Raw genomic sequence first — 114,084 nt, forward strand, 5'->3', positions numbered from 1 at the left:
CAGTCGGAAGTATTCAAATTCCTGGAAATATTTTATAACAGGCAACGAATCCATCAGTCCTTGAACTATATTACGCCAGAGATGGCTGAGACCACGGCTGTCCTTTAATTAACCCGTCCGTTAAATCGGGGGTATCTCACATGACTTAATTATCCGAATTATGTCATTGTGTCCATAAATTTTTTACACACCTGTCCCCTTGGGGGCGACTGTCAGTTTTTATCTAAAACAACCTCAACGGCTCGGAGGAGTTGCGCCACGGCCAAATATCTCGTTTTCCAAAAAGTGCTTATTTTGAATAACGTGATGGGGTTCATTTCATCAATCATTGTTTGCCCAAAATAATCACGTGCCCATTCAAAAGATACGGCGCAATTTGACTTGGGATTCACGAACAACAACTTTCCCAACACCGCACTGGCTTCTTCAATAACATTATCCGCTTCAGCCTGAAACATATTCCAGCGCTTGAGAGCTTCATTAAGAACACGCTGGCGGAATCCATAAATAACATCTGCAATACCTTCCTTTATTTCAAATTCTTCTGTTAAAGCAACTGCTATCAAAGAGCAAAGATAAAAGAACACGTGCTTCTTAAAAATTAAATTTTGGCTATAAGTATTTATTATGTACGGCCCCAAATCTTTCGTTTGAACATTTACCTCATCTTCCAAAACGAACTGCTCAAAAAGTAACTCGCTGAGCTGATCTGCTGTTAATTTTTTCATATAGAAGAATCCGGGGACACATTGAGAAACATCCTAAGGACCGGGTACCTCCTAAGGACCGGGTACCTCCTAAGGACCGGGTACCTCCTAAGGACCGGGTACCAACATCCACTTACATCCCAACACCTTCCAACACACCTGTCCCCAATTCTGGGCGGCCGCCCAAAATCCTGCCTTCCAACTCCTCAATTGTCGGTGCGCACCGACAATTCAAATTTTCGCCGCGCGGCGAAAATTGCCCTGACCTTCCCCAATCCAGTGGACGTTTTGAAAAGACCTTATAATTTAACCAATCGAATAATCGATAAAATTAACAATAATAGACCCAAGCCAAGAAAAATCCATTTGTGTTTTACGAAAATACTGTCGGGATAGACTTTGGTGGCTTCTTTAGCAAAGAAATCTTCAAATTCTTTCATGGCTTCTTGCGCGTCCTCTCCCTCAACTATAAGCAGCAAAGGAGTCTGATGTCGGGCACCAAGTATCCATAAAGCCATTATCGATCTGCCATTAACCCGGTCTTCACCTTTAACGACTGTGACGACAGATTTGAACTTCTTAGTTACGTCAACAAAAGCAGCCGAAGCTCGGATACAGAGGCCATTTTTATTTAATACAATGACTTGTTTTTCAATTCGGGGCATTTCTAACCTCTCTTATCTTTTTCTCCTAAGGACCGGGTACCAACATCCACTGACATTCCAACACCTTCCAGCAGCCCTGTCCCCATCACTTAACCCTTCTGGCCCCTTCTCTGTGACTGCCGCTTGCTTTGTGATCCCAACTTTTAATCACAGTCACCTTCCATCCTTAGCGCGGCTGAAGGCCCGCCTTTATTATTAACAGCCCCGCGTTCTCCGAGGAAACTATGCATGCTTGAGGACCCCGTATAATCCAGGACAGTCCGGCCGCAACGATCTTTCGCGTTAATATCTGCCCCCTCTGCGAGCAATTTTTCCACAGCCTCCAGGTTTCCCCGGGATGCGGCATAATGCAGAGGGGTCGCCCCTCTCTTATCGGTCATTTTCAGCAAAGATGGGTCCCGTTTCAAGAACAGGTTCAAAGCCTCCATGTTCCCTTCCATCGCTGCATCATGAACAACCGTGAGGCCATGGCCATCCGGTTCCTTGATGTCGGCGCCCTTGTCAATTAACAGGCCGATGATGCCGATGTTCCCCCCTAATGCCGCTTCATGAAGGGGTTTTTGTCCTTGAACATCAGCGATATCCATATCAGCCCCCTTATCCAGAAGAAATCGGGCCAATGCAAGTTGACCGTAATAACAAGCCGAGTGGAGCAACGTTTCACCGCCAGGTTCCTGTTGGTTGATGTCCAGCCCCCGGTCCAGGTGATCCTGAATCAGGCCGATATCCCCCTGGGCGGCCGCTTTCAACAAATCCTGGGTCAGTCCCTCTGCCGCAAAAGAAGGACATGACAACAGCAGCATTAATAGCAGAGAAAGAATTATTTTTGACACAACATTCACTCCCAGAGACCGGGCACCAACATCCTCCCCCGCCCCAACAACTTCCAATGCACCGGCCCGACAGCTACGGGCACATCTTAAATCTATTGAATAACAAACCCTAAGTTTGCGCTGGCGATTTTACAGTCCCCCATCTGGTCTGCCCATCGCGAGTATCTCCGATCACCGGAAACTTTCGCCATGTGCCTTAAGGCGTAAATCGTAAAACATCTCGCATGAGTAAACGTTCGGTAATACTGAAACCCACCCTGAGTCGGCCAATATTTTTTGTTATGCCATGGCTTCGGTAAACCTCTAATTTCCACATCAAATAGATCCAACCCTTCGATCGACTCTAAAGAGACCTGATACAGATGCAGCACTTCACGATTATTCTGCATTAACCAAGAAACGCACCACAATTTTTGTCCTTGAGTCATTGCCCCATCCTTGTTGTTTAATTGGCACACTTCTGGGGACACACACCTGCCCCCTGACCACACTGGAAGACACCCCTTCAGCTAACAGCTCTGTCCTTTTTAGGGACGGTCCCCTTCTCCGGGGCGCATTCTCTTCCTCTTAGGCGATGCCTTTTTGTCGTTAAATTCTGGAAGCCTTCCAAATCTTTTAGCATATTCAGCAAAACAGGCATACTCAAAACTTGCAACATCTCCCATTTTACGGAGATCCTCCGGATCGGCTGAACTCACATCGCATTTCATAAAATTAACCGAAACAAACAATATCTTTTCAAGAGCGTCATGATTTTTATACTTAAATAGAAATCGTTCCGCCCCGCCATGGCCTATTTTTCCCACTATTGTATTATGGAACTGGTTTAATCTCCCTCTTAATCCATTTCTCGAGTTTGTCATTCCAAAATACACAATCTCTTCTGTCAGGGAGAATGGTTCATTGAGCAGGCATTTTGACGAGATTACCAGCGCGTAAACACCCGGGTATTCAAGACCTTTCAGGTCTTCCCGTCTTCCCCACGACTTTCATTCGGAAAAATCTGCAATATTCATCTCTTCACTTCCGGGGACACACACCTGTCCCACTGACTACTTACTCTTGATAAACACAGCGCCCATCGCTGCGAAATTCACGACCTTCCAGGCCAACAGCCATTTCGGCTCCCACCACGCTCCGGCGCGCATTTCAACAAAATCCGATATGCCAAATAGGATCAACAATACGGCGAACAGATGATCCGCCTTTTTGTCCGGCTGCTTTTTGAAGACCTTGACTTTGTAAAACAGCCCGGCAAGGCCAAGCCAAAGCAGACCTTCACACAGGTTAAAACTCGCCGAGAGATCCATTCACGCTCCCCGGGACGCCTTCGCCTTACAATTCATCGGACAAACCGCCTGAAATTGAACAGCAAGACCAACGGCCCGCTCAAGGCGAAAGCCATAGTGTAATTTTGGATGAATTGCCGTGCCGCTTCGATCTCCCCCGGGCGGACAGGGACGCGCTGGAGGTCCCGTCGGGCGGTCACAGCCTGCTCCACATACGGCCCCCACTGGCCCATGCTCATATATGCGCCCATCGCCATCATAAGCCCGAAGAATATCGCCAGCCAGAAGGCCCATTTCCTCAATTTATAGAGCCCCACCCCCAGAATGACGGACGTCAACCCGGCGGCGATGGAGAAGCAGATGCCTTCTGTCCTCCCGAACTCAACGCCGAACATCGGAAAAACCGGCATCCCCTGGGTCCAACGCACACAGCCCTTCAAGCCGCTGTTGATCATTAAGAACGCGATGATCAGCGTGAACCAGTTCTCATTTTGCTTGATGACGGGATCAACAACGAGAACGCGCCCCGACCCGTCCTCCGGCACAACACGGGAAATGCTCAAAATATAATACCCGACCCCGCCGAAGGTCCGGATCAAATAAACCTCGACCGCCAGGGCCGTGGCCGCGGAAGCCCAAAATCCCACGCCCGTATCCTTCAGAAAAGCATGCAGCAGGGCCAGGACGCTTCCCACGATGATCAGGTCCAGGAACCAGCCGAAGAATTTCCGCTTTTTCGACGCAATGAAACGCTCTTCCATACCGACCTCGTTTGTCATTTAACTTCCGGGGACACACACCTGTCCCCAACATTAACCAACATCCTCCCCAACAACTTCCAACAGGACTGCCCCCACGCAGTTGGCGGCAACCGGCGGTTTGCGGTTTGTCTTGTGAAGCAATGTTCTTATGGGGAACAGGAAAGTCCCCGGCCAACAGACTTCCCTAAAGTTTGTAAGCACCGCGGGAAAGGGTCTTGGCAGGGGTCGGATCCTGGGGAAAAACACTGTGGGCGCTCTTGAGGAATCGCAGATAATCGTCAAGGGAACCGCCGGAAGGCGTGCTCTCCCGCGCCTGGCGGAAGGCGTCCCTTCTCCGGCGATCCCAGGCGTCTTGCAGAAGTTCCATTCTTGCGAGGCGGCTAAGCATGTTTGGTCTTTTTGATCAGCTGTTTCAGCTCTTTGGCGCGGCCGAAAAGCGAAAAATATTCCCGTAAAAGATTCAGGTCCAGTTTGTCCCTGTTCCGCCGCAGGAGCTCCTCGACATCCGCCATGTCCCGGCGTTCCCGACTGGGGTCGTTGGCGCTGGCCTGGACCTTCAGGCCGATGATGTCCTCGGGCGTGAGGGCATTGACCGTAAATTTACCTTTCAGTATCTCACATTCGCGCGCCCGTTTCAACATGTTCATGGTGTAGCTCCGGTGGGCGAGCAGAAAGTCGATCTGGCCCAGTTCCTGAAGCCCGCCTTTGAAATTGACCACGTCCCCGCTTTCGTGAACGATCGTATACCCAATGCCCACAAGGAGTTTCTTGGCCTTGGGCGCGTCCTCCTTGAGGATGAGGATGTCGATGTCCTGGGTGGCGCGGGTGTAGCCGGCCGTATGAAGAGCAAACCCGCCCATCAGGGCATAGCGGATGCCGTATTTATTGAAATTTTCCAGCAGGAACGTCAGGACTTTCTCAAAATCCACGCCAGCACCTTTTACCCTTCGGGGACACACACCTGTCCCCAACCACACAGCGTCCCCTCCCCTAACGCAGGCTTCTGGAACTCAAAACCGTAATTGGCCGAGTTGACGTTAAAAATATACGGCGTTTCCAGATCCGCATTGGGAGGGTTGAACACAAACCCGTAGGGGGACCCGTTCATCGCTATTTTTTCTCGATATTTGTAACGTCTTTCCGGTCAAAGGTCAGCGCTACCCCCTGATACACGACCTTGACCTTCTCCGCCCCGTCCTCCACAACTTCGGCCTGGATCTCATTGCCGTTCGTAAGCCGGATCGTGGCGATCGTCTTCGCCTCTTCCGGGAGCCCCGCGGCCGGGACCTCGTCCTGAACGGCCCGCGGCGGCGCCGCTTCGGGAGAAGTTTGGGGGACTGCCTTCTCCGGGAAAACTCTTTGGACGATCTGGCCGGCTTCATACTGGGCGAAGACCTCCCGCACTTTCTCGTTGGGATGGTTCTTGACCCTGGTTAAAATGTCCTTTCCCCGGAGATCCTTGGCGGTCACGTCCGCGCCGCACTCCAGCATGGAACGGATCACGAACGCGTAGTCATGCTGATTGGCGCCGGTGTATGGCTGTTCGAGATTCATCAGATATTGATCCAGCAGCGTCTGGCCGTGCCCGTCCCGGTGATTGATGTCCGCGCCGGCCCTGACAAGCAGTTCAATGAACTCGGGTTCACCCTTGAAGACAGCCGCTGACAAGGGCTGGGCCACATGGTTGACGTCGGCCCCGCTTTCTATCAGGTAATTGATGAGCGCGGGGCTCTGCCCGATCGAGATCGCCCGCATGATCGGAGTGTACAGGTCTTTATCCATGTAGTTAATGTCAGCCCCCCGGCCCAGGAGATTCCACACATCAACGCGGACATATTCCGGATCAAGAAATTTGGGGTTGTCCGGGTCCTGCCCCGCGCCGCTGCGCAGAACATTGATAAGTTCCTGGCTCGCCTCTTCCTCGTCCGGGGTCAATGTCCTGATGCCGATCCCCGCCGGTGTCCTTCGCCCTTCAAAGTCCCTGATGATGACCTGCCCGGCCAGGACGGTGATGTCATTTCCCTTGACCGAAATCGCATCGCCAGGCCCAAGGTCCAAGGTCTTCCGGTCGCGGGTTTCGAATACAGCGTGAGATCTTTCGGTGACCGTGATACCGATCTCTCCGGAATACAGCGTGATGGTTGAGCTGTCCGGAATGACCTGGGGAGGTTTCTTCTGATATTTGTGGCCATCGGGTGTGAAGACGCTGCAGTCGCCGCTGAAATGGGTGACCTGCACCGCGGCGCGGCTCACGTCCGGCAAAAAACAATACAGACCGGAAGCGATCAGAAGAATTCCCAACTTAAGATGAACGTGACCAAAAATCCTCAGGCAGGGCATGCCTTCCTCCTTTTTTACTTCCCGCGCACCATCCAGAACGTTTCTGGCCATCCTCCCCAGCCACAATACCTTCCAACAGCCCTGCCAACCGCTCTACAGTTTTGGCCGGCGGGCCAGAATCTCGCCCCTGTTTCCGGGCAAGTCCACTCCTGACCTTTCCAAGTCCAGTGGACGTTTTGTTAAGCTTTTCCTGTTGATCACTTATCTTTTTGAACACTCATCAATATACTGACTCAAGCCATTCATTTCAGAATTTAAGCTCAAAGCTTTTTTAAAATACGGCAAAGCTAAATCACATTGACCCAGGTCGTAATAATAAAAAGCGATATTAACAAGGTATTCTGAAGAATCGGGCTTGATTTCCAATGCTTTTTGAAAATATTGCAACGACTGAACATTATCGCCGGTCTTTTGATAAGCCATCCCCAGGGCATTGTAAATATTTGCCTCGCCTGGCCGCAACTTGTCAGCCGCTAAAAATGCATCCAACGCTTTAGCAAACTCCCCATTTTTAAAAAAATTCATTCCTTTTGAATAGAGTTCATCTGCGGCACTAAACTTTTCTTCCGCACCTTTCTGATCAACAGCTAAATGAATTGCCGGGCCAAGAGGAACATAGTTCGCATTTGCCTCATCTTTAGTTATTGTGGTGGTTTTAGCTTTCCCGTTCTCAAATGTAATAACATCCACTGTGCCATTCTCGGCCTTAACCAAAGATGAGGCCGCCAATCCAAATATTATTGATACGATAAAGATAAATAATCTGTAATTCATTTTTTATCCTTTTTACTGATGTTTTTAAAATAAACTCGTCTGGGGGCTTCCGGGGACACGCTGAACACGTCTTCTTCGTTTTCTCCTTAACCTGTCCCCCGCAGTGACCTAGTCCTTTCTCTCAACAGGGCGCTGTCTCCACTTTTATGGACGGGGAACCTCTTCAAGATTGATCTTCCGCGCTTCACAGAACTTTCGAAAATCCTCTGCCGCTTCCGGATTTCCAAGGGGATCTCCAGGGATCGGGATGTCACTTCCGGAATCCCATCTGAGCGTATTCCCTTCTGGAATCTGGGCTACCCAATCTTTCAGTCCTTGCACGGTTTGGAAAGCCGAATACCCAATAACATAGGCGCACGGCGATCCGGCCGCATCTCTGATCTGGACCAACTTCATTTCATAGACCGTCCAGGGGGCCTCAGCCGACGTGTCCGCCGGTCCTTTCATGGCCCAACACAAACTTGCTGCCAACATAAAAACAAGCCAAGCAAATTTCTTCATTTTAACCTCCCCTCCCGGTAAAATGGGGACAACGCCGACCTTCCCAGAACGTTTCCGGCTTCCGGGCAAGTCCATCCCTCAACCTTCCTCCTGTTTGAGGTTTCAGATTGAAACCTCTAACCCTAAGGCACCAGGTCCCAACATCCTCCCCCGCCAACCTCCAACAGCCCTGTCCAACTCTTCAATTGTGGGCGCGCGTCCACAATTCACATTTTCGCCGCGCGGCGAAAATTGCACTGATTTTCACCTTCTATCGGTTTCGCCTTGCGGCGTAGGTGAAATGAAAAAAATACTTCCGCCAGAGCTCATCGCTGGAGCCGAACTCGTTATTCCCCTGAAAATAATCCACGAGGGCTTCCCTCGCGCGGGACAGTTCCTTAAGACGGGGTAGTCCCTTTGCATTCCCCAAAGACAGATCCATGAGCTCCAGAGCGCGCTCAAACGCCTTTTGGCTATACTCGGCGTTGTGCTTCGCCCGCCAGTTAAGCGCGCGTTCGACTTCACTGCCGATATTGGCCATCTGCTCCATCAACGACAATTCATTCCAGCGCCCGGCTGCCAGGTCCTTGTGCTGTTGTATCATCTCGTTATCCTTTTCATCACGATTTGCGCGATTTTCCCGCGTGCGGCCGGGTCATCCACCCCGCGGCTGCGGTTGCCCTGGGACAGACGCATGTTGATCATGGTATTATTTTAATCATGACAATCCTTTATTTTAAGAGCACCACGGACCGGAACTGTCCCCTCCCGCCAGAGCCATTTCCATCCCCGCCATTCTATCCGCTCCGCCCAGCCCTGTCCAGCTTGCCCCATTGGGGGCGGCCGCCCTTATTTTCGTACGCCCTGCACAATGATGTATATGCCGAACAATGCAATGAGCAGCGCCCCCACAGAGAAAGCCGCTCGCTGGAATTCGTTAAGGTCATAATGAAGGTAATCCAAAAGAAAAAAGCCCAGACCGAATAGGGTCAGGATCAGCTTCACCCAGACGCTGTCCAAGACAGCGGCAAGAAAAGCGAAGAACAGGAGCCATGCAAACTTCTGCACGTCCATCAGCCCCTGCGACCAGAGACGCAACCCCACGGTGACAGCGGTTATGATGATAAAAAATCCGGAAATCCGTTTACCCATAAATACCCCTGCTGCCAGCCGACAAAAAAACCGAAAATTATCTCATCTCCGTGGCGTCCGGGCCCGCTTTTTCATGGGCGGCCCGATAAGCCGCGGCCCGGCTGTCATAGGATCCCCATGTTTGGCCGTCAGAATCCCTGACAACGTAATATTGCGACCCCATAATGATCGAACCGACTTCCTTGATAAGGTAATCGCTGTGTTTCCCATGCACCCGGCCTATCACTTTAGAATCAGCCATGTTTTCCCTCCTGGTCTGTTATGAGCATCCGCGCCGGGGATCTCCCCCCACAGGGCTGTTTAACGCTTTTTATTCCGGCACCGCAAAAACATCCTCGGACAAACTTTCAAAATATTTCATTTCTGTTACATTCTGCTCATCAACAACCTGTCCCTCAACTTTGCTGACAATACTCTTGGAGTAAACGATGCCATCCGATACGTCGTAGTCGTTGAAGATGGCCTTGGTCCATTGCTCACGGCCTTGAGGTGTCGGCGCCTTGAACTTCACCATCGCCATTTTGCCGGTCTTCTGGTCAAAAAATATGGTGATGCTTTCCTTTTCCCCTTGTTCCTTAAAACGAACCCCGTCCGCCAGACGCCCCTGCGCGTTTTCCGGAGGCCAGTAAGCCAGCGTGTATCTGGACAAATCCCTCAGCCGGGCGGCATTCTCGATACGAAGCGAAATTCTCAATTGTCCGAATTCGGTCGGGCTGGCCGGCCGGACTTTCCCATTGTGCAAAGCCACAGCATCACTGCCTTTTAATATAAAGGTATTTGTTTGCTCCTGCCCATCGGCTCCCCGGTAGCTGATACTCTGTTTAAACCGGTCCGGATACTGGTAATCATTTTCCATGCTGTAGTCGATTTTATTTGAGCCGGACAAATACATAGTCCCTGTAATCTTGCTATGGAATGCCTTAAAACGGCTGAAATTCTCCGTTCCTCCATGGGCCTCAATGGCGCGCTCGATGATTTTTAAAGCTTTGGGATGGTGAACGGCACCCGCTTCAGGCGGAATCTTCTCTGCTCTCCTTGACGGTGCTTGTGAACGACCGGGAGGCGAGGAGGTCATCGTTCCCGGTGAGCCACTCGGTCTGGCCAAGAACCCGAGCAACCTTCCCAACATGCTAAGGAGGCCGAGCGTCGCGATCACCATGATGATAAGGAGTCCTTGCCGCCCAAGCCTGTGCCATGTGTCGCGCTGTGACAAAAGAAAACCATAATGGCCGATGAGCCCCACGCAGAATACGAGGTCTCCCGTGACCGACGACCATCGGAATGCTGTCCCAAAATCGGTCAGCGAGTTCCCGAGCGCCATGAGGAGATTCAATACGATGCCCAGCCCGATCCAAACTGCGATTTTGACAAGGCACCATCCAAGAGGAACCCAAAAAATGAGCGTCCCGAGACCTGCGTCGGCGAATGGCCAAACTGGATCAAATGATCCTGATGAGAGAGGTGAACCAAAAGTTCTGGAGGAAAAGTGTCCTCTCAATGCTGAAATGAATCCCCCTGGCTTGTCCGGTGCGGCGGGTTTGGACGGTCGGGATCGAGAAGCAAGCAGTTCCAGATCGCCCTTGATCCGGAGCTTGAACTTAGCATCGGTGGTCAAGCTCTCAGCCAACTTGAGATGGCGGGCAGCTTCGGCGACTTCACCACGTTCGGATAGCTTCAGCCCCAAATCATAAATCAGATCCGCGTAGAGGTTCTGGTAGTCTGGATCGTCCGGGTACGTTTCATAAAGCGAACGCGCGATCGCCACAGCATCATGGAGATTACCGGAGTCCACAGCAGCCTGAATACGCTCCAGAATCCGAGAGCGCTCTGATTGAATCATCTCCTTTTCACGTAGCTCGTCGTATTGCTTACGCCGTGTGGTATTGCTAAGTACGTCCTTGGCCTCATTGATGAGTTTGAAGTGCTCTTCAGCAAGCTTGCGCACCTCCTCTGTGGCCCCCGGGTTACGATCTGGATGAAACTCCAGGGCGCGCGACTTGAAAGCACTGGCGATCTCCTTGTACGACGCATCTTTATGGATGCGAAGCAAGGCGTAGTAGTCTGGGAGAGTGGTGCTAGTCATCGGTTCCAAGGTTGCCTAAGAGTAACTGACAGGATGGCGTCAACTGGCTCATTGCCCGAAGCTGCTGCTTGTAAACTTCCAGCAAACCAACCTCCTTCATGCAGATAGCCACCAGTAGCTGCGCAAGATCGTCTATCGCCTCCAGATTCAGGTATTTTCCTTGCGTCGCATCCGCCATTTTCCGAAACGCACCAGTCGTTGCCAAATTGTCACCGCAATGCACGGCGTAGATACGAATCGTCTTCTGGGCAAGTGACGAAGCCTCATCAAGGTAGAAGTGACCATAGGCGCATTCACTTCGAGAATCCAATACCCCGTGCGGTGGTGCGTCGCCTACCAGGACGACTGCCCGTCTGGCACCAACGCGCCAGCTAAGCTGGTTTGCGGCATAGAGACCTTCCTCAACCGCTTCAGGGTCAGTTCGTCCGCGCTCTGCCGATGTCACACCCATGATAAACCGCCTGACCGCCGCAATGTCGTTGGTCAGATCGCACGACTGCGTCACGTACGTGACATCGGCGTAATCATAGTCCCTGAAGTAGATGACACCGACTCGGGTATTCGGCACGACGGAGAATACGGTTTTAACAATATCGTCGAGCTTCGTCCTCACGAGCTCAAGATATGGGCGCATGCTATAGGTCGTATCACAGATCAACGCCACGTCCAGCGCCATCTGCGTCACAGATAGTGCGGCTTCCGACGTCCTGGTTGCTACTTCGCGCCCCAAGAGCCGTGCAAGCGTTCTAGAACCTCCATTTACTGACATTTTCCCCTCCTGCCTCTGGAACTATTTGATAAAGTTCCGGTGACACACCGCAACCATAATTAATTCAGGTCACTAGTGTCTCGGAATTCACCGACATCTTAGCGTTCCTCAAACACTTCAGAGATCGCTTTGACGATTTCTCTCGCGCAATCGCCATACGCGTCGCCAATCTTATCTGTCCTGGTGTGTGCCAAGTACCACGCAACTTGGCCGAGAAATATAAATAAATAGGCGGAGGACTTCAGGCCGGCGCCGACCATTCGACCGAACAGACGGAACGGATCTAACATGGTTTTCTCCTTCTAAGGACGGGGACCAACATCCTCCCCCGCCCCGACAACTTCCAACCGCCCCGTCCCCTAAAATCCGGGCGCTTTTTTTCAAATCTTATTAAAAATCAGCATAAACGAGCGCGTGTCTTCTTTCCAGCCGTAGCCGATCTGGCTGACTCCTTCTTCCTCCCAAAAAGCGGCAAGGTCTTTCAGCGTGGTCGGCTCTCCATACCATTCGGCCATCCAGCGCGTAAATTCCCCAAATTCTTTTTTGACCGCCTCGTCATCGTCCCGCGACGGCAAGATCTCTGAAACCATGGCGCGCAGGACCCCGCCCTCCTGGAACCCGAAAACAACATTGGCCGGGGCCAGGTTCAGCGTGATGTCCGCGGCATACATGTCATCGGACAGTTTTCTGACCTTTGTCAGCGTAAAGACTTTCAGAAATTCTTCTTTGGACATACCCAAGTATAAGCCCTGGAAGACGGAGATCTTGTCCGGGCCGTATTTTTGAGAGACCGCCGCCTTTTTGATCTTACGGAACATTAACAGAACAGCGGAATGACCGGAAGGGTCTTTCTCCCATAATATCCCCACATCATTATCGCTGTCCCTCCACTGCATGGCCTGGGGGCCGGACGACTGCGCGACCGGCTGGCCGTAAACCCCGGTTAAAACATCCAATTCATTTTCCAACTGGGCAGGAGAAAAACTTCCGCTCATGACAAAACCCATCAAACCGTCCTCTCCTGTCACGAATGTGAATTCAACCGGGACCTGATTGTATAAAGTTTTGGCTAAAAATTTATGGGTGTCAATTCCGTCCAACTGCGCCTTAAGGGCGTCCTGAATCTGTTCCTGAGACATTCCCCAGGAGAACATTTTGCCTAAGACAGGATGTTTCTGTATGGTATAAAGAGACCCTTCCGGCTCCGCGGCAACCGCCCATCCCGCCGCGAGCGCCAGCATGCCCGCCAGAACCAGCCATTGGAAACACTTAGAGATCCTCATATCCCTCCAACGCATCCCAAAAAGGGGACAGTCCCCTTCACTTCTTTCCAGGGACTTTCCCCTTGCGGTCGGCCAGGGCCCATTCTTCCAGATGATCATCGTAAAAGTCCGAGTAAACCTTCCACGGATACCGGCTTCCCTTTTTGAAATGCCGGATCCACTCCTCAAATTTCCCCGGAACGCCCACATACCAGTCGGCCGGATAATGCAAAAAGCCCCTCTGTCCGGCCCATGGCATCCAGATATCCTGATAAAACTTCTCTGTTTTTAAAACGGCCTTGAATTCGACCCTGGCCATCTCCAGGATAAAGGCGTTCTTGTTCAACCGGCCCGAATATGCCTTCCTGATGACCTTCCGCGTTTCTTCATACGAGGCGATATTGTGCAGTTCAAAAATCGCCCGCGCCCATGCCTGCTCAAACGAAAACCGGCCGGAAATTTTCTTGATCCGGATATATCCTCTCTCGGAGCCGCACGGGTAAACATGGTCGGCGGTGGCTTTGTGATACGGGGACCCCGCGTCCCAATCCATGGGGCCTGACAAATCCTCTCCGGCAAACTTCCTGACGGCCCATGTCCAGATCCGGTCATGAGGACGGATGTATCGGCCCATGGCGGGCCTGTCCTTCAGCATCCGCCTGACCTGCCGTTCCCCATGCCGAAGGGCGGATTGAGACAATCTTTTCATATCGGTGAAACCCTAACGACCGGTTACCAGCATCCTCCCCCGCCCCAACAACTTCCAGCAGGCCTCCCCCGCCCCTCCATTCAGCGTCACGCTTGGGCGATCCGGTGGAGGACTTCCGAGATAAAAGTCTGATATTTGACGCCGAGCTTTTGGGCTTTTTGCTTTAAGCTCTTCAGGTCTCCGCTGTTGATGCGGATATTGAGAACAGCGTCTTTCTTTCGGGCCTCTATCGCGAGGGAAATCTCCTGCAGTTGTTTCTTGCCTGCGCTGGCATACTCGCCGCCGAGCAAAGCGTCTTCAATGGCTTTTTCCTGTTTGGTCAGCTTGATTTCGCGCATATCATCTCTCCGAGGGGTATTTTTCAAATCTTTTCAATGCTACTGCGCCTGCGATAACTGCGAACCGAAAAACACGACCACCGGGGTGTCGGTGCCGCTGTATTTTTCGACAAGCCCCAGGAAAGATTTAAAATCCTGCCCGACCCTGACGTATGCCTTCTCCCCTCCCAGGCCCTCCTGCAGCTTGATGGCGTCGGTGTTGTGCGCGATAAAGGCCGGGATGAAACGCGCGCCGGCGTCCCCGGTCACGTAGGGCTCGTTCGTTTTCGCGTCCGCCAGATACTCCGGGAAGGCCGCCACGCGAAACGGATTGTCAACAATCAAAAAATCCGGGACGGGATTTGCCGGGTCCGTCGAGGGCGGAAGGCCGATCATTTCATACTGTTTATGCAGGATGACCTCCATCGGGGCCGTGCGGACGACATAACGGATGCCTTCCTTTTTTCCCACAAGGGCCGCCATTTCCTCCGCCATTCCCTTGTCATAATACAATGTGATGACAAATCCTTCGGGCGGCTTGGGAAGGAGACCGGGGAGCTCTTCGGGCGCTTCCTGGGAATACTGGTCCATCATGCCGTTGCCGTCCTCGGTGACCAGATAATACAAAGGCACCTGGGCAAAGGCGTTGAAGATCTTGTCCGCCTTGTCCGCGGGAACGCCGGCCAGGTCTTGTTTGACGACCGTCGCGGCCCCTGCGGACGCGGCCAGGACAAAGATCAAACACACCGCCAAAACCAGAATCATTTTATTTCTCATCAATGCCGGTCCTTTTTTTGTTTTTTCATGTCATCAAGAGTTTTGAACAGCCAGGCGAGCTGGCTTCGAAAAGCATGGACAGATCCTACTTTCCGCTTATCCCGACTTTTCGGTCGAAAGTGACTGCCGGCGGTTCACTTGCCCAGAATTTTCCGTGATGTCTGAAGATACGCCTGGAAATCCGCGTCCGACCATTGCCCGGCGATTTCTCCCAAAGTCTCCGTCTGCAGGACCGTCGCCCCGTTTCCGAGACCGACATAATAATACAAAACAAGGTCGTCCAGAGCGCCGCCCCACACTCCGCGGACCTTTTCCAGGAAATCTTCCTTACCCGCCGAGGCCGTGAACATGTCCATCACCGTTTTTTCATCCGGAGGGACTTCTCCCAGCGGTTTCAATGCCGCGGCGTCAAGGCCGTGCGCTTGGACCAGGGCGCTGAGTTTCCGCAGGGCGACCCCTTCGATGGCGGCCTGAAAGGTCCGGACAACGCGGGCGTCCGGCGCGACGACCCTGGCGCTGGCAATTTTTTCCGGCGTCACCGCGGACAATCGTTTCATTTCCAGAAGGATGGGCACGGCGGCATTGACCCGCTGTTCAGCCGTCGGCTTATCCAGCGGCTGATCCTGAAACGCCTGAGTCCACCAGGGGTCGAATCCGGCCTTGATCATGTCCTGCCAATTGAGAAGCCAGTCCGCATCAAGATACTCAACGGTGATGAGCCGTCCGCCGCTCATCAGGTCATACCCGATGTCTATCTTGAAATCATCCATCCCGAACGAACGCTGGCCTGTGACGATCTTTTGCGTTGGACCGCGCAGTTTGACCAGGACCTTCGGGACAGCCTTGACATCGGTGTCGGGAAGTTTAATTTTGTTGCTCTCGGTGCCGAACCAGGAATAATTCCAGAAGAAGTAACCGCAGGGGGTATCGCTAAGAAGGGGTGCCAGGGCTTTACCGGTTTCGGCGTCTAATTGCTGTCCGTCCCGCATCTCGACACCCATCGCGATGACCGGCCAGCCCACGCCCACTCCGCCGCCCGGGACCCGGCACAGATAACCCTCCCATGTTTCTTCCCGCACAGGGGCGCTGGCTTGCGTCACGCCGACATTCTTTTTGATCCATTCTTGAGGAGAAACGGACGTTCTCTGTTCCGTCCCCACGCATGAATTCTTGACGCAGGCGGGCACGGGCTGGTTATCTTCGGGATAAACGCAATTCCGGCAGGCTGTGGAGACGCCCGCCTCTTTTGCATAACGCTTGCTCACCGTCTCCCAGCGATAACAGCATACCAGCACGCCGGCACAGTCGTCATCAGTTTCGCAGGCCTTCCATTCCGCAGGCATCCCCGGCTGGCCCAGATCAGGCGAGAATTTTTCCCGGGGCGTCAAAATGCCGCCTGTTTCGATCGCATAAACCGCCGAACCGGTGGCGCCGGGAGAAACGGGCGATGCCGTGATGGTGTAACCCTGCGGGGTGAACCGGCAATCAAACTTGTATCCAGACTCTGTTCGTCCGCAGGGTGTAACGTGAAGGTACGGCAACTGCCCGTCCGGGCTGGTCAGCGCGTCGGCATTAGCAGGATATGCGCCGCCGTTCACGGTCGCATACGTCTCGGCAGCGGTGGAAAGCGCGTAAAGCATGTCCTTCGCTCTATCATCATTTAGACGCTTCATGTCCACAAGGCTTTGTCCGAAGGCGCGGCCGGCAACGAGGGTCGCGAGAACAACGGCAAACGAGATCACGGGCACACAATGTTTCATACAGCCTCCGAATTCCTGGGACACGTCTTAAACGCCCCAATTTCTATTGCCGATGGCCTGATGCCAAACAGCTTGGCAGCAACCCGGCGGTAAAGCCTTCCCTCCAGCGGCACGCCGCATTTCTTACATTTCTTTCCCATCAATCTCTCTCCTGCCCCTCCTCAGCCTGCGGGGCAAGTCCAGGGTGACCGGTGATGAAGAAGCGGCCCGTAAGATAATGGATCAGATTTTAAAATATTTATAATTTTATTCGGCCAATGATTTCTTATTATTACTTTTGAACATATCCTCGGCCATTTTCCACCATCTCAAGTTGCCGTGTTCTTTTTTCTGGTAAAACCAGTATTCCGCGCCCCATAACAGGACGGTGCGCACGCCTTCAGTCTTAAGCTCTTCAAAATAATAGACCACCGTCTCCGGCGAGATCGAGGGGGGGGCGTGCTTTTTCGTGTGGACGAGTTCGCCCGGCTCCCATGGTTCCGCCTGCAGTTCCGTTACCCAGAGCTCGGCTCCTTTATTCTTTGCCGCTTTTAAAACACGACGCAGACTCTTTTTACGCTGTTCGGGGCTGGTTCTGACGTAATGGCGGAATCCGAAGGTTTTCTGCCCAATGGTGGGATAGGCATTAATGCCCAGGATATCACACAATGCGAGGTTATTCTTGATCCAGTCGCCTTTTGTAAAAATTCTCGCGATGGTACGCAGGAACGTATTAGGATAGGTGGCGGCCGTCAGAACAATGGGGCGCTTAAGATTATCCAAGGACCTTATCAATTCAATTTCTTCCGATAGAAATTTTTTGGAAAGCTGCCAGTTCTTTTTGCCGAACTTGTTAAGGGCTTCGTTTTCCACCTGGATGTAAGCAATGGCTTCTTCAGCGCTGTAATGGTTAATGACCTCCCTGATAAAACGCAGGGTGTATTTTTTAAGGACGGGGTTTTCGGCGATATCATCTGAATAGTGGAGCTGTGTCTTCTTGAAGACCCACGCCGGGATAAAATATTCGGGCCAGCGCGGGGCCTTCATGCCGATCGTCAGCACGATCGGGATGCCTCGTTTTTTGGCCTCTTTGATCTCCCAGTCCAGCGTTGTCAGGTCGAACGTACTTTCTTTGGCCTCGATCTCATTCCAGTATGCCCCCAGCCGGATAATATCCGGTTTTAATTTCAGCACGGCCAGGTAGGTTTCCTGCCAGTCCAGCCCGAGGTAAATACACTGCTGGCGGCTGAACGTTGTCCCGATGCGCAGCCCCTCGTCCGCTGGGAGCGGACAGCAAAAGAAGAAAAAAAAGAAAAAGAGCGCTGAGAAGGTTTTCATGTTGAAGGTTTCCTTGATTTATCCGCAGGAAAAGCAGCGCCCATTTATCAACTGGCACCTTTCTTTCCCACCTATCAGTCCGGTATTTCCGGCTCAACGAGCTTGGCCAGGAGGATGAGCGATTCCTGCCATCCCAGATAACACATTTCAACCGGAATGACCTCCGGCAATCCTTCCTGGACGATCGTCAGATCTGTGCCGCAGGAGACCTTTTTGAATTCGACCGTTACCATGATTTCTCCGGGCATGTTCGGATCCTCGAACTTGTCCGTATAGCGCATACGCCGGCCGGGGACAAGTTCGATGTATTTGCCTCCGAAGGAATGGCTTTGACCGTTCGTAAAATTGGTGAAGGACATTTTGTAGGTGCCACCGACACGGACATCCATATGATCCACTTTGCAGGTATATCCGTTCGAAGGGCTCCATTTGGCAATGGCCTCCGGCTCCAGGAAAGCCCTGTAAAGCTTCTCTGGTGTCACGCGTAAAATACGGTGAAGTCGAACAGTATTCGTCGATATTTGGCCTCCTCTCTTTTTCCAAACTTCCGGAACGTTTCTAACGGTCCTTCCCCGCCCCAACACCTTCCCACAGACTTCATCCCAGCCACTCTATCCGCTCAGCCCAGTTCTGTCCTTGTGACTCGGGGTTTCATCTCCAGGATCGAGCGGCTTTGCCCTCGCCTTCACAGCATAAAAAACCGCGGCCCAGATCAGGGCATCGAAACCTATCGTCAAAATACCGGGCCACCCTCCGGGGAAGACGGCCTGGGGGAACCAGGTCGTGACCAGCGCCATCAGCAGAAAAAAAGGCGCGTGAAAAATAAAGAACGCGACCAAGGCAAGCACATAAACAAGATACAGCGGGGATTCATGCTTGACCAGATAACCGTCATAACCGCCCTGGGACGGCATCGGCGGAGGGAAGGCGCGATAGTGCGCGTTCGAAAGCGACAAAAAAGCGAAAACCACGCCGATAATCCCAAAAAGGAACAATAATTCCAAAAAACACCTGGTTTTTTCACGCTGGTCCTTCGTCATAAAAAAACACCTCGCTCCTAAGGACTGCGGACCAACATCCTCCCCCGCCCCATCAACTCCGGACAAACCTGTCCCCTGCCCCGCCATTCTATCCGCTCCGCCCGGCCCTGTCCAGCTTGCCCGACGAAAAAACTGCCTTACTTCCCCGCGCACGGGTCCCAATTGCTGTGGCGGTGCGTCCCATACTCGCCGTCCTTGCTTTCGATGATCAAGGCGTCATCACTGGCCCCCCCACCGGGGCGGGGTTTCATTTTCACTTCAAAAACGCCGTCATTGTCAAAATCGGCGATCTCCGATTCACCCATGCACGCCTCGATCTCCCCGGTTTTCCGGAAATTGAACCCGATGTCGAAAATGAGCCAATGAAACCCGCAGCCGTAGGAATACAGCGGCCATTCCATGAGCACCAGGTTGGGCTGGCCGTTGCTGTCAAGATCGGTCCCGATCGGAATTCGAATTTGGTTCCCTCCCACTTGCGGCTTGAACACCGAAAGCTGGTAACCTCCCCCTTTGCGGGAATAGACCAATTGACCGTTTCTGTAGATCTCAACCCCGCTGACGGACGAGTAAGTATGGGCTCCGTCATTGAATTGCGCCCGGCAATCGGCCGCTTGCGAATAAAAACGGACAGTATAGACACCGTGAACCTCTTCCCAGCTGTATATCTTCTTCCCCCAGCTGTCCGGCCGGCAAGAGACCTGGCACCATTCAGGCCAGGTCTCTTCAACGGCCTGGGCGGTCCGCGCGAAGGCCGCGGGCAAGAGAACAAACAGAAAGAACACCAATCCGGGCCTCAAAACACGCATCATCTGATCCTTTCATAAAGCGGCGGCAGGCCGATGATCAGGACCTCCGTGTCGTCCTGACACAGCATAATGCCGGTAGGCCCCGTGTAGTTCTGCCCTGGCAGCTCCCGGAGACAGATCCCGAGATATCATAAATATTGTCGCGGGTGTTGCGCTGGGCGACAAGGACATACCTGTCCACGGACGCAAAAATCATATATGTAAAATGGCTGTTGGGCGACAGGGCCGGGTTATCAATTCCGATCTTCTGAAAATTGAACGGCGAAACACCACCGTACTGCCCGTTGTTCTGAAGATAGTACCGTTCCATAGCCTGCCGGATCGCGCTCAGATTGATGATCGCCTCGGTGCCCCGGGACCGTTCGACCGTGCGGAAGAATCTCGGAAACGCAATGGCCGACAATACTCCGACAATGAGGATTACGACAATAAGTTCCAGGAGAGTAAAACCGGATTGTCGTTTCATTGGTTTGCCCATAAGCCCAGGCTCTTTCTTCGGTGTTCCGGTTATCCGTTATCCTTGGCGGGCTGGAATGCAAAAAGGGACAGCTCCTACTTTCCGCTTATCTCTGCTATTTTGTACCATCGGCCCCCAAAAATAGGGCGCTGTCCCTACTTTTCTGTATTTTCTCGCGGTTCATTTTGTATTCTGGGGAACAGGACTGTGTCACCGGCCAACAAACTTTCCTAAAGTATAAAAGCGCTTCGGGAAAGGGGGCTGGCAGGAGGCGGATCCTGGGGAAAAACGCTGTGGGCGCTCTTGAGGAAACGCAGGTAGTCATCGAGGGAGCCGCCGGAGGGAGTATTCTCCCGGGCTTTACGGAAGGCGGCCTGCCTGCGGCGGTTCCAGGCGTCTTGCAGAAGTTCTTTTCTTTCGAGGCGGCTAAGCATGCTTGGTCTTTTCGATCAGTTGTTCCAGCTCGTTTTCACGGCCGAAAAGCGAGAAATAGTCCCGCAAAAGCTTCAAATCCAGCTTGTCCCTGTTCCTCCTGAGGAGCTCCTCGACATCCGCCATGTCCCGGCTTTCGCGGCTGGGGTCGTTGGCGCTGGCCTGGACTTTCAGGCCGATGATGTCCTCGGGAATGAGGGCATTGACCTTAAATTTCCCCTTCAGTATCTCACATTCGCGCGCCCGTTTCAACATGTTCATGGCGTAGCTGCGATGGGCAAGCAGAAAGTCGATCTGGCCCAGTTCCTGGAGCCCGCCCCTGAAATTGATCACGTCCTTGCTTTCATGAACGATCGTATACCCAATGCCCACAAGGAGTTTCTTGGCCTTGGGCGCGTCCTCCTTGAGGATGAGGATGTCGATGTCCTGGGTGGCGCGGGTGTAGCCGGCCGTGTGCAGAGCAAACCCGCCCATCAGGGCATAGCGGATGCCGTATTTGTTGAAGTTTTCCAGCAGGAACGTCAAAACTTTTTCAAAATCCACAAAATCATCCTTTCATAGACTTTTAAACGTCCGCGCCCATCACTCACCGCACAAAGCGCCTAAAATTAAAAAGCAGGATAAAAGGCCCGGTCAGCGCGAAGGCCATTGTATAAGTTTGCAAGAATTGCCGGGCCGTCTCGACTTCACCCGGACGGACTGGGATGCCCTGGAGCTGTCTGCGGGCCATCACCGCCTGCTCAACATACGGCGGCCACTGGTCCATGCTCATATACGCGCCCATGGCCATCAGAAGCCCGGAGAATATCGCCAGCCAAAAGGCCCATTTCCTCAATTTATAGAGCCCCACCCCCAGAATGATGGATGTCAACCCGGCGGCGATGGAAAAACAGATGCCTTCGGTCCTCCCGAACTCAACGCCGAACATCGGGAAAACAGGCATCCCCTGGGTCCAACGCACACAGCCCTTCAGCCCGCTGTTGATCATTAAAAACGCGATGATCAGGGTGAACCAATTCTCGTTTTGCTTGATCACGGGATCAACGGCAAGGACGCGCCTCAAACCGCCCTCCGGCACAACAGGAACGATGCTCAAGATATAATACCCGACCCCGCCGAAGGTCCTGATCAAATAAACCTCGACCGCCAGAACAGTGGCCGCGGAAGCCCAGAACCCCACGCCCGTATCCTTCAGAAAAGCATGCAGCAGGGCCAGGACGCTCCCCACAATGATCAGGTCCAGGAACCAGGCGAAGACCTTCCTCTTTTTTGAGGCAATGAAATACTCCGGCATTTCCGTCTCGTTTGTCATTTGTCTAAGATCAATCGAACGCTTCGCGCGCCGGCCCTCAGCAGGACATGACTGCACAAGGGCGGGAAATTGGCTGGATAGCCGGCTTTGACCCGCTCATCGATCGTCACAGAAACGCGGGGACGCACCATTCCTAAAATAAACCCCCAAGAGACCCGTGCAAACGGCATTATTCTTCATACCATGCCCGCCAATACCCTGCATCAAATCCCGGCTCTGCCATAGGAAGATTATAAACCAATTTGCGAGATAAATGATAACTGGCTTGTGCCTTTGTGCAGAGGATAAAAACGGCTTTCCGCTTTGATTTCCGCAGGACTTCCCGTAGTTGGCCCGGATTTTCCATAAGATGCTCGATATAGAAAAAAAGCGCGCATTGGTCCTTCCTGCCGTATAGCGCTTTCAAATAATACATCCCCCAATCCATCGTGACAAACGCGTACCGGTCATCGAACTTCTCGTTTAAAAACTGGTTAAATTTCCAGAGGGAAGCGTGGTCAAAGGTTTGAGCCGGCAATTGAGGCAATTGAGAATACAACTTCCCGTTCACAAAAAGGAAGACCGCCAGGATCGCTATCACAATCGCTTTCCTGGGGATATTCACCGCCATTTCAAAAAGGGCCAGGAGCAAAAAGGGAAAACTCAAGACCACATGGTGCATCGCCCATGTCTGGGAAGAAAGGCTCAGGGCAAATACGGTCAACAAAAACAGAAGGATATTGAGCAGAGCGAACGTCATCCGCTTGTTGGATTTTATCAAGCAGACACATCCGCAAATAAGCAGGGCCAGGATGGACGCGATCAGGATCATGCCTTCAGGAGACCAACTCCTTTCAGGCGTCTCAAAAAGATAATGCGCGGCCTTGATCGGATCGGAAAAATAGGGCAGGATTCTTGCCCTGAAATGAGTGCTCACACCGTCGAGATCAAAAGGACTTCTGGCGGCGTAGCGCTGCATCTCAGCATAATAAGGATCGCCCCGATAGTCTTTCGCGTTTAAAAGCATCCAGGAAGGCAGGGCGGCGAGCAATCCTGAAACCGCTGATTGAAGAAAGAACTTCTTTCGACAATGCGGCGAGAAAAGCGCTTTGCGCCTGTCGAAAATAAAGTAAATGATCAATAACAAAATGCCCGGCAGCACAAAAAAATACGCGAGCTTGATCCAAATGCCCAGAAAAAGCACAAGCCCGATGCTCAAAGGATACCGCCACAACATATCCTCTCTCCCGGCGGCGGATGTCCATTTTTTGATCAAATAACAGATCAAAAAGACCGATGTGATCTGAAAGGAAACCGGCCCCGTCTCTGCCATGTGCTGAAAAGCGTAAGGAAAGAACACCAGCAACAGGCATAAATTCAGTAAAAATCTGGTTCTAAAAAGCCGGGTCAGCAAAAAGGCCTGGGCTGTTAAGAAAAGAAGGCCCAAAAGTCGCGCCGAATAGGGAGACGGCCAAAGCTTGAACAAAGGGAAATAGAGCAGGCCAGGGAAACTTCCCACATAAAAGTATGACCTCAAGGGCCAATATTGCCCCGGGACAATGGCCAGCTCATACTCCCGGCAAGATTCGCGAAAGACGTTCAATTGGTTATGCGGATAGTAGTGACAGGCCAGGGCATGATACTGCAAAAACTCATCCATATTGAAATGGACATAATGGCAGAAAATAAACAGAAAACAAAAGACAATGAAAACAGCGGCAAGGACAGTGACAGCCATTTTTTGAAAGGGCCTCCGCAAGACTTGTCTCCTATTTTTTAAGGCGCCGCGCGCCTTCCAAATAATCGTCTTCAACATTGATGTCCCACAATCGGTGGACGACATCGGACACCTTTAAATAATTGCGCGCAGCCAGCATCCCGCTCAAGGTGGCGTGGTCCTGATTGTTGTATTTGTACATGCCTCCCCTGCCGATCGGGGAAAGGTTGGAGAACTGGTCAATGCGGGTCTTAAGCACATTGAAAGGCGGCTGGTAGTCACGGTAATAAACCGGATACGCTCCGGTCTCCCGGACGACCCAGGCCTGCATGATCCGTTCTTTCCTGACCAGCCCTAAGCACGCGAGCTCCTCCGCCGCCAATCGCTTGAGATCCCCATCGGACATTTGCCATAACGCCTCATTTTGAAATGTGAAATATTCCATGCTGAGAGCGGTTTGATTCTCCCCCCCGGCCATCACTTCGGAAAAATTGTTATAATTGGTGACCCGGGCGGTCTTAACGTCTGCCGAATGAATGTAAAGCCACTGGTCCTTGAACAGATTTTTGCCGTCGATCAGCAAATTCACCGTGATGTGCTCGCGGTAATACAGGGACTTTTCTGCGTCCTGAACGGCCGGCGGCTCCGGGGGGTCGAGCATCTTGAAAAAATGGGTCAGGGGGATGCTGCTGAAATAATGCCGGGCCGTTATTTGATATCTTTCTTTTTTTTCATCGAGAACAGCGACGGATTTGATCCTGTCCGATCCCTGCTCAAGGGAGACCACCCGGCTGTTCAGGCAGATCTTAACGCCGGCCTGATGCAAACGCTCGGCCATGGCTTCATACATCTGCCCGGCCCCTTTCACGGGGTAGTCAAATTCCTGTATCAACGTTTTGACCGGATCTCTTCCCTGGATGCGCAGGGCATTCTTGAGCACGGTCAAGGCGTCCAGTCCCTTGATGCGCTGGGACGCCCATTCGGCGCCGATCTCATGGCACGGCAGCCCCCATATTTTCTCAGTATACGTTTTGAAAAAACTCTGGTACAGCTTGCGCCCGAATTTCTGCGTGACCCAGTCTTCAAAAGTTTGCGGCTCCTTTTTCGTTGTGAAATGAGCTTTAATATAGGAGGCCGCGGCTTCCGCGGATTCCCGGGGCCCCAATTGATACAGGACATCGAAGACCTGGACGGGATAGCGGAAAAACTTTTGATTGTAGCAAATGCGGGTCAGGCGGGAAACGGGGCGCAGATCATCTTTGAGAAGATCGTGCCAAAGGGCATGGATCTCTTTGTTTTTCGTATAAAAGCGGTGCGGCCCGATATCGAACCGCGCCCCGCCGAAAATTTCGGTGCGCGCCAATCCCCCGACGATGGCGTTGCGGTCGAGCACCACAACATCTTTAACGCCGTGTTTGACAAGCTCCAGGGCCGCTCCTAAACCCGCGGGACCGGCCCCCAGGATACAACATTCACAATTTTTCTGAATCATAACTTACACACATAAACCTTGTCTTTAATTCGGATCTCCGGCGCGCGGCGGAAATTGCCGGAATTTTGCGAAAGGGGCCGGCCCTTCCCATGCCCCCACGTCAAATCACGCCTGCGTCCCGCAATCTCCTCCAAACCATTTCGGAAATAACTTTATTGACGACGGGGCCGTAATGCCCGCCGTCATAACCGGTGTCGAACTGCGACGGAGAGACCCTTGAGAGATCCGGCATCAAATCAATGCAGAAGATCCCCTGCCTTTTTAACGAAGCGGCCAGCGCATCGTATTGCCGGCGGACCAGCCGGTCGCTCCTGTAAGCGTCAACGTCCTGTTTCGACGGCAGGAGGACCAAAACAAATTTCTTGCCCCTCTGTTCCGCGTCCCTGCCCATCGCCCCGAATATCTCCCGGGATATCCGCATGGCTTCGGAACGCTCATCCATCAAATGGGAGTTCAGGGATTTTTCCTGCCAGAGATAAACTGCCCGCGCCAACAGTTTATAGGAGATGAGCCCGCCGATCAGGGGCGGAGATTCATATTTCGCCGGGAAATACAACCGGTCATACTTCCTCAGATGTTCCCTCAGAACGCTTCGCGGGCCGGAGACATCCTCATTTTTTAGCGCTTCATATGACGCGTAAGGACTGCGGATGAGCTTTAAACCGCCGTCGCCAAGGACAAATCTGGGGACAACCGGACAATTTCTCCAGCCGCCCAGCTGTCTGAGAACGTTGACCTCTCTCCACAGGTCGGGCTGCGGGACAAAGGCCAGAATGACAACGTCATGGTCCAGCCGGCTTTTTAATCCTTCATACCGCAGCAAACACTGGGCCATGCTGTAGCCGTCCACGCCGAAATTCAAAAACTCCACGTGTTTGCTCTTGCCATTTAAAACCGACGGCCAGGCCTCTTCCTGACGGATCCTGCTGCCGTTTGTGAAGGACTCGCCGAGGATAATGACTCTCTTCAAGCCGGGCGGGATTTCTTTGGGCGTGTCCAGCCTGGACCTGGCGCCGAAATTATTGCTCTGCCACCAACCGGCGCGCGACACGGCATTTTTCTGCGGGACATACCCCAGGGCCGGGTCTTCCTCCATCAGCCCCCCTAAGTCCCCCCGGGTGACGGCCCCACCGTTCGCGCTCAAGCCCTGCCATGCGTTGAAATCCGGCAACGTCAGGTCGCCGATGTCGATCTTAAACGGTGGGAGCTCATTGCCGAGCAGGACTCCATAGCACTTGTCCGACGGCTTGATCAATAATCTTGCCCCGGCCTCGAACATGGCCAGACAGATCAGCGCAGCGGCAACGGACACCGCCATATTCTGAAAAAATTTTCTCGTCATCTGGAATTCCGGGCGCCGGACGGCATGGCCCGGACGGTGTCGTGTGTCCCCCGTACGCCGCGTCCTTTCTCCTATTTTATCCCGGCGTAAAACCCGCTGCCGGACCTGAACACCCTGTGGCCGTCGTGCACAAGGCAATGGCGCTGTGCCCGAAGGTCTGCCACCCTGAGGCGCCGCAAAAAATGTCCCCGCCCGGGTCGGCCCCGCCTGCGACTTCATACGTGTTGCGTACCGCAAGGATGGGGGAAGCCCCCGGGTCATCAATATAATTGCGCCATTTTGTCAAGGTGCAGTTCCCGAGATCTCCGGCGGTCATGATATAGCATCTCTCAATGGCTTGCCGGATCGCGTTGATTCCCGAGAACACTTCGACGGACCTTGATATCTCAACCGTCCTGAAAAAACGCGGCAGTGCCAGCGCCGAAAGGACGCCGACGATAATGATGACGACAATGAGTTCCAGCAGCGTGAATCCCTTTTTCAAGGCGTTTTTCCTCCGAAGATGCAGGTCTGTGTGCGCTATCTCACCCAAAAAACAGATCCAGCTTGCGCTCAAGATTCTGGGCGGCCGCCCAGAATCTTGTGAATCTTCCCGGAACGGTCCTCATCATCCGCCCCGGCTCAATCCCTTCCGGCAGAAGCGTCCCATCATTTCATGGCGGCCTGGAACGACCGCAGGACCAGCGGATTGAGCATGGCCTCCGGCAGGCCGAGGTCCTTGAGCACCTGCCGGCCGAAAGCGGGCCCGTTGTCGGACCCGGCGCCGGCAAGACGATTGACGGACGCTTTGATCCTGTGCAGATATTCCAGGCTGTGTTTAAAATACTCCGCCAATTTTTCTTCCGGAACAGGCTCGTCCCAGCAGGACAGCAGGGTCTTGACGCCTTTCAGTTTCCGGAGACGCTCGACCGAACGGACGCTGGCTTCAAAATCGTCAAAGACAGGCATCTGGCCCTGGACAGGGACGGCGTCGCCGCAGAACAGCGCACCGCTGCGGCGCTCCAGAAACGAGACCGACCCCGGCGAGTGTCCGGGCGTGTGGATCACCTCAATCTCACCCGCACCCGGCAGGTCAATGAGATCACCGTCTTGCAGCAGGATGTCCACCTTCAACGAGCCGCTGACAAGCGAGTGGAACGCCGGGATGGGCCTCTGCCGGAATTGCATTTCGACATCTTCGATCCAGCCGCGGTCGCCGGCGTGCGCCAGGACACGGCAATTTGTTAATTCCCGGATGGTCCTGGCCGAGCCGATATGGTCGGCATGGGCATGGGTCAACAGGATCTCGGCGATCTCCCTGGGCTCTCTGCCGATGGATCGCAAACAATCAAAAATGGCGGTCTGGGACCCGGCGACCCCGGTGTCGATCAAGGCCACATTTTCCCCCGCGAGCACGTACGCGTAGACAAACCTGTCCACCGTTTGCCCTGGCCCGACCGGAATTTGAAACGGGATTCGAAGCGCGTGGATGTGTTGCGTGATCTGCATAGAATTCTTTATCCTCTCTAAAGGCCTGGCCCCTGCTTTTCCGTGCCCTAACGCCCCTCTCCTGCCCAAAAAAACCTCACTGGCCATCCGGGAATCGCTCCGTCACCGGATCCGGACAGCTTTGGGACTGTTTTCCGTCCGGGCCCCAGGACGTGTAACACTCGCCCGGAATTTCGGTCCGGTCCACCCGCCTGGTCCGTTTGTTGACCCAGAAAATCTGCTGGCGGCCGCAGACCCAGCCCATGACCTTGATGTATTCGCCTTCGTCGCGGACATAACCCCAGGTATCACTGTCTTCCTCAGGACCGCGAAAGATGACTTTGCAGTTGTTATAAATGACGGGATTCGTTTTTTTCAACCAGCAATGCACGACCATTACAGCGTTCTCCCGTGTCACGGTCCGGATAAACGACGCCCTCAGGCAGTCGAACCGGGGCATGAAATAAAAATAATTGATGACGCACAATGCGGCCAGCGTCACCAGCTGTGTCACCCAGACTTTGCGCATACAACCCGCCTTTCAATGGATCAAATACCCCGCTCCGGTCAGGACCAGTCCTGCGGCCAGGACGACCATCAACCGCATGACCAGAAGCATCCGGTTGCGGATATACGGCTCGACGGCCTTCGGGAGCGTGGAGGGAAACACGATCAGCCACACGCCCTTGACCACGCCGAGCCAGCCCATCACCGTGATCAGGACCGGCCAGTCCAGGACCCAGATGTTATGGAACAAAACCAGCACCAGGCCGAAGCTCAGGGCCAGGACCCCGGACAAGTAAACAACAGCGCTATTTTTCAAGAAATCCTCGAAGACCTTCTGGTAGGCCTTTAAATTCAAAAGGACCCCCGCCGCGACGATCAGGCAATAGGGTCCCAAAACCTTGGCCAAAACGATAGAAGTGCCCATATCCCCTCCTGGATTGAAAAATTTCAGGTCTGTTGCGAACTTTTCCGTTATTCTATCGGGTTTGGCCGAAACTGTCCAGCCGCGTCATGCCGGCGGACAACCAGCCGAATTCAACGGTTCAGCGCCTTGACCGCCTCGGCCTCCGTGGCGAAGACCTTGAACGGCGCGTTGTCCTTGAACACCTCCAGGAGGCCCTTCATCTCCGCGTTCGGGTGGATCAGGGCGACTTCAAACCCCTTCGCGCGGTATTCATTCAGGTGGATCACATGGAAAGCGACCGTGGAACTGTCCACGTCCACGACCCTGGAAAAATCCACGATCACGTTTTTGTCGATCGCGCTCCCGGCCCGGCGGTTTTCCCGGATCCGCTCTTCGATCATCGGGACCAGGTCCCGGGTGATCTTGCCCTTGAGACGGACAATGCTCACCTTTTCCAGTTCGTCGATTCGCTCAAGATAAGACGGCGTTTCTTCTTTACGTTTTTTTACGAATGGGATCATGGGGCGGGTCCTCACTCAAGGTCGTGAATGCCTTGCAGGTTGATGTGCATTTTATTGTTTTTCCATTGGAGGATGTCCTTAAACCGCTTGTTGAAAACGATCTCATCATACCGGTAGACGCTGCGCGCCGTGATGGTCTGGGAGAAAGTGTCATCCAGCCCGGACAGAGATGCGAAGATCGCGACCTGCTCCTCTCTCATCTTCTCCTCATCCATGCCGTACAAAGGGCTGTCCTCATCGATAAAGTGGCGGATCGTCCAGCTCAGGGCGAACAGCGGTGAGTAATCGTTCTCGACCTTCATGGGGTAAAACTTGCGCGAGGCCTCCCCCTCCTGGCTGGTCTCGTTCTTGGTCAGGGTGAGGTTCATGTGCGCTTCGACGATCTGGTTCAGCCGCTCGTTGGCGACACGGAAGACCAGGCAGGGCTTATGGTTATACCGGCTGATAACGGCGCTATTGCTGAAAATCACCCGGGCCCGGGGACGGGCGAACCGCGCGTACAGGATCCCGGTCATGATGACAATCGCCAGCATCCCCAGATAACTCTGCAGGACCACCAGGATGTTCGGCCAAAGGCCGGACGGCTTGAACGGGCCGTTGAACAACTGCACGCTGAAAAAGAAACAATCGGCGAAGCGCGCCGGCCCCAAATCCGGGTGGGCGCCGGTCAGGGCCTGCGCCCCCGCGAAGAAATACAAAGCCGAAAAAAACATGTTGGACGCGAAAAAAAACAGAACGAGAATTGAAAAAAACCCGGGCCAGGAAATGGCAAGCAGGTAATGGTAAAGGTCAAAGAAAAACCTGCCCTTCTCCCGCGGCCGGTGAATGTTCAGGGTACCGTCGCGGTTGATGACCACGTGCTGGCCGGCGGACTGTTGTTGCTTTTTCTTGTCGGTCATTAGGCCTTCCTCACAGATCATGGCTCCCGGGTCATAGGAGACGAATCGGGCCGCGGGAGTTTACATAAAAAGGGACAGACACGGATTTCAAGTGAAGGATTTTCACGAAAAAAGTGTCTGTCCCGTTATCCGCTCCGCGGATAAAAAACAGGAATATGATCGCGGCCTTACGTCCCCATCTCCCAGCTGGACAGATATTTCCTCTGCTCCGCGGTCAGGGTGTCGATCTTGACGCCCAGGGCGCGCAGCTTCAGCTTGGCGATCATGCGGTCGATATTTTCAGGGACGCTGTAAACTTTCTTGGACAATTTCTTATAATTCTTCGCCACGTACTCGGCGGACAGCGCCTGGTTGGCGAAACTCATGTCCATGACGGACGCGGGATGCCCTTCGGCGGCGGCCAGGTTGATAAGCCGGCCTTCCCCGAGGACATAGATGTTCCTGCCGTTCTTGAGCGTGTGCTCCTCGACGAAATCACGGATCATGCGGCGGGACCTGGTGATCTTGTCCAGCCCCTTGAGGTCCAGCTCCGCGTTGAAGTGACCGGTATTGGCCAGGATGGCCCCGTCCTTCATCCGGAGCATGTGCTCGGCGCGGATGACATTGACGTCGCCGGTCGCGGTCACGAAAATGTCGCCGATCCGGGAGGCCTCGCGGATCGTCATGACCTGGTAACCGTCCATGTTGGCTTCCAGGGCGCGCAGGGGATCGACCTCGGTCACGACGACCTTGGCGCCCATGCCCGACGCGCGCAGGGCCAGGCCGCGCCCGCACCAGCCGAACCCGCAGACCACGAACACGGAACCCGCGACCAGCCGGTTGGTGGCCCGGATCACGCCGTCCATGGTGGACTGTCCCGTGCCGTAGCGGTTATCGAAGAAATGCTTGGTCATCGCGTCGTTGACCGCGATGATGGGGAATTGCAGGAGCTTCTGCGCCTCGAGACTTTTCAGCCGGACGACGCCGGTCGTGGTCTCCTCGGTGCCGGCCAGGATGCCGGGGATCAGGTTCCTGCGTTTCTGGTGGATCTCGGAAACCAGGTCCGCTCCGTCGTCCATGGTCAGGCTCGGACGGAAATCCAGGACCGCGTTCAGGTGCGCGTAATACGTCTTGGTGTCCTCCCCCTTGATGGCGAAGGTCGGGATGCCGTAGTCCTTCACCAGCGTGGCCGCGACGTCGTCCTGTGTGGAGAGCGGGTTGGAGGCGCACACGGCCACCTCGGCGCCGCCGGCCTTGAGGACCTTGGCCAGGTTGCCGGTTTCCGTGGTGACGTGCAGGCAGCAGCCCAGGGTCAGGCCCTTCAGCGGCTTCTCCTTCGCGAAACGCGTTTCAATCAAACGCAGGACAGGCATGTCCTTCGCCGCCCACTCCATGCGCAACTTTCCCTTCTTTGACAAAGACAGGTCCTTAACGTCGCTTTTCATCTCGCTCGTTCCTTTGCTCTTGGCTGCAGCGGGTTGGAAATTATTTGCTCTTCCTGGAGGCCTTGGCCTTCTTGGTCGCGGCTTTGGCTTCACGGGCCAGGCTGTCGGCCTTCTCGGTCTTTTCCCAGGAGAATTCATTGCGCCCGAAATGGCCGTAAGCCGCCGTGTTCTGATAGATCGGCTTCAGCAGGTCGAGATACGTGATGATCCCCCGGGGCGTGAGGTCGAAATGCTCGCGGACCAGGTCCACCAGTTTCTGCTCCGGGACTTTTCCCGTGCCGAAGGTGTCGATGGTCACGCTCACGGGTTCGGCCTTGCCGATGGCGTAGCCGACCTGGACCCAGCACTTGGACGCCAGCTTGGCCGCGACGATGTTCTTGGCGATGCAGCGGGCCATGTACGTTGCGGAACGGTCGACCTTGGTCGGGTCCTTGCCGGAGAACGCGCCGCCGCCGTGGGACACAACGCCGCCGTAGGTGTCCACAATGATCTTGCGGCCGGTCACGCCGGTGTCGGACTGCGGGCCGCCGACCACGAACTTGCCGGTCTCGTTCACGAAATACTTGGTGTTCTTGTCCGCCAGGGAGCCGACGATCGGCTTGGCGATGGTTTCAATGATCTCTTTCTTGGACTCGGGAGTGATGCGCTTGCCGGTCTTGTCGAGGATCTCCTCGGTGTGCTGGCAGGCGAGGACAACCGTGTCCACGCGCTTGGGCTGGCCGTCGAAATACTCCACCGTGACCTGGCTCTTGCAGTCCGGCCCCAGATACTTCAGGGGCCCCTTGTTGCGGACGTCTTCAATGCGGCGCACCAGCCGGTGGGCCAGCATGATGGGCAAAGGCATGAGTTCCGGCGTTTCATCGCAGGCGTAACCGATCATAATGCCCTGGTCCCCTGCCCCTCCGGTGTCGACCCCCTGGGAGATGTCGGGGGACTGGCCGTTGATGGCGTTGAGGATCGCGCAGGTGTCCGCGGAAAAACCGTATTTTTGATGGGTGTATCCGATGCCGCGGACAACTCCCCTGACCAGGCGGTGGACATCAATATAAGTTGTGGTCGTGATCTCGCCGCCGACGATGACCAGGCCGGCGCTGATGAACGTCTCGCAGGCGACACGGCCCTTGGGGTCCTCTTTCAAAACCGCGTCCAGAACCGCGTCGGAGATCTGGTCGCAGACTTTATCCGGGTGCCCTTTTCCTACTGATTCCGATGTAATGAAATATTGTCCCTTCACTGCCATGCCCCTTTCTATGTGCTGCCTGGATTCTTCTTGTTATGTCCCGTGAATGTATTATTTCTCTTTCGAAAAGGCCTTTTGCGCCTCCTGATAGGCCTCAATGCTCCCAATATCATACCACCGGCCGCGGAATTTAAAACCGTAAACCGCGTTTTCTTTGACCAGCCACTGGATGTAATGTCCGGCGTTGTCCGCCTTGCCGGACTTGCTCATGTATTTCCCGATCAACCCCAGCGATTCGCGGGGAAAATGGTAAAAACACATGGCGATCAGGCTCGATTTCGGCTGGGGCGGTTTTTCCTCGAACAAGTCGACCTTGCCGTCGCCGGCCAGATTGACCACGCCGAACTTGTTGGCTTTGGAAATGTCGCCGATGTCATAGACCCCGATGGAGACCGCCGGGCTGTTCTTGCGCGCGAAGTCCAGGTACTCGGCGAGGTTGAAATCAAAAAGATTGTCCCCCCCGACCACCAGCAGGTCGTCCTGGAACGGATGTTTCTCCAGGGCGAAATGGATGTCGCCGACCGAGCCCAGCCGGTCCTCCGGGGTCATGGTCCCGTCGTTGATGACCGACACCTTGACTGGGAAGCCCTGCTCCCTCTTCCCCTTGGCCCAGGCCTGGAAATCGAGATAAAATTTATTGTTCGTGACGACCAGGACCTCGTTGAGCCCCGGAAGTTCCTGGACATGGTCCAGGATATAATCGATGAGCGGCTTGCCCGAAACTTTCAACAGCGGCTTGGGCGTGTCCGTCACAAGCGGATACAAACGCGTTCCGTAACCGGCGGCGAGAACAAGAATTTTCATGTCGGGACTCCGTTGCGTTGGCCGCGCCATCAGCGCGAAGGGGTCATGTCCGGATTGGCGTTAAAAAAATTCGGGACGAGCTCGCGGAGCTTGGATTTGCTGAACTCCTCGACCTCCTGCCCTGTGGACAGGGTCAGGGCTTTTTGGGCGACGCCCTTGGCCTGCTGGAACGTGACGCTCCTGACCATCTTCTTGATCTGAAGGATGCTCAGGGGCGACATGCTGAAATCGTCCAGCTCCATTCCCAGCAAAAGCAGGGCGAGGTTCGGTTCGCCGGACATCTCGCCGCATAGCCCGACGCGGATTTTTGCTTTATGGCCGGCGTCGATGGTCATCTTGATCAGCCTCAGGACCGCCGGATGCTCCGGCTCATAGTATTCGGCCATCTTTTCGTTCACGCGGTCTACGGCCAGGGTGTACTGGATCAGGTCGTTAGTGCCGATGCTGAAAAAGTCCACTTCCTTGGCCAGGAGGTCCGCGGTTATAACGGCGGACGGGACTTCGATCATGACCCCGACCTCGATTTTTTGGTCAAAGGGGATATTTTCATCGCGGAGGTTCAGCTTGACTTCGTTCAGGATGGCGTTGGCCTGGCGCAGTTCGCCTACGCCGGAGATCATCGGATACATAAGGCGGATCTTGCCGTAAACCGAGGCCCGGAGGATCGCCCGCAGCTGCGTCTTGAAGATGTCGGGGCGGGACAGGCAGAACTTGATGGCGCGCCACCCCAGGAACGGGTACATGTCCCGGGGGATCTGCAGGCTGGAGATGAATTTGTCCCCGCCCAGATCCAGGGTCCGGATCGTGACATGGTGGGGCTTGATTTTCTGCGCCACGTCCTTGTACGCCTCAAACTGCTCCTCTTCCGACGGCAGGTCCACGCGGTTCATGTAAAAATATTCCGTGCGGTACAGGCCGATGCCCGTGGCCCCCCGCTTCTGGATGATCGGCAGCTCCTCCGGGAGCTCCAGGTTGGCCGCGATCACGACCTTGCGGCCGTCCTTGGTTTCCGCCGGGAGGTCTTTGATGTCGTCGAACTGGTTGCGCATCGCCAGGATGCGGCTTTTCTCGGCGCGGTAAATCTCGAGGGTCTGGTCGGTGGGATGCACGATCACGAGGCCCATGCGCCCGTCGACAATGAGCCGGTCCTGGTTGCTGATCCGCAGGGTCGCGTCCTTGAGCCCCACGACGGCCGGGACCCCCAGGGACTTCGCCATGATCGCGGTGTGGGACGTGCGCCCGCCGATGTCGGTCACGAAGGCCAGGATGTTCTTGTTGAACATGCTGGCCGTGTCCGAGGGAGAAAGGTCGTGCGACACAATGACCATCTCTTCGCTCAAATTTTCCAGGTCATGCATCTTTTTCTCGTCCATGAGGTTCTTGAGCACCCTCCGGCCGATGTCGTTGACGTCCGCGGTCCGCTCGCGAAGATATTCATCTTCAATATGGGAGAACACCTTGATGTACTTCTTGAGGACGATGGAAAAAACGTACTCCGCCGACTGGCGCTCGGACTTGATGCGCTTGATGACATCCTCGATCAGGGTCCGGTCTTCGAGGACCAGCAGATGGGCGTCGAAAATCTGCGCGTGCTGGGTGCCGATCTCTTCGCCGATCTTCTTCTGCAGGTTGGAGATCTCCTGGCGGGCGGCGATGAGCGCCTCCTCGAAGCGGGCGACCTCGATCGGGATTTCCTTGTCCATGATGGCCCGCGGCGGGACGATAAAATCCTGTTTATCGAGGATGAACCCGGACCCGATCGCGATACCCGGAGCCGCCGGAACGCCTTTGAGAACAAACTCACTCATTTTTCGTCAAAAATCCCTCTAATTCGGTGACGGCCAGCTCGGCATCGCCGCCGTCGGCGATAATAATGACCTTGGTGTTCTGCTGGGCCCCCAGCATCAGGATCCCCATGATGGATTTCCCGTTCACGCTTTCCTTGTCCTTGCAGATCGTGATGTGCGAATCGTACTTGGAAGCGATCTGCACAAACAGGGCCGCCGGCCTGGCGTGCAGGCCCTGCGCGTTCTGAATAACGATCTCTTTTTCGATCCGTGGCATTTGACAAATAGAGGTGCTTTGAAACCGACGTTGTTAAGTCGCACACACCGCTGGCCCTGCTCCGTCACCGCTCGCTCGCAAACTCGCTCACACTCCGCAGCTCATGGCCCCCGGCTGCCCCATCGCTGCGCGGGGTTAATGGTTTGGCCCAGAAGGGCCAAACCACCCTGAGCGAAGTCGAACGGGTTCGCCCGCAAACTTGCGTTCGCCTGCGGCTCCGCAGGGGCCTCATCACCCCGCATGATTTGCTTGCGCAAATCAAACCTGCGGGATTAATTCGCGCATATCATTTACGTCGTCCCTGTGGGACTCCGTAAATGATGCGCTCATTAACGTTTAATAACCCGGTGCCGCTCGATCAACTGGATCAGGGCCTTCGTCAGTTTTTCAGAATCATGCCGGACGAAATCCGTGATCCCCAGGAGGTCCGTGGCCACGGCCGTGCATCCCATCTCGCGGATGGCGTCCACGTCCGCCGCGACGGGATAGGAGCCCTCCCCCTTGTATTTGACCAGGGCATCGGCCGGGACTGACGCGTCGTTGGCCAGACAGGCGTTGAGAAGGCCCCGGCGGGAATGATCCAGCAGGGCCCGCACGTGGTCGCTGGCGGAATAACCGTCCGTTTCCCCCGGCTGGGTCATCACGTTACAGACATAAATCTTATAAGCGGACGCGGCGGCGATCGCTTCCGACATTCCGGGAATGATCAAATTCGGGATGACGCTGGTGTACAGGCTGCCGGGCCCCAGGACAATGACGTCGGCGGCCTTGATCGCTTCCAGGGCGTTGGCGGTCGGGGCGCAGTCAGCGGGTTTCAGGAACACCCGCTTGATCTTGACCCCGGCGCCGGGGATCTTGGCCTCCCCTTCCGTGATGGTCCCGTCAATGTATTCGGCCACCAGATGGACGTTGCTCACGGTCGACGGAACGACCTTCCCCCGGATCGACAAAACGCGGCTCGATTCCTCAACGGCCTTTTCGAAATCGCCGGTGATCTGGATCATGGCCGTCAAAAACAAATTCCCGAAATTGTGCCCCTGGAGCTGGGACTCTTTTGAAAAACGGAACTGGAACAGGTTCCCCATCAGCTTCGGGGCGTCGGCCAGGGCCACCAGGCAGTTGCGGATGTCCCCGGGGGCGGCGATGTTGAACTCCTCCCGGAGGCGGCCCGACGAGCCGCCGCTGTCGGCCACGGTGACGATCGCCGTGATGTTGGCCGAGTACTCCTTGAGCCCGAGAAGAAGGTGGGAAAGTCCGTGCCCTCCCCCAACGGCGACGATCTTGGGCCCGCGTTCCAGGTAGCGCTTCTGATAAAGAATGGTCACGAGGTCTTTTTCTCCCTGGGGGAGAAAAAGGGTCAGAAAGGAAACGATCATTTTCCCCAGGCCCATGACGAACAGGATCATCCCGCAGCCAATGATGACAAACCCGAAAATGCGCACAAGGGGAAACGAAGACGACAGGGCGATGGCCCCGCCGGCGATGATGACGACCCCGAGCAGCGAGGTAAAAAACCACCGCTTGATCTTGATGCCGGGGTAAAGCCACTTGATGAGATCGCTGGGCACGGGATCCCTTTAAAATTTTACGGTTTAGACGTGTCCCGCCGCGCCCGGCCCGGAGAGGGCAAACGGAGCGCGCAGACTATGCCGAATGCCTTAAACGGCCTGCAGATCCTCTTGCGAGATCAACTTGAGGATCATTTTTTCGTCTTTGGCGGTCCTGAGATTGTCTCGGAAATATTTGTCTTTCAAAAGCCGGGAGATGCGTGCCAGGGCTTTCAGGTGAGGGCCGGCGGAATCGATCGGGGCGATCAAAAGAAAAAAAATGTAGGCCGGTTCACCGTCAAGAGAATCAAAATTGACGCCTTTCTTGGTGACGCCCAGGGCGGCCGTCAGCTTGGAGACGTGCTCGCATTTTCCGTGGGGGATGGCGATCCCCTGGCCGATGGCTGTCGAGCCCAAGGCCTCGCGGGCCATCAGGATATCGATCAGCTTGGCCTTGATCTTCTTCTCAACGGCGCCGGAATCGATCAGGAGGCCGACCATCTCCTCGATGACCTCCTTCTTGGTAGTGGACTGCAGGTCCGACGAAATCGCCTTGGAGTTCAAAAACTCGCTGATTTTCATTTCCTCCTCCTTGAAATGCAACGGTCCGGCAGAATGCCGGGACCGGCCGGTCACGTCGAGCAACGACGAAATCCGTATGTCAACACCCTCCGGGTGTCGGGATATTCAAAAGAGCGGCGGATGGGATTCGAACCCACGACATCCACCTTGGCAAGGTGGCATTCTAGCCAACTGAATTACCGCCGCAAAATCTCTGATCTGATTCCCCTCAAAGAACAAAAAATGCCTTCAACCCTTGCGCCGCAGCCTCCCCCTCAAACGCGTGAAAACCTTCCACCTTCAGGCATACCAACAACCGCTCTATGGGCGAGAGAGGGGTTGAACCTCTACCTCTTACGAGACAGGATCCTAAGTCCTGCGCGTCTGCCAATTCCGCCACTCGCCCGCAGCGGGACGCTTTTCACCGATGCCGGCATCCGCCCCGACGGTGCGGGACGGCCATAGGCTTCTCAGAAATAGTGACCCACCCGCGACTCGAACGCGGCACACCTGCCTTAAAAGGGCAGTGCTCTACCAGATGAGCTAGTGGGTCGAAACCTCAAACCTTGACAAACTGACCAAACCTTGAAAAAGAACAGGCGATCCACTACCTCTTTCAGGCGTTCATGTCGGACAACTCGTGGTTCTTGTCCTCCAGAATCTTGTCGACATCCTTGATGTACCGGTCCGTGAGCTTCTGGATCTCTTCCTGGGAGCGGAAACTGTTGTCCTCGGTCAGGACCCCGTCGCTCTGGAGCTTCTTGACCTTTTCATTCGCGTCCCGGCGGATCGTCCGCAGGGAGATCCGGCCGTGCTCGGCCATGTCCTTGACGACCTTCATGAGTTCCTGGCGGCGTTCCTTGGACAGCGGCGGGATATGCAGGCGGATCAGTTTGCCGTCCGTGACCGGCGAGACGCCGAGCTTGGAATTGAGCACGGCCTTCTCGATCTCCGGGATGGCGGACATGTCCCACGGCTGGATGACCACCGTCTTGGGGTCCGGGACGGAGATCGCCGCGATCTGCTTGATCATCGTCGGCGTCCCGTAGTAATCGATGTGCATCCCCTCGATCAGCCCCGGATGGGCGCGGCCGGTCCGGACTTCCATGAATTCCCGGCGCACCGACTCCAGAGACTTCTTCATCCTTGTCTCCGTTTCCACAATGACATCTTTGACCTGCATGGGAAAATCCTCCGTTTAATGGACGATGGTTCCGATTTTCTCGCCCAGCACCGCTTTTTTGATGTTGCCCGGTTTCAGGAGATCAAACACGACGATCGGCAGGTTATTGTCCATGCACATGCTGATGGCTGTGGCGTCCATGACCTTCAGGTTCTTCTTGAGGACGTCGATAAAACGCAATTCCTGGAATTTCTTGGCGGTCTTGTCCTTCATCGGATCGGCGGTGTACACGCCGTCGACCTTGGTGGCCTTCATGATCACGTCGGCGTCGATCTCCGCCGCGCGCAGGGCCGCCGCGGTGTCGGTGGTGAAATACGGATTTCCGGTCCCCGCCACAAAAATGACCACGCGATTTTTCTCCAGGTGCCGCATGGCCCGGCGGCGGATGTAGGGTTCGGCCACCGCGTGCATCTGGATCGCGGACATGACGCGGGTCGCAACGCCGACCTTTTCCAGGGCGTTCTGCAGGGCCAGGCCGTTGAGGACCGTGGCGAGCATGCCCATGTAATCGGCGACCGAACGGTCGAGGCCGAAGCGCTTGGAGGCCACCTGGCCGCGGAAGATGTTCCCGCCGCCGACCACCAGCGCCACCTTGGCCCCCATCTGGCAGACTTCCTTGATCTGGCTGGCCAGCGACGCGCACATCTCGGCGTCGATCCCGTGCTCCTGGGTGCCCATCATGGCCTCGCCGCTGAGCTTGAGAAGGACCCGCTTGTAGACAGGGCTTTTATTCACTCGTCCCCACCTTATATCTGAGGAAACGGCCGATACGGATGTTTTCGCCGATCTTCACCACCAGGGAATTCAGATAATCCTGGATGGTGATGCTTTCGTCGCGGACAAAGGTCTGGTCCAAAAGGCAGGTCTCCTTGAGGAACGTCTTCTGATCCGGCTGGGCCGCCAGGACGTCCTGGGGGACATCCTCCCGGCGGATATACCTGGGGGCCTTGGCGGCGATGTGCATCGCCAGGTCCTTGGTGAATTTGCAGAATTCCTCGCTGCGCGCCACAAAATCCGTCTCGCAGTTGACTTCCACCAGCGCGGCCAGCTTGTTGCCCATATGCACGTACGCCTCCACGCGGCCTTCCTTGGCCAGGCGGTCGCCTTTTTTAGCGAGGATTTCCGCCCCCCGCCTTTTCTGGAGAACATCTTTCGCCTTCTGAAGATCGCCGTGCGTTTCTTCGAGGGCCTTTTTGCAATCAATCACCCCGCAGGACGTGAGTTCACGGAGCTCTCGGATCATATCAGCTGAAACAACCATGGAATGACCTTCCTTTCAATTATCAAAAAGAGAAAAATTCTACCTAACAACGCCGTTGGGCTCGTCCTGTTTCGCGGTGGCATCGGACGGACCCTCTTGCGGCGCCGCGCCCTTGGCGGCCGGGACGGCGTCCTTGGACTTGATGGCCTCGGCCGTCATGAATTCCCTGCGGCCTTCCAGAACGCTGTCCGCGATCATCACGGTGATCTGCCGGATCGACTTGAGGGCGTCGTCGTTGCCCGGGACCGGATACTGGATCAAATCCGGGTCGCAGTTAGTGTCAATGAGCCCGATCACGGGGATCTTCAGGCGGTTCGCTTCCAGGACCGCGATCTCTTCTTTTTTAGAATCCACGATGAAGATGACCTGGGGCAACGTCTTCATTTCCCGGATCCCTCCGAGATCGCGAAGCAGCTTATCCCGCTCTTTGTTGATCTTGGCCACTTCTTTCTTGGTCAGGTTCAGAAGGACCCCGTCGGCTTCCAATTTTTCAATGCTGACAAGTTTTTCCAGGGATTTTCGGATTGTCTGGTAATTCGTGAGGAGACCGCCCATCCAGCGGTTGTTGATGAAGTGCATCTCGCAGCGCTTGGCTTCCGCGGCGATCACGTCCTGGGCCTGTTTCTTGGTCCCGACGAACAGGACCGTCCCGCCCTTGGCGGCCACCCCCCGGACGAAATCCCGGGCGATGTTGAGATGCTCGATGGTCTTTTCGAGGTCGATGATGTAGATGCCGCTGCGCTCGCCGAAGATGAACCTTTTCATCTTGGGATTCCAGCGCCTGGTCTGGTGTCCGAAATGGACCCCGCATTCCAACAACGTCTTCAACAGTTCTTCTGTCATTACATCCTCCGATCGACACCTGTGGGAGGCGATCCCGCCCGCTTCCAGCGCGGGGATCATTAACCCCGCTGTCCCTTGCGTTGCTGCGGGACAAGCAGCGGGGTTAATTCCGACAATGACTTGCGTTCACTTTCGTTCCGCAAGTCATGTCGTCATTAAGTGAACACAGGTGTTTTGATTGGCTCGGACCCTCCCGGCCCCTGCCGGATGGCATCCGCGGACACGCTTTCCTTCACTTCGTTCCGAAAGCCGTCCCTTTAAAATTGACCCTCTGCCGATTCCCCTGGGGGGGAATCAAATCGCCGAGGGTTACCCGCCCCACCGCCGCGAAAAGCCACAGGCAAGGCCTGTGATTTTCCGCGCGGGCGGATAAAGTTGTGAATCAGTATACCCAAAAATCTTTTTTATTGCAACCATTAAATGGTCCAACGGGTTGCCGGATCACGTAACCATAAACTGGGTTTCATACAGCCGCTGATAAAGCGGACAGGTCTTCAGGAGGTTGTCGTGCCGGCCCAGGCCGACCACCCGGCCCTGCTCAAGGACGACGATCTTGTCCGCGTTCACCACCGTGGAAAGGCGGTGGGCGATGGCGATGACGGTGCGTCCCTCCATCAGCTCATCCAGGGCCCTTTGAACGTATTTTTCCGATTCGGAATCCAGCTGGGACGTGGCTTCGTCCAGGATCAGGATCGGCGGGTTTTTCAGAATGGCCCGCGCGATGGCGATACGCTGTTTCTCCCCGCCCGACAGCCGGAACCCCCTGTCGCCGATCACCGTGTCGTAACCGTTCGGCATGGCATCGATGAAATGGTGGGCATAGGCCTTGTGCGCCGCCGCCTCGATTTCCGTCTTGCTGGCATCGGAATACCCGTAGGCGATATTGGCGCCGACCGTGTCATTGAACAAAAACGTCTCCTGGGCCACGATGCCGATCTGCCGCCGCAGGGACGGGAACGAGACCTCTCTCAGGTTCATCCCGTCGATCCGCACCTCGCCGCGGGACGGATCGTAGAACCGCGGGATCAGGTTGACCAGGGTCGTCTTCCCCGTCCCGGTCGGACCGACAATGGCGACCAGCTCCCCGACTTTGATCTCAAGGTTGATGTCTTTCAGGACCTGTCCCGACCGGTCCTCATACTGGAACGACACGCCGCGGAACTCGATCCCGCGCGTGATCGGCGGCAGGGCCCGGGCGCCGGCGGCTTCCTCCACCGACGGCTTCTGGTCCAGGATCTCGTAAATGCGGTCATTGGCGGCCAGGGCCTGCTGGGTCAGGGCGTTGACGTTGCCCAGTTTCTTGATCGGGCTGATGATGGACATGATGGACCCGAAAAACAGGACGAACACGCCGAACGACATCTGCTGGGCCATGACCTCCTTGCCGAGCCAAAGGATCAAAAGGACCCCGCAGACAGCCCCAAAAATTTCCGTGATCGGCGCGAGCCAGAGCAGGCGGCGCACCGATTTCATCTTGAGTTTATAAAAATCGTGGTTCTTGCCCCGGAAGCGGCCGCGCTCGTAATCTTCCGTGCAAAAGGCCTTGACCACCTTGATGCCGGAGATCGTTTCCAGGATGATGGAATTGATGTCCGCCATCCGTTCCTGGGACTGCTTGGACAGCTTGCGCAGGCGCCTGCCGATCAGGCTGATCGGATAGCCGATAAACGGAAACACAAAAAAGATGATCAGGGCGGCCTTGAAATACAGGGAAAACGCGATCGCGATGTACATCGCGATCATGAACGTCTGGCGGAAAAGGTCGGTCACGCCGTATGACACCGCGTTCTCGATGGCGGACACGTCGTTGGTGATCCTGGACATCAACTCCCCGGTCCGTTTCTCGCTGAAATAATCCAGGGACAGCGACTGGATCTTGGCATACAACTGCTGGCGCACGTCGCGCATCACCCTCTGGGAAACATCGTTCATCAGATACTGATAAAAATACACAAACACGTGTTTGATCAGCAAAAGGAGAAGAACCACGATCGGCGTCAGGGCGAACATCGTATCGGGGTCCATGCTGTTAAGATAATTCACCATGTCCACGACAAAAGACGGCATCTTGCCGGAGGGCAGGACGATGGGTTTTTGCGTGAAAATGCGGTCTGTCAGGGGGACGAGCAGGGACAGCTGGATGCCTTCAAAAACGCTGGAGACCAGCATGGCCAGGACCGCGCCAGAAAAGATCAGCTTGTGGCCTTTGAGAAACCTGAGGAGCTTTAAATAGTTTTTCATGGGTATGATGGACGGCGCCGGCCTGCCGGCCGCGCCAGGCAGGAAAATTGCTGTCTTGGGGATCGTATGACCCCGCGAAATGTTCGATATTAGCATATCGGTTGACTTTTGTCGAGGTCTTTGTTATAGTCGTTTGAAACGCGGCTGAAGGAAAATATTTTCCAGCGCCGTTTTCAGGCCGAAAGGCCGGAGCACGCAACTCATTGCGATCATATGGTTTAAATCCATCTTCTCGGGATACTGGAACTCCCTGGCCACCATGAAAAAGCTGAACGTCGGCATCATCGGGATCGGGCACCTGGGCGCGCGCCACCTCAAAGTTTACAGCGAGCTTGGCTCCCTGGTGAACATCGCCGGGGTCTGCGACATCAAGGCGGAGCGGACCCAGAAGCTGGCCGAACACTACAAAGTTCCCTTTTTTGAGAACTACCGCGACCTGGCCAGCCGGGTGGACGCGGTGAACATCTGCGTGCCCACCTCCCTGCACCACGAAATCGCCAAGTTTTTTCTGGCTCAGGGTGTTCCCGCCTTTGTGGAAAAGCCCATCACCACGACCGTAGAGCAGGCCGATGAACTCATCGCGCTGGCCGAACGGAAAAATCTCAAGCTCCAGGTCGGGCACGTTGAAAGGTTTAACTCCGCCTACCTGGCGATCAAACATTTCACGAAAAACCCCCTCTTCATCGAATGCCACCGGCTGAACAATTTTCCAAACCGGTCGCTGGACATCGGGGTGGTGCTGGACCTGATGATCCACGACATCGACATCGTCCTCGGCCTCAACGCCTGCGGGGTGAAAGATTTTCACGCGGTCGGCGTCAACGTGCTGACGAACCAGGAAGACATCGCGAGCGTGCGGATCCTCATGGAAAACGGCTGTGTCTGCAACCTGACCGCCAGCCGCGTCTCGGAAGAAGTCATGAGGAAAATCCGCATATTCCTCCCCGAGGCCTACATCTCCCTTGACTACGTCAAGCAGGAAGCCTTCATCTACAAAAAACACCAGCAGATGATTTTCAAACACGCCCTCCCCATCGAGAAGGAAGAGCCCCTAAAAAAAGAGCTGGAATCCTTTATCGAATGCGTGAGGGACGACAAGCCGCCGGTGGTTTCCGGCGTCGAGGGACGCCAGGCCCTGAAGGTCGCGATCGACATCTGCCAGATGATCATCAACGCGCGGCAGAAGGTCTTTGCCGAAAAATGATAACCGCCCCACCCCGGGCGCATCCCCGATAGTGACCCATCCAGCCAAACATATTTTCATCATCGCCGGAGAAGCGTCCGGCGACATCCACGCGGCGCACCTCGTCGCCGCCCTCAAGGCTCTCTCCCCGGACATCCGGGCTTCAGGGCTCGGGGGTCGGACCATGAAGGACGGCGGGGTGGAGCTCTTTGAGGACCTGACGCGTTTTGCCGTGGTGGGGTTCGTGGAAGTCCTGAAGCATTACGGCGAGTTCCGCCGGATCTTCGACGATTTCCTGCGGAAGGCCGAGAAGGTCCGGCCGGACTGCGTCATCCTGGTGGATTATCCGGGGTTCAATCTCCGGATGGCACGCGAGCTGAAAAAACGCGGGATCCCCGTCGTTTATTACATCAGCCCCCAGGTCTGGGCCTGGAAGGAAAACCGCGTGCGGCTGATGAAAGAATTCACCGATCTCATCCTTGTCCTGTTCCGGTTCGAAAAGGATTTTTACGCGAAACACGGGGTCCCCGTGGAATGGGTCGGGCATCCGCTCATCGATCAGCTTCCCCGGCCGCGCGCCGAGGTCAACCGGGCGTCGCCGGTCTTCGGCCTGCTCCCGGGCTCGCGCCACAAAGAGGTCCAGAACCTGCTCCCTCCCATGCTGAAGGCCGCGCGCCTTATCCGCGATCAGATCCCGTCGGCAAAATTCACCGTGCTCAAGGCCGGGACCATCCCTCAAAAAATGATCGAAGACCTTGTCCTTGATCTCCCTTTCAAGGTGGACATCGTCCGGGAGAACGTGCATGACGCCCTGAACCGGTGCGACGCGTGCCTGGTGGCGTCCGGTACCGCGACCCTGGAAACGGCCGTGCTCAACAAACCCATGATCGTCGTCTACCGGACGGCTGTCCTGACCTGGGTCCTGGCGCGCCTTCTCATCAAAATTCCCTGCATCGGATTGGTGAACGTCGTGGCGGGAGAAAAAATTGTTCCGGAATGCATCCAATTCCAGGCCACGGGGCCGGCCATCGCCCGCGAACTGCTGGCGCTGTGGAATGACGAGACCCGGTTTAAAACAATCAAATCACGGCTGGAAGACGTCCGGGCCTCCCTGGGCCCGCCCGGCGCGAGCGCGCGGGCCGCGCAGGCCGTCCTGAAACTTTTGTCCGGGAACGGTCAGCGGTAAGCCGGGGAGCAGTCTTCGGGGCAATTGCATTTGTTCTCAAACTGCCCGCAGGTGCCGTCGCCGCAGGGAAGGCAGACCGGCGCGGCGTAAGTCGAATTTTTCCCTTCCATGTCGCATCTTCCGTCGATAAAATCGATCCCGCAACGCCGCACCATCCCGTCGCAGCATTCGGCGTCCGGCCAGGGGTAACCCGTGTCGCCGCACATCGGAAGTTCGTCCCTCCTGCGCTCATAACAGGCCTTTCCCCCGGAGCAGTCCGGCACAAGCTCACAATACAGCGCCGGGCAGCTCCCCGCAGGAATCTGAAAGCACGCCCGGGGCTGGCACCGGGGTTCGCACTGCGGGCCAGCCTGCCCCGGGGCGCAGCGGACTTCGCAATACTCCGGGCACTTTCCGCTTTTCTTGGCCTCGTCCAGGCATTTCTGCTCGAACGTCACGGATTTCGGGGCCGCATCGGGCAGCCCCTTCCCGGGGAAGATGACCATGACCGGCAAAACAAAACATAAAAACAAACGGGGAAAAACTTTCATGCGTCACCGTCTTGGGGCTGATAGTCGCGGTTCATGAATTTTTTTCTTTTGCTGTCCATCTTATCATGCGCCTTGGGGCCGATCAAGACCTGGGCGACCTTGCGGTCGGGGATCCGGCAGCTCATCAGGCGCGTGGTCGCGAAGATCTCCATTTTATCGCCGGGATTTCCGGAGAGCTCATAAACGTCCATGAACGGCAAAAGCCGCGTCAGGATCTCTTGGTTATACGGATTAAAACATTTTGTCTTTTGGACATAGTCCCCGGCCTCGCGCCCGGCCTTGTCCAGGGCCTCCCCCCGGCTTTTGGCCTTGATCAACAGGACCCTCTCCTCCACCAGGGTCGCGTCAGGATCGTAAAACAGGTCCGGCTTTTCAGGCCGGGTCTCGACCGTCGAGCGGTACAGGGTCTTCACGGCGAACCATTTCATACGGGGCTCCGATGCTCAAATTTTCTCGACCGCAGGCGACGGCACCCAGCCGGCCTTGCCGTCCGCCCGCTCGATCTTTGTCCACGCGCCTTCGGCCCTGAGCACTTTGATCCTCTGCCCTTCCGGCACTTCAAAATGCACAGTGGCTTCTTCCCTCGGCTCAAAGCGGGCGCTGGTTTTGGCCACCGCCAGGGCGTTGTCCCTCCCTCCTCCGGCCGAAACCGCGAATCCCGCGCTGAACAGCAGGGCGAGGCAGCAAAAAAGGACCGGGAGCCCGCGGCCGCCGCCTCTCTGGAGAGACAGCAGATGGAGAACCGCCGCCAAAAACGCGAAGGCCAGGGCCAAAAGAATCATCTCCTCATCGGTTAACAAAGCCAGCGCCCCGGCGATTTTTTCCCGCCATTCCGCGCCGGTGGCGGGGATGGACGGGACGTCCAGCAGGGACAGCGCGTATTCATGATTCGCCTTCAAATCCTGATCCCGGGGGATCAATTTTCCCGCGCGTTCGTAATTCAAGACCGCTTTCCCCAGCGCGCCTTTTTTGAAATAACAGTTGGCCAGGTTGTAATAGACCGGGCCGCTTTCCAGCCCCTTGCGCACGATCTCTTCGTAATACACGGCGGCCTGGTCATAATGCCCGTCCTTGTAGGCCATGCCCGCCTTGACAAACAGCGTCAATGCCTCATCGGCCTTCCCTCCCGGCCCGGCGGCGGCAACACCCCGCAGGCCGCAGACAGAGAGGAGCAACAGCGCCAGGACCGCAAATATTCCAGGGATCTTTTTCATCGGCGAGACCTCTCAAAATAATCAATGACATCCCGGCACGCGGCCAGGCTCGATGACATTTTCGCCTGGTCCAGATCCACGGCCGCGTAGCGGACCATTTCACAATCCTGCAGGATGTTTTTGATCTTGGTTTCCACCGACTTGGAGACCGACAGATCTTCCAGGGCCCGGCCGATCGCTCCGGTCGTCATCGCCCCGGCCGCCACGCCGCATTTCTCCGAAAGATAATCCTGCAGGGTCTTGAAAAGCGCGTCATAAAAGTCCCTCTGGACCCCCTTGCGCAGCAGGCCTTCGGCGCGGGCCAGATTGTTCCGCGCTTTCCGGGGAGCGGTGAGTTTCTGGGCAAAGGCCTGATCGGTCCGCATCCGGTGCTTGAAGTGGTAGGCCGCGTCGGCGGCGACCCACCCGATGATGCCGGCCGCGGTAAGAACATAAAACCACCAGGCGTGATAAACCCGGTGGCCGACCGGGCGAAAACGCCCGGGCCGTTCCTTGATAAAGCTGATGTCCCGGCCCAGAACTTCCTTCCCCTCGGGTTCGGAGGACGGGACGGCCACCACCGGGGCACCGGACTCTGCGGCCGCAGGGCTGACCTTGACGGGAAACGGCCCGCGGGTGACGGTCTTGTACTGCCCGGTCTCCACGTCAAAATATGAAAAGGAGACCGCCGGGATTTCTTGGAGCGCGGCGTCCTTGGGGATCACGACCTGTTCCAGGACCTTCTTGCCGTCCTCCTCCCGGACCTGGGGGTCATAGACCTTGAAGTGTTCCTGGTCCTTGAACTGGGGCATCACGGCGTCCTTCAAACTCCCGTCGCCGGACACCTGGAAACGCGCGGTCAGGGGGTCGCCGACTTTCACCTCCGCCGGGTTGACCGCGGCCTCAAAATCGAAACGGCCGACGGCTCCGGAGAAATCCGCAGGCTTGCCGTCTTCCGGCACCGGCAGGACCCTAAGGCCCAGGTCCGCCGACTTCACGTTGACCGAGCGCCATTCCTGCGACAGGATCCCCTTGAAAATATCATCCTGAAAAATGCCCGGAAGATCGTCAAACAGGGACGAACTCTGCCCCGTGTCCACCAGGATCTGGCAAACCAGTTCGGCCGGACCCAGCGTCAGGCTTCCGGTCTGGCGGGGATACACGTAGGCCTTGAACTCGATGACCTCGTAGGCCTCTCCCCCCAGTTCCTGGCCGTAACGGCGGGAATCCAGCTTGGTGTCCACGTCGAATCCCTCGCGTTTGAAATCGATGTTGGACACGGGACGGACGTTCTCATTCTGCGCGATGTAAAGCTTGATGGTCAGGGGGACCTTTTCGTTCACATAGACTTCGCGTTTCGGCACGCTCAAAACCAGAAAAACTTTACCGCTCATGCCCGTTCCGACGCCGGCGGCCTGGGGAGGAACCGCTCCGCCCGGCGCGACGTTGAGCGTGATCGGATCGGTCGAGTAGCTTTTCCCGTCAACCGTGACCGTGACCGCCGGGATTTCATACTGTCCGGCCTGTTCGGGAAAAAGATGATAAATATATGAGACGGTGCTCGAATACCGGCCGTTGACGACAACAAATTTGGTCGAGGGCCCGACGAACCGGACCTTCACGCCCTTGATGTCCGGGAGCTGGATCGGCGGCATGGCCTGGACTCCGGTGAAGGTCAATGTCAGCTGGACGGTCTCGCCGGCTTCCGGCTGAAAGTTGCTCACTTCGGCCTTGAACGTGATGTCCTGCGCGAGTGCCGCAGAGGCCAGGCAAAGGGTTGCCACCCCGATCCCCGCCAGGGACCGGACCGTCCGTCGGAACGTTCTCCTCAAATTTTGATGCTCTGTGTTCATAGCAAAAATCTACCAGTCTTTGAGAACAGGAATTTTTCGTCCTTTGCCGCGGACGAAATTCAGCAGGCCGCGCGGCTCCTGGTTCTGCTGATAATGATCCACAAGCCGCTCGGCATGTTTGCGGGAATATTCTCCCCCCTGGCCTTCGTCCGGGGCGGTCATGGCCGATGTCCCCTGTTCCGGCGGGGCCTGAGCCCTCTGATAGTCTCCGGCCTGGTCCTCTCCGGATTTTTGCGAAGCCCCATAGGGCTCGGCATCCGGGGACGTTTGCTGTTCCGGCGCGCCCCGCGGCTGTTCATCCCCGGCGGCCTGCTCTTTATTTTCCTGCGGATCCTGCTGACGACCGTCGGGGTCAGATTCCTGGTCAGGGCTCTCGCCGTCATGCAGAGAATCTTCCATCTGCTCCTTGCCCTTCCCGAACGGCTGGGGATTCGATTTCGCGCTGTTCATGGCGCTGGAAAAGGGGACCTTGTCATTCTTCCCCATCCCCGGCATTTTGAGAGGATACTTCGGGAATTCCTGCTTTCGTTCCTCCTCTTTTTTCAAACGGTCCAGCTCTCTTTTCACCAGGTCATGATTGTATTTTGCGTCGGCGTCCTGCTGGTCCAAGTCCATGGCCCTCTCGTAATGGCGCAGGGAATCTTCGAGCGTCTTGATCGCAAATTTGCGGTCCTGGCCGGCTTTCATCACGCCTTCTTTATACCGGGCGTTCCCGAGATTATAGTGCGTCTTCTGGCGAAGCCCGGGATCATCGGCCAACAGCGATTTTTGCAAATGCCCGGCGGCCTTGGGATAATCCCCCAGCTTGTAATAAGCCGTGCCCAGATTAAAATTCACCAGCGGCGCATTCTCGTCCTTTCGCAGGGCCTTTTCATAACTCGCCCGGGACGACACGTATTCCCCGTTCCGGTAATACGCATTGCCCTGTTCCACATATTTTGACGTCTGGGAAGCGCCGGCTGTCTGTGCTGAGAAAAAGAGCAAAGCCGCCATCAAGAAAACGCAGGGCCTCATATGAACTTTGCCTTTCTGGGGACAAGGCATGTCTCCCAAACCAGGAGGACCAGGGCCAGGGCCAGCGGAACCTGGAACCGGTCAAAGTATTTTTTCTCCACACGGGTCTCCAGGTCACGGCGCTCCATCTTCGCCAGTTCCCGGTCATAGATCATATCCAGGCCGAACTGGGCCCCGCTGGCCCGGACATACATCCCGCCGGTGGCCAGGGCGACCTTCTGCAAAAGATCTTCGTTGAGCCGGGACTTGACGAAATTGCCGTTCTCATCTTTCAGGAATTCATGCCCGCCGACCATGTCCTGGACCCGGACCAGATCGCCCTCTTTGGTGCCGATCCCCACACAATAAACTTTGATGCCTTTCTCTTTGGCCCGCCGGGCCATGGCCAGGGGATCACCCTCCAGGTTCTCCCCATCGGTCACGATCACCACCGCCTTGTATTTGGCCGGGACGTTTTCATATTCTTTCAGGGCCTCCGACATGGCCTGGGACAGGTTGGTGCCTCCCCGGGGCACCGAGGTCACGTCCAGGTCCTCCAGGCTGAGCAAAAATCCGCCGTAATCCACGGTGAGCGGGCAGAACAAAAACGCGTCGCCGGCGAACCCGATCAGGCCGATCCTGTCGCCCTTGAGTTTTTTGATCAGGTCCTTGACCGCCAGTTTCGTCCGCTCCAGGCGGTTAGGCTTGACGTCTTCCGTCAGCATGCTTTTTGAGACGTCGATCGCCAAAAGGATGTCAATCCCCTGCCGTTTCACTTCCTGCAATTCAAAGCCCCATTGCGGCCGGGCCGCCGCGATCACGCCCAGAGCCAGGGCGCCGCAGAGCAAAAGGATCTTCCGCGTTTCCTGCGCGAGGTCCCAGCTCGCGGCCAGATGCTCGGCCAGATGCGGCTGGGCAAAACGTTGCAGAATTTTCTGCTTGCGTTTCAGCGCCCAAAAAAGGAATAGCCCCGCCAGCGCCGCCAGCCATAAGCCATGAAGAAATTCCGGTTGTTCAAAACGCATCAAGGGATCCTGAAAAATAGTGTGTTCGACAAGAAAAATTCCGCGGCCAGGGCCGCGACAGCCGCCAGCAGGAACCAGATGAACATTTCCTGGTATTCTTTATACCCCTGGATCTCCAATTTCGTTTTTTCCAGGGCGTCGATCTCCTTATAAATTTCCCGGAGTCCCTGCGTGTCCGCCGCCCGAAAATACTTTCCTCCCGTGGCGGACGCGATCCCCTTGAGGGTCGCCTCATCGATTTCCGCAACGTTCTTGAACACGTAGGTCAAATCAAATCCGTCCCGGACCGGGGTCAGGACCGACTGCTCGCTGCCCGCACCGATGGTATAGACCTTGATCCCCATGGCCTTGGCCGCCCTGGCCGCCTCTTCTGGAGGAATATCTCCGGCGTTATTGACGCCGTCGGTCAACAGGATCATGACCTTGCTCTTGGCCTGACTGTTCTTGAGCCGGGCCAGCCCCGAGGTGATCGCCGAACCGATCGCGGTCCCGTCCGGGGAGATCAGGCCGGCCTCCACGCGTTCCAGATTTCTCTTCAGCCAGCCGTAATCCGTGGTCAGGGGACTGACGGTGTAAGCCACACCGGCAAAGGCCACCAGCCCGATCTGGTCGTTCTTGCGGCCCTCGACAAACTCCTTCGCCACCTGCTTGGCCACGAAAAGCCGGCTGCGAGACGAACCGCCGAGCTGAAAATCCTGCGCCCGCATACTGCCCGACGCATCGAGCAGAAGGACAATGTCGATCCCCTCCGCCTTGAACTCGGTTTCCTGCAGAACGCCGCGGGGCCCGGCCAGGGCGAGCACCGCGATCGCGACAGCCAGCAGGCGAAGGGCCAGAGGGATTCCCCGGAATCGCGTCTTCCACGTGCGCCCCAGCGAACCGAGCAGATCCCTTGACGGGAAACGGATGCCGGGAATTCTTTGCCCCGACCGGAACAGAACAATGAACACCAGCAGAAACGGGATCAGGATCGTTATCCAGGGGTCTTTGAAAATCATTTTACGAAATGTTCCTTGGGATTCACGCGCGTCTCCTCCACCAGCCGTTTCGCCGAATCAAAACTCGCCTCCATCTCCTCGGGATTGGAACCGTACTTGGCGAACTTGACCTTGTCGCACCGGCCCAGAAAATCCCTGAGAAGACCCTTGTGGTCCGCCGAAAGGGACCCGGACTCACCCAGCCGGCTGAGAAATTCCTGGGTCGTCATTTCCGGGGCGTGGATCTGAAAACGCTCTTCAACGTAACGGCGGACAATGTCGGACAACCGGGTGTAATAATCTTTCGCCAAGCCCTGGGACGGCAGATTGTCCTGGCGGAGACGCCCCAGCCGCTCCAACGCCGCGTCCCAGGCCGCGACGCGGGGCGCCTGACGCTGGCTTGCCTTCCGGATCCAGTCTACAAAAAACATTGCCAGGGGAGCGGCGATGAGGGTAAACAGAATAAAATACATCAACATCATCCAGAAATAACTGTGCGGAACATCCACAGGCGCCTTGACGTCGCGGATATCCTCCACAATGGCATTGGACGAGGCCCAGACAGCCGATATGTCCACAAGGATCCTCATGACGCGTGCCTCAGCCGGCGGCGGCGTTTCAGAAAGAATTTGACCATCTCATTGAGGTAAGGAGCATCCGTGGTCAACTCGATGTGGTCGACCCCGACAGATGCAAAAAGCCGGTTTCTCCGTTGGAGACGTGACGAGGCCTCCTGGCGGTAAATTTCCCGCACCCGCTTCTCCGAGGTATCCACCACCGCCTGCTCTCCGGTCTCCGCGTCTTCGATCGTGATCAGCCCGCAATCCGGGAGGTCTTTTTCCCGGGGGTCGGTCAGAGTCACCGCGATGACATCGTGCCTCCGGTCAGCGATGGACAGGGCCGTCCGCAGGGATGTCGTATCCACAGAGGCCGTGACAAGTTCACTCTTGGGGGCCGGCGGTTCCAGGAAATCGGAGATGACAAAAACGACACAACGGCGGGTGGTGACCTTGCTCAAGAATTCCAGCGCCTCGGTGATGTCGGTCCCCGGACGCCGGGGCTGGAAATACAGGACTTCCCGCACGACGCGCAGGACATTCTTGAGCCCTTTCCGGGCCGGGAGGTATTTTTCCACGCGGTCGGTGAAGATCACCAATCCGACCTTGTCGTTGTTGCGGATCGCGCTGAAGGCCAGCAGGGACGCGATCTCGGCGGCGAGCCGGCTTTTGAGCTGGTTGACGGTGGCGAACTGGCAGGACGCCGAGGCATCGACGAGGATCATCACGCTGAGCTCCCGCTCCTCGACGTATTTCTTGATGTGCGGGCGGCCGGTCCGGGCGGTGACGTTCCAGTCGATGGAACGGATGTCGTCCCCGGGCTGGTACTCCCTCACCTCGTCGAATTCCATGCCGCGGCCCTTGAACACACTGTGATACTGGCCGGCAAAAACGTCCGTCACCATGCGTGACGTGGTGATCTGGATCCTGCGGACTTTCTGGAAAACGTCTTTGGGAATCATAGGCAGCGCATGGCGGGAAGCGTTTAGCGTAGAGCGTAAAATTTTTCCCTATCCGCTATTCGCTAAACGCTGTCCGCTCCTAAGGCACTTCCACTTCGTCAAAAATTCTCTGAACAATGTCTTCGGAGGTCTTTTCCTCGGCTTCGGCCTCGTAGCTGACGATGACGCGGTGGCGCAGGACGTCCATGCCGATGGATTTCACGTCCTGGGGCGTCACATAGCCGCGGCCCTGCAGGAACGCATAGGCCTTGGAGGCCAGGGCCAGGTTGATAGTGGCGCGGGGGGATGCGCCATACTGGATCAGGCCCTTGAGATCGGCCAGGTCATAATCCTCCGGATGGCGTGTGGATTCCACAATATCCACGATGTATTTCTCGATCTTTTCATCCATATAAATCTCGTCCACGACCTGACGGGCGCGCAGGATATCCTGCGGAGACACCACAGGCTGGACATGAAAATCCGTTCGGGTGAAGGACATCCTTTGAAGGATCTTGAGCTCTTCGTCTTTGGTCGGGTACGTGATTTTGAGCTTGAGCATGAACCGGTCGACCTGGGCCTCGGGCAGAGGATACGTTCCCTCCTGCTCGATCGGGTTCTGGGTGGCCAAAACCAGAAACGGCTCTTCCAGTTTCAAAGTCTCCTCGCCGATCGTGACCTGCCGCTCCTGCATGGCTTCCAGAAGAGCGCTCTGCACCTTGGCGGGAGCGCGGTTGATCTCGTCCGCGAGAATGATGTTGGCGAAGATCGGGCCTTTTTTGATGTTGAACGACCCGCTGCGCTGGTCGAAGATCAGCGTGCCGGTCAGATCCGCGGGGAGAAGGTCCGGAGTGAACTGCAAACGGTGGAATTTGGTCTGAATGGTGGACGAAAGGGTCTTCACCGCCGTGGTCTTGGCCAGCCCCGGCACGCCTTCGATCAGGATGTGCCCGTTGGCCAGCAGCCCGACGAGCAGCCGCTCCAGCAGATACTTCTGCCCGATGATGACCTTCTCGGTCTCAAGCTGGATGGCCTCGCAGAAACGGCTTTCGCGTTTGACCTTCTCGTTGATCGCCTCGATATTGATCTCCGTCATAGCGCGTCTCCCTCCGTTAAACTTCCCCCTCGATCATCCCAGAATTATCCCGACTGAAATCTTGATCCTATTCAAGAAAAGCTGAGGACTCCTTCGACTCCCGGAAGTCCCTGCTTGAAAAAATATTTTATTCAACAAGCCGCAGTTGTCAAGAGGATGCTTATCCCAGGTCCGCCTCGATCCTCTCCACCAGCCGGTTGCGGATGTCCAGGGCGTGCGGGGACGGGACCTCCGGGCCCTTGATGACCACGGGCTGATTGTTTTGCGGATAATAAATCCGGATTTCACGGATCCGGCCGGCCCCGGCGCCGTACGTGTCAAGCCGTTTGGGATTGCGGTAAATCACGGGGATCGATCCCAGGAACATAAAGGCGAATCCGTCCTTGGGAACGGTCATCCGGCGGGGCTTCCCTTCGGCGCCGGCGAACGTGACGTCGTCGACTTTTTTCGTGAACAGCCATCCCGGCAGCGTCGGTTCCAGTCGGAACACAATCTGGTTCTGGCCGTCCGTCCGGAAGGGCCGGCGGCCCACGTTCATCCACAGCCACATGTGCGTGAACTCCGCCGTGCTTCCGGACAACCGCGCCACGAACCCCTGGCCGTGCAGGGCGGCGTCCTCATGCGCGCTGCTGACGATAAAGGATGAATTTTCCAGAGTGCTGCGGCCGTAGGTCTTCGGCTTGAGGAACGGGACCAGGACGTCTCGGAACGTGGTGTAAAACTCTTCCGGAAGACCGGCCCGCAACAGTTCCAGCAGATATTTGTACTCCATGTGGAGCCAGATGGATTCGTTCTCCAGCCATCCCGGCGGAAAAATGCTGGCCCGGCCGATGTCCTCCGTGACGTCGGCGAGGCCGGCGTTGACCTTGTACATCTTCAATTTTGTGTCGAACAATTCGCTCTTGCGAAGGGTCTGATAGAGCCGCCGGGCCTGATCCGGGGACGGGACCACGCGCAGGGCATGGACAAACCCCTCCAGGAACAGCGGCAGGTCATGGCGCTTGAAACGCAGCGGCCGCACATAGGGGCAGTCGTGGTGCCATTTGTCCAGCGTCTCGTGTTCCAGGACCTCATAATAAAAATAGGTCGGGAAAAGACCTCGGCGGTCTTTGACGGATTCCAGCCCGCGGTCAATCTTCTGTATGATCAAATTCAGGAACTGAACGATCTCCCACGCCGCCAGATGATTTTCGTTGCCGGAGATCCCCTGCCGGACCTGGGCGCGGTACTGCTCCTTGGCGGTATTGGCCTTGTTCCAGTACGTCAACGGGTCCGGCTCCCCGAGGATGTTCTTGAGTTCGTGAATGAACGCGGCCAATTCGGCGTAAACATGGACAGTGGCGTCGTCCTTGATCCCCAGGCCCTTGAGCGCGTCGAGGATGAACAGGCACAGACGTTTGAGCTCAAACGTTTCACACAAAGACGAGCCCAGCAATCCCGGCAGCCCGTTGAGGGCGTCATACCAACTCGGTTTGTCCGCCTCCATCTCGATCCCGATCCCGCCCGGGTCAAGGGTCGCCGCCTTGTTCGCCGCGAGGCACAGGAGCTTGGCCATCAGGGTCGTCTGATAAACCTCCCCCTGCCCGTTCTGGGTACGGAGCTTGTTCCCGGTCTCATGGACCCGGATCTCCTCTTTGGAACCGTGCTTGACGGAATGATACTGGCGCACGCCGTTCTTGGTAAGGAGGTAACGCTGGTCCCGGGGCAGGACATAATGCGAATTGTGGTAAAAGCCGAAAACTTTTCTCTCCAGCAGCAACCGGCGCAGTCGTTCGGGATAGACGGCCAGGTAGCTTTCGATCAAATCCAGGTTGTAGGCCCAGTGGTCGACCCAGAACCCCTCGCCGTGGTCTGCTTTCTCCTGTTTGTGGCAAATCTCCAGAACGCGGGACAAAAACTCGACCGGTGAGACTTTCAACGAGAGGCCCGAATGCGCCACCTGGTGCAGGAGCTCTCCCGGCTGGAGCCCATCCTTCAACCGCTCGGCGAACGGCCGGACATCCCCGGAGAGGCAGGACCGCAGAACGCCTTCCATCCGGTCCGCATCCTGGCAGGAAAATGACAGCCCTTTCACAATCAGAGGATTGTATCCGTCGGCCTGGACGAGGCTCAAAAAATTCACGATGTTGGCGTCATTCACATCCGGGTTGAACCACACGTCGTTGCGCCGGTTCTGGTTGACGTCGCGGTAATTGCCGTTGCCCTGGGAAAACCACGTCGGGGCCAGGACAAAACTGTTGTAATCGCGCTCCAGGTCGCCGTGCTTGCGGCTGAAAATGTTGAGCGTCACGGTCCCCTCACCCGTTTTGAGCGAAACCGGCAGGCCCCCGCGAAGGACGTTATCGAGGAATGTCTGCCCGCAGTAAAGGCTGTATTCCGGCGAAGAGCTGACCGTCAGGGCGAACTGCTTGCAACGGTCGATCTCGGCCTGGTTTTCCCGGGCCTTGCGGTCCAGGTAATCCGGCTGGGTGATCTGGCGCAATATCTTCGCGAAGTGATCCCTGCTCTGCGCGTGCCCGATCACGCTGGCGAACCGGACCTGCCCACCCTTGCCGGGGAGCCGCCCTTTCAGGAAGGTCATCGCCGACGGCATGCGGTTGCTGGTCTGCTGGCGGGCCGGGACACGGAAGGACCCCGCGGACAGAAAGGCCTGCGGCGCAACATAATCCGTGGCCTGACCGAAGACGCAGGCGTTCTCGACGATCATGTCCAGCAGGCGGGGTCTGGCCTTCTCCGTCTGGAAACTCACGTAAAAATTCCCCTCCCGGATATGCTTCACGGCCGGAGTGTCCGCGACCTCGACCTTCAGGTGATAAAACGGGGTTTTCTCCTTCACCAGATAAACCTTGACCCAAGCCTCGACAGTCCGGCACATGTTCTTCGCGACCCATTCGGAAATGCCGTACGGCATGAACACCGGCAGCCCGTCCACGAGCTCGAACTCACAGGGCACGCGTCCGTTGTTCGTGACGGTCACCCGGCGCGCCAGGGCCGGGAAAGACTCGCCGGGAACGGTAAAATAATTCACGCGCACGGCCACCCCGGTCTGCGGATGCGTATCTTCGATCGTCAGGTCGTGGGCGGTCATGGACAAAATCTGGCGGCCGGGGCCGGCATTTTGAAACGGCTCCCAATAAATTTGTTTCCTGCCGCTCTTGATCTTCAAAAACGTGCGGAACCCCTGCAGGGAGGTCAGCCGGTAGGCCTTGTTAGCCGGCTGGAACTCCAGCAGAGATTTGTCCTTGCCTTCGATGCCGAAGCTGGAAACGCACTGCCCGCGGTTGACGTAAAACACCCACATCGGGATGCCCCACGCGCCGGCGACACCAGGGAAAAAATTACTGAAAGGCTTGCTCTGGTTGTAATCCTCGATGACAAAACACCCGTTGCCATCCAGATGACAGGAAACTGCGGATTTGGAAGACGGAGACGTTTTCATGGATGCCTCTCTTCTGCTGCGGATCTCGCGCCAGCCGTCAATACGGCTGCTTCAATTTACGAAAAAGATTATAATGCCCGGACAACTTCATCCAAAGGACCACATTTGAAACGTCCTTGTCGCTGAAACGGATGCGATTGATCTCATAAATGTCCCTGTCGAACCGGTCCTTGCCGCGGTTGGTGGTCGCGGCCGCCAGATAACCGCTGTCCCGCATATACGCCTTGATGTCGTCGGTAAACCCGCCGACCGGGTACGCGAAAATCCGGACCGGCATTTTGAGCCGGGTTTCCAGGATCCGCTTGCTCTGCCGCACCTCGTATTCCAGCTCCTTGGCCGAGAGCCCGGGCAGGTAGGCCTGGGTCATGCCGTGGCTGCCGAAATCAAAGCCGGCCTTCCGGAGATGGACAAGTTCGGACCACCGCATGAAACCGTCCCGGAACGTCATGTTGGGGGAAACAAAAAAAATCGCCGGGAACCCGAACTCCTGGAGCACAGGCATGGCATTTTTATAGTTGTCAATGTATCCGTCGTCAAACGACAGGACAACGGTTTTGGGCGGGAATGTCTTCCCGGCCTTGACCCCGTTGACCAGATCTTCCATCCGGATGACCTTATATCCGTTCTGTTTTAAATAGGCCATCTGCCTGCGGAAATTCTCCGGAGAAACATAGTCGGCCGCCGGCGGGTGGGAAACCGCCACGTGATGGTACATCATGACCGGGACCGTATACGTCCCGGACAGAGTGATGGATGCCGCGGCCACGAGAACAAAGAGGCCGCAGGCGGCAAACAGTAACGCTCTGGGAAATCGCATGGTGGCAGAAAAATGGTAATTACGCGGCCAGGGCTTTTTTCACGAGCTCGCTGACGGATTTGGTGTCGGCGCGGCCGGCCAGTTTGGCGATCACGGCCTGCATGACCTTTCCCATGTCCTTCATTCCGGTCGCGTTCAATTCTTTGACGGTTTCGGAAATGGCGGCCCGGATCTGCTCCTCGCCCATTTCCTGGGGCAAATAGGACTTCAGGATATCCAATTCTTTCGCTTCCTTGTCCGCCAGATCGGCCCGCCCGCCCTGCTGATACTGCTCGATCGAATCCTGCCGCTGTTTCGCCTGTTTTTTGATCACCGCGATAACGTCCGGATCCGCGAGCTTGTCGGCCTTCTTTTCGATCATCAGGTATTTGAGCTGGGCGCGAAGGAAGCTTAAGGTGGACTTGCGCACCGCGTCGCCGTCCTTCATGGCCTGCAGGAAGTCTTTGTTGATTTTCTCTTCAAGCATGGTCCCTCCTCTTATAAATATCAATTAGGAAACATCTTAATCGTTTTATTTCTTGATTGCAATCCTTTTATGATTTCGATCCGGGACTTTTTCACGCCGAAATGTTCGGCCAGGACCTCCACCAAGGCCGCGTTCGCCCGGCCATCCAGAGCGGGGGCCGAAAGGTAAACCTTATACCTCCCCTCCTCCTGCCGGACAAGGTTCCTGCGGGCATTGGGCACGACCTTGACTTCAAACGTCTGGGAGGGAGAGGGTTGAGTGCTCATGGCAGGACCATGTCCGTGGCATTGGTTTTCAGCCATTGCCGGCGCTCCCGGAAATCCGGCAGGACACGGCCGACACAGGACCAAAAACGCCTGGAATGGTTGGGGACTTTCAGGTGGCAGAGCTCATGGACGACAACATAGTCGATGACGTCCATCGGGGCGAGGATGAGCAGCCAGTTGAGATTGATGGATTTCGCCCGGTGATGGCAGCTCCCCCAAAGGCGCTTTTGCGTGCGGACCGTGATCTTCAAAGGCTCAAGCCCCATGATCCGGGCATAGTGAAAGATCCGCCCGCCCAGGACCTCCAGGGCCTGGGCCCGATACCATTTGACGAGCGCATCCTTGATCTGCCGGGAAATTTTCTCCGGCGCCGTGCCGTCCGGGAGAAACGCCGTCCAACCCGATTCGTCGAAGGCGATCCGGGCCGTCTTGAGCCCGTTCCAGGAGACCGCAAGGCGGTACGGGCGGCCCAAGAAAAGAAATTCCGATCCGTCTTCGTATTTTTTTGCCGCGAGAATGTCCCTGCGCTCTTGAACTTCCCCGAGTTTACGGAAGACCCAGGCCGCCTTCTGCCGCAAAAACCGCTCAATTTCCTTTTGAGGAAGAAGCCGCGGCGCGCAGACCCGGACGGTCAACGAGTCCCGGATACTGATCTGCAGCGATCGGCGCCTGGAACGAACCATCTCGTAATGAAGAAGCCCGCAGGACGTTGTCAGTTCAGCGGGCCCGGAAGACAAAATAATTTTGGGGTTGGCCATCGTCATACGTCTCTAAAAAATCCAACAAACAGACGTATTGTATACCATGCACGAAGGGAATTCAGCAAAAATCCGGAAGATTTGCTGACAGACGGCAGGACATGATCAGTCTCGCCGGGGCATGGCCCCGGTTATTTAACGAACGTGACGTCGACCTTGATATCTTTGGACCGGTCGGCCGTCCGGGGATTCACCGGCAGGGCCTCGCCGTTTTTGACCAGAAAGCCGTTATTGCCCAGGAGAGATTCCAGCTTGTCTTTTTCCTTCTGGGCAAGGACGCGTTCCAGGGCGGTGTTATGCTTGATCTCACCGATCCGGACCTTGACGTTATGGATCTTTTGGCGAAATTTGGCAATGATATCGCGGCCCTCGCCGACAGAATTGAAATCTCCGTTTTCCTTCTTCATCAGGCTGATGTCAGCCAAAATTTGGGCGTTTTCCGCCTTCAAATCCGCGATCGATTTCTGCAGCTGGGAAAATTCTCCGGCCAGCTCCACCTGCTGATTCAAGCGCTTGTTCTCCTCCTGGACCCGGGCCAGAAGCTGTTCCGTCTGCGTGAGGTTCTTCCGGATAGACGTTAATTCCTTGATATAAGACTGCGTGACCGCTGTTTGGTCGTCCAGTATCCCCATCAGTATCCGGTTGGAAGATTCCATGCTCTCGTAGTTCATCCGGTAAAGCTCAAAAGACCAGATGACCAGGCCCAAAAGGACTACCAATGAAAAAATCCTGAAAAAAGGTACTTTCCTGCCTGGTTTCTTTTCCGTGTCCATTTTTCTTTCTCCCTCTGCGTTCGTTTCCGCCATATTTCACACGTCCTTGTCCCTCTGACAATCGCGCTTTTCCTGAGCAATTCAGTAAATAAAAAATACAGCCGTGATAGCTGTATGGATGACTCGAAAGATGAAAAAAGTATAGCTCAAAAGAGGGGTTTAGGCAAGAAAATTTCCAGCCCTCCCTCCTTTTCCCAAGGCCCGAAAAAAACTCGGTGAAGCACCCAAACCCTTACAACGCCTACTCTTGAATTTCAGCGCTATCTTTCAAAACCGCTTCCAGTTCGCCCTTCAGCGCTTCACTCCCCGGTTCGGACAAGACTTTCTGGATGATCTCCTTAACCAGGGGGTGTTGCTGGGCATTGGACGCCAGCGACCAGCGGGCCGCGCTGTGCGTCAGGGCCCTGGCGACATCCTCATCCGAAAGCTTGGCGTCCTTGTCGGGCCACTGGTGATCCAGAGCGCTGATGATTTTGCGGACCGGGGCCTCAGACCCCGAGGCGAGGAATTCTCCCCAGAGATAATCCAGAAAAAACGGCGACGACGGATCCGGCGACTGGAAATCCAGCGTCTGCGCGATGATCTGCGCCACAAGGGTCTTGGAAACCCCTGACTGCCGGGCTTCCAGGTCCTGAAGCTTTTTCAACAAATCCGGGTTGTCGCGGGCCGCCGTTGCGATAAAATGCGCGAATGGCTGAAAATGGATGGGATCGTTCGCGGCCTCATCCTGCGCCAGGATCACATTCAGGACCTTGACCAGCTTGTCGGGCTGGAAATCCCGGTAATAATACGTCACGACATCCGCCATCTCCTGGGACGTCAACCCTTCCCTCGCCAAGGCGGATTCCAACGTTTCCTGGGCCGGAGAATTTCCGGCGGCGGACAAAAAAAGCCCTCCGGCAACACAGGCCAGCATGACCCACCTCAACATTCTCATATGTCCCTCCTGACAGGTTAAAACCCTTAAATAATCTCCAAAATGAATGCGGCATGGACATACAGCCCCGGGGTTGTCCGGAACTCCCGGATGTCCTTGAGTTTAACCGCCGGGATCGCGCCCAGTAAGGATTTCATCTGCTCCACGGTCCGGAAACATGCGCCCCGGTCCAGACTGTAAAAAAACGCGCTCAGCCGGCTCTGCCCCGGGACAATGACCGGGTCGCTGAGGACGATGTGCTTTCTCCCGACCCGGACCATCTCCCGGACGGCCGGGGCGATCTGCTCGTCCAGAAGATGATGAGACGCGTCCACCATCATGACCATGTCAAAGGTTTTCTCCCCGAACGGCAGGCGCAGGGCATCGGCAATGACGAACGCCGCTTCCCGGTATTTTCCGGACGCGAAACTGACGCGCGGCGCACTGTTGTCGATCCCGGCGTACAAGCCCCGCTGGAGGATCGCCCCTTCTCCCAAGCCGCAGCCGACATCGAGCAGACTCTCATACGGATACGGGCTCAAGGCGCGGCACAGCCCTTCCACCCTCCCGCCGTCCAGCAGGTCGCGCTGCCACTGCGAAATATAGGGATTTTCCAAAATCCCGCCAAAGCGCATTTTCCGGTCGGCGATGCGTTCCGTCATGGCGCCCTCTCCGGTTTCGGCAGATTCTGCTCTGATAGACTTTTCATCCGCAGGGCCTTGTTGAACCAATACATCGCCTCAATGGAACGCCCTCCCGCAAAAATCCACGCTTTTTTGTTCCCGTACTGAAGCTCTTCCAGGATGACGTCCTGTTCATGGATGGGAAAGGAAAATCCGACGTTCGGCTGCGGGAACTTGAGCCCGACAAACACCGCCCTTCCCCCGTCCATATTGGCCAGACCTGAATAATTCTCGATCCCTCCATAATAACAGTTAAAACCATAAATCACGACGCGCAATTTTTTTTGCACATACCCCAATTCCGGCATGCCGAGGATCTGGGCTGTGATGAACGGAGCGCCGATCTTGAGCGCCTGGTACTTCTCCTCCATGCGCCTGGCCAGCATCTGGTTGACCCTCAGATCGCTGCGGTATTCCAGGCATTTTTCAAGCAGCACGTGGTCATTCTCCAGCATCGAATGATAAAAGGCCCCGTAGGCCGAGTAAAAAGAAATCCCGACGGCAACGATGAGCCCCGCCAGCACCACCTTCCTGGGGCGGACAACAAGCCGAAGGACATAGATCAGGCAAAAACCGTAAAACGGGGACAACAGCAACCAATACCTCGGCGAAACCGCGAAAAAATTCAAAAACAGCATGAACCACATCCCGGCCAGGACAAAAAACGCCGACGGGACGAACAGCTCTCCCATGAAGACCCGGCTCCGCTCCCCGCTGTTCCCCGGAGTGCGCGCCAATTTTACGGCGGCGTAAACACAAAACACCAGGGCCGAGAACGAATACAGGAAGACCGGCGATGTCTTGTTCAGAGAAACCCAGCCGATCAGCGGGGTCAACATCCCGAAACTGACATGCTGATCTTTCAGGAGATATTTCAGCCACACGTTAAAGCCGGCCATCCCCATGAGGACCACCGCCCAAATAAAAAGCGCGGGGCGGAAGCGGTGCGGCCGCACAAACACGAACAGGGTCCCATAAATGACCACCAGCGCGGCGCAGGCGAAGACGGCCGTCCCCTTCACAAAGACGGCGATCACGGCCATGGCCGCGGCCCAGGAAAACCGCCGGAGGGACAGCGCGTGCGTGGCCAGCATCACAAACAGCAGGCACGGCATTTCCATGTTGATCGCTTCGGCCTGGGCCTGGAACAACGGGTGCCCCAGGAGAATCAGCGGCGCCAAGGCGGCTGTTTCCCGGTCAAAAACCTTCCGCAAAAGTTCGCGGGAAAGGGCGACGATGCCCGCCGCCATGGCAAAAACCAGGCCGTGGCCAACGGCCAAAAAAACCTTGACCGACGGGATCCCGGACATGAGGACGGCGAGAAAGGTCGGGTAAATCGAAAACATGTAAACCTTGGCCCCGCCCTGCGCGTATCCCGGCTGCTGAAAAAGCCCGGCATAATTAAATCCGTTCTGTTTCAGCCAGATCGCTTCGGCAAAGGGCCCTCCCACGGCATCGCCGTAAGGCGGAAAACCAAGGACATCCCATTTGGTCGCGATCAAAAAAAGCCACACCGCCGCAAAAAAACGCCAGAATCCCGCATCTCTCAAAAAAATCCAGACGAACAGCAAGAATGCCATTCCCGACGCCGCCTGGCTGGCAGGCCCCCACAAAACCTCTTCCCCCCGCCCGAGATAAAATTCCAATTTCTGCGGCTGAATCTCCCCCAGAAGGCGGTTGAGCAGATCCGTATGGCCCAGGCGGTATTGCTGTTCAATCCAGACCGGACCGTAAAATTTCAAAAAAACAAATATCCCCGCCAAAAACGCGATCAGAAGAACCGGGATGAGCTTGGAGGCCATCGGACGGCCCCGGGCGTGGTCTGTGGGCAGGGCTTCAGACATGATCGTACCACCCGCAGAACCCCAGGGCGCTGATGGTCTTGGCGTCCCGGATCAGGCCGCGCGCCAGCAGGCGCCGCACGTCGGCCCGCGTCGCGGGATGGACCCGGATGATTTCATCCGGGTCCTGGACGCCCTGACAGGGAAAAAGCCTTTCTGCTCTGTAGATGACAATGATTTCGTTGGAATACGCCGGCAAAGGATAAATCATGCCGATGCGCCGGATAGCGCGGGCGGCAAAACCGGTTTCCTCGATCAGTTCCCGGCGGGCGCAGGACGCCGGCGACTCCCCCGCCTCCAGCGTTCCGGCCGGAAATTCATAAAGATATTTCTTGATCACCGGCCGGTACTGCCGGATGAGAAGGACCTGGTCCCGCCGTGCGAACGGAACAATGCACACGGCGCCGGGGTGATCGATCATATCCAGCGGCATCCAGCGTCCGTTGGGCAGAAACTGTTCCTTGGTCAAGAGGGAAATCGGCTTCCCGCGGAACCGGTGGCGGCAGCGAATTTTGCGTTCCCGAGCACGGGAGGATTGGGTGGTTTTCATGAAACAACAGACAAGGCCACGAGACCTCTATTGAAAAATCGAGTCCAGAATACTTTCAATGGCTTTTTCTTCCGGCGGCTTCTCCGCCTGCCCCGGCTGCGCCGGGCTGCCGTCCGCAGGGGCATCCCCGGAGCCCAGGACATCGCCGATGAGTTTCTTGATTTCCTCTTTGCCCCTGGCTTTGATCATTCTCTTGCCGACGGCTTCCAGGTCAGGATAAATTTTCAAACTTGACACAGGCCCTTCATAGCCCGACAAAGGGATCCTCATCGTCCCGTCCTCTTCGACCAACCCCTGAAATTCCGGCGCCCGGGACAGAACGGATTGCGCGACGTCTTTGGCCAGAAAAAGATCGGAATCCAGCTTGACCCGGGCTTTGACGTCCATCGAGCCGCTGGACAGGAGGGAAAACGCCGTGGTGACGAACTCGGCGCGATTGATCGACAAAATTTCTTCTTTGAAATCCAGGACCACCTGAATCGTCTGAAACACCGTGTCGCTGCGGCTCAATTCCTCCCGGGTCCCTTCCGGGACCGCCGCCTTGACAATTGCCGACAAATCAGGGACAAAAGATATTTTTCCAAAAACAAAATCCAAAAGGTTGAACTTGCTCAAGGTCCCCCCCGACACCTGCATTTCCCCGGCCCCACACAAACCGGCGAGAAAAGCGTCACCCTGGAACCCCTGGCCTTCCGCCCGCCAGTGACCGGCCAGGTCCCCGGTGAAACGGGTTTCGGGGCCGAGCTCCGGCAACGGCTGGGCCAAATGGATTTTTTCCGCGGTCATGTCAAAATAAAATCTCTGCTGCTGGAGGTAGTCCTCGATCTTGCCCTTCCCCTTGACTGCGCCTCCGCCGAGGACCAGCGAAATTTCCGGGAAATTCAGATCTTTTTCCGACATCTCCAGCGAGACCCTCCCGTCCTCAACCGAGACCGGCGCCTGCGGCATCCTGACCCCTAAGCCGGAAATATCCCCTTTGAGGGACAGCACGTGCAGACCGGCCGGGCCGGCGATCATCTGGCTGACCAGGGCCTGCAGCGAGCCCCGGAACTCGACGGAGACGGGAACGGCTTTCAACGACGGTATCCCTTCCGTGATCTTTTCCCAGGATATCTGCGCCAGATCGGCGGAAACCTTAACGTCGTCCAGCCGGCACTGACCGGTCTTGGGATCCAGCTGCATCTGTCCGGAAAAATTGACCTGTGGGGAATCACTAAAAACGGAAAATCCGCCCTGAAACGGGAACGCCCGGCTCAGGGACAGCCCCTCCATCTTGAGCCGGAAGTCCTGAACGGCAACACGGACGGGCGGGGTCTGCCCAAGGTCTGAAAAAGAAAATTCGCCGTCAGACACCTGGATGGTCTTGACCAGAAGTTTCGGGAACGGCGGGGTTTGCTTCGAGGTTTTCCCGGGGCTGGACGACGGCTGTCCGGATTTTGGGGATTCCGGCCCGGGAGCGTTCAACCGCGCCAGAAGGTCTGACACATTAAGTGCCCCCGCCTTGTTCTTGACCAGATTGAGCAGGGGCGAGGCCACCAGGACCTGGGAAACGACCACCTCCCGCCGGGAAAGAAAGGCCATCCCGTCCACAACGCACAGGATTTCCTTCACGGCGAACAGCGGTCCGCTGGAAAAATCCGGGAGGTCCTGCACACGGATGCCCCCGGCCTCCAGCGTCAAACCGCGGAACAGGGACAACGACAGGTTCAGCCGGTCGATATCCACCCGGGTCCCGAGGCGTGAAGACAGGTCAGCGACCAGTTGTGTCCGGAACCGTTCGGCGTCAAACGTTTTGACAAAAATCACGGCCGTGATGACGGCCGCGGCCACAAGCGCCAAAAACGCAAAACATATCCATCGAATTTTTTTCATTAAAAGGGCCCGCTCATTTCAGGCCTTTCCAAAAAGGCCGTACGCATTATAGCCCATGGGCAGAAATGATTTCAATTTTTTTTGGAAATTCCGCCCGAGAGAAGGAGCAAAACGGCGTGAACGAAGACGATGAGGTTAATGACCGCTGTCCGCGGCATGGTCCCTCAGCCGCCGGTATTGTTCCTGCGCGGAACGGTGTAAATTATTTTCCTGAGACCTGTCATTGATTTTTTGAACGCGGGATTTTCCCATCCGGTCCTGAACCGCTCCGGAAGCCGTCCCGGGGACAGCGGCCTGCAAAGACGGCCGCGGCGGCGGTGTCCGCGCTGAGGACGCACCCGCGGCCTCTCCTCCGGCCGCCGATGCCGGCGGGGCGATGTCAGGGGCAACGCCCTGAAGGATTTTGTCTAAGGCCTGTGACGTGTTGTCCATGGGCCCACGGGTCACCCCCTGGATCTCGTCCGTCAATTCCTGCAGTTCCTGGAGCAGGGAAGCCCTCTGCTGAAACCCCTGAAGATACTCCTTCCGGAAAACGTTCAACCGTTCCCAAGAACTTTCCGCATCCAAATCCAATTCCCTGACCTGACGGCTGGCCGCGGACTGATTGTCCCGGAGTCTCTTGACCGCCAGCTCGAGATTATCCAGCAGCATGCCCTGTTCGCGGACCAGATCCTGATAGCGCTGCATCAAAACGCGCAGATCCGCGTCCGACCGGCTGACCAGCTGCTCGGCCACCTGCTTGAGCTCGCCTTCCATGCTCTCATCATTGGTCTCCAGCTCTCCGAGCGTGGCGTCAAAATGCCGGATAAACGCCTGCCATTCGGCATCGGCGCCGCGGCTCGAAGACTCCACCCCGTCAGAGCGCCTGCGTTCCTGTACCAGCGCCCGGTCCTGGAATGATTTCAGATCCTCCCGCACCAGCCCGAATTGATGCTCCAGGCACGGATCGAACTCCTGGCAATCCTCCAGGGCGCCCGGGATGTCCGATGTTAACGCCCCGATCTTTTCCAGCCGGTCCCCCAGCTGAGGAATATTCTGTTCCGGGTCCGGCAGAATCCCGGTGAGAAAAGACACCAGGTCTTCCTTCGCCTGAAGATAGGCTTGCTCCCGAAGCGCCGGATCGGGATTACGGTGCGCGGCGGACAGGTCCCCGGCGATGGCGTCCAATTCCGGGAACCGCTCCAAAAACGCGAGGCGTTCCTCATCGACCGCCTGGCGGAACGCCCGGGCGGCCTTGACGATATCGTCGTGAGTGATCTTCAGATTATCCAGCAATTCCCGGCGGTGAGAAATCAAGTCGGCCCTTTGATCCTGAATCTCATGATGCCTCGTTGACAAACGGCTGAGGGCCTGGCTGGAGTCGGACAGGAACGTCTGCCGGGTTTGATCGGCCCGTTCCCGCGGAGCGAATTTGCCAAGTCCGGCAAAGTCCATAAGCCGGCTGACGGGCCCCTGCCGGCCGTGATCCGACGAATATTTCTCAAACGCGGTCAGGCCCGCGAAGATAAACAGGATAAGGATCATAAAAAAAGCTTTATCCACGGCTATGCCTTTCCGTCAAAATGGATTTCATCGAATATCCCAATTGTAACACTCTCCCCGGGTTTCAGATAATGTTTCTGTCCGTTTTTTGCGGTTCCGCAAGATCTTCCCATCGGCTGACCGGCGGACGGCAGACCCGGTTATCGCACACATAGATCGTGACCGGCTTGAAAGCCGGACGGTATTCCGCAAGGCGAGGCAAAATCCGAAAGGCCTCCTCATCGCCGGCGGGGCACCAGAGAACGGACTTGCGGGGGAGAAAGCGTGAAAAAATCCGGTCAATATCCGCCCGGCAATCCCTGGACGGCTTTTCCGCAACAAGGACGATGTCCTGGACCGGGCCCAGGAGGAAATCAAAAGCCGTCAGCATCTGGGCATAGGCCTCGGGCCGGACCTGCATTTCCCCGGCGAACGCGCCCAAGGTCTCTTCGGCCGCTGTTTTCCAGAGATCCTCAAACGTCAGATGGTCCAGGCGGGCCAGGGCCAGCGCGGCCATGGAATTCCCGGACGGGATGGCCCCGTCATAGGCGTCTTTGTAACGGAACAACAGCGGCTCGTCCGTCCGGGCGCTGAAGAAAAACCCCTTCCGGTCCGGATCGCTGAACAGCGCGAGCAGGCCCCGTCCCAGATCCATCGCCTTTTTCAAATAACGCCCCTCCCCGGCGGCCTCATACAAATCCAGGAGGCCGTTGATGAAAAACGCGTAATCGCAAAGGTTCCCGGGAACAACCGTCTGCCCGTCCCGGTAACGATGCATCAGCCGGCCGTCAGGCGCGACAAGGCGTTCCAAAATAAAATCCGCGGCATCCCGGGCCGCGGACAAATAACGGTCCTCCTTCAAGACCAGGGATCCGAAGGACAGCGCGGAGATCATCAGCCCGTTCCAGTCCGTCAGGACTTTGTCGTCCAGATGAGGCCTCGGCCGGCGGCCGCGGGCAACAAGCAGTTTTTGACGGGCTTCCCGCAAAAGCGCCGCTGTTTCCGCAGGATCCATGCGGAACTGCCGGGCTGTCTGCTCAAGCGAGCCGGTTTCATAAAGGATGTTCTTTCCGGAAAATTCCCCGTGAGGATCATACCGGGCGTTCCCGCCCGGGGCAATACCGTAATGGTAGAAAAAAACGTCCCTGTCCCTCTCCGCCAGAAGTCCGGCAATTTCACCCGCCGGCCAAAGATAAAAGGCCCCCTCTTTTTTCTCATGCAAACCCTCGCCGCCGGGTGCGGACGGGGCCCCCGGGTCCAGACTGTCAGCGTCCTCGGCGGAATAAAATCCGCCCTCACGATCACGCAGGTCCCGAAGGACATAATCCATCGCGCTCCGGGCCACAGAAGCAAACTCCTCCCGCCCGGTGGCCTGAAAGGCTTCGAGGAATGCCCTGATGAGAATGGCCTGGTCATAAAGCATTTTCTCAAAATGCGGAACCTGCCACTCGGGGTCCGTCGAGTAGCGGTGGAACCCTCCACCCAGGTGATCGTGGATCCCACCCCGCGCCATCGACAGAAGCGTATGTTCGGCCATGTCCAGGGCCTTGTTATGGCCGGTCCGGTACCAATGCCGGAGCAAAAACGAAAGGGTGTGCCCCATGGGAAATTTTGGCGCCTGGCCGAACCCGCCGTATTCGGGATCGTAATTTTTCGAAAGACGCTCATAGGCCGTCTCCAGCAAAGACGGCGCAAGGCCGGCCGGCTCCGCCGGACGGCCTTCCATATGCTCCTTCAATGAAGCGGCAATTTCCTCTCCGGAGCGGAGGATCTGCTCCCTGCGGCTCTTCCAGCCCGAGGCGATGGACAACAGCAGTTCCCGGAACCCCGGCATGTTCCAGCGCGCCCGGGGAGGGAAGTATGTCCCGCCGTAGAACGGTTTGCGGTCGGGCGTGAGAAAAACGCTCAAAGGCCACCCCCCGCTGCCGGTCAGGGACGACACCGCGGTCATGTAGACATGATCAATGTCCGGGCGCTCTTCCCTGTCCACCTTGACGGCGACAAAATGCTTGTTCAGGATTTCGGCGATCTCGGGGTCTTCGAAAGATTCCCGTTCCATCACATGGCACCAGTGACACGTTGAATAACCGATGGACAAAAACACCGATTTGTCCTCTGTCTGCGCCTTGCGAAAGGCGTCCTCCCCCCAGGGGAACCAGTCCACGGGGTTGTGCGCATGCTGAAGCAAATACGGGCTTTTCTCGTTGATGAGACGGTTGGGTGTCCGGTCAGCCATCGGCGTTACCAGCTGATCACAAAGGACTCTTCTTTTCGGCCGGCATCGCTGCAGATGGCCTCAACACGGATCGTGTCCTCGGGAAGGATGTCAATGGGGATTTCCTGGATCAGTTGGGAGGGCGAAGTTTGTGTGGCGTAATGATACTCGCCGGCTTCCTTGTCGTTCCGGTAAACCACGACCTTACGGATGCGATGCTCGCGAAGGTTTCGGGACACATGGTCGATCGTAATGGTCAGGACTTTTGTTTTCGGGTCGTACACGGCATCCATTTTCTGGGGAGGCGTAGCCCAGGCGGAAGTAACGATCCCAACCGTTAGTAACACCCCGGCAAGCCCCCGCACAAAAAACCGCTGATAAAACTCATTCCTGCGAATGGAAGTCATCGAGCTCCTCCCTGATAAATTGATGTCGATTATTGCCGCGTTTTTGTTGGCCCGCCGTTTCCTGCAAAAACGGCACGCTAATGTCCCCGGGGTCCGACCGCCGGCCCTGGCGGGCGAGATCCCGGTCAATGATCTCCAGATAGCTCCGGGTCAGCTTGTAATTCGGCCAAAGCTTGTCCACTTCAAGAAGCATTTTTTTGGCCAAGTGGGGGTCCCCGGACTGGTAAAGGACGACACCGTCCTCATAGAGACCGTCCACAGCCGCCAGAAGCTCCTTCTTCAAAATGTCCCGCTCCTGCCGGATCCGGGCTTTTTCTTCGGGGGAGAGTCTCTTGACCGCCGGAGACGGCTCAACGGACATCGGCTCCGCATCAACCGGCGGCGCTGCTGTCTTTGCCACCCCCCGGATGGACGCATCCGTCTTTTGGGAAGATGGCGGCATGGCCATGGCTGAACCTTCGATAGGCGGCTGGGACAACGCCCGGGCACTTTCCGGATCCCGGGATACAAGCCGCTGTTTTTTCGCCTCAAGCGCAGCCAGTTGGCCCCGGATTTTATCGGCCTGGGCCCCGAGCGCTTTCTGCCTGGCTTCCTCCTGCCGCAACCTTTTCCGCTGAATTTTCTCCGCCTTGGAATCCGGGCGGGATTGTCCGGTTTCTCCGGCCTGTTGTTCCCGCGCGGCGATCTTTTCCTCTTTCAGGGAACGCTGTTTGGCCGCGGCCCGCTCCCGGTTTTCGGCCCGGTCATTTTTTTTCTCAACAGCATCCAGCCGGGAATTCATCTTGATGCGGTAATTCTTGGGAAACAACGCCCGTTCAAGAAAGACGCGCAAGGTTTGCAGTTCATCGCGGGTCTCCGCGTAACGCCCGGCCTTGTAAAGGGCCAGAATATTCTTATACCGGGCGTCGCCCGCCCGGAGGAGGTTCTGACGGGCCTGTTCCTTCTGCCGGACAGCGATTTTCTGCTGACGTTCTTTGAGGTTCGCCTTATAAAGTTTTTCCGCGCGGTACGATCTGGCCAGCTCTTTCTGCTGGACATCAAAAACCTTCTCGCGGTTCTCCCGGCTCGCCGCCACCGCCTTGGCCTTCAGTTCTTTCTGCCTCGCCTGTTCCTGCCCGAGGAACGAGAGATGCTGGTCCAGCCGCTTGAGAAAGGCCCGGGTCGCCTCATAGTTGGGGCTGATCACCTCGATCTGGCGGAATTTTCCCTGCGCGTCCTGAAAGCGGCGTTGTTTATAGTCCTCCACCGCGTCCCGGTACATCAGCCGCAGTTCATTGGCAACCTTGCCTTGGGAGGCCGCGGCCCTTGCCGGAGACGGCGCAACAGCCGCAAAGGCGAACAAAACGAGAACAGCAAGACATGAACGAAGGAAAATTTTTCGCATAAGCTGGAAGGTCAACGAACGTTTTATTCTACTACAATTTTCCCGGAAACGACACAACATCCTGCTCAGCGGCCTCACCGGAAACAGGCATTGTCCCGGCAAACCTTCCGATCATGAAAAAGATACCGGTTTCTCGCGATCCAACGGTAAATCACCGGTCCGGCGACTCCGGCCCCGGGAAAATACACAAACGGCAACAAGGGCCACAGCATGGGCAGGGTCCAGCACAGCCTCCGGAAGGCGAAGAACCCACCGTACAGAGTCCCGTCCGGTTCGACCAAATGCAGCTGGCTGTGGGCCGCATCCCGCGTTAACCGGGGATGGATCTGGGAGACGCTCCCCCAAGTCTGGTAATCCACGAATTTGAGGACGGCGAAAAGGTCCATCACCTTCAGTTTATCAACGCTGGCGCGGCAGAAACCGCACCGGCCGTCATAGACCAGCCGCGCGGCATCGGCGGACTGGTTGAAACGCCGTTTCTGATCGATCCAACGCACCACGTCCTCCGGTCTCAGGAACAGCAGCAACTGGGCGGGGAACAGGAAGAAAAACACCGCCGGGACGTCCAGCGTGAGGATCAGCGTGACATGGAACACAAAGCCGAGGGTAATCGCCGAAACGCGGGTCCTGCGGCAAAACAACAGAAATGGCATGGACAGCTCGATGGCGATGATCAAGACCCCGACGGCGTAGCACAACCCCGGATGGCCGGCAAAAAAATCCCGCAGTAAAAAAAACTTCGTAACGCCTTCCGGCGGCGTGTGCATCAGGTCATAGACCGGATTGTCCCTGAGCCAGTTGCCCTCCGCTGAGACCTTGATCAGCCCGGTATAAAAATAGATCAGGGCGATCTGCATCTGCAGCAGGCGCTGGAGGAAAAACGGCCGCGGGGTCTTATAGGCGTCCGGGGACCCTCTCCGCAGGCAGTCCACGGAAAAATAATCTCCCGGATACGGCGTCAGGCACATCTGGAACAACGTGACCACCAGGATATACCACGACAGTGCCCCGGCCACGAATTCATTCAGGGCGTGAAAATAATAACAGCAGGCGAGCAGGACAATGCCGCTGAATTGCGTGAAAAGGCCGATCAAAAAGAAAAACCACGACACACAGAACAAAACAACAAACGCCAGGACCAGCCCGTCCGGGCTCCTCTGGACCAATTCCAGGAACTGCGGGGTGTAAGAGATCGTGTCATGCGTTTTGAAGGCCGTGTGGTAGTAAGTATCATCCAAATGGAAAAATCCCGGCAGGACGTGAAACCCGGTTGTCAGGGCCACGGCAATCCGGAACAACCCCAGCCCCAGGGACGCCCTCTCCTGCAAAAACAATTTATGCCATAAGTCTGTCATTGTCGATTACTCCCGGCACTGGTAAACGGCCTGCTGCCAGCGCTCCCGCGGACGCTGTGAAAAGGACGGATAATGGACCAGCGTGATCCAGAAATCGTCATACTCCGGGAACTTCCGCCGCAAAAAACGGCAAAAATCACCTTTATACCCCTCGTTAAGAATCTGGCTGAGAATATTGCGATGAATATTGTCGTATCCGATTGTCCGGGTTTCGATGATCAGGTGCGGGTCGATGAGTTGCGGGACCCTGCCGCGCACGCCGTAAATCTCGGCGTAACTTCCCGTGTCGTCCACGTTGAAAAACATGATCCATCCCGCCGGAGGGAACAGAAACTTAAATTTAGGCAGCGAACGCTGCAGGAGCGGCTGGAGATAAAAATGTCGCAGGGACTCGTACTGGAACAGGACCACCCAGAGGGCCGTAAAAACAGAAATCACGATATTGCGAATTCGTTTGGAAGGCATAGGGCGTCGGCGATGGTGTAGTATTTGCCCCCTGCTGCTTCGCTTTGCGAAGCAAATCGGCAGAGGTTAATGGTTTGGCCCTTCTGGGCCAAACCACCCTGAGCGAAGCCGCACGGGTTCACCCGACAAACTTACGTCGCTACCGCTCCGTAAGCTTGGGGCTCATTAATAAAGCGTTATTTCAAATCATGCTCGGAGAACACGTCCGCCGTAAAAATCTCGATCCGGGTTTGGGGGTCTTTCCAACAGTCGGCCGGAAGACCGGCCTTGTGGGAGCACAAATTGGACAACAGCTCCTCCCGGTTCCATTTCCACTCGGTGGCCACCTGCGGCAGAAAAATCCCCCCCTGAGAGCCTCGGCGGAGCAGCACGCCGTGAACCCCGGGAACGATCTCTTCGACATTGTGAACGGCCCACGGCTGTGAAAGGACGGAAATCTCGACTTCCAGGGAGCCCAGCTCATCCGCCGCCACCGGAGAGAACCGGGGATCTTCAGCGGCCGCGGCAATGGCCATGTCCCGGACCGTCCGATAAAGGGGGTTCGGCGTGACAATATTGCCGATACAGCCTCGCAACCGGCCGTCTTTTTCGATCGTCACAAAAGCGCCTTCCGGCAGGGACAGCCGGGGGTCCTTTTCCTCGACTTTAAAAATTTCTTTATCTTTGACATAGGCATGGATCGCGCCCCTGGCGATCGCCATCAGCCGTTTTTTCTGTTCCAGGGTCAGGGGCTCGGGCTTCTGCTCCTTCCCTCCCCCGTCAAACGCGTTGGCGGCCGGCGCCTCTTTATAAAAAATGACGGAGCTGTAGCCCACCACCTGGCTCTTGTCCCGGGTCACGTCCCCGGAATTGGCGTAGCGCAGGACTTCCGCGGCCAGGCCGCGGTCCCTGGCGTAGATCAGGGCCGTGGTGGCTGGAATAAAACCGCACATCTCCAGTTGCCGGGTGGAGCAGAGCTTGTAGAAATTTGCCGCGTCCCTCCTTTTCACGACCTCCAGTGTCTCGGCGTCCATTTTCCTTGCGAATGCGTCGTCATGATAATGCGACATGTCCGTGCTCACGACAATCAGGACATCCGTCCTCTCCCCGATGAGTTCCTGGAGACTTTTGGCGAGTTTCTCGCAGAGCTCATAGCTCGCCTGCCCCATGATCACGGGCACGATCTTGGCATCCGGAAACGTTTTCTGGATGAACGGGATTTCCACCTCAAGCGAATGCTCCCGCTCAAAAACCTGCGCATGGAACTCGAACCGCTCGTCCATGGCCGTCAGATTTTTCGCGAAATCCGCGTCCACCTCCGCCATTCCCAGGGGTGTCCGGAAACCGCCCTCCGGCCAGACGGAAACACCGTCATACTGATAAAAATGACTCGGGGCAAGGATGACGACCGTCTGATATTTTTTCTGGGAGACGGCCTTGAAGCCGTAGGCCGCGACCGGGCCGGAATAAACATAGCCGGCATGGGGAGCGATGAGAAGTTCGACCGGTTTGCCGGAGGGGGAATTGGAGGCCTTTTGGAAAAAGGCTTCAATATGGGAGGACAGTTCCTTCGTGTCGGCGCTGTAAAACTGGCCGCTCACATTGGGCTCTTTGATGCTGGTCTGTCCGAATCCGGAAGGCGCCATGGCCGTCACCGCGATCACCACAAGGAAGTTGACAAATCGTTTCATCACATCTGGGCCCTGCCGTCGAGAAAACGATCGACGCTGAGGCGGGTGACCGGATCGGGGTTCTTGATCATCCAGCTGAAGGCGGCGAACAGCATAAGGTCAAACCCGAACGTCACCGGCAACGACGAGGAAAACAGCCCCCCGAAACACCCACACTCCTCGACCGGCAATCCCCTGATCATGGCCTGCCCGACGATGAGGAGAAACGCGATCACGAGCAGGCGCAGGCCCCGCAGAGACCAGGTCGTCCACAGGCCGAGAACGCAGAAGAGCCCGAGAAAAAGTTCGCCCCACGGCACGGCGATGGCGATGAAGGTTTCCGCCCAAGCCGGGAAAAGCTGGTACTGCTGGACAATGTACAAGAAATTCTGATAGGGATAAAGCAGTTTATCCCCGGCGATGACCGCGAAAAAAAATCCCAGCACGATTCTCAAAACGAAAACATAGCGGGTCATGTCTCACCCTCAAGGCCGCACAGGAGTTTGCGGTGGCGGCGCCGGCAGCGACGCCTGGACAGTCTCCCCGAAATACGCGGCTAATTTTTCCTTGAGAACTTTAGGGCCTACCACCATCTCGCCGTTGATGAAATACGTTGGCGTGGACCGGACGCCCATCCCCACGCCCTCCGCCTTCTCGGAGAAGATTACGTCCGGCATCGCCTTGTCTTTCAGGCAGCCTTCCATCTGGGCGATGTTCATCCCGGCCGTCTGGGCATACTGATGAAACGCCGGCTGCGGGTCTGTCAAAACGGCCCATTGGCGCTGTTGCGCCATGAGGAGATCAAGAAACGGCCAGAATTTATCCTGCCTCAGCGAGCATTCCACATAACGGGCGGACAGGTACGCGTGGCGGTGGGATTCCAGGGGGTAGTATTTGACTTCCAGGTAAATTTTGTCCGGATACTTCTGAAAATACTCATTGAGAAGCCGCACGCCCTGCGAACAGGCGGGACACTCAAAATCGATGTATTCCACGATCTTCAAACCGGCCTCGGAAGGGCCTTTGGATTTCAAGGATACCGTGGCCTGCTTACCGGTCAACGCTTTGAGGCCGACGCGGGCCACCAGGACCAGGGCAACGGCGCTCAGGGCCACGAGGACTGCGATTTGGGTTTTATTCAGTCGGGTCATCGGGTAACGTCTCCTTTTCTTTCTTTGATATTATATCCCTGTTTTTCCATAAAACAACTGTTACCTCGCGTTTCCCCAGAGGCTCACCGTATGCCCAGCCGCTTGTTGACCTGAGAAAATCTCCACAGCCAGACGCCGCTCAGGGTGATGACCGGGATCACGAAAAACTTGACCGTGATCTGAAACCAGGCATATTGGTGAAACGGGGAATAAATATAGCACATGATGACCAGCCCAAGGACGATGTGCAGCCATCGTAACATGCCGCGGATGCGTTGAGCCATGTTTCTGCCTCCTTTGCCTGGATCCGCCCGTGTCAAGGGACCTCGCTTCGCTCGGCCGTTTGGCCGTGGCATGACCACGGCCAAGGACTGCATCAAGCCACGGGCAAAGCCCGTGGCATCTGGTTTGTCAGCGGGACGTCCTGATCAGAAAAAATTTCTTGCCTCCGGCCCGGACATCGGCCGTCCCAAGCGGCTCCCCGTTAAAAAAAAACTCGTATTCCCCGGGGGCAAGCAACAGCCGCGCCACCCGGATCTGCGCCGGGAGCGTCTGCCAGGCGCGCAGGTCGGCCTGTTCGGAATAAATATTGTAAAGACTGCCTGACACGCGGACGGCATCCGCCGCGGCATCGCCGTGTCGTCTCTCGAGGGCGTCCGCCCCGTATCTCTCCAGGGCATACTTTCCCGCCGGGCGCAGCACGGCCTTGGCGATAACGCGGACCTTTCGGTCGGAAAGATTTTTGACCGCGATGCCGGCGATGTCCTCGCCCAACTGGGTGGGCTGCCGGGCCACGATGGCACCCCCCTTCCTCGCGCTGAACCATCCCTCCCGGACGTCGAAGATCCGCTCTTTATACCGGGGAAACGCGATCTTGGTCACGATCCCGCCGGGCAGGGGGACCGCGATCCATTCCTGATACTTCATCGGAGACAGGCCGCTGTAGTGGACCACATAGACTTCCGCCTTGGCGTCGCGCTCTTCCCGTGACGGAAAACCGCCGGGAGAATATTTGGATTTGAGCCTTTTGAATTCGGCGGGATCAAAACGATGGGCCAGCGAAAGCAGATTTTCGATCAGCAGCGGCGGCGGGTCCATCTGATAGTGCTGCCGGTAATCGGACTCATACGCCTCCAGCGCTTTTTGATAAGAGATGTACGCGTCATTGGCATCGCTGGCTGAACCGGCGCACTCATAAAGAAGCCCCATCAAAAACCTGGCAAAGGCGTCTTCCCGGTAAACATTTTTCTTCCCGTCCGGGTACTGTTCGTTGATGGCGTAAAGAATCGAATCCACGTCCCTCGCCTCCACCAGCGCCTCCCGGCAGTCCCCCAGGACCGCGAAATTCAACCCCTGGAAAATATTGAGCATGACGCGCTCGAAATCTTCACCGCGGTAAGGAGCGGAGTAATCATTGTAAGCCCACGTGGCGGCGAGTTTGGACAGGGACTGCGTATAAAGCTGGTCGTATTCCACTTTGGCCTCTTCAAAGGCCTTGATACTCTCCTCATACCGGCCGGCCAGGTGCAGGACCAGGCCCTTGTCCAGCCAGAACAGGAGTTCGTTGTTACGGCCGTAACCGTCCTTGTGTTTCTCGAGGATTCTCAAAGCGGAATCGAAGCGCTCCGCCACCACGAAGCTGTTGACCTGCGGCTGGACCGCCGGCGCCGTGGCGCAGGACGGCAACCAAAGCGCGGAAAAAAGGACGAGCGCTTTGAACCAAAGCGCCCGCTGTGGGAAAATATTATGCACTTTTTTGGGATATCGCGTTTTCAAACCCCGGAGGACAAACCCGCCAGCCCCGCCTCTGGCGGGTCTCAACGGCGGGGCTAAGGGATGCAGCAACTTATGTTCACCACGTTCCATAAGTTGCGCATTCACTAAAGGGAGTACTTGCTCTTCTGAACGACCTTCTTGATGTCCTTCTGCCCGATCCAGACTTTTTCATTGGTCGCCAGGTCCACCATTTCCAGATTGACCTGATACATGATCACGTAACGGCCGCGCGTTTCGTCCTTGATGGAATTGATGCTGCCGATGAGCATGTAGTCCGCGCCGGTTTCCATCGCCATCTTGCGGCGGGTCGCGGAGTTCGTGAACGCCCCCTGCTGGTCGACACGCTCTTCGCGCACGTCCGTCCGTTCCTGGCGGGAGGCCACGAATTTCACCCGGCCAGAGTTGAGGAGGCTGCGCTCGAGGTCTTTGGTGAACACGTCGGAATTGATGTGCTCATGGCTTTTATTGACGACCGAGCCGACGATGACAACCGGCGGGCGCTTGTTTTCCGTCTGGAACACCGCGACCCAGGAGCGTGACAGCGAGTCGTCGATCATCTCCTTGGCGACCAGCCGGGAATCGGTGTCGTTCCAGCGGCCGCTGTAATCCACGGGCGCTTCCACGTCCACGCGCTTGACGGTCGTGCCGCAGCCGGCCGCGGTCAGAAGGGCCAAAACCAATACGAACAGGTGACGGTGTTTCATCCGATCATCTCCTTTTAAATGAGCGTCTGACTTACGGAAGTCCCGCTGCCCCTTGCGCCATGGTGGGGCAAGAAGCGGGACGACGTCAAGTCAGCCACGCGAATTTATCCCGCGAAGGTTGCGACCCAGCAACCGAAGCGGGACAACCGCTTAAAAACATTGTTTTACATTGTAAGAGAAAACGGGCCTGCCGTCAATGCCGCGGCAAACGTTCAGCCCCCCCAGTTATTTCCGCAGAAGGGCTGGGCTGTGTCCCGCGCGCAGTTTGAGACCGCTTTGCTATGTTTTTGTCTTTAGAGAAAAGCGGGCTCACTGTTTGAGCACGGGACACAGCCCAGCCCTTCTCACCGGAATCAAATTCCTACCGTCACTCAATCTCCGGCCTCTCTTCCACGGTAAGCCGCATCTCGCTGCTGTTGGCGCGGATCTCCGGAACATACATCGCGTGCGCCTGGTTGGGCATGGCATGAAACTCGCCCGGCACCTCGGCCCGGAGCTCATATGAGATCCGGTAGGTCCCCTGCTTCAACTTCGTGATGAAAATCGCGACTTTCTGGTCGCGGAATTCCTGATACAGCCAGGCCTGTCCGCCGGCGGGCTTCCCCTTCCCATCAACCGCCTGGGCGTAGCCGGTGCCGCTCTTCAGTTCCACGGCCTCGAACCCGGCCGGCTTATAATCTTCAAAGACCAGGTATTCGTAATTGTTCTTCGCCTCGACCGTGAGCTCGACCTTTATGCGCTCCCCGCTCTTGACGGCGTCGCCGTCCTTGAGCTCGGCCCAGTCGGAGACATACCCTTTCATCAGGGTTTCCTTTTTGCTTTCTTTCAGGTATTTCCGCTCGACGAAGATCTCGTTGCCGGCGGACGTGATGCCCTCTTCCAGCGTGAAATACTTCAGGTATCCGGACAGATACATCGCGCCCTGTCCCTTGAATTTGACCTGGACGGTGTTTTTTCCGTCCCGGATCGCTTCCGCGGGAACTTCGACGAGGCGGCCGAAGGTCAGGACATTCTGGCTGTCCACCTTCCCCTGCCGGACGGACTGGCCGTTGACAAGGATGTCAAACTCATAAGCCGGATTCAACTCCCGGGTCGTTTTCAGATAATCGGCCAGCGACAACAGCGCGATCGCCGTGTCGCGCGTGTTGCTCCAGCGGGCGCCGCGGCGGTTGAGGGCCAGCCACTTGACCGCGGGGTCAACGTAAACGCTCTGTGGATCAATGTTCACCAGCGCTTTCAAAACAAACGCCGTGGCCTCGGTCCCGCCGTCGCTCCAGCGGTAATAGATCCCGGACTCGCCCCAATGCGCGGTGGCGTTGTCCTTGTCCTCCTTCACGCCGTTGGCCAAATTCCTCACCAGAACATCGGCATATTCCTTATTATTGCGGAGCTGCAGAGACAGCGCGAACAGCGCGCGCGTGTAGGGGTTGAGTTTGTCGCGCATTTCCCACAACCGTTGTTCCTGCTTGTCCTGGAATTCGCTGCCTGTCCTCGCCTGCGCCAGGGCGTAGAGCATCCAGGCCAGCATGTCGGGATTGTTCTCCTCCTCGACAAGATTCGTCTGGAGATACGACGCGGCGCGGGAGATCACGTCCCCCCGGACATCCGCTCCCGCATCCCTGGCCAAAGAGATCCCCCAGAGAACATACGCGGTCATGAAGCGGTTGGTGTCGTCATCCTTCCACCAACCCCAGCCGCCGTCGGAATGCTGAAAATCATACAGCCGTTTGAGCCCGTCCTGGGTCATGGATTTAAGTTTGGTGAACGTCGCGTCATCGCGGCGCTGAGGATGCCCCTCGGGATCATGCCGCGGCTCCATCACATCGCTGATATAGGCCATGACCTCCTGTTCGGTCAGGCCTAGATTCTGCATGGTCTTTGCCACAATGACCGCCGGCAGGAAACGGCTCATGGTCTGCTCCACACAGCCGTAAGGATAATCCGCCAGGTAAGGCAGGGCATCCAGCAAAGCCGCGGCCATCGAAGGCGAAAGGACAAGCTGTAAGGACGTGGATTCCTTGATCCTTTCCTTGGGGACATTCAGCACGAACTCGGCGGTCTGCTCCGCCGGCTCCTGGCTTTTCAGCACAACGGCCTGGGCGATGAACTTCTCGATGCCGTGCGGGATGATCGGGTAACTGCGGGCCATGGCGTCGGCTTCGGTCTTCGCCTGGGCCGTCACCTTGATATCCGCCAGACCGGCCTTGGGCACTTCGCACACCCAGTCCACCCGCTTTTCTCCGCCGGCCGGGACCGTGATCCAGGATGACGGTTCGCCGACCACGTGCAGTCCTTTCGCATCAATGGTCACTTTAATTTTCTGCTCTTCTTCCGTGTAGTTATGCACGTTGGCGGACACCGTGGCCATGTCCCGCTCGGTGAAAAAACGCGGGGCCTGCAGACGCACGATGATGTCTTTCTTGGTCCGCGTTTCCTGAGTCACGTTGCCGACGGTGGTTTGCCGGGTGATCGCGCGGGCCGTGGCGCGCCAGGTCGTGAGCGAATCCGGGAAGGTCACGGTCAAACTCGCCCGACCTTCCGCGTCGGTCACGATGGACGGCTGCCAGATCACGGTGGATCGGAAATCCGTCCGGGTCTCGGCCTGGGCCAAAGGCCCTTTTTCATTCCTGTTGCCCTTCCCTATATCTTCCTTATCTTTACTCTGCTTTTCAGCCATCTCCTCCATCGGCTTGGCCAGAGACCTGCTGACCATCGGCGCCGAAGCGGCCCTCATCTTGCCTTCGGCCATGCCGCCGACTGCGTCCATGGCCGCGAAAGACACATCCGAGCGCAGCCGTTCGTCTCCGAGGATTTTCTCCCCGGACCGGGCCGACACCTCGGTTTCAGCCTTCTTGGCCAGATCCCGCTCCTTCGAGTCCTTCAGATATCTCCTCTGGTCCTCGGTGATCAACTCGCCCTTCTCCCCTCGGACAAGCCGGGTATAGGTCCGCTGCTGAAAACTGGTCTGGGTCGTGACCGAGAGCTGTCGCTTCTGTCCATAATAGAATTCCCGGATGTCCGGGACATATTCGTTCTGGATGTAATAAACGCTGGCGTCCACGATCCCCAGGGAGATTTCACCCGACACCGGCTCCCCGTCCTTGTCCGTGACTTCTAAAGAAAACTTTCCCTCGTCCCTCGGGCCATAGACCTCCTTGTCCGAAGAGATCCGCACGTTCAAGAACTTTTCTTCGGGAGGAACAATGATCGGCAACGAATGGGTCTTCATCTGAAAATGGTCCGATGAGACCGCCGTTACGAAAATGTTGGGAATGAAATTGGCCTGGATAGGGACTTCCAGCAATTTGACCGCTCCGGTCAGATGCAGCATCTGATAATCCAGGATCTCCTGCGCCTCGGCGGAAAACAGCACCCAGCTTTCCGGCTGGTCTGAAACGATCATGAAACGCGCGGTCTCGCCGGGCATATACGTGTCTTTTTCCGCGATGATCTGCATGCCGCCGAAGCGGAATCCAATGTCCTGGCTCTGCTTCGCGCAGACATAGACAACGGCGCTGGACAAGACTTCCTTTCCGCCCGCGTCAAACCCGGTGAACTGGACCGTGTAATACCCGTCCTGCTCGGGCTGGAATTCAAATTTCGCCTCGCCCTTGGCGTCGGTCTTGACGAACTTGGAAAAAAGCTCATTGTTCCCATACTGCCCTTCGCGGACGATCTTGTCGCCTTCCATCCTCGGACCGTCCCACCAGTTGCGCAGGACAGCCACCTTGCCGTCCACGGACACGGGCTCCCCGTTGGCCGTCATGATCTTGATGTCCACCTCGGCCTTGTCGCCGGGGTGGTAAAGGTTCTGCTTGGGTGTCAGGTAGGCGTAAAACGCGTTTTTCGTGACCTTGATCTCGCCCGTGGCCGTGATCTCCCGGCGGCTCTGGTCCACCACCCTGGCCTCGACGCGGTATTTCAAATCGTTCGGGCTGTCCTTCGGGGTTTCAAATTCAAACGTGGCCTTGCCGTCCTTGTCCGTCTTGATCTTCCCCTGCGTGACCAGCTGGCCGCCGCCGTAATCATAATAATTCGAACGCATGTCGCGGTAATACCATTCATACTCCCGGGCGGGATAATACGTGTGGTAATAGGGCGATTGATAGATCAGATACTCGATGTCCGCGCCGGCCACGGGGCCGCCGAAATAATACTGGGCGTCGAGCTCGACAACGATTTTATCGCCGAGCTGATATGTGGACACCTTGCCGTCCTTCGGTTTCGGCTTGATGTTGACCAAAAATTCCGGCAGCTTGTATTCCTCCAGCCGGAACAGCGGGCTGTTGCCGATGTGCTGGTTCCAGTTGTCGGTGTAGACCTCCATCCGGTACTCGCCCAACGCCGCCTGGCCGTCCAGGGACAATTTATCATCGAAGGTCCCGAAATCATTCAAAACATAATCTTTTTCACGCACGATGTTGCCGCGCGGATCATAAATCCGCGTTTTGACCTTCATCCCTGTGGTGTTGGTGAACGCGGCCCCGTCGTAACGCCGGACAATCCCCTTGAAAGAGACCTGCTCATTGGGCCGGTACGCCGGCCGATCGCTGTAAGAATAAAGCGACCAATTCATGCCCGATCCCCCGGAACCGTAATGAGACCCCTGCACAAAGGCCTGCATGGCCCCGTCCGAGGCCACGGCAAAAAGATCGTGTTGATTGTTGTATTGTTCTCCGGGATTTTTCAGTTCGACCTTCAAAAGCCCGCTGGCATCGGTCACGCCGCTGCCCTCATCCCACATCCAGTGTCCCTGGGTGTCGTAATAACGGTAGTGATATTTGACCTGGGCCTCCGGCTTGGGGCTTCCGGTGGCCCCGTCAAAAGCGTAAAAAAGCGCGGAACGGGCCGACGTTTTTGCCGCCACGCCCATCTCCGTCACCAGGATGAGATCATAGGCCTTCACGTCTCCGGCGGTCACCAAAAGCAGGTATGCGCCCGGAGGCAACACCCCCATCGCGGGATCGACGGGATCGTCATCCTTTTCCTTACGCCATTCCGCCAACCCCTTGCTCTCCCCGTAGGGAAGATGTTTCCCCTCTTCTTTCAGGGACTCCTGCCAAGACACCACAACGGGCAGAAACTGATAACGGCCGGAATCCACAAGACTTTTAAGAAGTTTGGAATACTGGTCCACGCCTCTCTCGTCCTTGTCCGCCTGCACGTTCATGTTCAAATTGAGCTCATGCACCAGGTCCATCTTGTAAATCGTGACTTTGGCCTGGCTGATGTTGCGCCAATTCAGGCTGAATTGGATTTCCGAATCCGGAAGGAACGTGTAACCCACGCCGGCGGAAAGGGCCGGACCCGTGATTTGCTTGACGCGCTCCCGGGCGTTGTCCAGCCACTGGGATTCCCCCGGCTTGAAACGCGACAAGAGTTGCTGAAAAGCCTCCAGGGCCGGCTTAAATTCGCTGGCCTGCTCGTGATACTGCCCCAGATAGAACAACGCGTCATCCAGCCATTCGCTCTGCGGGTAGCGGTCAACCACTTCCTTGAAATGTTTCTCGATCAACTTTTTCTTTTCAGGATCGTACGCAAACCGGCTCTGATAGCTCATGGCCAACGCGTAATGGGCCTTGGCCTTGTCCGCCGGATCCGTGGCGATCTTGAGGATTTCCTCATACAGCACTTCAAGCCCGGCCGGCTGGGCCTGCGGCGGCCTGGCAATGGCTTTTTCGCCGTAACGCACTTCGGAAAGCCCCGTGTAATACCAGCCCCAATTCTGGGAGATAAAATCGCCTAAAGTGAAGCTGGCCGTGACAAAACGCTTCCTGGCCAACTCAACATCCGTGGCTCCGGCCCAATAATCCCGAGCGTTCTCTAAATATGACTTGATCTGCTCCGTGTGCGACCAGCGGTCCACCTGCAAATAATATTCAGCCAGGGATTCTCCGGCCTCAGCCTGCCAGCGGTCGGCATCTTTATCCTCGGCCAGATCCTTCAGCATCTTTTCCGCTTCAGGAGCGGCTGTCCCCTGCTGATTGGCGCGCCACAGGCAGTCCCCCAGCTTGAAATTCACTTCCCGCGCGATCTTGGCAGCAGGTCCATTTTTTTCAACTTCGCTCAAAATTTGGCGGTATTTCTCGGCCGCCATCTGATACGACTTCTCCTCCCGGAGCTGGTCGGCCTCCTTGAGAAGCGGGGTATCAGCGGCGATCCCGCAGGTCCCAAAAACAAAAACAGCGGCAACGGACAGAAAAAACCCCTTCAGGAAATTCTTTCCCATGGATAGGCCTCCGCTTGTGGTGTTGAATGGGGGAATCGGAAATGACTGCCGGAATGGCAATGAATGGGTGAGCATGCGTTTTGAGCCCGTTTGTGAAGACGCTGGCTTCGAATTTCGAACGGCTTTTCCAACAAGGTTTTCAGCATCGGAAACCGGATAAAAAAGCCCATGACCCAGGGTCATGGACTTTCACCTATGGCTTAAACGTGTAGACGGGGGAAAAGTTACAAATTCTTTTTGACTAAACCGTGTGCCTTGGCAATGATTTGCAACATCTTGATAAGAAATCAGGCGGCCTGCTCCTATTTCTTGTTTGAAATCACAAAGCTATTTTTATATTCCGGCTTCATCTTGGAAAGGAATTCGTTGGCCTGGTCCTTGGTTTGAAACGATCCGACGTAAATCCGGTACCAGGTCCCCTTGTCGCCCAGGTCCTTGGCCACAAGAGAGGCCGGGTAACCCGCGGCCAGCAGCCCTTTCAGGGACAGTTCGGCGTGGCTTTTTTCCTTATAAGAGGCCACCTGAATGGTGAAAGGCATCGAAGCAACGTTCACGGCCGGCGGGGCCGCCGGAGCCGCCTTGGCGGCGGAGGCCGGTTCCCGGGATTCCGGCTTTGCGGATGCCGCGGGAGCGGACATCTTCACCGGAGGGGCCGCCTGCGGTTTCGCGGGCTGAACCGGCTTGGACGCCTTGGCCGGCAGGGGCGCCGGTTCCGGGGACGTCTCCTCGATAAATTCATATTCGACATCGGGGATCGAATCCAACTGCTGTTCAGGGAAAATGTCCATCAGGGACAACGAAGACTTCTGCCCGCCCTCGAAATTGAGCGCGAACACGGCAATGACAATGACCGCGGCGATCAGGGTCCAAATCATCCATTGATTTTTCATCGCACACCTCCTGAATCACAAAACGTTAATCCCGGGAATCTTTGCCTATTGTATCGCGGCACGGAGTTTTCCTCAAGCCGCATCCTTGGGGCCCGGCGGGTCCCAGGAGGGGAATTTTCCCTCCAGCGCCCGCTCGACCAGGTCCTTCACTTCATCGCTGAAATTCTGGGTCAGTATCCATTCCAGATAAGACCGGTCGTTCTTCGCCACCTCTTTGAGATTATCCCGCCGGGCATATTTGCCGAACATCATGTACAGCTCGCCGTTCCACCAACGAAACTTGCGGTCCGCATCGTAAAATTCACTACGTTTTTTGTAATCGAACTGTTTGAGCGCCTCGATGAAGTCGCTGCCGTTGCCGTATTTCTTCAACTGGGCCTCGAGCACCTCCAGGGTCGCCCGGCTGTCGGCCAAGGCGGAGTGGGCGTCAGTGAGATCATGGTCGCAATAATATTTGTACGCGGCGGTCAGGTCCCTCCGCTCGTGGAGATGATAAATTTTTTGCGCGTCGTAAACGGTCCGGCCCTTGAAATCCAGCGACAGGTTCGCGTCCGCGACCTCCCGGGCCAGGATCGGCATGTCAAAACGTTCCAGGTTGAAGCCAGCCAGGTCGGCGCCTTCCAGATAATTCACGACCTCGGCGGCGATGTCCTTGAAACGCGGGGCGTATTTCACGTCCTCATCGCTGATGCCCGTCACCTCCTGCACCTCGGCAGGGATCGGCATGCCCGGATTGACCTTTTGTTCATATGTCGTGCGGTCTCCCCCGGGGAGGCAGCGGATCATCCCGATCTCGATGATCCGGTCTTTTTCAATCCACGTTCCCGTGGTCTCCAGGTCCAAAACAATCAAAGGCCGCGACAATTTCATAAGGGGTTCTTTTTCTGTTTTTTTCAACGGTCCGGCAGAAGGATTCATGGCGAATACCACCCGAAAGAGCTTCCCCTCTGGCTGTCCAGAATGCCGATCTTGCCGGTGGACGGGTCGAGAATGAGTATCCCGAATAAAAGATGTTCCATGATAACATAACGTCCGCCCGGGAGCCAGCGCAAATCCCTGATCACAAGCTGTCCTCCCTGATACTGATACCTTGCGATCTCCCCCAGCGCCGTCCGCTCGGTCACGCGGGGGATCTGGTACAATCGCCGCCGCCACCACAAGTTCCGGATAAAATACAGGGTGTCCCTCTCATCGATGCCCACGACCGCTCCGGACCGGGAGTACGCATGATACGTTCCCGCGCCCGATGAGTTACTGAAGGTCAGACGGTCAACGCCAAAATCCAGGTCGATCCCGCGCACGGCCAGATGTTCCGGCTTCAGGCGCGGCTCTGAAAAAGGGAACTCGATCACCGTCTCAGGGTTCAGGGACGACAGCGGGATACGAAAAATCTTCACGTGATAGGGATTGGCGTGCTTCGTCGTGTCCAGGGACTCGAACCAGGAGGCGTAGAGATGGGTGGACGGACGGTCCCAGAACAGGGACACAAATTTCAGGACAGGACTCTGGACCTTGACGCGGCTTTTGGTCCTGATGTCGTAAATCCACCAGTCTTCCACGGCGGAATACGCCGACCACCGCGAAAGCCGGTAGCAGAATTTCGCGCTGTCCGGGGCCCAGCGCACGCCGTCGATGGCCCCGCGCACCTGGTCCTTGTCCGCGGCGTTATCCATCCGGACCGAGGTCAGACGCTCCGAACGCCCCGCGGCGATGTCCAGCAAATAAAGATCGTTCCGGGTCAGGACCAGGAGGTTCTTGCCGTCCGGCGAAAACTGGTATTGCCGGATGGTCTCATCGGCCTCAAAAACCGTCTTGCGGCCGCTGCCATCGGGGTTAATCATCACCAGGCGGTTATCCGCAAGAAAATAAATGGGAGTGTCCTCCTTGACCCACCGGGTGTTCGGCGCGATCCGGGCGGCGAAATCAATGGGTTTCTTGGGGGAATAATTCTCGATGAAGATCATGACCGTGATCGCGATCAAGCTGGTTTCGACCACGATGGTCACGTAAAACAGGATCTGCCGGAGGAATTGCTGAAAATGCTTGAGCCGCAGATGACGGACCTGCAAAAACAGGATGATGACGCACATCCCCAGGAGGAGATAGGCGTTGAATGCGAGGATTTCCTCGAAGTGATTGTTGAGAAACGATGCGATGGTCTTGAGGTCAAAATTCCGCATGCTTAAAAATGATATTCTTTCCGCCGGAAACGGGAAGCGCCGCCGCCTTCCACGTCCACAAACTTCTCCAGGATCCGGCCTTCCTCCAGGAAGCGGGACATCCGAGTGTAAATGCTCCCCTGCCCCTCCATCCCCCCGCGGGCCGCGCCGTCCACCTGGGGACGGATCAAGTAAAGATTTTCCTTGGCCCGGGTGGCCGCAACGTAAAACAGCCGGCGTTCCTCCTCAATGGCGCCCTCGTTATCAAAGGCGCGGTACGACGGCAGATATCCCTCGGCCACGTAAATGAGGAATACGGTGTGCCATTCCAGCCCCTTGGCGGAATGGATGGTCGAGATGATGAGATGGTCTTTTCTCTGGCTGCGCTCGGCCTCCACCAGCCCTTTTTCAAGAGGGTCCAGCGTCATGTCGGCCAAGAATTGTTCCAGGGACTGATACCGGGACGCGATGCGTTCCAGGGATTCCAGGTCGCTCAAACGCTTGTCGTAATCGTCGTGCTGGCTCATCAGGATCGGAAGATAAAACCCCAAAACATCCTTCAGCAAATCCGCCGGCGGCTGCCGGCCGTCGATTCCGCGCAAAAGGTCGAAGAACTTCTGGAGCTCCGGTTTCTTTTTAAAAACAGCGCCGCCAGCCTGCAATCCCTGCCGGCCGCAGATCACGTCCTTCAGGATGTCCTCCACGGTCTTCGGGCCGATGCCGTCCAAAAGGAGCAGGGCGCGCGTCCAGCTCATCTCATCAGAGGCATTATATACGATTCTCAAGAAACTCAGGACATCTTTCACATGCGCGGATTCCGCGAACTTCTGCCCGCCGTATTTCACGAACGGAATGCCGTGGGACGCCAGCTCGACTTCCAGGTCATTGGAATGCCAGCCCGACCGGAACAGAACCGCCATCTCGCTGAGCGGCACCCCGAGGGACCTCTGCTCAAGGACCTTGCGCAAGACATACCTCGACTGGCTGTGCTCATCGGCAACGTCCGCGTACACCGGCCGGCCCCGGCCCGGTTTATTGGAGAACAACGTTTTCTCAAAGCGTTCGCTGGCCGCCAGGATCACTTCGTTGGTCATGTCCAGGATCGGCTGGCAGGACCGGTAATTTTCCTCCAGGGTGATGACCTTGGCCTCCGGAAACACCTTGGGGAACTCGATGATGTTGCGAAAATGCGCCCCCCGGAACGAATAGATGCTCTGCGAGTCGTCCCCCACCACCATGAGGTTTTTGTGCTCGCCGGCCAGAAGCTGGACGATATGGCCCTGGATTTTGTTGGTGTCCTGGTATTCGTCCACCATGATATACCGGTACCGCTCCGACAGCTCCTTGCGGATCTGCGGCTGAAAAACGAGGAGCTCATGCATGTAAACCAGCAGGTCGTCAAAATCCAAAAGGCCGAGCCCGCGTTTGTACTCAAAATATTTGTCCTTGACCTGTCCGATGGTCCCCGACCACTCCATGAAATGCGGATACTCCTCGTAAATAACGGTCCCGACGTCCACCCCCTTGTTGACGCTTTTCGAAATCAGCGACAACAGCGTGCCTTTCTTGGGAAACCGCTTGTCGGCCTTGCGCAGCCCCATATGGGAGCAGACCAGCCCGACCGCGTTCTCCGCGTCGGATTCATCCATGATCGAAAAGTGTCGCGGCAGGCCGACAGCCGGAGCGTGTCTGCGCAGGGTCAGGTTGGCAAAGGAATGGAATGTCCCACCGGAAACGTTCTGGCAACGGGCATCAAGGACTTCGCTGGCCCGGCGCAACATTTCTCCGGCGGCCCTTCGCGTGAACGTCAAAAGCAGGATGGATTCCGGGGCCACGCCCTGGCTGACCAGATAGGCGGTGCGGTAAACCAGAACACGCGTCTTGCCGCTGCCGGCTCCGGCGATCACCAGATAAGGGCCTTCGGTGGAGACGACGGCCTCTCTCTGGGCAGGGTTCAATTCATTCTCAAAGGAAACGGGGGATTTCATGTCGGGATATTATAACACGGCCCTTCCGCGCGCCATGAATTTATCGGGGAATTTCGCGGCATCTTGAGAAAACGATCGATTGCTGTGCTCCCTCACACGCCATGCGCGCTCGGATGTTTCGGCACGCTTTTCTCCCTTAAACCGGCGAAGCGCGCCGAAACAAAAGAAGGAGCCAGTAAAAAATATGGCTCCTTCCGTAATCATCATGCGGTCTCAAGGGGGTCGCGGATCAGGGAAAACGCCGGACCACGCTGATCACCTTGCCGACGATCGAAACGTTGTCATCCACCGGGATGGGGTCGTATTTCGGGTTGGCGGGCTCCAGATAATAACTCTGGTCTCTCTTCCTCAGAGACTTGACCGTGGCCTCTTCGCCCACCATCGCCACAACCGTTTCTCCGGTCTTGGCGATCGACTGCTTGCGCACCAGGACCAGATCGTCCGGCATGATACCGGCGCCGATCATGCTGTCCCCCTTCACGCGCAAGGCAAAGGTCTTCTCGTCCGAAAACACAAGGCTGTCGAGATCGAGATATCCTTCGATTTCCTCAATCGCCAGCGTGCCCAGACCGGCCCGCACCTTGCCCAGGATCGGCACGGAAAACAGCGCCTCCCGCACCAGTTCAATGGCGCGGGACTTGCCGGCCGCGATCCTGACGTAACCTTTCTGCGCAAGGGCTTTCAGGTAATCCCGGACCGTGCCGGTTGAGGAAAAACCGAATTCTCCGGCGATTTCCCGGATGGTGGGTGGAAGGTTGGTGTCCCTGACCTTCCGGTAGATGAATTTGAGAACGTTTCTCTGCTTGGATGTCAACTCTTGTGTCTGTGTCATAGGAGCACAATACCACCCATGCGTGCGGATGTCAAGAATTCTTAAGAATTTTTTCTATTTGGGCCAGGGCGTGCCGTTGCGGATCCAGCGGCCGTCGGGAGTCTTCGTAAAAAAATGCCCGATTAACGGATGCTGAATCGGAGACCGCAAAGGATCCGGTTCCAGATGGCTTTCCGGAATATAGGACACCTGGTCAGAACCGTCCACCAGGAGGTGATACCAGGGTTGCTCCCTGTCCGCGGCCGGCTGCCCCTGCGGCAGAATCCCGCCGTCATCGCAGCGCAAATCGAAATCGACCACGAGTCCGCGGTAGAGCATCTGTTTGTGGCGCACGAACTGGCCGCGCCCGAAACGGGGAATTTTCTTGGAAAGGGCCGGGTCCCAGGTCCTGTCGCCGCCCGAAGATGGCCGGGAGAATTGCTCCTCCACCTGACGGAGGAGATCGTCCATCAATTGGCCATTGGGGGCATGACCGCAGAGCTCATAGACCCGGCGAAGGTTGTTCAGGACGCGGCGGATGATGATCTCGGCGTTCGCGATCCGGTCGGGCGAAAGATCAGCATCCCCGTTTTCCGCAGGATGGAGGACGGCGACATCCTTCTCCTCCACCAGCTGGCCGCCATGATAGCAGTCCACCAGCATCTTGCGCCCGTTATGCTCGACGCGCGCCATGAAGTGCCCGGGATGATTATACCCCTCGACCGAGATCCCCAGCCGGGCGCCGACCAGCAGATAAAGGCAGGACAGGCTGATGGGCAGACCCTCGCCGGACAGGATCACGTGGACAAGGTTGCTGTTTTGCGGATGATGATACGTTTCCCGCGCGCCGCGCAAATTTTTCACCTGAAAAAGGAATTTGGCCAGGAGCAGGACGTTCCCCGAAGAATACGCGGACCGGAATTCCGCGGCCAGCGTGTCCAAAAGCTCCGGAAGGTCCTGGCGGTACCGGATCCCGCTCTGAAATTTCGCCAGCATCGTCAGGGCTTTTTCCAGCCGCGCGATATCTCCCGGGAATTCAAACCATTCCGGCCAGGCCGCCCGGATCCATTCCCTGTGATACTCCTCCAGAACCGCCTCGATGGGCTCCCGCCGGCTGTTGACCAGACTGTCCGGAAGGGCCCGGATCGCTTCCCGCAACCCGGGAAAGGCCATCATTTCCCGAACCACGGCCTTGCGGACCGTCTTGGATTCGTCATCAAGAAGACTCACGAGATGAGGAAGCTGTCCGATATCTGCCATAACGCCCCCGCGTTAAAGTTGATCGACCTGAAAACCTTCCTGCCTGAGCAGTTCCACCAGCCCCTGGTCGCCGACAAGATGGGCCGCCCCCACCACGACAAAATAAACCTCATCGGTCCCGAGATACCGCTTGATCTCGGCGGCCATGTCCTTGTTGCGGTTGAACAGGATGATCTCAAAAATCGGCCGGGTTTCCGGAAACTGCTGGAGCATGTCCGCGATGGTCAATTTTTCCATCGCCGCGGCGTCGCCGTATTGCCAGGCGGCCAGGATCATCTCCAGCATGGCCTCGGTCTCATCCAGAGAATTGAGCGTATAATCCAAAAACATGTTCTGGTCCGGCAGCCGGTCCAGAAAATCCAGCTGCTGTTCCAGCGTTTCCAACTGCAGGACTTTTTTTCCCGCACCGTGGGCCCGGCGAAGAAAATACCGGTCCACGCCGTATTCTTCGTCGTAACCCAGATACTTGATCTGCAGGACCTGGAGGTTGACGGCGATAAACCACGGCTTGAACCGCAGCATCGGGTCCATGGGCATGCCGAATTTCTGAAAACGCGCCTGGAGCTTGTCGAAAGTTTTCGGGTCCAGTTGGCTCTCCAACAGCTGGTCCGCGGGCAACAGTCCCTTCTGCGCCACGGTCCTCTGGGCCTCCATCGGATCTATGCTCTCCGTGTCCACTTCGACAACCAGGGTCCCCGCTCCGGCAAAGGCCCCGTCCACTTCGCCGGCGAGCGGGTACATGTCTTCCTTGCCGAGATGAATGGACCCGAACAGATAAACTTTCGTCCGGTCGGATTTCACTTCCCAAAGAAAATGCCGCTCCTCGGGGCGGGGCTGGGCGTCTGAGTGGATCCCGGCGATTTCGTCCTGAAAAAACGTGACAGTGATCCCATCGCCCACATCCAGGACCACGCGGTCCCCCGGCTGTTCCACGACACGCCCCCGGAACGACTTACCGGATTTCAATTCGATGGTTTCTGCCGGAAGAGAAGACACCATCATCAGGGCCAGAACAAATGCAGCTGAGATCGTCTTCACGGCGAGGTCCCCTTGAATTCCGTCGTCAGGATCTTTTTGGCGATCGGAAAGATCTGCTCCGCGATCTTCCGGTGCATCGCGGCCGACGGGTTCAACCCGTCCGGGGCCCACAAAAAGGGGTCATCCCCCAGCTCCCGGAATAACTTATAAAAATCAATCACATGGATGTCCCGGAAGCGGCACTGGTCGGCGATGATCGTATTGTAAAACGCCACGTCCCATTTCCCGTCCTTCTGCCCAATCAGCTTCTTCCCGGCGGGCGTCACGGACACGTCCGGAACCGTCAAGACAAGGATCTGTCCGGGCCCGGGCAGGACCTCGCGCAGGACCTCCACGATCATCGAAAAGTTCTTCACAAAGGTCATTGGGTCAACGTCCCAGACCCAGTCGTTCATGCCGATCAGGACCGTGGCAAAATCCGGTTCCAGCTTCTTCAAATACGGCAGGCGGTTGTCGATGATCTCCTGGGTCGCCCACCCGTCCCTGGCCAGGTTTGCGACCAGATGGATGTTGATCCCCGCAGCTACAAGCTGCTGAGTCAACAGGACCGGCCAGGCCTGGGCCAGCGCGACTCCGGTCCCGATCGTGTAGGAATCGCCCAGGGCGATATACCGGATAACTTCCTTATTCGTCGCCATTCCGTTCTTTCCGCCGGGGGCGCCGGCTGAAAAAATCTACCCGACCTCTTTTTCCAGCTTTTTCATCAACCGGTCGGCGTCCTCGATCAATTGTGCCGGGGACAACTTCAGGGATTCCATGTCTTTCTTAAAGGCGCGGACCGCGTTAAGAAAACGCTGGAGCGCCGCCTTGTTCCTCTTGTCCCGCTCTTCGTCGGGATCCACGATCTTGCGCTCTTTAATCAGGGCCGTCAGGTCTTTCCGCACCAGAGATGTGTCCTTCCCCTTCTCAAAAATCTCCCCCTTCAGATGCAGATAGTCGTCGCGGTTCAATTCCTTCTTCTGTTTGGCCAACCGCAGAAGATTGATCGATTCATAACCGGGGACCTTGACAGGCCCGCGCTGCTCCTGAAATTCTTCGGTCAGATACGCCGGCTCGTCCTGCTCCAAAAAGAGATACGTCTTGAGAAGCTTCAGGGCGGTTTCCTTTTTCAAACCCAATTCTCTCTCGGTGTAATACTCAAACTTGTCGTACCCCCAGGCGTGATACAGCTTGTCCTTCCAGGCGGAATACAGCGACTGCCCGAGGCTGACCCATGACGTCTTGAAATCCTTGGTGAATTTCAAAATTTGGGTCCTCAAAAGATCGGACGTGACGTCAACGGTCTTTTTTTGGTTCAGGGGATTCAAACGGGTGTCCATTGTGCTCATACGTTTCTCCGGTGTGAAATTTTCGTCGATTGCGGTGAATTCGAGGTATTGTAACAGATTTGAATGCCAGGGACAACGGCACAGGCAAAAATGTCAGCCGTCAGCGCAGGGGCATGATGCGGACCCGCCCCGCCAGGCGCTCGACATCGGCGCGGATGAACCGTACCGGCAGAACCCTGCAGGCGCTGGCGGCCCCGGAGGCCGCGGCCATGCGGAGGCCTTCCGCCAAGGAGTCCCCGGCCAGGTACGCCGCGAGGAATCCTGACAAAAACGCATCCCCGCAGCCAACGGTATTGACCGCCGTGACGCGGGGGGCTGACGCAGACAGGATATCCTTGCCGTCGGATGCGACAGCGCCGGCAGGTCCGAGTGTGATAATGGCAATTTGAGCTCCCCGGTCCCGCAATCCCCGGAGAAGCCCCGGCCGGGAACGCGAAACGTGGGATCTTCCTATAATAGACTGCGCCTCTGAGCAATTGACTTTGACCAGAAACGGACGGGCCTTCAGCGCTTCGCGCAGGGCCGGGCCGCTGGTGTCGACAGCCACCCGCAACCCCTCGGCCTGAGCGATTTCAACGAGGCCACGGCAAAATGACGATGGGAGACCCGCGGGCGGACGCCCGGAAATCACGACAAAACGGCTGAAACGCAAAAGCCGGCGGAACGACATCACAAAACGCCGTCCGTCGCCCGTTTTCAGAACAGGACCGGGTTCAAGGACGCGGGACATCCGGCGATGGACCGGATCGATCACCGTCAGGTTGGTCCTGGATTCGCATCTGGCCACGACAAAATCATGACGGATATTTTCCTCATCGAGAAGCCGGAGCATCATCCTCCCCGCCCCGCCGCCCGCGATGCCCGTGGCCAGCGTTCTCACGCGCAGGATCTTCAGCCCGCGGGAAACGTTGATCCCTTTCCCCCCCGCGCTCCGGAGGATGTCCGCGCAAAGCTGATCACGCCCCGGACGAAAATCCGGGACCACCGCGACCTTGTCCACCGCAGGGTTCAAGGTCACCGTCAAGACATAGCGGGAATAATCGGGATTTTTTTTCACAACCGCCTGCCTCCGTTTTTTTCCTTGCCGGATCCGGCAAATCCTGTTAAATTGAGGCCCTGGTATTTCGTATTCATCCATGAGCGGGCTTTCCGGCCAGGGCAAAACCCGCAACCCCTGATCCCTGATGACAAAATTGATCTTGCATAAATTCCCCCGGGCCGGCTCCGGCCTCGCGCTCGCGGTCCAGATCCTGTTCGCCTGCGTTCCGCCGGCGGCAGCCGACGAGTCCATCCCCATCACCGGTTTTCATATCAACCAGGAGATATCTGCCTTGTCGGGCGTTCTGGTTTCCCGCCCCGACCCCCAGGACGAGGAGATATCCAAATTCATTGCGCTCCATCAAATCCGTTCGCTCGAAGATTATGCCCGCTGGTTGAAAGAAAACATCGCGTACCGGCGCAACGAGCGCCCTGACCGCTGGGCTACGCCGAAGGAAACCCTCGCCGTCCGCAACGGTGACTGCGAAGATTACGCGTTCCTCAACACGGCCGTCGCCCAAGTCCTGGGCTACCGCCCGCATGTCCTGGCCCTGGTCCGCAACGGCCGGGCCCACGCCATCTGCACCTTCAAGCACGACAAGACCTACGTCTGGTTCGACAACGCCAAACTGATCAAGACCGAAGCCGCCACCCTGGATGAATTCGCACGCTGGATCATGTCCCGGTACAATTATTCCTCTATGCTCGAACTGAACATCGACACCCGCAAATGGCAGGTCCTCTATTCCCCCCGACGAGCGTCGTGACGATCCGCTGACCTCATCGTCTTCATAATTCCCGCCACCGCCAGCACGCCCGCCAGCAAAACAGCCAGGATGGTCGCGCCCCAGTGTCCCACCAGAAAAGCCAGGATGCGGTAGGCAGGGCTTGCGCCCGTCTCCAGCCCGATGGCAAAAAACAGGATCGCCGCTGTTCCGGCGACACAAACAACGATATTCAAAACCATCCCGCAAGAAGTCCCTTGAATATTATTCCACGGTGTTTTTCCCATCGTCCCTCCTCGCCTCATGCCACTCAGAAAGTAGCGCGTTCCTAAAACTCCCGGGGATCGGGATACAAAAACCTGTACTCCAAACGTTTTTTTAATTTATCATTGCTGACGACTTTTCCCGGGCCGAGTCCGCCTTCCTCACGAAACGCCGGCGGAGAAAGCCCCATCTTCCGGGCGGCCTGCGTGTAAAGTTCCCGCCGGGTCGGATGGCCGTCGCAACAGGCGTTAAGAATCTCCCCGCGGATGTCCCGGCGGATGATCTCCAGAAGGATGGCCACCCCGTCCTGCTGATGGATCAGATTAACCGGCCGATCCCCTCCCGGCACATCCTGTTTCCCGGCCAGGAACCGCCCCACCGGACGGCCGGCCCCGCACAGGCCGGCGAAACGGACCACCGTGGCCTCAAAACGGGGATCGTGAAGAAAAAGCCCCTCGGCCTCGAGCAAAACACGTGAACGGGGATTGTCAGGCGCAAAGTCCGAGTCCTCCCGGGCCAGGGCCAGCGTATCGGGATAAACAGATGTTGAGCTGGTGAAAACAACGGATTTGACGGCTGACGATCCGGCAAGGCGGACGATGCCCCGGAGCTGCTGAAGATATACGGCCGGATCTTCAAAATCCCGGCGGAACGGGAGGGTAACAACAAGGGTCTCGGACGAAAAAAAATCCGAAAGGTTGTCTCCCCGGAGGTCAGGATCCGCCGCGAGCAGAAACGGCTGGATCCCTTCCGAAGCCAGAACCGTCATTTTGGACGGCGTTGTCGAGGAACCCCTCACGGAGGCGCCGGCTTTGCGGAGAGCGGCGGCCAGCGGCCGGCCCAGCCAGCCGCAGCCCAGGACACTGACAAAACGAGACTTCATCGGACCATCTTTCGCTGGCCTCGGCCTCAGGCTATCACGCTCGGCCGCCCGGAGCGCCGGCCGCCTGGACACGAGACGAAATCCCCGGATGAAAAACAGAAGGCCTCCCCTTAATGAGGGAGGCCTTCCGCCATGTTAAACCTGCCATGAACCGTTGTCACAAAAGATTATTTCAAATAGGACTGCATCGCGGCCCAAGTCTTCCGGCCGACGACCCCGTCCGCCTTGAGCTCATGGTCTTTCTGAAAATCGCTGATGGCCTTCTTGGTCTTGGCCCCAAGCTTGCCATCAACAGCCCCCTGATAATAACCGGCGTTTTTCAAGGCCTTCTGGACCTGCTCGGTGCTGGCGGAAACGCGGATGATGTCACCCGTCGCTCCGGACGATGACGAAGACCCCTCATCGCTGACCTTCACGGAGCGGGTCCGGGTCCTGTCCAGCTGATAAGACAGGTCTCTGACCTCGTCATTGAGACTCTTGATCTGGTCGTCCTTGTCTTCCGCCGCGCGCTCGAGTTCGGTCACGCGCATCTGCAACGAATCCACCGTTGCCTGCTTGTTTGCGGTCGCGCATCCGGAGATGAGCATTACAAAACTGAGAACCACCAGCCATCTTGTCACCACGTTCCCCCTCCTTTTTAAGTATCGAGTAAACGATTATTGATCTCGAAGAAATACCTGCCTGACTGACTCCGGCCCCAATCTCCTTCCAGCCGGATTGTGAGGGTATTCTATCACAAAGCCGTTCCTTGACCATGCTTATTCAAAAAATAAAGCCGGCCCGGGCAACGGACAAAACGGCTGTCAATACTTCACGGAGCACCCGTAAGATTTCGTGGCGGCAACGCTGACTTTTTTCCCGGCGACCGCCTCGTCCATGGCCTGGGTCACATAATTGACGGAATCCGCGATGTCCTGGGGATCGGTGGTCGGTTTGTCATCGATGGCGCCCTGATAAATCAGCGTCCCTTCGGGATCGATGATGAACATGTGAGGCGTGGTCTGCGCGCCGTACATCCGCCCGACCGCGCCGTCCGGATCCAGCAGGACCGCATCCGGGTCAGCGCCTTTCTCCTGAGTCAACTGTCCGGCCTGTTCAGGAGAACAGTGCCCCTGCTTCCCGGGGGAAGAAGAATTCACCGAAAGCCAGACAACGCCGAGGGCCCTGTATTTCTTCTGAAGCGCCTGCATGTTGCCGCTGTCATAATGCTTCCGGACAAAAGGGCAATCATGGTTCACCCATTCCAGAATGACATATTTACCGCGGTAATCCGACAGGGCGTGCTTTTGCTGCTCGGAATCCGTCAATGAAAAATCCGGCACAGCCTGGCCGGGCGAGACATCGGCCTTGACGGTTTTGGTACTGAACGCAATCAGTGTTGCCAGACAGACGCTGCCCGCAATCAACACAGAGCTCAAATATTTCTTCATGGACAACTCCTCCTTTCCTTTCTGAGACCATTCTCAAATCACGCGTACCATTTTAATGATTTTTCTCCGCTTTCTCAAGGAATTCCAGGACAATGCCCGGAGTCAAAATTTCAGGCAATATCCGCGGGGGCGCTCCCTCGAAAGAGGGGTATAGGACATACAACGGGATGCTGTTTTTCCCGTAGCGTTCCAGGGCCCGGGTGATCTCTTCATCCCGCCGGGTCCAGTCCGCTTTCAGAAGGGCAACTCCCATCTCCTGAAATTTCGCGAGCACGCGGGGATCCTGCAGCGCCACCCGCTCGTTGACCTGGCATGTCAGACACCAGGAGGCGGTAAAATCGACAAAAACCGGACGGCCTTCGCGGCGCAATTCTTCCAATTTTTCCATTGAGAAATCCTGCCATGGGCCTTCGGCCTGGACCAGGCGGCTCTTCTGCGAAAAAGTTCCCGGATCCGGAAGCCCCGCGGCCGCAATCCCGATCCCGGCCAGAACAAAAAACACCCCTCCCCAGCATAACCGTTGCTGTGTGCGAACCAAGGACGCCACAGAACCCAATCCCCACAGCCGGGAACCCGACGCGGCCAGCAGCAAACCGAACAGCAGGGAAACCACCGCCGGTTTCCCCGCCTGCAAACTCAATATCCAGGCCAGCCAAACCACTGTGGCCATCATGAAAAACCCGAAGACGGTCTTCATGTGCTCCATCCAAACCCCCGGCTTGGGAAAAACTTTAAGAAGGGCCGGGGAGCCGGCGCACACCAGATAAGGAAACGCCAGCCCCAGGCCCAAAAAGGAAAAGATTACCAGCGTAATCGGCCAAGGCTGGGTCAGGGCGACGCCGATGGCAGCCCCCATGAAAGGAGCGGTACAGGGCGTGGCCACCACAGCCGTCAAAAACCCGCTGGCGAACGCCCCCCATTCGCCGGTCCTCCCGGAGGGGACAGCGAGCCCCGGAGAAGAAAGCTCGAAGACTCCGAAAAAATTCATTCCGATCAGAAAAAATAAAAACGAAAGCCCGACAAGAAATCCCGGGGACTGAAACTGAAAACCCCAGCCCACCTGCTCCCCGGACCAGCGCAAGAACATCAGAATCCCCGCCAATATCCAGAACGACGCCAGTACGCCGGCCGTGAACAACCCGCCCTGCCTCCAGGACGACGTCCGCCGGCGCGAAGACTGCTGAATCAGATGAAAAACCTTCAATGATAAAACAGGAAGAACGCACGGCATCAGGTTCAGGATCAACCCTCCCAGGAAGGCGAAGATCATGGCCGCCGCAACCGGACCGGAGAAGAGGCCTCCGACTACTCTTTGTCCCGAAAACGGCTGCCGGACAACGGCATCAACCTGCAAGGCTCTGGATGTCCCCTCGCCTTGCCACCCCTGGTCGGAGACCAGGACACCTGTTAGCCGTTCCGGCACTTTAGACAACAAGGGGCTTTTCTCCAGACGCAAACGGTAAGCCTCGCCGTTCATTTCGGCCTGTGGCCGGACCGCATGACGAATCAGATCATTGCGCTCGGGAAAAAATTGGATGCCGGTGAGCGGATAAACCGCAGGACCGGATGGAACGATATCCATCAAGAATCCCGGGGCTTCCTCAAAAACTTTGATATCCCAGACGGAACCCTCCGACACCGGCAGGGACTGCCTGGCAAGGGCAAAAATACTGGTCCAGCGGAGATCGGGCTGGGGCGGCAGGGCGGCTACGGGCAAATCCAATGTTAAGTCCGCCTGCCCCGGGATGCACTCCACGCGGCAGGAGAGCCATTCCACATGAGCGCCGAGCGTCACGCGGTCCGAGGAAAGATGCGGACCCGGACGGATCTCCGTCAAGAGAAGGACCTCCCCCTCGTAACCGAAGCTGGCCAGGGGCGGCTGTTCGATCCGGTGAGGATACGGCCAGAGCAAAGGCCCGGCGTCAAACCCTTCCGGCAATTGCCAGCGCACGGCCGGGGCCATCCCGGAATCACCGGGATTCTCCCAATAGACATGCCACCCGCGATCCATCCGCATACGCAAGCCGACAAAAAAGGATCTCCCGGGTTGCACCGATACATCCTCGGCCACAAGCCCGACACGCGTATGGGCGATGGTGATGCCGCCCGCCATGGCCAAGGCCGGCGACGCCAGGGACACGAGGGCCAAGCATCCCAAGATCCTTACAAAAAAATGTCTCATAGATTTCCAACGAATTTTCATGGAAGAGACGAACCGGCAGGGAAAACCGTCATTGCCCCGGCTCGCCGGCAGGAGGATGAGGATCCTCGCCCGGAGGATTGGCCTGGCGCAGATCCTTCATCAGCTGGACATCCAGACTGCGGGGCAAGTTCGGAAATCGCTTATAGAATTCGTTAAAAGCTTCCGGCTGTTCATTGAGGATATGGATCGTGTATTCGAACCCGGGCTTGAGCACGGGAACCCCACCGAGCTTGACGGTCTCCTTGGTCCCGGTGACCTTCAGGGTGCCAAGATAAATGATCTTCTCGGGCCGGACTTCAAACGCCACGTCCATGTCCTCGGTGGCCATGGTCGAACCCACGGGAATGGACAAAGACCGGATCCGGTAACTGCCCATCGGAAGCTCAATAAAAAAATAATCCGGTCTGACCGTTTCAGAGTTCCAGGGGAATTCCTGCTGGCGTGTTTTATCACCGATGACAAGATCATAAGTTTTCGCCGGATCTTTCTGATCAATGATGGACAACTTGATGTAGCTGGCCTTGACCACCCCCTCAAATTCCGTTTTGGCAAATATCATCCCTTTCCGAATTTGGGGCACGGGCGGCTTGACGGATGGGCCGACGGCGGATTTGGAAGCCTTCGCCACAGGATCCCCTTCCACCGGCAGTGGCTGAGGCGCGGGGCGCACAGGGGCTGTTGCGCATCCCGAAAAAAACGCCAGGAAAAAGAAAATGGGCAATATTTTTTTCATGAAAAAAGACTTTAAGATTTACGGGATAAAATCTGAGTTAGTTTAGCAAAGAAGCGCCGGGCAGTTCAAGCATTTTTAATATTTGCGGGGCATAATGTTCACACCTGGGGCAGGAACCGCGCATCATTTGCTGGCGCAAATCAAAAAAAGACCCCGGCTGTCCTGACGTTGGGCAAGGCATCGACAAGACCCCGCATGATTTGCTGGCGCAAATCAAGGCTGCGGGGTTTGTTCGCACAGATGGCTTGCGTCGCTGAGGCTCCGCAAGCCATGTGCTCACAAAAAATAGCGGGAGGACCGGGGGGGCCTCCCGCTAACCGTGGTTGGTGATGAGCTTTAAGCTTGGTAGCTTAAGTCAACGTCACCGGCTTCTTGGGGGAGAAGAGTTTAGATTTCCACAATATATGGATCCTCAAGGTATGGCAAAAATCCACCTTGAGCTGAGTTCGTTCCTGCGCGATATAAAAATGCCCTTTGACGCGGAACGAGAACTGCTCTTCACAGGTCCTCGTATTGAAACGTTTCCGAATATACACTTCCGGGCAGACAGGCGGCAGAGGGGCAGCATCGGCTTGGGAGATAAAATAGATGAAACTCTTGCGCACATGCGTCTTACAGTCTTTATCCTCGGAATTTTCGCTGATACAAATCAGCTTCCGTCTATGCTCCAAGGATTGCTTCTTCTTGTATATAATATCTCGCATGTCTCTCCCCTCTTTATGTCTCGACGGACCAAAACGATCCAGCTATCGCGAGTATAACATGCCACCCCTTTGAAACAAGGGGTTTGGGACGCCTCCGGGAAAGCGTTTTCCTGAGGGAATCAGCCTGCGCCTTTGCAACAATGCCCACAGCCATAAAGAGTTAGAACAAACCCTTAAAATACAAAAAGGATGTTTTCCGGCTTTTCAACTCTCTGTCAATGTAGCAGTTATGCGCCTGCTCAAAAGACAAAATTTTTAAAAAAGATTTTATTTATGAAGCAGACTAAAAAAGGCGAGAATGGATATGGGGGGAGGATAAAATCACGAAAAAAATTAATCGTTTTTCAAGGGGGTGCGGCGGAACGGCCAATTGACCTGCGGCTCTTTGCCTAAAAAAAGCCGCTGGATATTGGGGCGGTGGCGGAGAACGACAAAAACGCAGAAAATGACTCCCAGGGTGACAACTCCCAACGATTGCCTTGTGGCGAGAATGATCGCAGGAAGAAGAATAGAAGCAATGATCGAAGCCAGAGAAACATACCCCGTCACCAAAAAAACAACCGCCCAGGCCAGGAGACAGGCCAGAACAGCGATCCCCAAGCCAGGGATATTGATGGCCAACCCTATCAGAACGCCAAGACTGGTCGCTATCCCTTTGCCGCCCCGAAAATTCAGGAAGATCGTCCAGTTGTGACCGACCACCGCGCACAGGCCGATCGCCACCAGAGAAAAGACCTGGGTGAGCCCCGCAACTGGAGCCACAAACGCCGTCGGGACCAATCCCTTGGCAATGTCCAGAAGAAGCACCGCAATCCCCGGGCCTTTGCCCAGGACGCGAAACGTATTGGCGGCGCCGATGTTGCCGGAGCCGAACTGACGGATGTCGATTTTCTTATAAATTTTCCCGAAAATGTACGCCGTTGGAATGGCGCCGATCAAATAACTAACGGCGCAGGCCAGACCCAATGAGACCAGCAGAGGCATCAGTTTTCCCTCTCAATGTTCGACCGGTTCACGGACAAAATCCGGCGCACGGAGCGTTTCTTTGTGGGGATCGTTCAGGAGTCTCATTCCCCGAAAGAGATAATCCGTGCCGGAAACAACGGTGAATGCCAGCGCCGGGATCCAGACAGCCATGGCCATCGGCCCCTGTAAAAGCAGCCAGATCACAGCGCAGCACTGTGCAAAAGTGGAGATCTTCCCCCAACGCGTGGCCTGGGCCGAGAACTGGCCATTATGAAAAATCAGAATCAGCCCTGCGCCGATCAAAAGAATCACGTCACGGCAGATCACGGCAATGACCAGCCACAAAGGGAACCTGATATGCGGCAGCTGGGGGCCGATAAGGTACAGGCAAAGGAACGCGCTCATCAAGAGCAGCTTGTCTGCCAGGGGGTCCAGAAGGACGCCTGCCGGGGATCTTTGCTCCCAACGGCGGGCAATGTACCCGTCAAAAATATCCGATCCCACAGCCAGCAAAAATATTCCCAGGGCCACAAAACGCAGATAATCTTTCCCGGGCGCATAATAAAGCACGGAAAGGATAAAAAACGGGACGGCCAGGATCCGAAAGATCGTGACCTTGGTGGCAAACGTAAAGCTCATAGCCCGCCCCCTCCCTCATTCTTCCAGAATGTTCAACGCAACGTTGTGCTCGGGGCACAAATCGACCCGGGCAGAAAAACGCTTCCCATCCACCGGGCAGTATTTGATGACAACATTCCCCTGGACGGCGTTGGAAATGGATTCCACCGCCGCGTGGGCTTCCGGGTCCCGCCGGACCTCGTAGGCCAAATTCTTCAAATCCTCCGCGTTGACATCCCGCCCGCTCACCGCACCGACCACAGACGTCAGCGCCTCCTCGGCCTCGCGGGACGATTCCCCCTGGGCCGCCGGGACAGGAGCGGCGGCCTGCCGGAGCGTGGCGCACCCGGCGAAAAAAACTGTCAACATCAGCGCTCCCCGCAGCATGTTCATGAACGCCTCACTTGATCAAACGGAGCCGGTTGGGAGGCCAGTAAATCAATTCCGCTTTGCCGATCACGTCGCCTTCCGGGACAAAACCCCAATACCGGCTGTCATGGCTTGAGGCGCTGTTGTCCCCCAGGACGAAATAATACCCCGACGGCACCGTGATCTTCTGCCCGGGCTGGGCATACTGCCCTTTATTGTAATAATAAATATTTTTGATCACCGGCGACTGGATAAGCTGGCCGTTGATGTAAATGTCCCCGAACTTGATCTCCACCGTTTCTCCCCCGGCGGCGATCAACCTCTTGATAAAATCGCGCTTGGGGTCCTCGGGATACTTGAAAACGACCACGTCCCCCCGCCTGGGCTTCGAAAACCCCGGGAGGCGGAAATGCACAAAAGGAACCAGCGGACCGTAGCGAAGCTTGTTGACCAGCAGACGGTCGCCGATCTGCAGCGTTTCCTGCATGGAACCGCTGGGGATCTTGAAGGCCTGGAAGAAAAAAGTCCGAATGAACATCGCCAGGACAAAAGCGATCAGGATCGATTCCACCCAGTCCCGGGCGACCGATTTGATCCGGACCTTTTTGGTTTCCTTCGGCATCATGCTGTCTGACCACGTCATCGATTCAGCTCCTCAACATCACTAAATTTTCAGGGCGATAAGGAACGCTTCCTGGGGCACTTCCACGTTGCCCACCTGCTTGAGTTTTTTCTTGCCTTCCTTCTGCTTCTCCCACAATTTGCGCTTGCGCGTGATGTCCCCGCCGTAACACTTGGCGGTCACGTTCTTTCCGACGGACTTGACCTTGGCGCTGGACACGATCCTCCCGTCGCAGGACGCCTGGATCCGGACCTCGAAGAGCTGCTGGGGGATGACGTCCTTCAGCTTCGTCACGAGATTCAATCCCTTGTCATAGGCCCGCTCTTTATGCACCAGGCAGGAGAACGCGTCGCAGATCTTGTCGTTGATCAGGATGTCCAGTTTGGCGATCTGGGCCGGCAGATAACCCTTGAATTTATAGTCGATCGAGCCGTACCCGCGGGTCACGGATTTGATCAGGTCGTTGAAATCAATGATGACTTCAGAAAGGGGGATGTCGAACACGACCCGCATGCGGTCCGAGACGTATTCGCTTTTCTGGTAAATCCCCCGCTTGCGCTTGGCCAGCTCCATGACCTTGTCCATGGCCGAAACCGGGGTGAGGATCGCCACCTCCAGGTACGGCTCCTCAACGCGCTCGATCTGGTTGGTATCGGGCAGCTGGGACGGATTTTCGAGCTCAATGATCTCTTTCGTTCCTCTCATCACCACGCGGTATTTGACGTTGGGCGTTGTCAGGACCAGGTTCAGATCATACTCCCGCTGGAGACGCTCCTGGACGATCTCCATGTGCAGCAGACCCAGGAAGCCGCAGCGGAACCCATGGCCGAACGACTCCGAGGTTTCCAGCTCATAGACGAAACTCGGATCGTTGAGCCGCAGTTTTTCGATCGCCTCGCGCAGATTCATGAAATCGCCGGGATTGACCGGATAAACGCCGCAGAACACCAGAGGATTCAGGTGGCGGTATCCCTCCAGGGGTTTTTCCGTGGGACGGGCCGCCTCGGTGACCGTGTCCCCGACCCGGGCTTCGCGCGTTTCATGCAGGTTGCAGGTGATATACCCGACCTCGCCGCAGGCCAGCTCGCCCACCTTCCGGGCCTCGGGCGTAAAAACGCCGACCTCCTCAACGGTGTATTCCTTCTGCGTATGCATCATGCGGACGCGCATCTGCGGACGGACCACGCCGTTCATGATCCTCACATAGACAATGACCCCTTTATAAATGTCGTATTTCAGATCGAAGATCAGCGCTTGCAACGGCTGGCCCTCATTACCCTCCGGGTGAGGGATAAAGGCAATGATCTTCTCGAACAGCTCCTTGATGCCGATCCCTTCCTTGGCCGACACAAGGACGATGTCCTTGTCCTTAAACTTGAAAATGTCCACCATCTCGCGCCGGGCGCGTTCGATATCGATGTTGGCGATGTCGATCTTGTTGATGACCGGAAGGATCTCCAGGTTGTTTTCGATGGCCAGGTAATAGTTGGCGACCGTCTGGGATTCGACCCCCTGGGACACATCGGTGACCAGGAGCGCCCCCTCGCAGGCGCGCAGGGATTTTTCCACCTCATAGGTAAAATCCACGTGGCCGGGGGTGTCGATGAAATTGACGACGTAGTCCTGCCCGTCATCCGCCCGGTAATTCAGGCGCACGGCCGAGGCCTTGATCGTGATCCCGCGCTCGCGCTCCAGGTCCATGTCGTCCAGGAGCTGGTTCTTGAACTTGCGCTCGTCGATCGCCCCGGTGAACAGCAGGAGACGGTCCGCGAGCGTGGATTTTCCATGGTCCACGTGGGCGATGATGGAAAAATTTCGGAGTTTGGATTTGTCCATAGGATGGAACCCCAAGGGCTTTAGTCCGTGGGCCCTCTGCATGACCCGTCTGCGTCCCGCAACTTTCGTGCGGGACTTCGCCGGGTTCATCCGTCTTCGCAACTTGAACGGTGGAATCCGGCGTAGCCGGAAACTTTCGTTCGCCTTGCTTCCCAGACTGAAATATTAGGCTCCGGCGAAGACGGATGATTTACGAACGGCGGAGATGTTCCAGCATCTTCCCGACAACCTGGTCCACGGTCAGTCGGGTCGAATCGATGAGCACGGCGTCCTCGGCCTTGAGCAGCGGCCCGGCTTTCCGGGTCAGGTCCTTCTGGTCCCTGTCGATGATCTCCCGGCGCAATTTTTCCGCCTCGACGGCCTGGCCCTTGGCCACCAGCTCTTTCAGCCGGCGCTGCAGCCGCTCGTCCACGTCGGCGTCCAGATAAAATTTCCGGGTGGCCTTGGGAAAGATCACCGTGCCGGCGTCCCGGCCCTCGACCACGATGTCCGTCTTGCGGCCGATGGCCTGCTGCCAGGAGACGAGAATCTCCCGCACCTTCGAGGCGCGGGCGATGTAATAGGTATTGTTCGTGACCTCAAGGGTACGGATCTCGGCGGAGACGTCCTCGCCGTCCAGATAGACCTTCAGCCCCGAGGCCGGGTTGCCTTTCAGGTCGATCTCCGTTTCGCGGGCCAGCCGGACCAGGGCGTCCTCGTCCGTCAAATCCATTTTCCGGCGCAGGGCCTTGAGCGTCAGGGCCCGGTACATCGCCCCGGTGTCAAGGTAAGAAAAACCAAGACGCCCGGCCAGGGCCTTGGCCACCGTGCTTTTTCCGGCGCCCGCGGGCCCGTCAATGGTGATGACGGTCGTGCCGGACGTCGCCGGGACGTTAGCCGAGGGCATCGCGCTTGGTTTTCGCATTTTTAAAAAGGGTGGTGAGAGACTGCTGGTCGTCGCCGATGATGGCCTTCCTTACGGCGGCGAGATGTTTGACGAATTCGTCAATCGATGCCACCAGATTTCTCTTATTGGCCATGCAGATATCAATCCACATCTGGGGATTCGAGGAGGCGATCCGCGTGGTGTCCTTGAGGCCCTGGGCCGCGTATCCCAGGCTGTCGTCCGGGATGGAACCCATCAAAGAGTAGGCCACGACATGCGGCAAATGGCTGATGAACGCCAGGGCCTTGTCGTGATCGTCCGGGGCAAGGAACTTGACGCTGGCCCCCACCTTGGTCCACAGTTCCTTGACCCGGTCGCAGGCGATCTTATTGGTCTGCTCAACCGGTGTCATGAGACAGATGGAATTTTCAAAAAAACCGGAGGAGGCGAACTCCGCCCCTCTCTTCTCGGACCCGGCCAGCGGGTGCGAACCGACAAAATGCGCGTGCGGCGGCAGATACTTCTGCGCGGCGCTCACGATGGCGGCCTTGGTGCTCCCCACGTCCGTGATGATGCAATTGCGTTTCAGGTACGGGCCGATCCGGGGAAGGAGCGAGGCAATGATGCTGACCGGGGTCGAGAGGATCACCAGGTCCGCGTTGCTGACCGCGTCCTTGATGTCATTCGACGCCTTGTCAATGGCGTTGTTCTTAAGGGCCGTGGTCAAAGACGAGCTCTGTTGGGACACCCCCACGATCTCAAAAGCCAGCTTGCGCTGCTTCATGGCCATTCCCAAAGAACCGCCGATCAACCCCACCCCGATGACGGTGACTTTTCGAAAAAGAAATGATGGTCGAAAGGTAATCAAAGGTTTTTCCTCACTGTTGTGTTAAAGAATGGTTTCAAATGTCCCGGCCAACGGCGTGGGCCACTGCCTTCAGTTCTTTCATCAGAATCCTGAAATTCTCCGGCACAAGAGACTGGACTCCGTCCGACAAGGCCTCTTCGGGATTGTCGTGGACCTCAATCATCAACCCGTCGCAGCCCGCGGCTACCGCCGCCTTGGCCACGCTCCCCACCAGTCCCCATCGCCCCGTGCCGTGGCTGGGATCCACGATGATGGGCAAATGCGAAAGCTGTTTGACAACGGGAACGGCGTTGATGTCCAGGGTGTTGCGCGTGGCGGTCTCAAACGTCCGGATCCCGCGTTCACAGAGCATGACATTGAAGTTCCCCTGTGAAAGGATATACTCCGCCGACATCAGAAGGTCCTTGACCGTGGCGCTCAAGCCCCGCTTGAGCAAAACCGGTTTCTGCGTCTTTCCCACTTCTTTGAGCAACGAAAAATTCTGCATGTTCCGCGCCCCGATCTGAAAGGCGTCCGCGTAGCGGGCGATAAGATCGACGTCGCGCGGGTCCATAACTTCCGTGATGGTCGCGAGCCCCGTGGCCTTGCCGACATCCCGGAGATACTTCAACCCTTCCTCGCCGAGCCCCTGAAAATCGTACGGCGATGTCCTGGGCTTGAACGCCCCGCCGCGCAGGACCGTCGCCCCCGCCTCTTTGACCTTCCGGGCGATGAGGAGCAGCTTGTCATACCCCTCGATGGAACAGGGGCCGGCCATGACGATCAGCTTCTTCGCGCCAGCCTTGCTGTGCTCGGAAAGATTGATGACGGAATCTTCTTTCTTGAACTCCCGGGACACCAGCTTGTACGGCGCCAGAACCGGCATCACTCTTTCGACGCCGGGGAAGACCTCCAGAGGGGTCACGCGCAGGACGTCTTCCGGGCCGATAAAACCGATGATGGTCCTTTCCACCCCGCGGGAAATATGGGCCTTGAGCCCAAGCTTTTCCGCTTTTTCAACAATATGCTGAATCTGTTCTTCGGTTGCCCCTGACTTAAGAATAACGATCATTGTTCACTCCCCTGATGGTCTTTGTGAAATTGGCTTATTGCTCCTTCAAGACCCGTTGCAGGGCCTTGAGGAAAATCTGGTTCTCTTTGGCGGACCCGATGGTCACACGGATAAACTGGGACAGCCCCCAGACGTCCATATCCCGGACGATCACGCCCCTTTTCAACAACGCCGCGGACACGAACGACGACGGCCGCCCCGCATCCACCAAAATGAAATTCGTCACGCTCTCCATGAAATGGACGCCCAGCCGGCGCAGGCCGGCGTACAACACCTTCCTCTGCGACTCCACCAACGCCGCCTTGCGGCGGTAATACCCCTGGTCATCAAGACAGGCCAGGGCCGCGGCCTGGGCCACAGAATTCACGTTGAACGGCTCCCTCACCCTGTTCAAGATGTCCACGAGATCTTTGGGGGCGATCCCATAGCCGATCCGCAAACCCGCCAAACCATACAATTTGGAAAACGTGCGCGTGGTCACGAGGTTGGGGAACGCATCCTGCATCCGGATGGTGTCCGGATAATCCTTGGCGCGGACATATTCATAATACGCCTCGTCCACCAGGACGATCACCTGCGGCGGAATTCTCTGCAAAAATGCCGTCAGCTGCTCCCGGTTGACATAGGTCCCGGCGGGATTGTCCGGGTTGCCGATGATGACCAGCTTGGTCCGTTCGGTCACCGCGCGCGCCATTCCGTCCAGATCGTAGCGGAAATTTTTCAGGGAAACGGCCCTGATCGCGGCTCCGGCCAGCCTCGAGGCGATGTCATAGACCAAGAACGACGGCTTGGCGATCACGACCTCGTCGCCTTCGCCGACAAACGCATTGATCAGCAAGACAATGATCTCGTCCGAACCGTTGCCGAAGACCAGCCGGTCGGGCCGCACCCGCAGCCTCTTGGCCGCCTCCTTGCGCAAAAGGAAACAGCTCCCGTCCGGATAGCGATTGATGTTTTTCGCTTCCTTGAGGATGGCGCGTAAAACTTTCGGGGAGGGGCCGAACGGCGTTTCGTTTGAGGCGAGTTTGATCACCTGCTTAAGGCCGAGCTCGCGCTTGACCTCATCGATCGGCTTGCCGGGGCGGTAAGGCTCCACCGTCCATATTCTTTCTTTGACAGGATATCGCATACGTCCTTGCGAAAGTTTTCATGCCAGTACGGGATAGGATCCAAGGACCTTCAGGTACTTGCACATCTCTTCCAGCTGGCCGAGGGCCCGTTTAACATTTTTGTCTTCACGGTGCCCTTCAAAATCCACAAAAAAGTAGTAATCCCAGGCCTTTTTCTTCGACGGGCGGGACTCGATTTTCGTCAGGTTGATCTTATTCCTGAAAAAAGGTGTCAGCATCGCGTGCAGGGCGCCGACCCTGTCCTTGATGGAAAACAAAATGGATGTCCGGTCCGTCCCCGTTGGCGCGGCGTCTTCCACGCCGATCACCAGGAACCGGGTCGTATTATGCGGGATATCGTTGACGTTCTGCCGGACGACAGGAACGCCGTACGCCTCCGCCGCCTGCCTGGAAGCGATGGCCGCGGCCCCCTTTTTCCCGGCCACCATCTTCACCGACTGGGTGGTGGACGAAAGGCTGATCTGCGCGGCTTTGGGCAGGTGCCCTTTCAGCCAGCTGCGGCATTGGCCGAAGACATTGGGGTTCGAATAAACGACTTTGATCTTTTCCAAAGGTGACCGCGAGATCAGGCAATGCTCGATCTTTTGCAGGACCTGGGAGCAGATCTTTAAATCGGAATCCACCAAAAGGTCGAAGGTGTCGGTCACCGCCCCTTCCGTTGAATTCTCGATGGGGACAACGCCGTAATCGCAATCGCGCAATTCGACTTTCTGAAATACCTCGTAAATATTTCCGCAGGAATCAATGCTTACCTGCGAACCGAATTTCTTGCGGGTGGCGAGATACGAATATGCGCCTTCCGTCCCCAGACAGGCCACCTTGAGCGGTTTTTCCAAGGCCAGGGACCCGGACATGATCTCCCGGTAAATCGCCTCGCAGGCGCTGACCGTCATCGGCCCCTTGTTCAGGGCCTTGATCCGGGCCAGGACCTGCTTCTCCCGGGCCGGGGCGTAGATGCCTTTTTTGCTTTTAATTTTCTCCCGCCCAATGGCCATGCTCAGCCTGGCGCGCTCGTTCAAAAGCGCCATCAGATGAGAATCAATCGCGTCTATTTTTTTTCTTAATTTTTGCAGTGTCATGATTCCATCGTCTTTTCTTCCGCAGAGACCTCGCGGGGTTCGTCAACCCGCCCACCGGCCGCCGGACTGTCCGTCGCGGAATCGGCCTCGGGCTGGCTTTCGCTCATTTCCTCCATGACCCGCTTGAGGTCCATGGCATTTTCCGGCTCCGCCGGTTCGGCCGGGTCTTGAAATCCCGCCTGGGACGCGGCCCTGGCCTCGGCGGCCTCGATGCTTTCCGGAGATCCCGTGTCCGGCTGCCCGGATTCTTCCGCGGGGGATGCCGGGGCGTCGGGGACCGATTCCAGGTCCCGGGGAGCCGTGCCGGCATCCGGGGCCGGATTCACCGTCCCCGGAGTTTCCACGCCCGGCTGCAGGGCCGGAAAATCCTCGAGCTTGGGCAGGTCCTTCAAAGACTTGAGCCCGAAATATTCCAAAAATAATTTTGCGGTTCCGTACAGATACGGGCGCCCCGGAACATCCTTGCGCCCCACGATCTTGATGAGCCCTTTGTCCAGCAGATGCAGGACGACCCCGTCGGAGTTCACGCCCCGGATCATCTCGATGTCCGAGCGGGCCATGGGCTGCTTGTATGCGATGATGGCCAGGGTTTCCAGCGCCGGCCGGGAGAGTTTCTCCTTCACCCGGGTCTTGAAAAAATTACGGATGAACACCGCATATTCGGGGCTGCTCAGCATCTGATACCCTCCGGCGATCTCGGCGATCACCATGCCCCGCAATCCCTTGTCGTAGTCGTCCTTCAATTCCTGGATGAGCGCCTTGATGTCACCGGGAGGGATCGTCTCCAGCGCTTCCTGGAACTGCTCGAGGGTCACGGGCTTGTCGCTCACAAAGAACAACGACTCAATGGCGCCCTTGAGATAATCCTTGTTCGATTCATCCATCAGACGTTAATCCTTTGTTTATAAATTTCGTTTA

The 114,084-nt window shown here is 56.6% G+C and carries 118 protein-coding genes and 3 tRNA genes (1 of these 121 only partly in view); 3 read left to right on the forward strand and 118 right to left on the reverse strand.

All coding sequences use genetic code 11. From position 1 onward, the window contains the following. Positions 1-212 precede the first annotated feature (212 nt). The 55 genes from Q8Q08_00980 to Q8Q08_01250 form a co-directional block, all read right to left on the reverse strand. On the reverse strand, positions 213-728 hold the full coding sequence (locus tag Q8Q08_00980) for a hypothetical protein (protein ID MDP2652585.1): 516 nt from the start codon (positions 726-728) through the stop codon (positions 213-215). A gap of 278 nt (positions 729-1,006) precedes the next feature. After that, on the reverse strand, positions 1,007-1,372 hold the full coding sequence (locus Q8Q08_00985; protein ID MDP2652586.1) for an HPr family phosphocarrier protein: 366 nt from the start codon (positions 1,370-1,372) through the stop codon (positions 1,007-1,009). Between the two features lie 143 nt (positions 1,373-1,515). Then, on the reverse strand, positions 1,516-2,205 hold the full coding sequence (locus Q8Q08_00990) for an ankyrin repeat domain-containing protein (GenBank protein ID MDP2652587.1): 690 nt from the start codon (positions 2,203-2,205) through the stop codon (positions 1,516-1,518). 527 nt (positions 2,206-2,732) lie between these two features. Continuing rightward, positions 2,733-3,068 carry a hypothetical protein gene (locus tag Q8Q08_00995; protein MDP2652588.1) on the reverse strand — a complete coding sequence of 112 codons (336 nt, stop codon included), beginning with the start codon at positions 3,066-3,068 and terminating at the stop codon, positions 2,733-2,735. A gap of 189 nt (positions 3,069-3,257) precedes the next feature. After that, positions 3,258-3,515: a hypothetical protein gene (locus Q8Q08_01000; GenBank protein MDP2652589.1), complete on the reverse strand. Its 258-nt coding sequence runs from the start codon at positions 3,513-3,515 to the stop codon at positions 3,258-3,260. Positions 3,516-3,547: 32 nt separating this feature from the next. After that, positions 3,548-4,273: a hypothetical protein gene (locus tag Q8Q08_01005; GenBank protein MDP2652590.1), complete on the reverse strand. Its 726-nt coding sequence runs from the start codon at positions 4,271-4,273 to the stop codon at positions 3,548-3,550. Between the two features lie 166 nt (positions 4,274-4,439). Beyond that, positions 4,440-4,622 carry a hypothetical protein gene (locus Q8Q08_01010; GenBank protein ID MDP2652591.1) on the reverse strand — a complete coding sequence of 61 codons (183 nt, stop codon included), beginning with the start codon at positions 4,620-4,622 and terminating at the stop codon, positions 4,440-4,442. A 13-nt stretch (positions 4,623-4,635) separates the two neighbouring features. Next, entirely contained in the window at positions 4,636-5,184 is a 549-nt protein-coding gene (locus Q8Q08_01015) for a nucleotidyl transferase AbiEii/AbiGii toxin family protein (GenBank protein MDP2652592.1), read from the reverse strand. A gap of 11 nt (positions 5,185-5,195) precedes the next feature. Continuing rightward, positions 5,196-5,363, reverse strand: a complete 168-nt coding sequence (locus tag Q8Q08_01020; GenBank protein ID MDP2652593.1) for a hypothetical protein — start codon at positions 5,361-5,363, stop codon at positions 5,196-5,198. A gap of 2 nt (positions 5,364-5,365) precedes the next feature. Then, positions 5,366-6,646, reverse strand: coding sequence for an ankyrin repeat domain-containing protein (locus Q8Q08_01025; protein ID MDP2652594.1), 1,281 nt, complete (start codon positions 6,644-6,646; stop codon positions 5,366-5,368). A gap of 150 nt (positions 6,647-6,796) precedes the next feature. Continuing rightward, a complete protein-coding gene (locus Q8Q08_01030) occupies positions 6,797-7,369 on the reverse strand; it encodes a tetratricopeptide repeat protein (protein ID MDP2652595.1) in 573 nt (190 codons plus the stop codon). Between the two features lie 144 nt (positions 7,370-7,513). Further along, on the reverse strand, positions 7,514-7,870 hold the full coding sequence (locus Q8Q08_01035; protein ID MDP2652596.1) for a hypothetical protein: 357 nt from the start codon (positions 7,868-7,870) through the stop codon (positions 7,514-7,516). A 250-nt stretch (positions 7,871-8,120) separates the two neighbouring features. Then, positions 8,121-8,453 (reverse strand): hypothetical protein, encoded by a 333-nt coding sequence (locus tag Q8Q08_01040; GenBank protein ID MDP2652597.1) that lies wholly within the window; start codon positions 8,451-8,453, stop codon positions 8,121-8,123. After that, complete coding sequence (locus Q8Q08_01045) at positions 8,450-8,554, reverse strand: hypothetical protein (protein MDP2652598.1); 105 nt, start codon at positions 8,552-8,554, stop codon at positions 8,450-8,452. Before Q8Q08_01045 ends, Q8Q08_01040 begins: the two co-directional genes overlap by 4 nt. Before the next feature lie 144 nt (positions 8,555-8,698). Then, positions 8,699-9,001, reverse strand: coding sequence for a hypothetical protein (locus Q8Q08_01050; GenBank protein MDP2652599.1), 303 nt, complete (start codon positions 8,999-9,001; stop codon positions 8,699-8,701). Positions 9,002-9,038: 37 nt separating this feature from the next. Further along, positions 9,039-9,242, reverse strand: coding sequence for a hypothetical protein (locus Q8Q08_01055; GenBank protein ID MDP2652600.1), 204 nt, complete (start codon positions 9,240-9,242; stop codon positions 9,039-9,041). A gap of 69 nt (positions 9,243-9,311) precedes the next feature. Next, the gene (locus tag Q8Q08_01060; protein MDP2652601.1) at positions 9,312-11,051 is read right to left on the reverse strand and encodes a J domain-containing protein; all 1,740 of its coding nucleotides are present in this window, start codon (positions 11,049-11,051) and stop codon (positions 9,312-9,314) included. 25 nt (positions 11,052-11,076) lie between these two features. Then, positions 11,077-11,760, reverse strand: a complete 684-nt coding sequence (locus Q8Q08_01065) for a vWA domain-containing protein (GenBank protein ID MDP2652602.1) — start codon at positions 11,758-11,760, stop codon at positions 11,077-11,079. A gap of 191 nt (positions 11,761-11,951) precedes the next feature. Beyond that, positions 11,952-12,143: a hypothetical protein gene (locus Q8Q08_01070; GenBank protein MDP2652603.1), complete on the reverse strand. Its 192-nt coding sequence runs from the start codon at positions 12,141-12,143 to the stop codon at positions 11,952-11,954. 90 nt (positions 12,144-12,233) lie between these two features. Further along, positions 12,234-13,136 carry a hypothetical protein gene (locus tag Q8Q08_01075; GenBank protein ID MDP2652604.1) on the reverse strand — a complete coding sequence of 301 codons (903 nt, stop codon included), beginning with the start codon at positions 13,134-13,136 and terminating at the stop codon, positions 12,234-12,236. 37 nt (positions 13,137-13,173) lie between these two features. Next, a complete protein-coding gene (locus Q8Q08_01080) occupies positions 13,174-13,824 on the reverse strand; it encodes a hypothetical protein (protein MDP2652605.1) in 651 nt (216 codons plus the stop codon). 86 nt (positions 13,825-13,910) lie between these two features. After that, on the reverse strand, positions 13,911-14,162 hold the full coding sequence (locus Q8Q08_01085; protein ID MDP2652606.1) for a CopG family antitoxin: 252 nt from the start codon (positions 14,160-14,162) through the stop codon (positions 13,911-13,913). A gap of 39 nt (positions 14,163-14,201) precedes the next feature. After that, positions 14,202-14,918 (reverse strand): hypothetical protein, encoded by a 717-nt coding sequence (locus Q8Q08_01090; GenBank protein ID MDP2652607.1) that lies wholly within the window; start codon positions 14,916-14,918, stop codon positions 14,202-14,204. Between the two features lie 134 nt (positions 14,919-15,052). Further along, complete coding sequence (locus Q8Q08_01095) at positions 15,053-16,678, reverse strand: hypothetical protein (GenBank protein MDP2652608.1); 1,626 nt, start codon at positions 16,676-16,678, stop codon at positions 15,053-15,055. Positions 16,679-16,924: 246 nt separating this feature from the next. Next, positions 16,925-17,995, reverse strand: a complete 1,071-nt coding sequence (locus Q8Q08_01100) for a beta-galactosidase (GenBank protein MDP2652609.1) — start codon at positions 17,993-17,995, stop codon at positions 16,925-16,927. 74 nt (positions 17,996-18,069) lie between these two features. Next, on the reverse strand, positions 18,070-18,516 hold the full coding sequence (locus Q8Q08_01105) for an SRPBCC family protein (GenBank protein MDP2652610.1): 447 nt from the start codon (positions 18,514-18,516) through the stop codon (positions 18,070-18,072). Between the two features lie 90 nt (positions 18,517-18,606). Next, complete coding sequence (locus Q8Q08_01110) at positions 18,607-19,035, reverse strand: hypothetical protein (GenBank protein MDP2652611.1); 429 nt, start codon at positions 19,033-19,035, stop codon at positions 18,607-18,609. A gap of 137 nt (positions 19,036-19,172) precedes the next feature. After that, positions 19,173-19,844, reverse strand: a complete 672-nt coding sequence (locus Q8Q08_01115) for a hypothetical protein (GenBank protein MDP2652612.1) — start codon at positions 19,842-19,844, stop codon at positions 19,173-19,175. Between the two features lie 34 nt (positions 19,845-19,878). Then, on the reverse strand, positions 19,879-20,319 hold the full coding sequence (locus Q8Q08_01120) for a prepilin-type N-terminal cleavage/methylation domain-containing protein (protein MDP2652613.1): 441 nt from the start codon (positions 20,317-20,319) through the stop codon (positions 19,879-19,881). Between the two features lie 405 nt (positions 20,320-20,724). After that, the gene (locus Q8Q08_01125; protein MDP2652614.1) at positions 20,725-21,273 is read right to left on the reverse strand and encodes a nucleotidyl transferase AbiEii/AbiGii toxin family protein; all 549 of its coding nucleotides are present in this window, start codon (positions 21,271-21,273) and stop codon (positions 20,725-20,727) included. Between the two features lie 43 nt (positions 21,274-21,316). Beyond that, the gene (locus tag Q8Q08_01130; GenBank protein MDP2652615.1) at positions 21,317-22,042 is read right to left on the reverse strand and encodes a hypothetical protein; all 726 of its coding nucleotides are present in this window, start codon (positions 22,040-22,042) and stop codon (positions 21,317-21,319) included. 169 nt (positions 22,043-22,211) lie between these two features. Beyond that, the gene (locus tag Q8Q08_01135) at positions 22,212-23,759 is read right to left on the reverse strand and encodes a hypothetical protein (GenBank protein ID MDP2652616.1); all 1,548 of its coding nucleotides are present in this window, start codon (positions 23,757-23,759) and stop codon (positions 22,212-22,214) included. 31 nt (positions 23,760-23,790) lie between these two features. Then, the gene (locus Q8Q08_01140; protein MDP2652617.1) at positions 23,791-25,230 is read right to left on the reverse strand and encodes an FAD-dependent oxidoreductase; all 1,440 of its coding nucleotides are present in this window, start codon (positions 25,228-25,230) and stop codon (positions 23,791-23,793) included. Positions 25,231-25,330: 100 nt separating this feature from the next. After that, positions 25,331-26,572, reverse strand: a complete 1,242-nt coding sequence (locus Q8Q08_01145; GenBank protein MDP2652618.1) for a hypothetical protein — start codon at positions 26,570-26,572, stop codon at positions 25,331-25,333. 76 nt (positions 26,573-26,648) lie between these two features. After that, the gene (locus Q8Q08_01150) at positions 26,649-27,056 is read right to left on the reverse strand and encodes a prepilin-type N-terminal cleavage/methylation domain-containing protein (protein ID MDP2652619.1); all 408 of its coding nucleotides are present in this window, start codon (positions 27,054-27,056) and stop codon (positions 26,649-26,651) included. A 164-nt stretch (positions 27,057-27,220) separates the two neighbouring features. After that, on the reverse strand, positions 27,221-28,060 hold the full coding sequence (locus tag Q8Q08_01155) for an MBL fold metallo-hydrolase (protein MDP2652620.1): 840 nt from the start codon (positions 28,058-28,060) through the stop codon (positions 27,221-27,223). 76 nt (positions 28,061-28,136) lie between these two features. Then, the gene (locus tag Q8Q08_01160) at positions 28,137-28,568 is read right to left on the reverse strand and encodes a hypothetical protein (GenBank protein ID MDP2652621.1); all 432 of its coding nucleotides are present in this window, start codon (positions 28,566-28,568) and stop codon (positions 28,137-28,139) included. 12 nt (positions 28,569-28,580) lie between these two features. Next, on the reverse strand, positions 28,581-28,970 hold the full coding sequence (locus tag Q8Q08_01165; protein MDP2652622.1) for a hypothetical protein: 390 nt from the start codon (positions 28,968-28,970) through the stop codon (positions 28,581-28,583). Between the two features lie 110 nt (positions 28,971-29,080). After that, positions 29,081-29,470 carry an STAS domain-containing protein gene (locus Q8Q08_01170; protein ID MDP2652623.1) on the reverse strand — a complete coding sequence of 130 codons (390 nt, stop codon included), beginning with the start codon at positions 29,468-29,470 and terminating at the stop codon, positions 29,081-29,083. Between the two features lie 11 nt (positions 29,471-29,481). Beyond that, complete coding sequence (locus tag Q8Q08_01175) at positions 29,482-30,369, reverse strand: ATP-sensitive inward rectifier potassium channel 10 (protein MDP2652624.1); 888 nt, start codon at positions 30,367-30,369, stop codon at positions 29,482-29,484. 167 nt (positions 30,370-30,536) lie between these two features. Continuing rightward, entirely contained in the window at positions 30,537-31,793 is a 1,257-nt protein-coding gene (gene ahcY, locus Q8Q08_01180; protein ID MDP2652625.1) for an adenosylhomocysteinase, read from the reverse strand. A 40-nt stretch (positions 31,794-31,833) separates the two neighbouring features. Continuing rightward, positions 31,834-33,033, reverse strand: a complete 1,200-nt coding sequence (gene metK, locus Q8Q08_01185; GenBank protein MDP2652626.1) for a methionine adenosyltransferase — start codon at positions 33,031-33,033, stop codon at positions 31,834-31,836. Positions 33,034-33,084: 51 nt separating this feature from the next. Beyond that, the gene (locus Q8Q08_01190) at positions 33,085-33,837 is read right to left on the reverse strand and encodes a nucleotidyltransferase family protein (protein MDP2652627.1); all 753 of its coding nucleotides are present in this window, start codon (positions 33,835-33,837) and stop codon (positions 33,085-33,087) included. A gap of 29 nt (positions 33,838-33,866) precedes the next feature. After that, entirely contained in the window at positions 33,867-35,645 is a 1,779-nt protein-coding gene (ptsP, locus tag Q8Q08_01195; protein MDP2652628.1) for a phosphoenolpyruvate--protein phosphotransferase, read from the reverse strand. Continuing rightward, positions 35,638-35,901 (reverse strand): HPr family phosphocarrier protein, encoded by a 264-nt coding sequence (locus Q8Q08_01200; protein ID MDP2652629.1) that lies wholly within the window; start codon positions 35,899-35,901, stop codon positions 35,638-35,640. The genes ptsP and Q8Q08_01200 overlap by 8 nt, the downstream gene beginning before the upstream one ends. 329 nt (positions 35,902-36,230) lie before the next feature. Then, the gene (locus Q8Q08_01205; protein MDP2652630.1) at positions 36,231-37,469 is read right to left on the reverse strand and encodes a YvcK family protein; all 1,239 of its coding nucleotides are present in this window, start codon (positions 37,467-37,469) and stop codon (positions 36,231-36,233) included. 90 nt (positions 37,470-37,559) lie between these two features. Next, positions 37,560-38,030 (reverse strand): PTS sugar transporter subunit IIA, encoded by a 471-nt coding sequence (locus tag Q8Q08_01210; protein MDP2652631.1) that lies wholly within the window; start codon positions 38,028-38,030, stop codon positions 37,560-37,562. A gap of 112 nt (positions 38,031-38,142) precedes the next feature. Next, positions 38,143-38,216, reverse strand: a tRNA-Gly gene (locus tag Q8Q08_01215). A 117-nt stretch (positions 38,217-38,333) separates the two neighbouring features. Then, a tRNA-Leu gene (locus tag Q8Q08_01220) sits at positions 38,334-38,415 on the reverse strand. A gap of 74 nt (positions 38,416-38,489) precedes the next feature. Next, positions 38,490-38,562 (reverse strand) — tRNA-Lys (locus Q8Q08_01225). 63 nt (positions 38,563-38,625) lie between these two features. Then, on the reverse strand, positions 38,626-39,192 hold the full coding sequence (frr, locus tag Q8Q08_01230) for a ribosome recycling factor (protein MDP2652632.1): 567 nt from the start codon (positions 39,190-39,192) through the stop codon (positions 38,626-38,628). 15 nt (positions 39,193-39,207) lie between these two features. After that, positions 39,208-39,927: a UMP kinase gene (gene pyrH, locus Q8Q08_01235; GenBank protein ID MDP2652633.1), complete on the reverse strand. Its 720-nt coding sequence runs from the start codon at positions 39,925-39,927 to the stop codon at positions 39,208-39,210. After that, positions 39,920-40,453 carry an elongation factor Ts gene (gene tsf / locus Q8Q08_01240; GenBank protein MDP2652634.1) on the reverse strand — a complete coding sequence of 178 codons (534 nt, stop codon included), beginning with the start codon at positions 40,451-40,453 and terminating at the stop codon, positions 39,920-39,922. The genes pyrH and tsf overlap by 8 nt, the downstream gene beginning before the upstream one ends. A gap of 39 nt (positions 40,454-40,492) precedes the next feature. Continuing rightward, positions 40,493-41,296: a 30S ribosomal protein S2 gene (gene rpsB / locus Q8Q08_01245; protein MDP2652635.1), complete on the reverse strand. Its 804-nt coding sequence runs from the start codon at positions 41,294-41,296 to the stop codon at positions 40,493-40,495. 441 nt (positions 41,297-41,737) lie between these two features. Next, positions 41,738-43,537: an ABC transporter ATP-binding protein gene (locus Q8Q08_01250; protein MDP2652636.1), complete on the reverse strand. Its 1,800-nt coding sequence runs from the start codon at positions 43,535-43,537 to the stop codon at positions 41,738-41,740. Between the two features lie 259 nt (positions 43,538-43,796). Here Q8Q08_01250 and Q8Q08_01255 point away from each other — a divergent pair, with 259 nt between their 5' ends. Next, complete coding sequence (locus Q8Q08_01255) at positions 43,797-44,741, forward strand: Gfo/Idh/MocA family oxidoreductase (protein MDP2652637.1); 945 nt, start codon at positions 43,797-43,799, stop codon at positions 44,739-44,741. 31 nt (positions 44,742-44,772) lie between these two features. After that, complete coding sequence (gene lpxB, locus Q8Q08_01260; GenBank protein MDP2652638.1) at positions 44,773-45,906, forward strand: lipid-A-disaccharide synthase; 1,134 nt, start codon at positions 44,773-44,775, stop codon at positions 45,904-45,906. Here lpxB and Q8Q08_01265 read toward each other — a convergent pair. The 44 genes from Q8Q08_01265 to Q8Q08_01480 all read right to left on the reverse strand — a co-directional run bounded on the left by Q8Q08_01265 (position 45,897) and on the right by Q8Q08_01480 (position 96,839). Further along, positions 45,897-46,436, reverse strand: coding sequence for a hypothetical protein (locus Q8Q08_01265; protein ID MDP2652639.1), 540 nt, complete (start codon positions 46,434-46,436; stop codon positions 45,897-45,899). The two genes, lpxB and Q8Q08_01265, sit on opposite strands and share 10 nt — an antisense overlap. Continuing rightward, positions 46,433-46,864, reverse strand: a complete 432-nt coding sequence (locus Q8Q08_01270; protein MDP2652640.1) for a DUF4288 domain-containing protein — start codon at positions 46,862-46,864, stop codon at positions 46,433-46,435. Before Q8Q08_01270 ends, Q8Q08_01265 begins: the two co-directional genes overlap by 4 nt. A 15-nt stretch (positions 46,865-46,879) precedes the next feature. Next, positions 46,880-47,650: an SH3 domain-containing protein gene (locus tag Q8Q08_01275; protein ID MDP2652641.1), complete on the reverse strand. Its 771-nt coding sequence runs from the start codon at positions 47,648-47,650 to the stop codon at positions 46,880-46,882. Continuing rightward, entirely contained in the window at positions 47,647-49,482 is a 1,836-nt protein-coding gene (locus Q8Q08_01280) for a BatD family protein (GenBank protein ID MDP2652642.1), read from the reverse strand. The genes Q8Q08_01275 and Q8Q08_01280 overlap by 4 nt, the downstream gene beginning before the upstream one ends. Positions 49,483-49,491: 9 nt before the next feature. Next, positions 49,492-50,496 carry a tetratricopeptide repeat protein gene (locus Q8Q08_01285; GenBank protein ID MDP2652643.1) on the reverse strand — a complete coding sequence of 335 codons (1,005 nt, stop codon included), beginning with the start codon at positions 50,494-50,496 and terminating at the stop codon, positions 49,492-49,494. Then, entirely contained in the window at positions 50,493-51,500 is a 1,008-nt protein-coding gene (locus Q8Q08_01290; GenBank protein MDP2652644.1) for a VWA domain-containing protein, read from the reverse strand. Before Q8Q08_01290 ends, Q8Q08_01285 begins: the two co-directional genes overlap by 4 nt. Beyond that, positions 51,500-52,498, reverse strand: coding sequence for a VWA domain-containing protein (locus Q8Q08_01295; protein ID MDP2652645.1), 999 nt, complete (start codon positions 52,496-52,498; stop codon positions 51,500-51,502). Before Q8Q08_01295 ends, Q8Q08_01290 begins: the two co-directional genes overlap by 1 nt. Then, the gene (locus tag Q8Q08_01300) at positions 52,495-53,067 is read right to left on the reverse strand and encodes a hypothetical protein (protein ID MDP2652646.1); all 573 of its coding nucleotides are present in this window, start codon (positions 53,065-53,067) and stop codon (positions 52,495-52,497) included. The genes Q8Q08_01295 and Q8Q08_01300 overlap by 4 nt, the downstream gene beginning before the upstream one ends. After that, a complete protein-coding gene (locus Q8Q08_01305) occupies positions 53,064-53,996 on the reverse strand; it encodes a DUF58 domain-containing protein (protein ID MDP2652647.1) in 933 nt (310 codons plus the stop codon). The genes Q8Q08_01300 and Q8Q08_01305 overlap by 4 nt, the downstream gene beginning before the upstream one ends. A gap of 79 nt (positions 53,997-54,075) precedes the next feature. Beyond that, positions 54,076-55,071: an AAA family ATPase gene (locus Q8Q08_01310; GenBank protein ID MDP2652648.1), complete on the reverse strand. Its 996-nt coding sequence runs from the start codon at positions 55,069-55,071 to the stop codon at positions 54,076-54,078. Positions 55,072-55,231: 160 nt separating this feature from the next. Further along, the gene (locus Q8Q08_01315) at positions 55,232-58,510 is read right to left on the reverse strand and encodes a hypothetical protein (GenBank protein MDP2652649.1); all 3,279 of its coding nucleotides are present in this window, start codon (positions 58,508-58,510) and stop codon (positions 55,232-55,234) included. A gap of 37 nt (positions 58,511-58,547) precedes the next feature. Beyond that, complete coding sequence (locus Q8Q08_01320; GenBank protein MDP2652650.1) at positions 58,548-59,327, reverse strand: polysaccharide deacetylase family protein; 780 nt, start codon at positions 59,325-59,327, stop codon at positions 58,548-58,550. A gap of 19 nt (positions 59,328-59,346) precedes the next feature. Continuing rightward, the gene (locus Q8Q08_01325) at positions 59,347-59,793 is read right to left on the reverse strand and encodes a GatB/YqeY domain-containing protein (GenBank protein ID MDP2652651.1); all 447 of its coding nucleotides are present in this window, start codon (positions 59,791-59,793) and stop codon (positions 59,347-59,349) included. 20 nt (positions 59,794-59,813) lie between these two features. Beyond that, on the reverse strand, positions 59,814-60,059 hold the full coding sequence (locus tag Q8Q08_01330) for a DUF167 domain-containing protein (protein ID MDP2652652.1): 246 nt from the start codon (positions 60,057-60,059) through the stop codon (positions 59,814-59,816). After that, entirely contained in the window at positions 60,056-60,817 is a 762-nt protein-coding gene (locus Q8Q08_01335) for a SprT family zinc-dependent metalloprotease (GenBank protein MDP2652653.1), read from the reverse strand. Before Q8Q08_01335 ends, Q8Q08_01330 begins: the two co-directional genes overlap by 4 nt. 131 nt (positions 60,818-60,948) lie before the next feature. Then, positions 60,949-61,536, reverse strand: coding sequence for a hypothetical protein (locus Q8Q08_01340; protein MDP2652654.1), 588 nt, complete (start codon positions 61,534-61,536; stop codon positions 60,949-60,951). 295 nt (positions 61,537-61,831) lie between these two features. After that, entirely contained in the window at positions 61,832-62,527 is a 696-nt protein-coding gene (locus tag Q8Q08_01345; GenBank protein MDP2652655.1) for a hypothetical protein, read from the reverse strand. A 26-nt stretch (positions 62,528-62,553) separates the two neighbouring features. After that, positions 62,554-63,168, reverse strand: a complete 615-nt coding sequence (locus Q8Q08_01350; protein ID MDP2652656.1) for a class I SAM-dependent methyltransferase — start codon at positions 63,166-63,168, stop codon at positions 62,554-62,556. Continuing rightward, complete coding sequence (locus Q8Q08_01355; GenBank protein ID MDP2652657.1) at positions 63,165-65,033, reverse strand: hypothetical protein; 1,869 nt, start codon at positions 65,031-65,033, stop codon at positions 63,165-63,167. Before Q8Q08_01355 ends, Q8Q08_01350 begins: the two co-directional genes overlap by 4 nt. Continuing rightward, on the reverse strand, positions 65,026-65,580 hold the full coding sequence (locus Q8Q08_01360; protein MDP2652658.1) for an NUDIX hydrolase: 555 nt from the start codon (positions 65,578-65,580) through the stop codon (positions 65,026-65,028). The genes Q8Q08_01355 and Q8Q08_01360 overlap by 8 nt, the downstream gene beginning before the upstream one ends. Positions 65,581-65,607: 27 nt before the next feature. Further along, on the reverse strand, positions 65,608-67,452 hold the full coding sequence (locus Q8Q08_01365) for an AsmA family protein (GenBank protein ID MDP2652659.1): 1,845 nt from the start codon (positions 67,450-67,452) through the stop codon (positions 65,608-65,610). Between the two features lie 135 nt (positions 67,453-67,587). Next, positions 67,588-68,976, reverse strand: a complete 1,389-nt coding sequence (locus Q8Q08_01370; protein ID MDP2652660.1) for a hypothetical protein — start codon at positions 68,974-68,976, stop codon at positions 67,588-67,590. 82 nt (positions 68,977-69,058) lie between these two features. Next, positions 69,059-71,209 carry a thioredoxin domain-containing protein gene (locus tag Q8Q08_01375; GenBank protein MDP2652661.1) on the reverse strand — a complete coding sequence of 717 codons (2,151 nt, stop codon included), beginning with the start codon at positions 71,207-71,209 and terminating at the stop codon, positions 69,059-69,061. Positions 71,210-71,214: 5 nt separating this feature from the next. Beyond that, complete coding sequence (locus Q8Q08_01380) at positions 71,215-71,595, reverse strand: hypothetical protein (protein MDP2652662.1); 381 nt, start codon at positions 71,593-71,595, stop codon at positions 71,215-71,217. Beyond that, positions 71,573-72,979 carry a hypothetical protein gene (locus Q8Q08_01385; GenBank protein MDP2652663.1) on the reverse strand — a complete coding sequence of 469 codons (1,407 nt, stop codon included), beginning with the start codon at positions 72,977-72,979 and terminating at the stop codon, positions 71,573-71,575. The genes Q8Q08_01380 and Q8Q08_01385 overlap by 23 nt, the downstream gene beginning before the upstream one ends. 74 nt (positions 72,980-73,053) lie before the next feature. Further along, positions 73,054-74,334, reverse strand: a complete 1,281-nt coding sequence (locus tag Q8Q08_01390; GenBank protein MDP2652664.1) for a DCC1-like thiol-disulfide oxidoreductase family protein — start codon at positions 74,332-74,334, stop codon at positions 73,054-73,056. Positions 74,335-74,340: 6 nt separating this feature from the next. Further along, positions 74,341-74,799, reverse strand: a complete 459-nt coding sequence (locus Q8Q08_01395) for a hypothetical protein (protein ID MDP2652665.1) — start codon at positions 74,797-74,799, stop codon at positions 74,341-74,343. 176 nt (positions 74,800-74,975) lie between these two features. Then, positions 74,976-76,469, reverse strand: a complete 1,494-nt coding sequence (gene amrB / locus Q8Q08_01400) for an AmmeMemoRadiSam system protein B (protein MDP2652666.1) — start codon at positions 76,467-76,469, stop codon at positions 74,976-74,978. Then, on the reverse strand, positions 76,469-76,924 hold the full coding sequence (locus Q8Q08_01405) for a DoxX family membrane protein (protein ID MDP2652667.1): 456 nt from the start codon (positions 76,922-76,924) through the stop codon (positions 76,469-76,471). The genes amrB and Q8Q08_01405 overlap by 1 nt, the downstream gene beginning before the upstream one ends. A 9-nt stretch (positions 76,925-76,933) precedes the next feature. After that, complete coding sequence (locus tag Q8Q08_01410; protein MDP2652668.1) at positions 76,934-77,599, reverse strand: thioredoxin domain-containing protein; 666 nt, start codon at positions 77,597-77,599, stop codon at positions 76,934-76,936. A gap of 83 nt (positions 77,600-77,682) precedes the next feature. Next, the gene (locus Q8Q08_01415; protein MDP2652669.1) at positions 77,683-77,883 is read right to left on the reverse strand and encodes a hypothetical protein; all 201 of its coding nucleotides are present in this window, start codon (positions 77,881-77,883) and stop codon (positions 77,683-77,685) included. Positions 77,884-78,010: 127 nt separating this feature from the next. Next, positions 78,011-79,351 (reverse strand): hypothetical protein, encoded by a 1,341-nt coding sequence (locus Q8Q08_01420; protein ID MDP2652670.1) that lies wholly within the window; start codon positions 79,349-79,351, stop codon positions 78,011-78,013. A 128-nt stretch (positions 79,352-79,479) separates the two neighbouring features. Beyond that, a complete protein-coding gene (locus tag Q8Q08_01425) occupies positions 79,480-80,079 on the reverse strand; it encodes a penicillin-binding protein activator LpoB (GenBank protein ID MDP2652671.1) in 600 nt (199 codons plus the stop codon). Positions 80,080-80,446: 367 nt separating this feature from the next. Next, on the reverse strand, positions 80,447-86,308 hold the full coding sequence (locus Q8Q08_01430; GenBank protein MDP2652672.1) for an alpha-2-macroglobulin family protein: 5,862 nt from the start codon (positions 86,306-86,308) through the stop codon (positions 80,447-80,449). Between the two features lie 302 nt (positions 86,309-86,610). Then, entirely contained in the window at positions 86,611-87,198 is a 588-nt protein-coding gene (locus Q8Q08_01435; GenBank protein MDP2652673.1) for an SPOR domain-containing protein, read from the reverse strand. A 72-nt stretch (positions 87,199-87,270) separates the two neighbouring features. Continuing rightward, complete coding sequence (locus Q8Q08_01440) at positions 87,271-88,068, reverse strand: 3'-5' exonuclease (GenBank protein MDP2652674.1); 798 nt, start codon at positions 88,066-88,068, stop codon at positions 87,271-87,273. Between the two features lie 44 nt (positions 88,069-88,112). Continuing rightward, positions 88,113-89,378 (reverse strand): hypothetical protein, encoded by a 1,266-nt coding sequence (locus tag Q8Q08_01445; protein ID MDP2652675.1) that lies wholly within the window; start codon positions 89,376-89,378, stop codon positions 88,113-88,115. Between the two features lie 2 nt (positions 89,379-89,380). Further along, on the reverse strand, positions 89,381-91,345 hold the full coding sequence (locus Q8Q08_01450; protein MDP2652676.1) for an ATP-dependent helicase: 1,965 nt from the start codon (positions 91,343-91,345) through the stop codon (positions 89,381-89,383). Between the two features lie 229 nt (positions 91,346-91,574). Continuing rightward, positions 91,575-92,177 carry a transcriptional repressor LexA gene (gene lexA, locus Q8Q08_01455; protein ID MDP2652677.1) on the reverse strand — a complete coding sequence of 201 codons (603 nt, stop codon included), beginning with the start codon at positions 92,175-92,177 and terminating at the stop codon, positions 91,575-91,577. Between the two features lie 54 nt (positions 92,178-92,231). Then, positions 92,232-93,416, reverse strand: coding sequence for a heat shock protein HspQ (gene hspQ, locus Q8Q08_01460; protein ID MDP2652678.1), 1,185 nt, complete (start codon positions 93,414-93,416; stop codon positions 92,232-92,234). A 12-nt stretch (positions 93,417-93,428) separates the two neighbouring features. Then, positions 93,429-94,454, reverse strand: coding sequence for a TraB/GumN family protein (locus Q8Q08_01465; protein ID MDP2652679.1), 1,026 nt, complete (start codon positions 94,452-94,454; stop codon positions 93,429-93,431). Next, positions 94,451-95,092 carry an SGNH/GDSL hydrolase family protein gene (locus tag Q8Q08_01470; GenBank protein MDP2652680.1) on the reverse strand — a complete coding sequence of 214 codons (642 nt, stop codon included), beginning with the start codon at positions 95,090-95,092 and terminating at the stop codon, positions 94,451-94,453. Before Q8Q08_01470 ends, Q8Q08_01465 begins: the two co-directional genes overlap by 4 nt. 36 nt (positions 95,093-95,128) lie before the next feature. Continuing rightward, positions 95,129-95,782, reverse strand: a complete 654-nt coding sequence (locus tag Q8Q08_01475) for a hypothetical protein (protein ID MDP2652681.1) — start codon at positions 95,780-95,782, stop codon at positions 95,129-95,131. Between the two features lie 100 nt (positions 95,783-95,882). Further along, positions 95,883-96,839, reverse strand: coding sequence for a hexose kinase (locus tag Q8Q08_01480; GenBank protein ID MDP2652682.1), 957 nt, complete (start codon positions 96,837-96,839; stop codon positions 95,883-95,885). A gap of 127 nt (positions 96,840-96,966) precedes the next feature. On the opposite strand from Q8Q08_01480, the gene Q8Q08_01485 reads away from it, so the two are divergent. Beyond that, entirely contained in the window at positions 96,967-97,587 is a 621-nt protein-coding gene (locus tag Q8Q08_01485; GenBank protein MDP2652683.1) for a transglutaminase-like domain-containing protein, read from the forward strand. Here Q8Q08_01485 and Q8Q08_01490 read toward each other — a convergent pair. The 19 genes from Q8Q08_01490 to ruvA all read right to left on the reverse strand — a co-directional run. Further along, on the reverse strand, positions 97,563-97,832 hold the full coding sequence (locus Q8Q08_01490; protein ID MDP2652684.1) for a hypothetical protein: 270 nt from the start codon (positions 97,830-97,832) through the stop codon (positions 97,563-97,565). The genes Q8Q08_01485 and Q8Q08_01490 overlap by 25 nt on opposite strands. Before the next feature lie 41 nt (positions 97,833-97,873). Next, positions 97,874-98,692 (reverse strand): SDR family oxidoreductase, encoded by an 819-nt coding sequence (locus tag Q8Q08_01495; GenBank protein MDP2652685.1) that lies wholly within the window; start codon positions 98,690-98,692, stop codon positions 97,874-97,876. A gap of 167 nt (positions 98,693-98,859) precedes the next feature. After that, positions 98,860-99,315 carry a peptidoglycan-binding protein gene (locus Q8Q08_01500; protein MDP2652686.1) on the reverse strand — a complete coding sequence of 152 codons (456 nt, stop codon included), beginning with the start codon at positions 99,313-99,315 and terminating at the stop codon, positions 98,860-98,862. A gap of 180 nt (positions 99,316-99,495) precedes the next feature. Then, positions 99,496-100,122: a thioredoxin family protein gene (locus Q8Q08_01505; protein ID MDP2652687.1), complete on the reverse strand. Its 627-nt coding sequence runs from the start codon at positions 100,120-100,122 to the stop codon at positions 99,496-99,498. Between the two features lie 52 nt (positions 100,123-100,174). Then, a complete protein-coding gene (locus Q8Q08_01510) occupies positions 100,175-102,262 on the reverse strand; it encodes a thioredoxin family protein (GenBank protein ID MDP2652688.1) in 2,088 nt (695 codons plus the stop codon). 91 nt (positions 102,263-102,353) lie between these two features. Continuing rightward, the gene (locus Q8Q08_01515) at positions 102,354-103,058 is read right to left on the reverse strand and encodes a hypothetical protein (protein MDP2652689.1); all 705 of its coding nucleotides are present in this window, start codon (positions 103,056-103,058) and stop codon (positions 102,354-102,356) included. A 350-nt stretch (positions 103,059-103,408) separates the two neighbouring features. Then, on the reverse strand, positions 103,409-103,762 hold the full coding sequence (locus Q8Q08_01520) for a hypothetical protein (protein MDP2652690.1): 354 nt from the start codon (positions 103,760-103,762) through the stop codon (positions 103,409-103,411). A 333-nt stretch (positions 103,763-104,095) separates the two neighbouring features. Then, positions 104,096-104,746: a glycerol-3-phosphate 1-O-acyltransferase PlsY gene (gene plsY / locus Q8Q08_01525; protein ID MDP2652691.1), complete on the reverse strand. Its 651-nt coding sequence runs from the start codon at positions 104,744-104,746 to the stop codon at positions 104,096-104,098. 12 nt (positions 104,747-104,758) lie between these two features. Then, the gene (locus tag Q8Q08_01530; GenBank protein ID MDP2652692.1) at positions 104,759-105,367 is read right to left on the reverse strand and encodes a CDP-alcohol phosphatidyltransferase family protein; all 609 of its coding nucleotides are present in this window, start codon (positions 105,365-105,367) and stop codon (positions 104,759-104,761) included. Positions 105,368-105,382: 15 nt separating this feature from the next. Next, a complete protein-coding gene (locus Q8Q08_01535) occupies positions 105,383-105,715 on the reverse strand; it encodes a hypothetical protein (GenBank protein MDP2652693.1) in 333 nt (110 codons plus the stop codon). Positions 105,716-105,746: 31 nt separating this feature from the next. Continuing rightward, complete coding sequence (lepB, locus tag Q8Q08_01540) at positions 105,747-106,358, reverse strand: signal peptidase I (protein ID MDP2652694.1); 612 nt, start codon at positions 106,356-106,358, stop codon at positions 105,747-105,749. Positions 106,359-106,379: 21 nt separating this feature from the next. Then, complete coding sequence (lepA, locus tag Q8Q08_01545) at positions 106,380-108,173, reverse strand: translation elongation factor 4 (protein MDP2652695.1); 1,794 nt, start codon at positions 108,171-108,173, stop codon at positions 106,380-106,382. 190 nt (positions 108,174-108,363) lie between these two features. Continuing rightward, positions 108,364-109,059 (reverse strand): (d)CMP kinase, encoded by a 696-nt coding sequence (cmk, locus tag Q8Q08_01550; protein MDP2652696.1) that lies wholly within the window; start codon positions 109,057-109,059, stop codon positions 108,364-108,366. Next, positions 109,046-109,906 (reverse strand): prephenate dehydrogenase, encoded by an 861-nt coding sequence (locus Q8Q08_01555; protein ID MDP2652697.1) that lies wholly within the window; start codon positions 109,904-109,906, stop codon positions 109,046-109,048. Before Q8Q08_01555 ends, cmk begins: the two co-directional genes overlap by 14 nt. Before the next feature lie 34 nt (positions 109,907-109,940). Beyond that, the gene (gene aroF / locus Q8Q08_01560) at positions 109,941-110,957 is read right to left on the reverse strand and encodes a 3-deoxy-7-phosphoheptulonate synthase (GenBank protein MDP2652698.1); all 1,017 of its coding nucleotides are present in this window, start codon (positions 110,955-110,957) and stop codon (positions 109,941-109,943) included. Positions 110,958-110,991: 34 nt separating this feature from the next. Beyond that, entirely contained in the window at positions 110,992-112,086 is a 1,095-nt protein-coding gene (hisC, locus tag Q8Q08_01565; GenBank protein ID MDP2652699.1) for a histidinol-phosphate transaminase, read from the reverse strand. Between the two features lie 18 nt (positions 112,087-112,104). After that, positions 112,105-113,166, reverse strand: a complete 1,062-nt coding sequence (gene pheA / locus Q8Q08_01570) for a prephenate dehydratase (GenBank protein MDP2652700.1) — start codon at positions 113,164-113,166, stop codon at positions 112,105-112,107. Continuing rightward, positions 113,163-114,050, reverse strand: a complete 888-nt coding sequence (gene scpB / locus Q8Q08_01575) for an SMC-Scp complex subunit ScpB (protein ID MDP2652701.1) — start codon at positions 114,048-114,050, stop codon at positions 113,163-113,165. The genes pheA and scpB overlap by 4 nt, the downstream gene beginning before the upstream one ends. Beyond that, on the reverse strand, positions 114,050-114,084 hold the final stretch of the coding sequence (gene ruvA, locus Q8Q08_01580; protein MDP2652702.1) for a Holliday junction branch migration protein RuvA. Its footprint extends 592 nt past the window's final position; 35 of the gene's 627 nt are visible here — the last part of the coding sequence; its start codon lies beyond the right edge, outside the window; the stop codon is at positions 114,050-114,052. The genes scpB and ruvA overlap by 1 nt, the downstream gene beginning before the upstream one ends.

It is taken from the genome of Candidatus Omnitrophota bacterium, from assembly GCA_030688425.1.
Classification (GTDB): domain Bacteria; phylum Omnitrophota; class Gorgyraeia; order Zapsychrales; family JANLHA01; genus JAUYIB01.

Bases quoted from the DNA above. Each gene is read 5' to 3' on its own strand.
- Q8Q08_00980 (MDP2652585.1), bottom strand. From the start codon at position 728: ATGAAAAAATTAACAGCAGATCAGCTCAGCGAGTTACTTTTTGAGCAG.
- Q8Q08_00985 (MDP2652586.1), bottom strand. From the start codon at position 1,372: ATGCCCCGAATTGAAAAACAAGTCATTGTATTAAATAAAAATGGCCTC.
- Q8Q08_00995 (MDP2652588.1), bottom strand. From the start codon at position 3,068: ATGACAAACTCGAGAAATGGATTAAGAGGGAGATTAAACCAGTTCCAT.
- Q8Q08_01000 (MDP2652589.1), bottom strand. From the start codon at position 3,515: ATGGATCTCTCGGCGAGTTTTAACCTGTGTGAAGGTCTGCTTTGGCTT.
- Q8Q08_01005 (MDP2652590.1), bottom strand. From the start codon at position 4,273: ATGACAAACGAGGTCGGTATGGAAGAGCGTTTCATTGCGTCGAAAAAG.
- Q8Q08_01010 (MDP2652591.1), bottom strand. From the start codon at position 4,622: ATGGAACTTCTGCAAGACGCCTGGGATCGCCGGAGAAGGGACGCCTTC.
- Q8Q08_01020 (MDP2652593.1), bottom strand. From the start codon at position 5,363: ATGAACGGGTCCCCCTACGGGTTTGTGTTCAACCCTCCCAATGCGGAT.
- Q8Q08_01025 (MDP2652594.1), bottom strand. From the start codon at position 6,646: ATGGCCAGAAACGTTCTGGATGGTGCGCGGGAAGTAAAAAAGGAGGAA.
- Q8Q08_01030 (MDP2652595.1), bottom strand. From the start codon at position 7,369: ATGAATTACAGATTATTTATCTTTATCGTATCAATAATATTTGGATTG.
- Q8Q08_01035 (MDP2652596.1), bottom strand. From the start codon at position 7,870: ATGAAGAAATTTGCTTGGCTTGTTTTTATGTTGGCAGCAAGTTTGTGT.
- Q8Q08_01040 (MDP2652597.1), bottom strand. From the start codon at position 8,453: ATGATACAACAGCACAAGGACCTGGCAGCCGGGCGCTGGAATGAATTG.
- Q8Q08_01045 (MDP2652598.1), bottom strand. From the start codon at position 8,554: ATGATCAACATGCGTCTGTCCCAGGGCAACCGCAGCCGCGGGGTGGAT.
- Q8Q08_01050 (MDP2652599.1), bottom strand. From the start codon at position 9,001: ATGGGTAAACGGATTTCCGGATTTTTTATCATCATAACCGCTGTCACC.
- Q8Q08_01055 (MDP2652600.1), bottom strand. From the start codon at position 9,242: ATGGCTGATTCTAAAGTGATAGGCCGGGTGCATGGGAAACACAGCGAT.
- Q8Q08_01065 (MDP2652602.1), bottom strand. From the start codon at position 11,760: ATGGCGCTGGACGTGGCGTTGATCTGTGATACGACCTATAGCATGCGC.
- Q8Q08_01070 (MDP2652603.1), bottom strand. From the start codon at position 12,143: ATGTTAGATCCGTTCCGTCTGTTCGGTCGAATGGTCGGCGCCGGCCTG.
- Q8Q08_01075 (MDP2652604.1), bottom strand. From the start codon at position 13,136: ATGAGGATCTCTAAGTGTTTCCAATGGCTGGTTCTGGCGGGCATGCTG.
- Q8Q08_01080 (MDP2652605.1), bottom strand. From the start codon at position 13,824: ATGAAAAGATTGTCTCAATCCGCCCTTCGGCATGGGGAACGGCAGGTC.
- Q8Q08_01085 (MDP2652606.1), bottom strand. From the start codon at position 14,162: ATGCGCGAAATCAAGCTGACCAAACAGGAAAAAGCCATTGAAGACGCT.
- Q8Q08_01090 (MDP2652607.1), bottom strand. From the start codon at position 14,918: ATGAGAAATAAAATGATTCTGGTTTTGGCGGTGTGTTTGATCTTTGTC.
- Q8Q08_01095 (MDP2652608.1), bottom strand. From the start codon at position 16,678: ATGAAACATTGTGTGCCCGTGATCTCGTTTGCCGTTGTTCTCGCGACC.
- Q8Q08_01100 (MDP2652609.1), bottom strand. From the start codon at position 17,995: ATGAAAACCTTCTCAGCGCTCTTTTTCTTTTTTTTCTTCTTTTGCTGT.
- Q8Q08_01110 (MDP2652611.1), bottom strand. From the start codon at position 19,035: ATGACGAAGGACCAGCGTGAAAAAACCAGGTGTTTTTTGGAATTATTG.
- Q8Q08_01115 (MDP2652612.1), bottom strand. From the start codon at position 19,844: ATGATGCGTGTTTTGAGGCCCGGATTGGTGTTCTTTCTGTTTGTTCTC.
- Q8Q08_01120 (MDP2652613.1), bottom strand. From the start codon at position 20,319: ATGGGCAAACCAATGAAACGACAATCCGGTTTTACTCTCCTGGAACTT.
- Q8Q08_01130 (MDP2652615.1), bottom strand. From the start codon at position 22,042: ATGACAAACGAGACGGAAATGCCGGAGTATTTCATTGCCTCAAAAAAG.
- Q8Q08_01135 (MDP2652616.1), bottom strand. From the start codon at position 23,759: ATGGCTGTCACTGTCCTTGCCGCTGTTTTCATTGTCTTTTGTTTTCTG.
- Q8Q08_01140 (MDP2652617.1), bottom strand. From the start codon at position 25,230: ATGATTCAGAAAAATTGTGAATGTTGTATCCTGGGGGCCGGTCCCGCG.
- Q8Q08_01145 (MDP2652618.1), bottom strand. From the start codon at position 26,572: ATGACGAGAAAATTTTTTCAGAATATGGCGGTGTCCGTTGCCGCTGCG.
- Q8Q08_01155 (MDP2652620.1), bottom strand. From the start codon at position 28,060: ATGCAGATCACGCAACACATCCACGCGCTTCGAATCCCGTTTCAAATT.
- Q8Q08_01160 (MDP2652621.1), bottom strand. From the start codon at position 28,568: ATGCGCAAAGTCTGGGTGACACAGCTGGTGACGCTGGCCGCATTGTGC.
- Q8Q08_01165 (MDP2652622.1), bottom strand. From the start codon at position 28,970: ATGGGCACTTCTATCGTTTTGGCCAAGGTTTTGGGACCCTATTGCCTG.
- Q8Q08_01170 (MDP2652623.1), bottom strand. From the start codon at position 29,470: ATGATCCCATTCGTAAAAAAACGTAAAGAAGAAACGCCGTCTTATCTT.
- Q8Q08_01175 (MDP2652624.1), bottom strand. From the start codon at position 30,369: ATGACCGACAAGAAAAAGCAACAACAGTCCGCCGGCCAGCACGTGGTC.
- ahcY (MDP2652625.1), bottom strand. From the start codon at position 31,793: ATGAAAAGCGACGTTAAGGACCTGTCTTTGTCAAAGAAGGGAAAGTTG.
- metK (MDP2652626.1), bottom strand. From the start codon at position 33,033: ATGGCAGTGAAGGGACAATATTTCATTACATCGGAATCAGTAGGAAAA.
- Q8Q08_01190 (MDP2652627.1), bottom strand. From the start codon at position 33,837: ATGAAAATTCTTGTTCTCGCCGCCGGTTACGGAACGCGTTTGTATCCG.
- ptsP (MDP2652628.1), bottom strand. From the start codon at position 35,645: ATGAGTGAGTTTGTTCTCAAAGGCGTTCCGGCGGCTCCGGGTATCGCG.
- Q8Q08_01200 (MDP2652629.1), bottom strand. From the start codon at position 35,901: ATGCCACGGATCGAAAAAGAGATCGTTATTCAGAACGCGCAGGGCCTG.
- Q8Q08_01210 (MDP2652631.1), bottom strand. From the start codon at position 38,030: ATGAAAATCAGCGAGTTTTTGAACTCCAAGGCGATTTCGTCGGACCTG.
- frr (MDP2652632.1), bottom strand. From the start codon at position 39,192: ATGCAGGTCAAAGATGTCATTGTGGAAACGGAGACAAGGATGAAGAAG.
- tsf (MDP2652634.1), bottom strand. From the start codon at position 40,453: ATGGTTGTTTCAGCTGATATGATCCGAGAGCTCCGTGAACTCACGTCC.
- rpsB (MDP2652635.1), bottom strand. From the start codon at position 41,296: ATGACAGAAGAACTGTTGAAGACGTTGTTGGAATGCGGGGTCCATTTC.
- Q8Q08_01250 (MDP2652636.1), bottom strand. From the start codon at position 43,537: ATGAAAAACTATTTAAAGCTCCTCAGGTTTCTCAAAGGCCACAAGCTG.
- Q8Q08_01255 (MDP2652637.1), top strand. From the start codon at position 43,797: ATGAAAAAGCTGAACGTCGGCATCATCGGGATCGGGCACCTGGGCGCG.
- Q8Q08_01265 (MDP2652639.1), bottom strand. From the start codon at position 46,436: ATGAAAGTTTTTCCCCGTTTGTTTTTATGTTTTGTTTTGCCGGTCATG.
- Q8Q08_01270 (MDP2652640.1), bottom strand. From the start codon at position 46,864: ATGAAATGGTTCGCCGTGAAGACCCTGTACCGCTCGACGGTCGAGACC.
- Q8Q08_01275 (MDP2652641.1), bottom strand. From the start codon at position 47,650: ATGAAAAAGATCCCTGGAATATTTGCGGTCCTGGCGCTGTTGCTCCTC.
- Q8Q08_01280 (MDP2652642.1), bottom strand. From the start codon at position 49,482: ATGAACACAGAGCATCAAAATTTGAGGAGAACGTTCCGACGGACGGTC.
- Q8Q08_01285 (MDP2652643.1), bottom strand. From the start codon at position 50,496: ATGAGGCCCTGCGTTTTCTTGATGGCGGCTTTGCTCTTTTTCTCAGCA.
- Q8Q08_01290 (MDP2652644.1), bottom strand. From the start codon at position 51,500: ATGCGTTTTGAACAACCGGAATTTCTTCATGGCTTATGGCTGGCGGCG.
- Q8Q08_01295 (MDP2652645.1), bottom strand. From the start codon at position 52,498: ATGATTTTCAAAGACCCCTGGATAACGATCCTGATCCCGTTTCTGCTG.
- Q8Q08_01300 (MDP2652646.1), bottom strand. From the start codon at position 53,067: ATGAGGATCCTTGTGGACATATCGGCTGTCTGGGCCTCGTCCAATGCC.
- Q8Q08_01305 (MDP2652647.1), bottom strand. From the start codon at position 53,996: ATGATTCCCAAAGACGTTTTCCAGAAAGTCCGCAGGATCCAGATCACC.
- Q8Q08_01310 (MDP2652648.1), bottom strand. From the start codon at position 55,071: ATGACGGAGATCAATATCGAGGCGATCAACGAGAAGGTCAAACGCGAA.
- Q8Q08_01315 (MDP2652649.1), bottom strand. From the start codon at position 58,510: ATGAAAACGTCTCCGTCTTCCAAATCCGCAGTTTCCTGTCATCTGGAT.
- Q8Q08_01320 (MDP2652650.1), bottom strand. From the start codon at position 59,327: ATGCGATTTCCCAGAGCGTTACTGTTTGCCGCCTGCGGCCTCTTTGTT.
- Q8Q08_01325 (MDP2652651.1), bottom strand. From the start codon at position 59,793: ATGCTTGAAGAGAAAATCAACAAAGACTTCCTGCAGGCCATGAAGGAC.
- Q8Q08_01330 (MDP2652652.1), bottom strand. From the start codon at position 60,059: ATGAGCACTCAACCCTCTCCCTCCCAGACGTTTGAAGTCAAGGTCGTG.
- Q8Q08_01335 (MDP2652653.1), bottom strand. From the start codon at position 60,817: ATGGCCAACCCCAAAATTATTTTGTCTTCCGGGCCCGCTGAACTGACA.
- Q8Q08_01345 (MDP2652655.1), bottom strand. From the start codon at position 62,527: ATGAGAATGTTGAGGTGGGTCATGCTGGCCTGTGTTGCCGGAGGGCTT.
- Q8Q08_01350 (MDP2652656.1), bottom strand. From the start codon at position 63,168: ATGACGGAACGCATCGCCGACCGGAAAATGCGCTTTGGCGGGATTTTG.
- Q8Q08_01355 (MDP2652657.1), bottom strand. From the start codon at position 65,033: ATGTCTGAAGCCCTGCCCACAGACCACGCCCGGGGCCGTCCGATGGCC.
- Q8Q08_01360 (MDP2652658.1), bottom strand. From the start codon at position 65,580: ATGAAAACCACCCAATCCTCCCGTGCTCGGGAACGCAAAATTCGCTGC.
- Q8Q08_01365 (MDP2652659.1), bottom strand. From the start codon at position 67,452: ATGAAAAAAATTCGATGGATATGTTTTGCGTTTTTGGCGCTTGTGGCC.
- Q8Q08_01370 (MDP2652660.1), bottom strand. From the start codon at position 68,976: ATGATCCTTATCCTGTTTATCTTCGCGGGCCTGACCGCGTTTGAGAAA.
- Q8Q08_01375 (MDP2652661.1), bottom strand. From the start codon at position 71,209: ATGGCTGACCGGACACCCAACCGTCTCATCAACGAGAAAAGCCCGTAT.
- Q8Q08_01380 (MDP2652662.1), bottom strand. From the start codon at position 71,595: ATGACTTCCATTCGCAGGAATGAGTTTTATCAGCGGTTTTTTGTGCGG.
- Q8Q08_01385 (MDP2652663.1), bottom strand. From the start codon at position 72,979: ATGCGAAAAATTTTCCTTCGTTCATGTCTTGCTGTTCTCGTTTTGTTC.
- Q8Q08_01390 (MDP2652664.1), bottom strand. From the start codon at position 74,334: ATGACAGACTTATGGCATAAATTGTTTTTGCAGGAGAGGGCGTCCCTG.
- Q8Q08_01395 (MDP2652665.1), bottom strand. From the start codon at position 74,799: ATGCCTTCCAAACGAATTCGCAATATCGTGATTTCTGTTTTTACGGCC.
- amrB (MDP2652666.1), bottom strand. From the start codon at position 76,469: ATGAAACGATTTGTCAACTTCCTTGTGGTGATCGCGGTGACGGCCATG.
- Q8Q08_01405 (MDP2652667.1), bottom strand. From the start codon at position 76,924: ATGACCCGCTATGTTTTCGTTTTGAGAATCGTGCTGGGATTTTTTTTC.
- Q8Q08_01410 (MDP2652668.1), bottom strand. From the start codon at position 77,599: ATGACCCGACTGAATAAAACCCAAATCGCAGTCCTCGTGGCCCTGAGC.
- Q8Q08_01415 (MDP2652669.1), bottom strand. From the start codon at position 77,883: ATGGCTCAACGCATCCGCGGCATGTTACGATGGCTGCACATCGTCCTT.
- Q8Q08_01425 (MDP2652671.1), bottom strand. From the start codon at position 80,079: ATGAAACACCGTCACCTGTTCGTATTGGTTTTGGCCCTTCTGACCGCG.
- Q8Q08_01430 (MDP2652672.1), bottom strand. From the start codon at position 86,308: ATGGGAAAGAATTTCCTGAAGGGGTTTTTTCTGTCCGTTGCCGCTGTT.
- Q8Q08_01435 (MDP2652673.1), bottom strand. From the start codon at position 87,198: ATGAAAAATCAATGGATGATTTGGACCCTGATCGCCGCGGTCATTGTC.
- Q8Q08_01440 (MDP2652674.1), bottom strand. From the start codon at position 88,068: ATGAAATTGTCGCGGCCTTTGATTGTTTTGGACCTGGAGACCACGGGA.
- Q8Q08_01445 (MDP2652675.1), bottom strand. From the start codon at position 89,378: ATGCGGAATTTTGACCTCAAGACCATCGCATCGTTTCTCAACAATCAC.
- Q8Q08_01450 (MDP2652676.1), bottom strand. From the start codon at position 91,345: ATGAAATCCCCCGTTTCCTTTGAGAATGAATTGAACCCTGCCCAGAGA.
- lexA (MDP2652677.1), bottom strand. From the start codon at position 92,177: ATGACACAGACACAAGAGTTGACATCCAAGCAGAGAAACGTTCTCAAA.
- hspQ (MDP2652678.1), bottom strand. From the start codon at position 93,416: ATGGCAGATATCGGACAGCTTCCTCATCTCGTGAGTCTTCTTGATGAC.
- Q8Q08_01470 (MDP2652680.1), bottom strand. From the start codon at position 95,092: ATGGCGACGAATAAGGAAGTTATCCGGTATATCGCCCTGGGCGATTCC.
- Q8Q08_01475 (MDP2652681.1), bottom strand. From the start codon at position 95,782: ATGAGCACAATGGACACCCGTTTGAATCCCCTGAACCAAAAAAAGACC.
- Q8Q08_01485 (MDP2652683.1), top strand. From the start codon at position 96,967: ATGACAAAATTGATCTTGCATAAATTCCCCCGGGCCGGCTCCGGCCTC.
- Q8Q08_01490 (MDP2652684.1), bottom strand. From the start codon at position 97,832: ATGGGAAAAACACCGTGGAATAATATTCAAGGGACTTCTTGCGGGATG.
- Q8Q08_01495 (MDP2652685.1), bottom strand. From the start codon at position 98,692: ATGAAGTCTCGTTTTGTCAGTGTCCTGGGCTGCGGCTGGCTGGGCCGG.
- Q8Q08_01505 (MDP2652687.1), bottom strand. From the start codon at position 100,122: ATGAAGAAATATTTGAGCTCTGTGTTGATTGCGGGCAGCGTCTGTCTG.
- Q8Q08_01515 (MDP2652689.1), bottom strand. From the start codon at position 103,058: ATGAAAAAAATATTGCCCATTTTCTTTTTCCTGGCGTTTTTTTCGGGA.
- Q8Q08_01520 (MDP2652690.1), bottom strand. From the start codon at position 103,762: ATGCGAGATATTATATACAAGAAGAAGCAATCCTTGGAGCATAGACGG.
- plsY (MDP2652691.1), bottom strand. From the start codon at position 104,746: ATGCCTCTGCTGGTCTCATTGGGTCTGGCCTGCGCCGTTAGTTATTTG.
- Q8Q08_01530 (MDP2652692.1), bottom strand. From the start codon at position 105,367: ATGAGCTTTACGTTTGCCACCAAGGTCACGATCTTTCGGATCCTGGCC.
- Q8Q08_01535 (MDP2652693.1), bottom strand. From the start codon at position 105,715: ATGTTGACAGTTTTTTTCGCCGGGTGCGCCACGCTCCGGCAGGCCGCC.
- lepB (MDP2652694.1), bottom strand. From the start codon at position 106,358: ATGACGTGGTCAGACAGCATGATGCCGAAGGAAACCAAAAAGGTCCGG.
- lepA (MDP2652695.1), bottom strand. From the start codon at position 108,173: ATGGACAAATCCAAACTCCGAAATTTTTCCATCATCGCCCACGTGGAC.
- cmk (MDP2652696.1), bottom strand. From the start codon at position 109,059: ATGCCCTCGGCTAACGTCCCGGCGACGTCCGGCACGACCGTCATCACC.
- aroF (MDP2652698.1), bottom strand. From the start codon at position 110,957: ATGATCGTTATTCTTAAGTCAGGGGCAACCGAAGAACAGATTCAGCAT.
- hisC (MDP2652699.1), bottom strand. From the start codon at position 112,086: ATGCGATATCCTGTCAAAGAAAGAATATGGACGGTGGAGCCTTACCGC.
- pheA (MDP2652700.1), bottom strand. From the start codon at position 113,166: ATGACACTGCAAAAATTAAGAAAAAAAATAGACGCGATTGATTCTCAT.
- scpB (MDP2652701.1), bottom strand. From the start codon at position 114,050: ATGGATGAATCGAACAAGGATTATCTCAAGGGCGCCATTGAGTCGTTG.